The 111,029-nt window shown below is 72.1% G+C and carries 106 protein-coding genes and 1 rRNA gene (1 of these 107 running past the window's edge); 46 read left to right on the top strand and 61 right to left on the bottom strand.

Going from position 1 to position 111,029, the window contains the following annotated elements; genetic code table 11:
• Window positions 1–307, top strand: partial view of a GNAT family N-acetyltransferase gene (locus ACGFZF_RS23435; RefSeq protein ID WP_393556948.1) — the 3' end only. 464 nt of this gene lie to the left of the window's left edge; only the last 307 of its 771 coding nucleotides appear in the window; its start codon lies off the left edge, out of view; it ends in the stop codon at window positions 305–307.
• Between the two features lie 138 nt (window positions 308–445).
• Window positions 446–913 carry a carboxymuconolactone decarboxylase family protein gene (locus tag ACGFZF_RS23430; RefSeq protein ID WP_393556946.1) on the top strand — a complete coding sequence of 156 codons (468 nt, stop codon included), beginning with the start codon at window positions 446–448 and terminating at the stop codon, window positions 911–913.
• Here the strand turns inward: ACGFZF_RS23430 and ACGFZF_RS23425 are convergent.
• Window positions 879–1,367: a GNAT family N-acetyltransferase gene (locus tag ACGFZF_RS23425; protein WP_393556944.1), complete on the bottom strand. Its 489-nt coding sequence runs from the start codon at window positions 1,365–1,367 to the stop codon at window positions 879–881. The two genes, ACGFZF_RS23430 and ACGFZF_RS23425, sit on opposite strands and share 35 nt — an antisense overlap.
• A gap of 168 nt (window positions 1,368–1,535) precedes the next feature.
• On the opposite strand from ACGFZF_RS23425, the gene ACGFZF_RS23420 reads away from it, so the two are divergent.
• Window positions 1,536–1,742 carry a hypothetical protein gene (locus ACGFZF_RS23420; protein ID WP_356602810.1) on the top strand — a complete coding sequence of 69 codons (207 nt, stop codon included), beginning with the start codon at window positions 1,536–1,538 and terminating at the stop codon, window positions 1,740–1,742.
• Between the two features lie 72 nt (window positions 1,743–1,814).
• Here the strand turns inward: ACGFZF_RS23420 and ACGFZF_RS23415 are convergent, their stop codons facing one another.
• The 7 genes from ACGFZF_RS23415 to ACGFZF_RS23385 form a co-directional block, all read right to left on the bottom strand.
• Window positions 1,815–3,386, bottom strand: coding sequence for an APC family permease (locus ACGFZF_RS23415; RefSeq protein WP_393556941.1), 1,572 nt, complete (start codon window positions 3,384–3,386; stop codon window positions 1,815–1,817).
• Window positions 3,387–3,635: 249 nt separating this feature from the next.
• Window positions 3,636–5,093, bottom strand: a complete 1,458-nt coding sequence (locus tag ACGFZF_RS23410; RefSeq protein WP_393556939.1) for an aldehyde dehydrogenase family protein — start codon at window positions 5,091–5,093, stop codon at window positions 3,636–3,638.
• Window positions 5,090–6,829 (bottom strand): amidohydrolase family protein, encoded by a 1,740-nt coding sequence (locus ACGFZF_RS23405; RefSeq protein ID WP_393556937.1) that lies wholly within the window; start codon window positions 6,827–6,829, stop codon window positions 5,090–5,092. The genes ACGFZF_RS23410 and ACGFZF_RS23405 overlap by 4 nt, the downstream gene beginning before the upstream one ends.
• 168 nt (window positions 6,830–6,997) lie before the next feature.
• On the bottom strand, window positions 6,998–8,122 hold the full coding sequence (locus tag ACGFZF_RS23400) for an LLM class flavin-dependent oxidoreductase (RefSeq protein ID WP_147979345.1): 1,125 nt from the start codon (window positions 8,120–8,122) through the stop codon (window positions 6,998–7,000).
• Window positions 8,123–8,276: 154 nt separating this feature from the next.
• Window positions 8,277–9,038, bottom strand: a complete 762-nt coding sequence (locus ACGFZF_RS23395) for an SDR family NAD(P)-dependent oxidoreductase (protein ID WP_147978427.1) — start codon at window positions 9,036–9,038, stop codon at window positions 8,277–8,279.
• A gap of 15 nt (window positions 9,039–9,053) precedes the next feature.
• Window positions 9,054–9,974: a TIGR03619 family F420-dependent LLM class oxidoreductase gene (locus ACGFZF_RS23390; RefSeq protein ID WP_393556935.1), complete on the bottom strand. Its 921-nt coding sequence runs from the start codon at window positions 9,972–9,974 to the stop codon at window positions 9,054–9,056.
• A gap of 157 nt (window positions 9,975–10,131) precedes the next feature.
• Window positions 10,132–11,349 carry an amidohydrolase family protein gene (locus tag ACGFZF_RS23385; protein WP_393556933.1) on the bottom strand — a complete coding sequence of 406 codons (1,218 nt, stop codon included), beginning with the start codon at window positions 11,347–11,349 and terminating at the stop codon, window positions 10,132–10,134.
• Between the two features lie 143 nt (window positions 11,350–11,492).
• On the opposite strand from ACGFZF_RS23385, the gene ACGFZF_RS23380 reads away from it, so the two are divergent.
• Together ACGFZF_RS23380 and ACGFZF_RS23375 are read left to right on the top strand one after the other, a co-directional pair.
• Window positions 11,493–14,471 carry a BTAD domain-containing putative transcriptional regulator gene (locus ACGFZF_RS23380; RefSeq protein ID WP_393556931.1) on the top strand — a complete coding sequence of 993 codons (2,979 nt, stop codon included), beginning with the start codon at window positions 11,493–11,495 and terminating at the stop codon, window positions 14,469–14,471.
• A 200-nt stretch (window positions 14,472–14,671) separates the two neighbouring features.
• On the top strand, window positions 14,672–14,881 hold the full coding sequence (locus ACGFZF_RS23375) for a hypothetical protein (RefSeq protein WP_393556929.1): 210 nt from the start codon (window positions 14,672–14,674) through the stop codon (window positions 14,879–14,881).
• Window positions 14,882–15,132: 251 nt separating this feature from the next.
• Here the strand turns inward: ACGFZF_RS23375 and ACGFZF_RS23370 are convergent, their stop codons facing one another.
• On the bottom strand, window positions 15,133–16,677 hold the full coding sequence (locus ACGFZF_RS23370) for a FadD3 family acyl-CoA ligase (protein WP_393556927.1): 1,545 nt from the start codon (window positions 16,675–16,677) through the stop codon (window positions 15,133–15,135).
• Between the two features lie 84 nt (window positions 16,678–16,761).
• Between ACGFZF_RS23370 and ACGFZF_RS23365 the strand changes: the two genes are divergently transcribed.
• The 3 genes from ACGFZF_RS23365 to ACGFZF_RS23355 are packed head-to-tail and all read left to right on the top strand — an operon-like array spanning window position 16,762 to window position 19,117.
• Window positions 16,762–17,904, top strand: coding sequence for a lipid-transfer protein (locus ACGFZF_RS23365; RefSeq protein ID WP_393556925.1), 1,143 nt, complete (start codon window positions 16,762–16,764; stop codon window positions 17,902–17,904).
• A gap of 14 nt (window positions 17,905–17,918) precedes the next feature.
• Complete coding sequence (locus ACGFZF_RS23360) at window positions 17,919–18,350, top strand: Zn-ribbon domain-containing OB-fold protein (RefSeq protein ID WP_393556923.1); 432 nt, start codon at window positions 17,919–17,921, stop codon at window positions 18,348–18,350.
• A complete protein-coding gene (locus tag ACGFZF_RS23355) occupies window positions 18,347–19,117 on the top strand; it encodes an enoyl-CoA hydratase/isomerase family protein (protein WP_393556921.1) in 771 nt (256 codons plus the stop codon). The genes ACGFZF_RS23360 and ACGFZF_RS23355 overlap by 4 nt, the downstream gene beginning before the upstream one ends.
• 70 nt (window positions 19,118–19,187) lie before the next feature.
• Here the strand turns inward: ACGFZF_RS23355 and ACGFZF_RS23350 are convergent, their stop codons facing one another.
• Entirely contained in the window at window positions 19,188–19,760 is a 573-nt protein-coding gene (locus ACGFZF_RS23350) for a hypothetical protein (protein ID WP_393556919.1), read from the bottom strand.
• 113 nt (window positions 19,761–19,873) lie between these two features.
• Here ACGFZF_RS23350 and ACGFZF_RS23345 point away from each other — a divergent pair, with 113 nt between their 5' ends.
• Window positions 19,874–20,521 carry a hypothetical protein gene (locus tag ACGFZF_RS23345; RefSeq protein WP_393556917.1) on the top strand — a complete coding sequence of 216 codons (648 nt, stop codon included), beginning with the start codon at window positions 19,874–19,876 and terminating at the stop codon, window positions 20,519–20,521.
• A gap of 27 nt (window positions 20,522–20,548) precedes the next feature.
• On the opposite strand, the gene ACGFZF_RS23340 is transcribed toward ACGFZF_RS23345, so the two are convergent.
• Window positions 20,549–22,963 (bottom strand): PQQ-binding-like beta-propeller repeat protein, encoded by a 2,415-nt coding sequence (locus tag ACGFZF_RS23340; RefSeq protein ID WP_393556915.1) that lies wholly within the window; start codon window positions 22,961–22,963, stop codon window positions 20,549–20,551.
• 145 nt (window positions 22,964–23,108) lie between these two features.
• Window positions 23,109–24,071, bottom strand: a complete 963-nt coding sequence (locus ACGFZF_RS23335) for a VOC family protein (RefSeq protein ID WP_393556913.1) — start codon at window positions 24,069–24,071, stop codon at window positions 23,109–23,111.
• Between the two features lie 419 nt (window positions 24,072–24,490).
• Between ACGFZF_RS23335 and ACGFZF_RS23330 the strand changes: the two genes are divergently transcribed.
• Window positions 24,491–25,138: a TetR family transcriptional regulator gene (locus tag ACGFZF_RS23330; protein WP_356602785.1), complete on the top strand. Its 648-nt coding sequence runs from the start codon at window positions 24,491–24,493 to the stop codon at window positions 25,136–25,138.
• Window positions 25,139–25,286: 148 nt separating this feature from the next.
• Here the strand turns inward: ACGFZF_RS23330 and ACGFZF_RS23325 are convergent, their stop codons facing one another.
• Window positions 25,287–25,760, bottom strand: coding sequence for a nitroreductase family deazaflavin-dependent oxidoreductase (locus ACGFZF_RS23325; protein WP_393556911.1), 474 nt, complete (start codon window positions 25,758–25,760; stop codon window positions 25,287–25,289).
• Window positions 25,760–26,950 carry an acyl-CoA dehydrogenase family protein gene (locus tag ACGFZF_RS23320; RefSeq protein ID WP_393556909.1) on the bottom strand — a complete coding sequence of 397 codons (1,191 nt, stop codon included), beginning with the start codon at window positions 26,948–26,950 and terminating at the stop codon, window positions 25,760–25,762. The genes ACGFZF_RS23325 and ACGFZF_RS23320 overlap by 1 nt, the downstream gene beginning before the upstream one ends.
• Before the next feature lie 140 nt (window positions 26,951–27,090).
• Here ACGFZF_RS23320 and ACGFZF_RS23315 point away from each other — a divergent pair, with 140 nt between their 5' ends.
• From ACGFZF_RS23315 to ACGFZF_RS23290, 6 genes are all read left to right on the top strand, one after another.
• Window positions 27,091–28,278, top strand: a complete 1,188-nt coding sequence (locus ACGFZF_RS23315; RefSeq protein WP_393556907.1) for an acetyl-CoA acetyltransferase — start codon at window positions 27,091–27,093, stop codon at window positions 28,276–28,278.
• Window positions 28,279–28,386: 108 nt separating this feature from the next.
• Window positions 28,387–29,673 carry an FAD-dependent monooxygenase gene (locus ACGFZF_RS23310; RefSeq protein WP_393556905.1) on the top strand — a complete coding sequence of 429 codons (1,287 nt, stop codon included), beginning with the start codon at window positions 28,387–28,389 and terminating at the stop codon, window positions 29,671–29,673.
• A gap of 153 nt (window positions 29,674–29,826) precedes the next feature.
• Window positions 29,827–33,186 carry a hypothetical protein gene (locus ACGFZF_RS23305; RefSeq protein WP_393556903.1) on the top strand — a complete coding sequence of 1,120 codons (3,360 nt, stop codon included), beginning with the start codon at window positions 29,827–29,829 and terminating at the stop codon, window positions 33,184–33,186.
• Window positions 33,187–33,425: 239 nt separating this feature from the next.
• Window positions 33,426–36,812 (top strand): FlgD immunoglobulin-like domain containing protein, encoded by a 3,387-nt coding sequence (locus ACGFZF_RS23300; RefSeq protein ID WP_393556901.1) that lies wholly within the window; start codon window positions 33,426–33,428, stop codon window positions 36,810–36,812.
• A gap of 45 nt (window positions 36,813–36,857) precedes the next feature.
• Window positions 36,858–37,523 carry a pyridoxal 5'-phosphate synthase gene (locus ACGFZF_RS23295; RefSeq protein WP_393556899.1) on the top strand — a complete coding sequence of 222 codons (666 nt, stop codon included), beginning with the start codon at window positions 36,858–36,860 and terminating at the stop codon, window positions 37,521–37,523.
• Between the two features lie 41 nt (window positions 37,524–37,564).
• Window positions 37,565–37,813, top strand: coding sequence for an SCO4226 family nickel-binding protein (locus ACGFZF_RS23290; protein ID WP_356602769.1), 249 nt, complete (start codon window positions 37,565–37,567; stop codon window positions 37,811–37,813).
• Between the two features lie 117 nt (window positions 37,814–37,930).
• Here the strand turns inward: ACGFZF_RS23290 and ACGFZF_RS23285 are convergent, their stop codons facing one another.
• Entirely contained in the window at window positions 37,931–39,841 is a 1,911-nt protein-coding gene (locus tag ACGFZF_RS23285; RefSeq protein WP_393557293.1) for an AMP-dependent synthetase/ligase, read from the bottom strand.
• A 209-nt stretch (window positions 39,842–40,050) separates the two neighbouring features.
• Here ACGFZF_RS23285 and ACGFZF_RS23280 point away from each other — a divergent pair, with 209 nt between their 5' ends.
• Together ACGFZF_RS23280 and ACGFZF_RS23275 are read left to right on the top strand one after the other, a co-directional pair.
• Window positions 40,051–40,197 (top strand): hypothetical protein, encoded by a 147-nt coding sequence (locus ACGFZF_RS23280; protein WP_393556897.1) that lies wholly within the window; start codon window positions 40,051–40,053, stop codon window positions 40,195–40,197.
• A 5-nt stretch (window positions 40,198–40,202) separates the two neighbouring features.
• Complete coding sequence (locus ACGFZF_RS23275; protein WP_393556895.1) at window positions 40,203–41,090, top strand: MaoC family dehydratase; 888 nt, start codon at window positions 40,203–40,205, stop codon at window positions 41,088–41,090.
• Here the strand turns inward: ACGFZF_RS23275 and ACGFZF_RS23270 are convergent.
• The 4 genes from ACGFZF_RS23270 to ACGFZF_RS23255 all read right to left on the bottom strand — a co-directional run bounded on the left by ACGFZF_RS23270 (window position 41,059) and on the right by ACGFZF_RS23255 (window position 44,043).
• Window positions 41,059–41,709 (bottom strand): TetR/AcrR family transcriptional regulator, encoded by a 651-nt coding sequence (locus tag ACGFZF_RS23270; RefSeq protein ID WP_393556893.1) that lies wholly within the window; start codon window positions 41,707–41,709, stop codon window positions 41,059–41,061. The genes ACGFZF_RS23275 and ACGFZF_RS23270 overlap by 32 nt on opposite strands.
• A 99-nt stretch (window positions 41,710–41,808) precedes the next feature.
• A complete protein-coding gene (locus ACGFZF_RS23265) occupies window positions 41,809–42,765 on the bottom strand; it encodes a hypothetical protein (RefSeq protein WP_393556891.1) in 957 nt (318 codons plus the stop codon).
• Window positions 42,766–43,015: 250 nt separating this feature from the next.
• Entirely contained in the window at window positions 43,016–43,219 is a 204-nt protein-coding gene (locus ACGFZF_RS23260) for a DUF397 domain-containing protein (RefSeq protein WP_356774878.1), read from the bottom strand.
• Window positions 43,216–44,043: a Scr1 family TA system antitoxin-like transcriptional regulator gene (locus ACGFZF_RS23255; RefSeq protein WP_393556889.1), complete on the bottom strand. Its 828-nt coding sequence runs from the start codon at window positions 44,041–44,043 to the stop codon at window positions 43,216–43,218. Before ACGFZF_RS23255 ends, ACGFZF_RS23260 begins: the two co-directional genes overlap by 4 nt.
• 116 nt (window positions 44,044–44,159) lie before the next feature.
• Here ACGFZF_RS23255 and ACGFZF_RS23250 point away from each other — a divergent pair, with 116 nt between their 5' ends.
• Window positions 44,160–44,390 carry a hypothetical protein gene (locus ACGFZF_RS23250; RefSeq protein ID WP_356602755.1) on the top strand — a complete coding sequence of 77 codons (231 nt, stop codon included), beginning with the start codon at window positions 44,160–44,162 and terminating at the stop codon, window positions 44,388–44,390.
• 58 nt (window positions 44,391–44,448) lie between these two features.
• Here ACGFZF_RS23250 and ACGFZF_RS23245 read toward each other — a convergent pair whose 3' ends face one another.
• The 5 genes from ACGFZF_RS23245 to ACGFZF_RS23225 form a co-directional block, all read right to left on the bottom strand.
• Window positions 44,449–45,768, bottom strand: coding sequence for a dicarboxylate/amino acid:cation symporter (locus tag ACGFZF_RS23245; protein WP_393556887.1), 1,320 nt, complete (start codon window positions 45,766–45,768; stop codon window positions 44,449–44,451).
• Between the two features lie 393 nt (window positions 45,769–46,161).
• The gene (locus tag ACGFZF_RS23240) at window positions 46,162–46,455 is read right to left on the bottom strand and encodes a DUF4229 domain-containing protein (protein ID WP_393556885.1); all 294 of its coding nucleotides are present in this window, start codon (window positions 46,453–46,455) and stop codon (window positions 46,162–46,164) included.
• Between the two features lie 58 nt (window positions 46,456–46,513).
• Entirely contained in the window at window positions 46,514–47,038 is a 525-nt protein-coding gene (locus tag ACGFZF_RS23235; RefSeq protein WP_393556883.1) for a GNAT family N-acetyltransferase, read from the bottom strand.
• 116 nt (window positions 47,039–47,154) lie between these two features.
• On the bottom strand, window positions 47,155–48,318 hold the full coding sequence (gene mqnE / locus ACGFZF_RS23230; RefSeq protein WP_147979139.1) for an aminofutalosine synthase MqnE: 1,164 nt from the start codon (window positions 48,316–48,318) through the stop codon (window positions 47,155–47,157).
• Between the two features lie 84 nt (window positions 48,319–48,402).
• Window positions 48,403–48,864, bottom strand: coding sequence for an Lrp/AsnC family transcriptional regulator (locus ACGFZF_RS23225; protein WP_393556880.1), 462 nt, complete (start codon window positions 48,862–48,864; stop codon window positions 48,403–48,405).
• A gap of 113 nt (window positions 48,865–48,977) precedes the next feature.
• Here ACGFZF_RS23225 and ACGFZF_RS23220 point away from each other — a divergent pair, with 113 nt between their 5' ends.
• On the top strand, window positions 48,978–49,115 hold the full coding sequence (locus tag ACGFZF_RS23220; protein WP_187282727.1) for a hypothetical protein: 138 nt from the start codon (window positions 48,978–48,980) through the stop codon (window positions 49,113–49,115).
• Here the strand turns inward: ACGFZF_RS23220 and ACGFZF_RS23215 are convergent.
• From ACGFZF_RS23215 to ACGFZF_RS23205, 3 genes are all read right to left on the bottom strand, one after another.
• Window positions 49,112–49,792, bottom strand: a complete 681-nt coding sequence (locus ACGFZF_RS23215) for a UbiX family flavin prenyltransferase (RefSeq protein ID WP_393556878.1) — start codon at window positions 49,790–49,792, stop codon at window positions 49,112–49,114. The two genes, ACGFZF_RS23220 and ACGFZF_RS23215, sit on opposite strands and share 4 nt — an antisense overlap.
• A 100-nt stretch (window positions 49,793–49,892) precedes the next feature.
• Entirely contained in the window at window positions 49,893–50,795 is a 903-nt protein-coding gene (gene mqnP, locus ACGFZF_RS23210) for a menaquinone biosynthesis prenyltransferase MqnP (RefSeq protein ID WP_393556876.1), read from the bottom strand.
• Window positions 50,792–52,249 (bottom strand): menaquinone biosynthesis decarboxylase, encoded by a 1,458-nt coding sequence (locus ACGFZF_RS23205; protein WP_393556874.1) that lies wholly within the window; start codon window positions 52,247–52,249, stop codon window positions 50,792–50,794. The genes mqnP and ACGFZF_RS23205 overlap by 4 nt, the downstream gene beginning before the upstream one ends.
• Window positions 52,250–52,338: 89 nt before the next feature.
• Here ACGFZF_RS23205 and ACGFZF_RS23200 point away from each other — a divergent pair, with 89 nt between their 5' ends.
• Complete coding sequence (locus tag ACGFZF_RS23200) at window positions 52,339–52,731, top strand: PLD nuclease N-terminal domain-containing protein (protein ID WP_147979134.1); 393 nt, start codon at window positions 52,339–52,341, stop codon at window positions 52,729–52,731.
• 2 nt (window positions 52,732–52,733) lie between these two features.
• Entirely contained in the window at window positions 52,734–53,636 is a 903-nt protein-coding gene (locus tag ACGFZF_RS23195; protein ID WP_393556871.1) for a LysR family transcriptional regulator, read from the top strand.
• Here ACGFZF_RS23195 and ACGFZF_RS23190 read toward each other — a convergent pair.
• Window positions 53,521–54,468: a DMT family transporter gene (locus ACGFZF_RS23190; RefSeq protein ID WP_393556869.1), complete on the bottom strand. Its 948-nt coding sequence runs from the start codon at window positions 54,466–54,468 to the stop codon at window positions 53,521–53,523. The two genes, ACGFZF_RS23195 and ACGFZF_RS23190, sit on opposite strands and share 116 nt — an antisense overlap.
• Before the next feature lie 148 nt (window positions 54,469–54,616).
• Here ACGFZF_RS23190 and ACGFZF_RS23185 point away from each other — a divergent pair, with 148 nt between their 5' ends.
• From ACGFZF_RS23185 to ACGFZF_RS23165, 5 genes are all read left to right on the top strand, one after another.
• Window positions 54,617–55,234, top strand: a complete 618-nt coding sequence (locus tag ACGFZF_RS23185; protein ID WP_356602734.1) for an NAD(P)H-dependent oxidoreductase — start codon at window positions 54,617–54,619, stop codon at window positions 55,232–55,234.
• 45 nt (window positions 55,235–55,279) lie between these two features.
• Window positions 55,280–55,732: a nucleoside deaminase gene (locus tag ACGFZF_RS23180; protein ID WP_393556867.1), complete on the top strand. Its 453-nt coding sequence runs from the start codon at window positions 55,280–55,282 to the stop codon at window positions 55,730–55,732.
• Window positions 55,725–56,684 (top strand): isopenicillin N synthase family dioxygenase, encoded by a 960-nt coding sequence (locus ACGFZF_RS23175; protein ID WP_393556865.1) that lies wholly within the window; start codon window positions 55,725–55,727, stop codon window positions 56,682–56,684. Before ACGFZF_RS23180 ends, ACGFZF_RS23175 begins: the two co-directional genes overlap by 8 nt.
• 87 nt (window positions 56,685–56,771) lie before the next feature.
• Window positions 56,772–58,832, top strand: a complete 2,061-nt coding sequence (locus tag ACGFZF_RS23170; protein ID WP_393556863.1) for a hypothetical protein — start codon at window positions 56,772–56,774, stop codon at window positions 58,830–58,832.
• Between the two features lie 5 nt (window positions 58,833–58,837).
• The gene (locus tag ACGFZF_RS23165; RefSeq protein WP_393556861.1) at window positions 58,838–60,376 is read left to right on the top strand and encodes a hypothetical protein; all 1,539 of its coding nucleotides are present in this window, start codon (window positions 58,838–58,840) and stop codon (window positions 60,374–60,376) included.
• Between the two features lie 21 nt (window positions 60,377–60,397).
• Here the strand turns inward: ACGFZF_RS23165 and ACGFZF_RS23160 are convergent, their stop codons facing one another.
• The 8 genes from ACGFZF_RS23160 to hemL form a co-directional block, all read right to left on the bottom strand.
• Window positions 60,398–60,928, bottom strand: coding sequence for an SRPBCC domain-containing protein (locus ACGFZF_RS23160; RefSeq protein WP_393556859.1), 531 nt, complete (start codon window positions 60,926–60,928; stop codon window positions 60,398–60,400).
• A gap of 117 nt (window positions 60,929–61,045) precedes the next feature.
• Window positions 61,046–62,131, bottom strand: coding sequence for a c-type cytochrome biogenesis protein CcsB (gene ccsB / locus ACGFZF_RS23155; protein WP_393556857.1), 1,086 nt, complete (start codon window positions 62,129–62,131; stop codon window positions 61,046–61,048).
• Window positions 62,128–63,825 carry a cytochrome c biogenesis protein ResB gene (locus ACGFZF_RS23150; protein WP_393556855.1) on the bottom strand — a complete coding sequence of 566 codons (1,698 nt, stop codon included), beginning with the start codon at window positions 63,823–63,825 and terminating at the stop codon, window positions 62,128–62,130. Before ACGFZF_RS23150 ends, ccsB begins: the two co-directional genes overlap by 4 nt.
• A gap of 8 nt (window positions 63,826–63,833) precedes the next feature.
• On the bottom strand, window positions 63,834–64,571 hold the full coding sequence (locus ACGFZF_RS23145) for a cytochrome c biogenesis protein CcdA (RefSeq protein ID WP_356602718.1): 738 nt from the start codon (window positions 64,569–64,571) through the stop codon (window positions 63,834–63,836).
• Window position 64,572: 1 nt separating this feature from the next.
• Window positions 64,573–65,178: a TlpA family protein disulfide reductase gene (locus ACGFZF_RS23140; RefSeq protein ID WP_393556852.1), complete on the bottom strand. Its 606-nt coding sequence runs from the start codon at window positions 65,176–65,178 to the stop codon at window positions 64,573–64,575.
• Window positions 65,179–65,356: 178 nt separating this feature from the next.
• On the bottom strand, window positions 65,357–66,631 hold the full coding sequence (locus ACGFZF_RS23135) for a hypothetical protein (RefSeq protein WP_393556850.1): 1,275 nt from the start codon (window positions 66,629–66,631) through the stop codon (window positions 65,357–65,359).
• Between the two features lie 252 nt (window positions 66,632–66,883).
• Complete coding sequence (locus ACGFZF_RS23130) at window positions 66,884–67,606, bottom strand: histidine phosphatase family protein (protein ID WP_393556848.1); 723 nt, start codon at window positions 67,604–67,606, stop codon at window positions 66,884–66,886.
• Entirely contained in the window at window positions 67,603–68,910 is a 1,308-nt protein-coding gene (gene hemL, locus ACGFZF_RS23125) for a glutamate-1-semialdehyde 2,1-aminomutase (protein ID WP_147979121.1), read from the bottom strand. The genes ACGFZF_RS23130 and hemL overlap by 4 nt, the downstream gene beginning before the upstream one ends.
• A 258-nt stretch (window positions 68,911–69,168) precedes the next feature.
• On the opposite strand from hemL, the gene ACGFZF_RS23120 reads away from it, so the two are divergent.
• The gene (locus tag ACGFZF_RS23120) at window positions 69,169–69,744 is read left to right on the top strand and encodes a hypothetical protein (protein WP_393556846.1); all 576 of its coding nucleotides are present in this window, start codon (window positions 69,169–69,171) and stop codon (window positions 69,742–69,744) included.
• Window positions 69,745–70,304: 560 nt separating this feature from the next.
• Window positions 70,305–70,709 (top strand): MerR family transcriptional regulator, encoded by a 405-nt coding sequence (locus ACGFZF_RS23115; RefSeq protein WP_393557291.1) that lies wholly within the window; start codon window positions 70,305–70,307, stop codon window positions 70,707–70,709.
• A 57-nt stretch (window positions 70,710–70,766) separates the two neighbouring features.
• Here the strand turns inward: ACGFZF_RS23115 and ACGFZF_RS23110 are convergent, their stop codons facing one another.
• Window positions 70,767–71,648 carry an ABC transporter substrate-binding protein gene (locus ACGFZF_RS23110; protein ID WP_393556844.1) on the bottom strand — a complete coding sequence of 294 codons (882 nt, stop codon included), beginning with the start codon at window positions 71,646–71,648 and terminating at the stop codon, window positions 70,767–70,769.
• 190 nt (window positions 71,649–71,838) lie between these two features.
• Here ACGFZF_RS23110 and ACGFZF_RS23105 point away from each other — a divergent pair, with 190 nt between their 5' ends.
• On the top strand, window positions 71,839–72,087 hold the full coding sequence (locus ACGFZF_RS23105; protein ID WP_393556842.1) for a hypothetical protein: 249 nt from the start codon (window positions 71,839–71,841) through the stop codon (window positions 72,085–72,087).
• A 53-nt stretch (window positions 72,088–72,140) separates the two neighbouring features.
• On the opposite strand, the gene ACGFZF_RS23100 is transcribed toward ACGFZF_RS23105, so the two are convergent.
• Window positions 72,141–72,710 carry a TIGR03086 family metal-binding protein gene (locus ACGFZF_RS23100; protein ID WP_393556840.1) on the bottom strand — a complete coding sequence of 190 codons (570 nt, stop codon included), beginning with the start codon at window positions 72,708–72,710 and terminating at the stop codon, window positions 72,141–72,143.
• A gap of 142 nt (window positions 72,711–72,852) precedes the next feature.
• Between ACGFZF_RS23100 and ACGFZF_RS23095 the strand changes: the two genes are divergently transcribed.
• Window positions 72,853–73,713, top strand: coding sequence for a DUF6597 domain-containing transcriptional factor (locus ACGFZF_RS23095; protein WP_393556838.1), 861 nt, complete (start codon window positions 72,853–72,855; stop codon window positions 73,711–73,713).
• Between the two features lie 76 nt (window positions 73,714–73,789).
• Window positions 73,790–74,338, top strand: a complete 549-nt coding sequence (locus tag ACGFZF_RS23090) for a GNAT family N-acetyltransferase (RefSeq protein ID WP_393556836.1) — start codon at window positions 73,790–73,792, stop codon at window positions 74,336–74,338.
• An 88-nt stretch (window positions 74,339–74,426) separates the two neighbouring features.
• Here the strand turns inward: ACGFZF_RS23090 and ACGFZF_RS23085 are convergent, their stop codons facing one another.
• Window positions 74,427–74,876: a GNAT family N-acetyltransferase gene (locus ACGFZF_RS23085; RefSeq protein WP_393556834.1), complete on the bottom strand. Its 450-nt coding sequence runs from the start codon at window positions 74,874–74,876 to the stop codon at window positions 74,427–74,429.
• Window positions 74,877–75,099: 223 nt separating this feature from the next.
• Between ACGFZF_RS23085 and ACGFZF_RS23080 the strand changes: the two genes are divergently transcribed.
• Window positions 75,100–75,951, top strand: a complete 852-nt coding sequence (locus tag ACGFZF_RS23080; protein ID WP_393556832.1) for an NAD(P)H-binding protein — start codon at window positions 75,100–75,102, stop codon at window positions 75,949–75,951.
• 73 nt (window positions 75,952–76,024) lie between these two features.
• A complete protein-coding gene (locus ACGFZF_RS23075; RefSeq protein ID WP_393556830.1) occupies window positions 76,025–76,762 on the top strand; it encodes a Mut7-C RNAse domain-containing protein in 738 nt (245 codons plus the stop codon).
• A gap of 16 nt (window positions 76,763–76,778) precedes the next feature.
• Here the strand turns inward: ACGFZF_RS23075 and ACGFZF_RS23070 are convergent, their stop codons facing one another.
• Both ACGFZF_RS23070 and ACGFZF_RS23065 read right to left on the bottom strand, forming a co-directional pair.
• On the bottom strand, window positions 76,779–77,264 hold the full coding sequence (locus ACGFZF_RS23070) for a MarR family winged helix-turn-helix transcriptional regulator (protein ID WP_393556828.1): 486 nt from the start codon (window positions 77,262–77,264) through the stop codon (window positions 76,779–76,781).
• Between the two features lie 113 nt (window positions 77,265–77,377).
• On the bottom strand, window positions 77,378–77,938 hold the full coding sequence (locus ACGFZF_RS23065; protein ID WP_393556826.1) for a TetR family transcriptional regulator: 561 nt from the start codon (window positions 77,936–77,938) through the stop codon (window positions 77,378–77,380).
• 121 nt (window positions 77,939–78,059) lie between these two features.
• Between ACGFZF_RS23065 and ACGFZF_RS23060 the strand changes: the two genes are divergently transcribed.
• Window positions 78,060–79,481 carry an FAD-dependent monooxygenase gene (locus ACGFZF_RS23060; RefSeq protein WP_393556824.1) on the top strand — a complete coding sequence of 474 codons (1,422 nt, stop codon included), beginning with the start codon at window positions 78,060–78,062 and terminating at the stop codon, window positions 79,479–79,481.
• A 76-nt stretch (window positions 79,482–79,557) separates the two neighbouring features.
• Here the strand turns inward: ACGFZF_RS23060 and ACGFZF_RS23055 are convergent, their stop codons facing one another.
• The gene (locus ACGFZF_RS23055; protein WP_393556822.1) at window positions 79,558–80,043 is read right to left on the bottom strand and encodes a hypothetical protein; all 486 of its coding nucleotides are present in this window, start codon (window positions 80,041–80,043) and stop codon (window positions 79,558–79,560) included.
• 75 nt (window positions 80,044–80,118) lie between these two features.
• Here ACGFZF_RS23055 and ACGFZF_RS23050 point away from each other — a divergent pair, with 75 nt between their 5' ends.
• Both ACGFZF_RS23050 and ACGFZF_RS23045 read left to right on the top strand, forming a co-directional pair.
• On the top strand, window positions 80,119–80,454 hold the full coding sequence (locus tag ACGFZF_RS23050; protein ID WP_356774922.1) for a YnfA family protein: 336 nt from the start codon (window positions 80,119–80,121) through the stop codon (window positions 80,452–80,454).
• 66 nt (window positions 80,455–80,520) lie between these two features.
• Window positions 80,521–81,285: an SDR family NAD(P)-dependent oxidoreductase gene (locus tag ACGFZF_RS23045; protein ID WP_393556820.1), complete on the top strand. Its 765-nt coding sequence runs from the start codon at window positions 80,521–80,523 to the stop codon at window positions 81,283–81,285.
• 62 nt (window positions 81,286–81,347) lie between these two features.
• On the opposite strand, the gene ACGFZF_RS23040 is transcribed toward ACGFZF_RS23045, so the two are convergent.
• Entirely contained in the window at window positions 81,348–82,541 is a 1,194-nt protein-coding gene (locus ACGFZF_RS23040; protein WP_147979109.1) for an RtcB family protein, read from the bottom strand.
• A 185-nt stretch (window positions 82,542–82,726) separates the two neighbouring features.
• Here ACGFZF_RS23040 and ACGFZF_RS23035 point away from each other — a divergent pair, with 185 nt between their 5' ends.
• The 3 genes from ACGFZF_RS23035 (at window position 82,727) to ACGFZF_RS23025 (ending at window position 85,796) form a co-directional block, all read left to right on the top strand.
• Window positions 82,727–83,557, top strand: a complete 831-nt coding sequence (locus ACGFZF_RS23035) for a DUF3558 domain-containing protein (RefSeq protein ID WP_393556817.1) — start codon at window positions 82,727–82,729, stop codon at window positions 83,555–83,557.
• A 96-nt stretch (window positions 83,558–83,653) separates the two neighbouring features.
• The gene (locus ACGFZF_RS23030; protein WP_393556815.1) at window positions 83,654–84,373 is read left to right on the top strand and encodes a DUF3558 domain-containing protein; all 720 of its coding nucleotides are present in this window, start codon (window positions 83,654–83,656) and stop codon (window positions 84,371–84,373) included.
• A 133-nt stretch (window positions 84,374–84,506) separates the two neighbouring features.
• Complete coding sequence (locus ACGFZF_RS23025; RefSeq protein ID WP_393556813.1) at window positions 84,507–85,796, top strand: DUF2637 domain-containing protein; 1,290 nt, start codon at window positions 84,507–84,509, stop codon at window positions 85,794–85,796.
• Window positions 85,797–85,866: 70 nt separating this feature from the next.
• Here ACGFZF_RS23025 and lysS read toward each other — a convergent pair whose 3' ends face one another.
• Window positions 85,867–87,591 carry a lysine--tRNA ligase gene (lysS, locus tag ACGFZF_RS23020; RefSeq protein ID WP_393556811.1) on the bottom strand — a complete coding sequence of 575 codons (1,725 nt, stop codon included), beginning with the start codon at window positions 87,589–87,591 and terminating at the stop codon, window positions 85,867–85,869.
• 200 nt (window positions 87,592–87,791) lie between these two features.
• Between lysS and argS the strand changes: the two genes are divergently transcribed.
• Window positions 87,792–89,561 (top strand): arginine--tRNA ligase, encoded by a 1,770-nt coding sequence (gene argS / locus ACGFZF_RS23015; RefSeq protein ID WP_393556809.1) that lies wholly within the window; start codon window positions 87,792–87,794, stop codon window positions 89,559–89,561.
• 240 nt (window positions 89,562–89,801) lie between these two features.
• Here the strand turns inward: argS and ACGFZF_RS23010 are convergent, their stop codons facing one another.
• Window positions 89,802–91,289, bottom strand: a complete 1,488-nt coding sequence (locus ACGFZF_RS23010) for a helix-turn-helix domain-containing protein (protein ID WP_393556807.1) — start codon at window positions 91,287–91,289, stop codon at window positions 89,802–89,804.
• Between the two features lie 272 nt (window positions 91,290–91,561).
• Here ACGFZF_RS23010 and ACGFZF_RS23005 point away from each other — a divergent pair, with 272 nt between their 5' ends.
• Entirely contained in the window at window positions 91,562–92,251 is a 690-nt protein-coding gene (locus tag ACGFZF_RS23005) for a DUF4232 domain-containing protein (protein WP_393556805.1), read from the top strand.
• A 113-nt stretch (window positions 92,252–92,364) separates the two neighbouring features.
• Here the strand turns inward: ACGFZF_RS23005 and ACGFZF_RS23000 are convergent, their stop codons facing one another.
• A complete protein-coding gene (locus ACGFZF_RS23000; RefSeq protein ID WP_147979102.1) occupies window positions 92,365–92,634 on the bottom strand; it encodes a DUF1876 domain-containing protein in 270 nt (89 codons plus the stop codon).
• Window positions 92,635–92,865: 231 nt separating this feature from the next.
• Here ACGFZF_RS23000 and ACGFZF_RS22995 point away from each other — a divergent pair, with 231 nt between their 5' ends.
• Window positions 92,866–93,420, top strand: a complete 555-nt coding sequence (locus ACGFZF_RS22995) for a hypothetical protein (protein WP_393556803.1) — start codon at window positions 92,866–92,868, stop codon at window positions 93,418–93,420.
• Here ACGFZF_RS22995 and hemB read toward each other — a convergent pair.
• From hemB to ACGFZF_RS22965, 6 genes are all read right to left on the bottom strand, one after another.
• Window positions 93,404–94,405: a porphobilinogen synthase gene (gene hemB / locus ACGFZF_RS22990; protein WP_393556801.1), complete on the bottom strand. Its 1,002-nt coding sequence runs from the start codon at window positions 94,403–94,405 to the stop codon at window positions 93,404–93,406. The two genes, ACGFZF_RS22995 and hemB, sit on opposite strands and share 17 nt — an antisense overlap.
• 167 nt (window positions 94,406–94,572) lie before the next feature.
• A complete protein-coding gene (locus ACGFZF_RS22985; protein ID WP_393556799.1) occupies window positions 94,573–96,243 on the bottom strand; it encodes a uroporphyrinogen-III synthase in 1,671 nt (556 codons plus the stop codon).
• A complete protein-coding gene (gene hemC, locus ACGFZF_RS22980; protein ID WP_356602660.1) occupies window positions 96,240–97,226 on the bottom strand; it encodes a hydroxymethylbilane synthase in 987 nt (328 codons plus the stop codon). The genes ACGFZF_RS22985 and hemC overlap by 4 nt, the downstream gene beginning before the upstream one ends.
• Complete coding sequence (locus tag ACGFZF_RS22975; RefSeq protein ID WP_393556796.1) at window positions 97,223–98,578, bottom strand: glutamyl-tRNA reductase; 1,356 nt, start codon at window positions 98,576–98,578, stop codon at window positions 97,223–97,225. Before ACGFZF_RS22975 ends, hemC begins: the two co-directional genes overlap by 4 nt.
• Window positions 98,575–99,345 (bottom strand): redox-sensing transcriptional repressor Rex, encoded by a 771-nt coding sequence (locus ACGFZF_RS22970; protein WP_356602656.1) that lies wholly within the window; start codon window positions 99,343–99,345, stop codon window positions 98,575–98,577. Before ACGFZF_RS22970 ends, ACGFZF_RS22975 begins: the two co-directional genes overlap by 4 nt.
• A gap of 272 nt (window positions 99,346–99,617) precedes the next feature.
• The gene (locus ACGFZF_RS22965; RefSeq protein ID WP_393556794.1) at window positions 99,618–99,917 is read right to left on the bottom strand and encodes a glutaredoxin family protein; all 300 of its coding nucleotides are present in this window, start codon (window positions 99,915–99,917) and stop codon (window positions 99,618–99,620) included.
• A gap of 177 nt (window positions 99,918–100,094) precedes the next feature.
• Here ACGFZF_RS22965 and ACGFZF_RS22960 point away from each other — a divergent pair, with 177 nt between their 5' ends.
• The 3 genes from ACGFZF_RS22960 to ACGFZF_RS22950 all read left to right on the top strand — a co-directional run bounded on the left by ACGFZF_RS22960 (window position 100,095) and on the right by ACGFZF_RS22950 (window position 103,820).
• On the top strand, window positions 100,095–101,057 hold the full coding sequence (locus ACGFZF_RS22960; protein ID WP_393556792.1) for an HAD family hydrolase: 963 nt from the start codon (window positions 100,095–100,097) through the stop codon (window positions 101,055–101,057).
• Window positions 101,058–101,528: 471 nt separating this feature from the next.
• Window positions 101,529–102,320, top strand: a complete 792-nt coding sequence (locus ACGFZF_RS22955; protein ID WP_147979094.1) for an ECF subfamily RNA polymerase sigma factor, BldN family — start codon at window positions 101,529–101,531, stop codon at window positions 102,318–102,320.
• Between the two features lie 297 nt (window positions 102,321–102,617).
• A complete protein-coding gene (locus tag ACGFZF_RS22950; protein WP_393556789.1) occupies window positions 102,618–103,820 on the top strand; it encodes a DUF5667 domain-containing protein in 1,203 nt (400 codons plus the stop codon).
• Between the two features lie 60 nt (window positions 103,821–103,880).
• Here ACGFZF_RS22950 and ACGFZF_RS22945 read toward each other — a convergent pair whose 3' ends face one another.
• The 9 genes from ACGFZF_RS22945 to rrf all read right to left on the bottom strand — a co-directional run.
• Window positions 103,881–104,927 (bottom strand): lysophospholipid acyltransferase family protein, encoded by a 1,047-nt coding sequence (locus ACGFZF_RS22945; protein ID WP_393556787.1) that lies wholly within the window; start codon window positions 104,925–104,927, stop codon window positions 103,881–103,883.
• Window positions 104,928–104,942: 15 nt separating this feature from the next.
• Window positions 104,943–106,001, bottom strand: coding sequence for an NAD-dependent epimerase/dehydratase family protein (locus tag ACGFZF_RS22940; RefSeq protein ID WP_393556785.1), 1,059 nt, complete (start codon window positions 105,999–106,001; stop codon window positions 104,943–104,945).
• Window positions 106,002–106,218: 217 nt separating this feature from the next.
• Window positions 106,219–106,317 (bottom strand): 30S ribosomal protein bS22, encoded by a 99-nt coding sequence (locus ACGFZF_RS22935; protein ID WP_003948845.1) that lies wholly within the window; start codon window positions 106,315–106,317, stop codon window positions 106,219–106,221.
• Between the two features lie 131 nt (window positions 106,318–106,448).
• A complete protein-coding gene (locus ACGFZF_RS22930) occupies window positions 106,449–106,658 on the bottom strand; it encodes a helix-turn-helix domain-containing protein (RefSeq protein ID WP_187282723.1) in 210 nt (69 codons plus the stop codon).
• Between the two features lie 128 nt (window positions 106,659–106,786).
• A complete protein-coding gene (locus ACGFZF_RS22925) occupies window positions 106,787–107,602 on the bottom strand; it encodes a phosphatase (RefSeq protein WP_393556783.1) in 816 nt (271 codons plus the stop codon).
• A 142-nt stretch (window positions 107,603–107,744) separates the two neighbouring features.
• On the bottom strand, window positions 107,745–108,923 hold the full coding sequence (locus tag ACGFZF_RS22920; protein WP_393556781.1) for an acetoin utilization protein AcuC: 1,179 nt from the start codon (window positions 108,921–108,923) through the stop codon (window positions 107,745–107,747).
• Window positions 108,892–110,103, bottom strand: coding sequence for an MFS transporter (locus ACGFZF_RS22915; protein WP_393556779.1), 1,212 nt, complete (start codon window positions 110,101–110,103; stop codon window positions 108,892–108,894). The genes ACGFZF_RS22920 and ACGFZF_RS22915 overlap by 32 nt, the downstream gene beginning before the upstream one ends.
• Window positions 110,104–110,215: 112 nt before the next feature.
• Window positions 110,216–110,860, bottom strand: a complete 645-nt coding sequence (locus ACGFZF_RS22910; protein WP_393556777.1) for an HAD family hydrolase — start codon at window positions 110,858–110,860, stop codon at window positions 110,216–110,218.
• 77 nt (window positions 110,861–110,937) lie between these two features.
• A 5S ribosomal RNA gene (gene rrf / locus ACGFZF_RS22905) occupies window positions 110,938–111,029 on the bottom strand; the annotation flags it as partial.

The raw sequence follows: 111,029 nt of genomic DNA, 5'->3' as shown, positions 1-111,029 counted from the left end.
GATCGCCGAGGGGGCGACGCGGCTGGCCGCGGCCCTCGACCCGGCGGGCCACGCGCTCTCGGCCGGTCAGCACCAACCTGTGGGGGCCGTCTCCGAGGTCGTCGGGGTCGGCACCCTGCCGTCCGCCCGCCGCCGGGGGCTGGGGCTCGCGGTCACCGCCGCCCTGGTGGCCGACGCCCGGGCCCACGGGGTGGAGACGGTCTTCCTGACGGCCTCGGACGCGGACGTGGCCCGGCTCTACGGCCGGCTGGGCTTCCGCACGGTCGCCACCGCCCTGATCGCGGAGCCCGCCGAACCGGCCGCCTGACCCCGGCCGGAGAACGGACCGGAGAACGGACCGGAGAAGAAAAGATCCGCGGTCGTGTCACATCCGCGTCGCGCGCTCCGTCATTGCTGTGAGGCCGGCACGGGATCGGCCCGCACCGACCACGGAGGAGCGATCGCCATGCAGCACGAGACCGAGGCCCGGATGACCAACCCCGCCTACGTCCTGCCCGAGGCGGGGGCGGCCATCCAGGACCTGGTGAAGGCCACGCGGCAGGGCGGTGCCCCGGAGTCCGTCCTGGAGCTGGTGCACCTGCGGGCCAGCCAGATCAACAACTGCGGCTTCTGCGTGGACTACGGCGCGAAGAGCGCCAGGAAGGCGGGGGTGAGCGACGAGAAGCTGTTCGCCGTCGCCGCCTGGCGCGAGACCCCGTACTTCTCCGACGAGGAGCGCGCCGCGCTGGCGCTCGCCGAGGCCGCGACCCGGCTCGCCGACGCCTCGGACGCCGTGCCGGACGCGGTGTGGGACGCGGCGGCCGATCACTTCGACGAGAAGCAGCTCGCCGCGATCGTGCTGATGGTGGGCCTCACCAACCTGTTCAACCGGCTCAACGTCACCGTCCGGCAGCCGGCCGGCGTGGGGCTGTGACGAACGGCTCGCGCACCATCAGCACGTCGACGGGGTCCTCCGACTCGACGACGAAGCCCTCCCGTTCGTAGAGCCGGCGGGCCGCGCTCCCTTGGAGGACGATCAGCCGGACCGGGACCGACTCCTCGTCGGCCCGGGCCAGCAGCGTCCGCAGCACCGCCGTCCCGAGGCCCCGCCCCTGGGTCGCGGGGGCCAGGTAGAAGTGCTCGATGTACAGGCCCGGCCCGTGGTCGTACGGGCGGAGCGTCACGCAGCCGGCGAACACGCCGCCGGTCTCCACGACCGAGGTGTGCTCCGAGGTGAAGCCGTCGCGCAGCCGCTGGCGCACCCGGTGCTCGTCGTAGCGGCCGAGCCGCACCAGGTCGTCCCGCATCACCACCGCCCGCAGTTCGGCGATCGGCTCCACGTCCTGCGGCCGGCCCGGCCGCAGCGACCACGTCGTTTCCGTATACACGTACGCATCCTAAGGAGTGTTCCCCGGCCCCACGCAGGGCCGGATCCCCACCCGTCCCGCCCGCGGTGACGGCCCTGGCCGCACAGCCCGTCCAGGGCGGACGACGGGTCGGAGGGTGGGATTCCGGGCATCCGTAACCGCTTGGCGTCCGGGCGCGTTGGGCGGGGCATGAAGAAGATCCTCACCGCCGCCCTGGCCGGTCTCGCCGTGGCCGGCTCGCTCGGCTCCGCCGGTACCGCCGTCGCCGAGAGCGACGTCGGCCTGTCCACGGTCGTCCCGCTCAGCGGCGTCCTGAACCCCGACGAGAAGCAGCCGGCGCCCGCCGACCTGCCGCCCGCCAACGCGGCCGTCCAGCGGCTCCTGCCGGGGCACTGACGCGGGACGGAGGTGACGGGCCCCCCACGGGCCCGTCACCTCCGCCGTGTCCGGCGCCGGATCCGTGCGCGGTCAGTCCGCGACGACCAGCGAGGGGGTCTCCTTGGTCAGCACCTCGCCGCGGAAGAAGGCGGGGCTCCTGCGCTGCATCACCAGCATGATCACGACGCCGAGCAGCAGCAGTCCGACACCGATCACGAAGACCGAGCCGACGCCGAGGACCGCGGAGCCGCTGCCGTAGGCCGGGTCCCACATGTCGTAGAGCGTCTTGCCGAAGACGGCCGTCAGCAGGAGGCCGCCCAGGACCGGGCAGAGACCCTTGTAGACGAGGTCGCGGCCGGAGCGGAAGAGCTCCTTGCGGAAGTACCAGGCGCAGGCGAACGCGGTGAGCGAGTAGTAGAAGCAGATCATCAGGCCGAGCGCGTAGATCGTGTCGACCAGGACGTTCTCGCTGACCAGGGTCATGACCGTGTAGAAGACGCCGGTGGCGACACCGGCGATGACGGTGGCCTTGCCGGGGACCTTGAAGCGCGGGTGGACCTTCGCGAAGGACGCGGGCAGGGCCTCGTACGCCGACATCGCCAGCACGGTACGCGCCACCGGGATGAAGGTGGTCTGGAGGCTGGCCGCCGCCGAGGCGAGGACCGCGACGAAGAGCAGGATGCCGAGGGCCGGGCCCATGACGGGGCCGGCGAGGGCGGCGAAGACGTTGTCGGAGGTCTCCGGGTTCGCGAGGCCCAGGCCCTTGTCGCCGGAGCCGACGGCCATCTGCGCGGCGATGCCGGTGGCGAGGTAGGAGGCGACCAGGACGACCATCGCGACCAGCGCGGCCCGGCCCGGCGTCTTCTCGCTGCCGGTGGTCTCCTCGTTGGTGGCCAGGCAGGCGTCCCAGCCCCAGTACATGAAGATCGACAGCGACAGGCCGGCGGTGAAGGCTGCGAAGGACTGGACGGCGAACGGGTTCATCCACGACCAGGAGAAGTCCAGGCCCGTGTCGAAGGTGCCGCTGCCCGCCTTCTGGAAGGCCATGGCGACGAAGAGGACGAGGACGACGAGCTGGAGGCCGACGAGGGCGTACTGGATGCCCTTGGTGGCGGTCATGCCCCGGTAGCTGATCGCGGTGGCGACGGCGATGAGCGTCAGGCAGGTGAGGATGTGGACGGCCTTGTTGTCGTCCAGGGCGGCGATCGACGGATCACCGGTGATCTCGCCGGCCAGCAGCCAGAAGTACGAGGTCGCGACGCCGGCCAGGTTGGACAGCACGATGATCGTCGCGATGACGAGACCCCAGCCGCACATCCAGCCGATGCGCGGCCCGAAGGCCTTCACGGTCCAGGTGAACGAGGTGCCGCAGTCGGGCATGACCTTGTTCAGCTCGCGGTAGGCGAAGGCGACCAGCAGCATCGGCAGGAAGCCGGCCAGGAACACCGCGGGCATCTGCAGGCCGACCTCGCCCGCCGTGGAGCCGAGCGTGGAGGTCAGGCAGTAGACGGGGGCGACGGTCGAGATGCCGATGACGGCGCTGCCCAGCAGCCCGACCGAGTTGCCGCCGAGTCCCTTGGTGCGTACGCCCTGAGTGTCGCCCGAGGCGGGGACGCCCCTTACCGTGTCTCCGGCCTGGGGCCGTGCATCCACCTGAGTCATGAACAGGACGTTAAGTGCTGCGGTTTCCACATCCGGAATGTCGAAATCCACTCGCGCCATCGATCTTCACCTTGCATTGCGAGGCGAAATCCGTGCATCTACCAACGATTGGAAGATCCACTGACGGGTCGAGCCGACCGATCGGTAGGCGTACCGATCGGTGTCCGATATGCGGGAACCGCAGCTGAGCCCGGAATGTCCGATTTCAAAATTTCCCGCGGTATTTTCCGGCCCGTTCCCCAAGCATGATCAACCGGGCCAGACCACCGCCTGCAGCTCGCTGTAGGCGTGCAGGGCGTACGAGCCCACGTCCCGCCCCACCCCGCTCTTCTTGAATCCGCCGAAGGGGGCCTCCATGTTCCGCCCCACGGTGTTCACGCCGACCCCGCCGGCCCGCAGCCGCGACGCGACGCGGAACGCGCGGGCCGTGTCCCCGGACCAGACGTAGTCGATCAGCCCGTAGTCGCTGTCGTTGGCCAGCGCGATCCCCTCCTCCTCGTCGTCGAAGGGGACGACCACGACGACCGGTCCGAAGATCTCCTCCCGGACCACCCGCATCGTGTTCGTGCAGTCGGCCAGCAGGGTGGGCGCCACGTAGAAGCCGCGGTCGAGATCCGGCCGCTCGCCGCCGCCGACCACCCGGGCCCCCTCCTTGCGGCCCAGTTCGACGTACGACTCCACGCGGTCGCGGTGGGCCGCCGAGATCACCGGGCCGACGACCGTGCCCCGCTCCCTCGGATCGCCCACCTTCATGAACGCCAGGTAGCCGGTCAGCTTCTCGATCAGACGGTCGTGGATCCCGCGCTGGGCGAGCACCCGGGTCGGGGCCGTGCAGATCTGCCCGCTGTAGAAGGCGAAGGTGGTGCCGATGCCCGTGACCGCCGCGTCCAGGTCGGCGTCGTCGAGGACCAGGGCCGCGCCCTTGCCGCCCAGCTCCATCAGCTGCCGTTTCATGTCGCGGCCGCAGACCTCGCCGATGCGCTGCCCGACGGCCGTGGAGCCGGTGAAGGACACCATGTCGACGTCGGGCGAGTCGACCGCCGCCTCGCCGACCCCGGGAGCCGAGCCGGTGACGACGTTCACGACGCCGGACGGGACGCCCGCCTCCTCCAGCGCCCGCGCCATCGCGTACACGGAGAGCGGGTCCTGCGGCGCCGGCTTGACCACCACCGTGTTGCCCATGGCCAGGGCCGGGGCGACCTTGCCCGCCGGGTTCGCCCAGGGGTTGTTGTACGAGGTGATGCAGGTGACCACGCCGACCGGGCGGCGCACGGCCAGCGCGCCGAAGACCCCGGCCCTGCCCATCGGTCCCGCCTCGTTGATCTGCGGGGGCAGCGCCTGCTCGACCGGCTCCAGGGCGCCGCGCGCGTACCGGCGGAACCGGGAGACGCCGACGGCGACCTGCATCCCGCGGGCGGTCCCGGTGGTCGCGCCGGTCTCGGCCTGGGCGAGGACGGTGAGGCGGTCGGCGTCGCGGGCCATGATGTCCGCGGCGCGGTCCAGGATCGCGGCGCGCTCCTCCGGCCGCGTCCGGGACCAGGTGCCGAAGGCCGCGCGGGCGGCGGCGGCCGCCTCGTGCACCTGGGCTCGGGAGGCTTCGGGGGCGAGGCCGACGACCTCCTCGGTGGCCGGGTCGATCACCTCGTAGTGCCCGCCGTCGGGCTCGGTCCACGTGCCCCCGATGAAGAGGCTCTCGGTACGGGTCATCGCGTCGACACCGTCCTCGTGTCCCGGCCGGACCGCAGCACCCGGCCCGGTATCGCGCCGGTCACCTCGTCGTCGCGGACGGTCTCCACGCCGTTGACGCGGACCGAGACGATGCCGACCGCCCGCGAGTCCAGCCGGGGGCTGTCGCCGGGCAGGTCGTGCACGAGGGTCGCCGGTCCGGCGTCGATGCGCTCGGGGTCGAAGAGGACCAGGTCGGCGTGGAATCCCTCCTCGATCCGGCCCCGCTCACGCAGCCCGAAGAGCCGGGCGGGGTCGTCGCTGAGCATCCTCACCGCCTGCTCCAGCGGGACCAGCTTGCGGCCGCGCAGGCAGTCGCCGAGGAATCGGGTGGTGTACGGCGCCCCGCACATCCGGTCCAGGTGGGCGCCCGCGTCGGAGCCGCCCAGCAACACGTCCTCGTGCTCCCAGGTCTCGCGGCGCAGCGCCCAGGAGGCCGGGTCGTTGTCCGAGGGCATCGGCCACAGCACGGTCCGCAGGTCGTCGTTGGCGCAGATCTCGACCAGGCACTGGAAGGCGTCCTGGCCCCGCTCGGCGGCGATGTCCCGGACGACGCGGCCGGTCAGGCCCTCGTTCTCGGCGCTGTACGTGTCCCCGATGACGTAGCGGTCGAAGCGGGCGAGACGCCGGAAGACGCCGGCCTCGCGGGAGTCGGCGCGGCGGAGCATCTCCGTCCGGACCTGCGGGTCGCGCAGTCGCGCGACCCGTTCGGGCACCGGCAGGGCCAGGATCTCGCCCCAGCCGGGGATGAGGTTGAGGGCGCAGAAGGTGCCCAGCGACATGTTCATCGGGGTCAGGATCGGCATGGTGAGGGCGACGATCCGGCCGCCGGACTTGCGGGCGCGCTCGGAGGCCACGAGCTGGCGCGGCACGCGTTCCGGCACGGCGGCGTCGATGGTGAGGACGTTCCAGTTGAGCGGCCGGCCGGCTGCCGCCGTCATCTCGACGAAGAGGTCGATCTCGGCGTCGGAGAACTGGTCGAGGCAGCCGGCGAGGATCGCCTCGATCTGGGTTCCCTCGTGCTCGCCGACGGCTTTGGAGAGCGCGATCAGTTCCGCCGGGGTGGCGTGCCGGGAGGGGACGGGGGCGCCGTCCCCGTCGGAGTGGGTGGCGGACTGGGTGGTGGACAGGCCCCAGGCGCCCGCGTCCATGGCCTCGTGGAGGAGCCGTTCCATCGCCCGCAGCTGCGCGTCGGTGGGCTGCCCGCCGACGGCGTCGGCGCCCATCACGTACCGGCGCAGGGCGCAGTGCCCGACCATGAACCCGGCGTTGACGGCGATCCGCCCTTCGAGGGCGTCGAGGTACTCGGCGAAGGAGGACCAGGACCAGTCGACCCCGTCCTCCAGGGCCGCCAGGGCCATGCCCTCGACCTTGGACATCATGCGGCGGGTGTAGTCGGCGTCCTCGGGCCGGTCGGGGTGCAGGGGGGCGAGGGTGAAGCCGCAGTTGCCGCCGGCGACGGTGGTGACGCCGTGGTTCATGGAGGGGGTCGCGAAGGGGTCCCAGAACAGCTGGGCGTCGTAGTGGGTGTGCGGGTCGACGAACCCCGGGGCGAGGACGAGCCCGGTGGCGTCCTCGCTGCTCGCGGCCTGTTCGGTGACGGTGCCCGGCTCGGCGACGAGGGCGATCCGCCCGTCCCGTAGACCGACGTCGGCGACGCGGGCGGGGGCGCCGGTGCCGTCCACGACGGTGGCCCCCTTGATCAGGTGATCGAGCATGACGTCCCTTTCCTCACGTGGACCACATGGACGCGCCCCGGCCGGGGACGCGGTAGCCGGCCGCGGCTACGACGTCCCCGACCGGGGCAGGTACGGAGCGGCGGTCCGGGAAGACACCGCCCCGCGCTCGCGGGTGGGAGGGGCACCGGGAGGGCCCGCCCCGCCCCGTCAGGAACCCGCGGCCTGGCGGAAGCGGGTGGTGCGGTGGACGGGGTCCGTGTCGATCTTGGGGATCACGTGCTCACCGATCAGCTTGATCGTGTTCATCGTGTCCTCGTACGAGACCCCGATCGGCAGCCCGAAGGACAGCTGGTCGGCCCCGGCCTGCTCCCAGCGCTTGCACTGGCGCAGCACCTCCTCCGGGTCTCCGCAGATCATCAGCTCCTCGGCGATGAGGAGTTCGATGATCTCCGCGCTGTACTCCGGCAGGAGTTCGGGCCACTCGGGGATGCCCTCGGGCCGCGGGAAGGTGTCGTGGTAGCGGAAGAGCAGCGACTGGAGGTAGTTCAGGCCGCCGCCGACCGCGATCTCGACGGCCTTGTCGTGGGTCTCCGCGCAGATCGCGGTGGAGGTCACCATGACGTTGTCGTTGACGAAGTCGCCGACCGCCTTGGCCTCCTTGATCGCCGTCTTGTACGACTCGACGACCCACTCCATGTCGGACACCTTCTGCACGCTGAAGCCCAGGACGCCCAGGCCCTTCTTGCCGGCCATCGCGTAGGAGGAGGGCGAGCCGGCGGCGTACCACATGGCCGGGTGGGACTTGCCGTACGGCTTGGGCAGGATCTTGCGGGGCGGCAGGGACCAGTGCTTGCCCTGGAAGCCGACGTACTCGTCCTGGAGCCACATCTTGGGGAACTCGGCGATCGTCTCCTCCCAGATCTCCTTCGTGTGGTTCATGTCGGTGATGCCCGGCATGAACCCGAGGATCTCGTGGGAGCCCGCCCCGCGGCCGGATCCGAACTCGAAGCGGCCGGCGGAGAGGTGGTCGAGCATGGCGACCTTCTCGGCCACCTTGACCGGGTGGTTCACGGGTGCGAGGGGGTTGAAGATGCCCGAGCCGAGGTGGATCCGGTCGGTGGCGTGGGCGAGGTAGCCGAGGTAGACGTCGTTCGCCGACAGGTGGGAGTACTCCTCCAGGAAGTGGTGCTCGGAGGCCCAGGCGTACTTGAACCCGGATCGGTCGGCCTGGATGACGTACTCGGTCTCCTCCATCAGCGCCTTGTGCTCGGCCTCGGGATCGGTCTCGGCGCGCTTGCCGACGTATCCCTGCACGAAGATCCCGAATTCCAAGGGGTTCACCGTCCTCGTTATTTCTGACGTACCGTCAGATTCTCGATGTGCCCGACTTTCGCACCGCCGCGCGGGTGCGTCAATACCTGATGACCCGTCAGCCAAGTCCGGTCCGGGCGGGGCCGGGGAGGGGCGCCCGGACGGGAGCGAAAGGTCAGAAGAGGCTGACGCCGGCCAGCCAGCCGCCGTCGACCACGAACGGCTGGCCCGTGATGTAGGCCGAGTCCTCCCCGGTCAGGAACAGCGCGAGGGCCGCGACCTCCTCCGGCCGTCCGATGCGGCCGAGCGGCACGAGCTTGCGGTACAGCTCCTCGGTCGCCGCCGGATCCACGCCCTCGGGGTTGCTCATCGGGGTGTCGATCGCACCGGGGCAGACCGCGTTGACCCGGATGCCCCGCCCGGCCAGTTCCAGGGCCGCGACGCGGGTGAGCCCGAGGACGGCGTGCTTGCTGGCGGCGTAGGCGCCGACACCCGCCATGCCGGTCAGACCCGTGTACGAGGCGGTGTTCACGATGGTGCCGCCGCCCGCCTCGGCGATCTCGGGCGCGACGGTACGGATGCCCAGGAAGCAGCCGACCTGGTTGACCTGCACGATGGCCTGGAACTCGTCGAGCGGGGTGGCGACCAGCTCGTTGAACCGCAGGATGCCCGCGTTGTTCACCAGGCCGTCGATCCGGCCGAATCGCTCGCGCGCGCGGGCGACGGCCGCGGACCAGTCCTCCTCCCGGGTGACGTCGAGGCGGACGTACGCGGCCCGCTCCTCCCCCAGCTCCTTGGCCAGCGCCTCACCGGCGTCGTCGAGGACGTCCCCGAGGAGGACCTTCGCGCCCTCGGCGACGAAGAGCCGCGCCTCCTGCTCGCCCTGCCCGCGCGCCGCGCCCGTGATGACGACGACGCGCCCGTCCAGCTTGCCCATGCCCTGCCACGCTCCTCAGCTCAGGTGTGGTGCGACCTCCGCGGCGAACGCCGCCATCTGGTCGACGAGTTCGGTACGGCTCCGGGAGCGGAACCGGAGCTGGATCTGATGCACGCCCATCTCCCCGTACGCCCGCAGCGACGCGGCGATGTCCTCCGCCTTGCCCGTCAGGGTGCGCCGCCCGACCTCCCAGCCGGCCTCGCCGACGTAGAGCGGCTCGACGATGGCCCCCACCGTGATCGGGGCCTCGACGCCGGCCTCGGACCGCAGCCGCAGCAGCTTCGCGATCTGGGCGGGGAGCCGATCGCGCGGATCGCCCTGGGGCAGCCAGCCGTCCCCCCGCACCGCCGCCCGGCGCACGGCGGCCGGCGACGATCCGCCGACCCAGACGGGCACCCGCTCCTGGGCGGGCCGGGGCCGCTGCCCGAGGTCCTTGAAGGCGAAGCGCTCGCCGGAGAACTCCGGGTACTCCTCCGGCCCGAGGGCCGACTTCAGCGCGTCGATCGTCTCGTCGAGGACCCGCCCGCGGCCGGCGAAGTCCGCGCCGACGGCGTCGAACTCCTCCTCCACGTGCCCCGCCCCCACCCCGAGGACCAGCCGCCCGCCGGAGAGGTGGTCGAGGGTCGCGTACGCCTTGGCGGACACCAGTGGATGCCGCAGCCCCACGATCGCGACGTGCGAGAGCAGCCGGACCCGCTCGGTGGCGGCGGCGAGGTAGGAGAGCGTGGCGACCGGGTCGTACCAGACGGTGCCCATGGGCCCGGCGAGCCGGCGCGGGATGGCGACGTGGTCGCAGCTCGCGATGTAGTCGAAGCCGCCGCGGTCGGCGGCCCGGGCGATCTCGACGAGATCCCCCGGACCGGCCCCGGCCTCCCATGCCTCGGCGTAGAGGGTGCTCTGCGACTGGACCGGGAGCTGCATCCCGTACGACACCATGGACTCCACCCCTCAACTGACGATCCGTCAGATAAACGAAGGAGCCCATCGTCATCGCTGACGGACCATCAGGCAAGGGGTGCGCCGGGCCGCTTTGCCGCGCGGAGCCGGCGCGCCACCGGGCCGCCGTGGGCCCGCTGAGACCGGCACGGCACCCCTACGGACGCCAGAGTCCGTCCGGCGTCAGCCCCAGCAGCTCGATCGCGTTGCCGCGCACGATCCGCTCGACCACGTCCGGGGCCAGGTGCCCCATCTGCGCCTCGCCGACCTCGCGGGACTTGGGCCAGGTGGAGTCGGAATGCGGGTAGTCGGTCTCGTAGAGGACGTTGCCGGCACCGATGGCGTCGAGGTTCCGCAGGCCGAACGCGTCGTCGAAGAAGCAGCCGTACACGTGCTCGGCGAAGAGCTCCGACGGCCGGCGCAGCACCTTGTCCGCCACGCCGCCCCAGCCCCGGTTCTCCTCCCAGACGACGTCCGCGCGCTCCAGGATGTACGGGATCCAGCCGATCTGGCCCTCCGCGTACATGATCCGCAGGTTCGGGAAACGCTCGAACTTGCCGCTCATCAGCCAGTCCACCATCGAGAAACAGCAGTTGGCGAAGGTGATGGTGGAGCCGACGGCGGGCGGGGCGTCCGCCGAGGTGCTGGGCATCCGGCTCGACGAGCCGATGTGCATGGCGACGACGGTGCCGGTCTCGTCGCAGGCCCGCAGGAACGGGTCCCAGTAGTCGGTGTGCACCGACGGCAGCCCGAGGTGCGGCGGGATCTCGGAGAAGGCGACGGCCCGCACGCCCCGGGCCGCGTTGCGGCGGACCTCGGCGGCGGCAAGCTCGGCGTCCCACAGGGGCACCAGGGTGAGCGGGATGAGGCGGCCGGCCGCCTCGGGGCCGCACCACTCCTCGACCATCCAGTCGTTGTAGGCGCGGACGCCGAGGAGGCCGAGCTCACGGTCCCCGGCCTCGGTGAAGGTCTGCCCGCAGAAGCGCGGGAAGGTGGGGAAGCAGAGCGCGGACTGGACGTGGTTCACGTCCATGTCGGCGAGCCGGTCGGGGACGCGGAAGGAGCCGGGGCGCATCTGCTCGTACGTGATCACCTCCAGCCTGATCTCGTCCCGGTCGTAGCCGACGGCGGTGTCGAGCCGGGTGAGCGGGCGGTGCAGGTCCTCGTACACCCACCAGTCGCCGATCGGCCCGTCGTCGCCGGGAGCCCCCATGACAGGGGCGAACTTGCCACCGAGGAAGGTCATTTCCTTCAGGGGGGCGCGGACGACGCGCGGACCGGTGTCCCGGTACTTCGACGGGAGCCGGTCCTGCCAGACGTGCGGAGGCTCCACGGTGTGGTCGTCCACCGAGATGATCTTCGGGAAGGTCTCCATGTCCGTCACGGTAGCGCCGATCTGACGACCCGTCAGCTAGTCGGGGGGCGGATCCTGTGCAGACGGTCACCCGATGCTGACGCGCGGCCCACGGACAAGGCAGACTGTCTTGGGCGAAACCAGCGGTACGGGCAGGGGGAGCTATGGACCGTGAGAACGGCTCGCGGGTACCGGAGCAGCGGACTCCGGCGACGGGTTCCGAGGACACCGGCCGGGAGCAGGCCGCCGATCTGCGCTTCGGCGTGCTCGGACCCGTGCGGGCCTGGCGGAACGGCGAGGCGCTCCCCTCGGGCTCGCCGCAGCAGCGTGCGCTGCTCGCGGCACTGCTGCTGCGCGACGGACGCACGGCCACCGCCTCCGAGCTGATCGACGCGATCTGGGGCGAGGAATCGCCCTCGCAGGCGCTGGCCGCCGTGCGCACCTACGCCTCACGGCTGCGCAAGATCCTCGACCCCGGCGTCCTGGTCAGCGAGTCCGGCGGCTACGCCATCAGGGCGAGCGCCGACTCCCTGGACCTGAGCGTCGCCCAGGAGCTGGCGGCCGAGGCCGAGAAGCTGCGGTCGTCCGGCGACCGCGCCGCGGCCCGGGCCCGGCTCAACAAGTCCCTCGGCCTGTGGGACGGCGAGGCGCTCGCCTCGGTGCCCGGACCGTACGCCGAGAACCAGCGGACGCGCCTGGAGGAGTGGCGGCTGCAGCTCCTGGAGACCCGGATGGACATGGACCTGGAGGTCGGCGCGCACGCGGAGGCGGTGTCCGAGCTGACCGCCCTGACCGCGGCGCACCCCCTGCGGGAACGGCTGCGCGAACTGCTGATGCTGGCCCTCTACCGCAGCGGACGGCAGGCGGAGGCGCTGGCGGTCTACGCGGACACGCGCCGCCTCCTCGCCGACGAGCTGGGCGTGGACCCGTGCGCCGAGCTGTCCCGCCTCCAGCAGCGGATCCTCCAGGCCGACGCCGAGCTGGACCGGCCGGTGGAGGATGCCTCCCGGGCCGCGCCCCCCGCCGCCCGGCCCGCGCAGCTTCCGGCGACGGTGCCCGACTTCACCGGCCGCGGCTCCTTCGTACGGGAGCTGGGCGACCGGCTCGCCACCGCCGAGGGCTCCGTGATGGCCGTCTCGGCGCTCGCGGGCATCGGCGGCGTAGGCAAGACCACTCTCGCGGTGCACGTGGCGCACGAGGCCCGCCCGCACTTCCCGGACGGCCAGCTCTACGTCGATCTCCAGGGCGCGGGCTCGCGGGCCGCCGCGCCGGAGACCGTGCTCGGCGCCTTCCTGCGGGCTCTGGGCACCCCTGTCGAGGCGATCCCCGACTCGCTGGACGAGCGGGCGGCGCTGTACCGCTCCACCCTCGACGGCCGGCGGATCCTGGTCCTGCTCGACAACGCGCGCGACGCCGCCCAGATCCGGCCGCTGCTGCCGGGCACGGCGGGCTGCGCGGCCCTGGTGACCAGCCGGATCCGGATGGTGGACCTGGCCGGCGCGCACCTGGTGGACCTGGACGTCATGTCCCCCGAGGAGGCGCTCCAGCTCTTCACCCGGATCGTCGGCGCCGAGCGGGTGCAGGCGGAGCGCGAAGCGGCGCTGGACGTCGTGGCGGCCTGCGGCTTCCTGCCGCTGGCGATCCGCATCGCCGCCTCCCGGCTGGCGGCCCGCCGCACCTGGACGGTCTCGGTGCTGGCCGCCAAGCTCGCCGACGAGCGGCGCCGGCTGGACGAACTCCAGGCGGGCGACCTCGCGGTCAAGGCCACCTTCGAACTCGGCTACGGCCAGCTGGAGCCGGCCCAGGCCCGCGCCTTCCGCCTGCTCGGCCTGGCGGACGGCCCGGACATCTCGCTCGCGGCGGCGGCGGCCGTCCTGGACCTCCCGCCCCATGACACCGAGGACCTCCTGGAGGCCCTCGTCGACACCTCCCTGCTCGAGTCGGCGGCCCCGGGCCGCTACCGCTACCACGACCTCGTCCGCCTCTACGCGCGTGCGTGCGCGGAGCGCGACGAACACCCGCCGGTGGAACGGGATCTGGCGCTGTCGCGGCTGCTGGACTTCTACCTGTCGACCGCGGCGCGGGTGTACGCGATCGAGCGGCCGGGCGACCGGACGGTCGCGCACCTGGAGGCCACCTCGCACGCGGGGCTGGCGTTCGCCGACCACGCCGAGGCCCTCGACTGGCTGCACGCCGAGGCGGACTGCGTGCTGGCCTGCGTGCAGCAGTCCCTCGGGCCCGCGTCCCTGCGCCGGGCCGTCGACCTCCTGATGGCGACGAAGGACCTGGCCGAGTCGGGCATCAACGCCCGGCGTTACGAGATGGCGACCGTGGCCGCCCGGGACGCCGCCCGCACGGCCGGCGACGCCCGCTCCGAGGGCCGGGCCCGCACCACGCTGACCCAGGTGTACAGCACCGCCGGCCGGTTCGAGGAGGCCGACGGGGAGGCGCATCTCGCCATGGACCTCGGACAGGCGTCCGGGGATCCCTGGACGTGCGGGAACGCGCCCAACGAGCGGGGCATCCTCGCGCTGTACGAGAACCGGCACGCGGACGCCGAAGCCCACCTCTCGCGTGCCCGCGACGCCTTCCGCGCCGACGCGAACCGGCCCGGCGAGGCCAGCGCGCTGTGCAACCTGTCCCGCGTGCACCTGGCCACCGGCCGTGTCGCCAGTGCCGTCGAGCTCGCCGAGCAGGGCATCACGATCTACGAGAAGGCCGAGACGGGCCTCGCCCTGCGCCTCGCCAACGGCAAGTACGCGCTCGGCCTGGCGCTCACCGCGTCCGGCCGGACCGTCCAGGCCCGGGCCGTCCTCACCGAGGCCCTCCACGTCTTCCAGGAGAGCCGCCAGCAGTTGTGGCACGGGATGACCCTGTTCCGGCTCGCCGAGGTGCACCTGGCCGACCGCCGGTACACGGCGGCGGCGGCCAACGCCGAGCAGGCGCTGTCCGTGCTGCACGGCATCGGCGGGGAGTGGCGCCGGGCCAACGTCCTGACCGTCCTGGGCCAGGGACTCGCGGCGCTGGGCCAGACGGACCGGGCCCGGGTGTGCTGGACCGAGGCACTGTCGGTGTTCGACGGACTGGGTTCGCCCGAGGCCAAGGCCGTCCGCGTCCTGCTCCACCCGGCGGCGGTCGCCTGACCCGGACGGGCGTTCATCATTCGTTTATCGCCGCACGGCATTCTCGTGCATGTCGATCCGCCGCGTCGGGGGGCAGACGGATCGCCATGAGGCCCCACCACTAAGGTGATCGGCCCTGGACGGTCCGCCCGGCGATCCGCGGGGGAATTGCCGGGCGGACATGTCAGTACCACCAGCCGAACGACTTCAGGAGCTGCTCCATGGCCGACAACCTCAAGCCCACGGACTCGCACGCGACGGGCGAGGAGTTCACGACGCTCGACTCGCACGCCACCGGCGAGCCCATCAAGCCGCTGGACTCGCACGCCACCGGTGGGGACGTCACGACGCTCGACTCCCACGCCACCACGGAGCCGATCAAGCCGATCAAGCCGCTCGACTCCCACGCGACGGGCGAGCCCCTGACGTAACCGAGGCGAGCCGGCCCACGGGGGACGAGGGCCGGCGCACCACGGGGGGACGGCCGCGGCGACGCCATCGGGGGAGTCGCCGGAGCCGTGAAAGTCCGGCAGTGGAGGCATCGCGTGCTCGGGGGACGTCTGCGGGGCCGGGGGGACCCGCCAGGCAGGGACCGGTGCACCGCGACCGGACGGTACGAGGGAGGGGCCGGGCAGTCGCCCGGCCCCTCCGTCGTACCCGCGTTCGGCGCCGGGTGCGGCCGCTACGCCCGCGCCCGCAGTTCCCCCTTCACCACCTTGCCGCTCGCGTTCCGCGGCAGCTCCCCCACGAACTCGACCGCCCGGGGGACCTTGAAGTTCGCCATCTCCCGCCGCGCCCAGGCGATCAGGTCGTCGCCCGTCACCCGCGCCCCGGGCCGCCGGACCGCGAACGCCTTGCCGACCTCCCCGAGCCGGGGGTCGGGGATGCCGATGACCGCGACGTCGGCGATGTCCGGGTGCAGGCCCAGGAGTTGTTCTATCTCGGCCGGATAGGCATTGAAGCCGCCGACGATGAACATGTCCTTGACCCGGTCGGTGATCCGCAGGTTCCCCGCCTCGTCCAGGACGCCCACGTCGCCCGTGTGCAGCCAGCCGTCGGCGTCGATCGCCCGGGCCGTCTCCTCCTCGTCCTCGAAGTAGCCGCGCATCACGTGGTGGCCCCGCACCAGGACCTCGCCCGCCTCGGACAGACGGACCTCGGTGTCCGGGATGGGGCGGCCGGAGGTCGTCGCGACGACGTCGGCGGGGTCACCCCGGCGGCACATGGTGACGATGCCGCTCGCCTCGGAGAGGCCGTACGCGGTGAGCACCGTCGCCACGCCCAGTTCGCCGCGGAGCCGTTCCACCAGCCGGAGCGGGACCACCGCGGCGCCCGTGACGACCAGGCGCAGCGACGCGAGGTCGTACGCGGAGCGGGAGGGGTGGTCGAGCAGCGACTGGTGGAGGGTGGGCGGGCCGGGCAGGACCGTGACGCGTTCCGAGGCGATGTTCGCGAGGACGGTGTCCACGTTGAACACCGGCTGCGGGATCATCACGGCGCCCCGCATCAGGCAGGCGATGATCCCGGCCTTGTAGCCGAAGGTGTGGAAGAAGGGGTTCACGATCAGGTAGCGGTCGCCCTCCGCCAGCCCGGCGAGCTCCGACCAGATCGCGTAGCAGCGCAGGGTCTGGGCGTGGCTGATCACCGCCCCCTTGGGCCGGCCCGTCGTCCCCGAGGTGTAGACGAGGTCCGAGGGGTCGGACGGGGAGATCGCGTCGGCCCGTGCGCGGACCTGCGCGGACGTGATCCGGTCGCCTTCGGCCAGGAACGCCTTCCAGGTCAGGTAGTCGTCCGGGGCGCTGTCCCCGAGCACCACCACCCGCTCCAGATGGGGCAGGGACACCTCGGCGCGGCGCAGTGAGGCGACGTACGAGGTGCCCAGGAAGGTGCCCGTGACGAACAGCAGCCGGGCGCGCGAGCGCTCCAGGACGTAGGCCGCCTCGGTGCCCTTGAAACGTGTGTTCAGAGGCACCAGGACGGCACCGGCGGTGACCGCGCCGAGCGCGGAGACGATCCAGTCCAGCGTGTTGGGGGCCCAGACGGCGACCCGGTCCCCGGGCTCGACCCCGGAGGCGATGCAGGCCGCCGCCGCCCGTTCGACCCGTTCGCCGAGCTCGCCGTACGACAGGCGCGTGCGGCCCTCGATCACCGCCTCCGCGTCCGCGTACCGTGCGGCGGCCGACCTCACCAGCCGCGGGATCGACCCCCATTCCAGGTCGCCGCGCATCTCCACCACTCCCTTCAGCTGACTATCCGTCAGATTAGCTGTAGCCTGACGCGCTGTCAGCAGCTCGCGATCGGGGAGGTTGCAGTGCTCAAGGACGCCACGGCCATCGTCGGGATCGGTCAGACACCCTTCGCGAAACGGCTCCCCGAGTCCGAGAAGACCCTCGCCTGCCGGGCGATCCTCGCCGCCCTCGACGACGCCGGGATCGCCCCCTCGGAGGTGGACGCCTTCGCCTCGTACACCATGGAGGAGACCGACGAGGTCGAGGTCGCCAAGGCGATCGGCGCCGGCGACGTCACCTTCTTCTCCAAGATCGGCTTCGGCGGCGGGGGTTCGTGCGCCACCGTCGGCCACCTCGCCGCCGCCGTCGCCACCGGGCAGGCGAGCGTCGGCGTCGCCTGGCGGTCGCGCAAGCGCGGGTCGGGGCCCCGGCCCTGGACCAACACGGCCGTCCAGCTCGCCACTCCCGGCCAGTGGACCCGCCCCTTCGGACTGCTGCGCCCCACCGACGAGATCGGCATGCTCGCCCGCCGCTACATGCACGAGTACGGCGCCACCCGCGACCACCTCTTCAACGTCGCCCTCGCCTGCCGCAACCGGGCGAACCAGAACCCCGCCGCCGTCATGTACGAGCGCCCGCTGACCCGCGAGATGTACATGACCGCGCGCTGGATCAGCGAGCCGCTGTGCCTCTTCGACAACTGCCTGGAGACCGACGGGGCGCTGGCCTGCGTCATCGTCTCCGCCGAGCGGGCCCGCGACTGCCGGCAGCGGCCCGTGTACGTCCACTCCGTCGCCCAGGGACTGCCCGCCCAGCACCACGGGATGGTCAACTACTGGAACGACGACCCGTTGACCGGCCCCGCCTGGACCGCGGCCCGACAGCTGTGGAAACAGGCCGACTTCGGCCCGCAGGACGTCGACGTCGCCCAGATCTACGACGCCTTCACCCCTCTCATCCCGCTCTCCCTGGAGGGCTACGGCTTCTGCGACCGCGGCGAGGGAGCGGCCTTCACCGAGGGCGGCGCCCTGGAGATCGGCGGCCGGCTGCCGCTCAACACCGGCGGCGGCGGCCTCTCCGAGGCGTACGTCCACGGCTTCAACCTGATCAACGAAGGCGTCAAGCAGCTCCGGGGCACCTCCACCGCCCAGGTCCCGGACGCCGCCACCTGCCTGGTCACGGCCGGCGAGGGGGTCCCCACGTCGGCGATCCTGCTTCGATCCTGAGGAGTTGAGACACCATGCTGACACCGGTGGTCGACGAGGACGGCGCCCCCTTCTGGGAGTACGCCGCCCGCGGCGAGCTGCGCGTCCAGGGCTGTGCGGCGCCCGGCTGCGGCGAGCTCCGCTTCCCGCCCCGTCCCTGCTGCCCGCACTGCCAGTCCTTCGAGAGCACCTGGCGCCTGATGTCCGGCCGCGGACGGATCTGGTCGTACGTCCTGCCCCACCCGCCGCTGCTGCCCGACTACGCCGCCCAGGCCCCGTACAACGCCGTGGTCGTCGAACTCGCGGAGGCGCCCCGCATCCGCCTCGTCGGCAACGTCGTCACGGCTCCGGACGCCCCGCTGGACTCGGTCGACCCGGCACGGCTGAGGATCGGTGCGGCCGTGAAGGTGGCGTTCACCGAGGTGGACGGCTTCGCCGTGCCGCGCTGGCTGCTGGAGCGCGGATGAGCATCACCGTCGCACGCGACAAGGAGACCGGGGTCGCGGTCGTCACCCTGGACCGGCCCGAGAAGCACAACGCCCTCACTCTGGACATGGCCCGCGATCTCGCGGCCGTCTGGCGGGAGTTCCGCTACGACGACGAGGTGCGGGCGGCCGTCGTCACCGGTGCCGGCGAGCGGGCCTTCTGCACCGGGATCGACCGCGCCGCCGAGGTCCCGCAGCCCTCCTCGCCGTACACGATCGACGATCCGCTGATCTCGGTCGGGCCGAAGGCGAACGATCTCTGGAAGCCGGTCGTGGCGGCCGTGGAGGGGATGGCCTGCGGCGGAGCCTTCTACCTCCTCGGGGAGGCCGAGTTCCTCGTCGCCGGCGAGGGGGCGACCTTCTTCGACCCCCACACCACCTACGGCATGGTCAGCGCCTTCGAGACCGTCCACATGGCGCAGCGGATGCCGTTCGGCGAGGTCGCGCGGATGGCGCTGACGGGGACGGCCGAACGGATCTCGGCCCGCCGGGCCTACGAGACGGGCCTGGTCTCCGAGCTGACGGCGACCGGTGGGGCGCTGGAGGCCGCCCGGCGGGTCGCGGCCGTGATCGCCTCCCACCCGACCGAGGCGGTGCAGGGCACGGTCCGGGCCCTGTGGTCGGTGAAGGAGGCGGCCCGCGCCCAGGCGCTCGCCCACGCACCCCATCTGGTCGCGCTCGGGAACCTGCCGGCGGAGCGGCAGGCCGAGCTGTTCACCCGGCGCGGCGGCGGCCACCACCTGCGCTAGGGCCTGTCTTCACAGTCCCTCCGGGCGAGCGCGCGGGCCCGCCGGGACCGGCCCGGCGGGCACGTCGCCCCTACTGCTCGCGCACGTCGTGGACCCGGCAGTCGCGCACCCGGTCGACGGTCCTCGGGTTCTTCATCGTGACCTCGACGTCCTTGGTCTCCCCGGCCTCGACGGTGATCCGCTGTACGGCGGAGTCCACCCGCGAGCCTCCGGCGTCCTTGAACTCCAGGGTGACCTGGAAGGTCTCCGTGAGCGTCTCGCGGGAGGTGATCCGCAGGGTGGCGGTGGTGTCCGCCTTGCGGGCGGGCCTCCCCTTGCGCTTCTTCCGGGCCGGGTCGACGCAGTCGACGACCACGACGTCCACGAGCGACGTCGGGGACGTGGTGACGCTCGGGGTGGCGGTGGTGCCGCCGGAGCCCGAGCCGTCGTACGTCTCGTCGTCGCCGCTGTGGGAGTAGTCGTCGTTCTTCTTCTTGGAGCTGGAGCAGCCGCCGCCGGAGCCGCTCGACTTGCTCTTGCCGCTCCTGCTCTTGCCGCCGCTGCCGCCGTGGCTGCTCGTCTGGAACCCGGTGAGCGCGAGCATCACCACCGTGAGCGTCGCAGCGAGCCGAAGTCCTCGCCCGCGTGCCGTCCCCGTCGCCATTACCGCCACCTTGCTGCTGCCTGTCGTGTCCGCGCCACCCTAGCGCCGCCTGGCAGGCCCCTCGCACCGGGCGTAGCGTCGGGAGCGAGAGCCGGACCCGAGGAGGCCGATCGATGGTGCGTAACGTCATCGGCTCGGTCCTGGCCCTCGCCGGAGCGACGGCCGCCGTCTGGAGCCCCTTCCGTGCCTGGTACGACGGCCGTCACGGCAGCGACTACCGCATCGAGGACCTCTTCGGCGGCATCACCGACGCCGGGGCGGAGGCGATCGGGTCGATCCTGCTGCCGTTCGCCTTCGCGGCCCTGGTCACCCTGATCGGCGTGGTGCTCCGCTCCCGCCTGCTGGTCGCCCTCGCCGGACTCGTCGTGCTCGGCTTCACCGTCCTGTGGATGGTCCGGGTCGGCCAGGCGGAGGGCAGTCTCACGGTCGGGGGCGAGGGCACGGGGCTCGGCGACGGCGTCGCGAACGCCGTCGGCGGCGGGCTGCTCCTGCTCCTGGGCGCCCTGGTCATGTCCGGCCGCGGCCGGAGCCGTGATACCCGGCTGGACGGCGGGTACGCCCCGGCGCCCACGCACCCGACCCTTGACGGCACGGGCCCCCCGGCGCCCTACCCGGGCCCCCCGTCGGCCGCCGCTCCCACCCGGACGATGGAGCAGCCGCGGTGGGACCGTCAGGACCCCGACCTGCAGCAGTGGGACGCGCCGGACCCCCACCAGGAGCCCGACGGGCCGTACGGGCCGCCGCGCGGGCCGCAGCCCTGACCGACGGGAGGCGCCGGACGGACGGGTCTACGCCCGGGCCGCGCCCCGCCCCGTCGCCGTTCCCTTCACCGCGTCCAGCGCGTACACGCACCGGTCCTTGCTGCACGCGTACACGACACCGCCGCGGGCCACCGGCGAACCGGTGATCTCGCCGCCGGTCGCGAGCTTCCAGCGCAGCTGGCCCCCCGTGGCGTCCAGCGTGTACAGCACGTGGTCGGCCGAGCCGAAGTGCACGCGGCCGTCGGCCACGACCGGGGTGCCGATCAGCTCACCGCCGGCCGCGAACCGCCACTTCGGGGTGCCGGTGACCGCGTCCAGCGTGTAGAGCGCGCTGCCGCTGCCCACGTGCACGTTGCCGTCGACGACCAGCACCGGCTCGGACGACTGGCGGGACTCGGTGGCGATCCGCCAGCGGTCCTGCCCGGTGGTCGCGTCCAGCGCGTACACCGTGCCGAGGTAGTCGGCGAGGTAGACCCCGCCACCGGTGACGGCCGGGCCGGGCGCGAAGGCCGGCGGCGAGAGGAAGACCGCGGGCGCCTCGAAGTGCCAGCGCACGTGGCCGCCCGCGATGTCGATCGACAGCACCCGGGTGCCGGCGGACACGTACACGCAGCCGTCCTCGGCCGGCGCGACCCGGACCGGGACGTTGCCGCAGGAGGCCGCGTCGCCGATCGGGTACGACCAGCGTTCGGCGCCCGTGCGCGCGTCCATCGCCCGCAGCCGGGCGTCACGCCACACGTACACCGTGTCGCCGTGGACGGCCGGACCGGCCTCCGGCGTCTCGAAGTCGCTCTGCGCGCCGGTGATCTCCCACAGCTTGGCGCCGTTGGACGCCTCCCAGGCCTGGACCCCGCCGCCACGGGTGCCCGTGACGACCGTGCCCCGGTCGACCTTGAGGGAGTACACCCAGGCGTCGGTCTGCAGCCGCCAGCGCTCGGAGCCGTCGGTGGCGTCGAGCGCGTACAGCGTGGGCCCGTCGGAGGCGTGGATACGGCCCTGGGACACCGCCATGGACCAGGCCACGTCCCGGGTCTTGAACTGGCGCCGCCCGCTCGCCGTGTCCAGCGCGTGCACCTCGAAGGAGGTCACGTAGAGCAGGTCGCCGTCGACGACCGGGGTCCCCCAGACGTCGTTCGACATCCGGAAGCGCCACGGCCGCCAGTGGCCCGGATCGGCCCCGGGCTGCGCGGTCTGGGAGGCGCCGTCCGGAGACGGGGACGGCGCCGGGAGCGGGCGGGAGCCGGGCGGCGGGCCGGGCTCGGTGCCGTTCACCCCGCCGGGCGGACGGATCCAGCCGGTGGCCGGACCCGCGTCGGCGCCCAGGCCGAAGGTGGCCCGGGTGTCGGCGACCCGGGGGCCGGGGCCGATGGGGACCGTGGCGCCGGCCAGCCGTACCGGCCCGCCGGCTTCCGCGGGCCCGGCGTGCCGGCCGCCGCCCACCGGGGCGGGGCCTCCGCCGCGCGGGTCGCCGGCCCACTCCGGCGCCGGCCGGGGCGGGCGCGGCGGCGCGGGCGGCGCCGGCGGCCTGGAGACGGGCGCCTGAGTGGGCCGCCCGCCGCGGCGGTGCTCGATCATCTCGGTGGCGCTCTGCGGCAGCCAGGCCGAGGCCGTGCCGCTGTCGTCGCTGCCCGAGCCGAACAGGTGCGGTGCGAGCTGCGCCTGCAGGTCGGCCGGGGACGGGCGCCGCGAGACGTCCATCTGCATGCAGGACTCGATGAGCGGCCGGAGCTCGTCCGGCAGGCCCTCCAGGTCGGGCCCCTCGCGGAGCAGCATGAAGACGGTCTCGACCGGGTTGGCGCCGTGGAAGGGCGCATGGCCGGTGGCGGCGAAGACCAGCATCGAGCCGAGCGAGAAGACGTCGCTGGCGCCGGTGACGCTCCGCGAGTCGCGCGCCTGCTCGGGCGACATGTACGCGGGCGTGCCGACGGCGACGTTCGTCATGGTCAGGCGTGTGTTGGAGACGCCGGACGCGATGCCGAAGTCGATCACCCGCGGCCCGTCCTCGACGACGAGGACGTTCGAGGGCTTGAGGTCGCGGTGGACCAGGCCCGCGCCGTGGATGGACTGGAGGGCTTCCGCGACACCGGCCGCCAGCCAGCGCACCGCCTGGGCCGGCAGCGGCCCGCACTCGTTCACTATTTCTTCGAGGGAGGGCGCCGGGACGTACGCGGTGGCCAGCCAGGGCACGGCCGCCCGCGGATCGGCGTCCACGACGGCCGCGGTGTAGAAGCCGGAGACGGCCCGCGCGGCCTCGACCTCACGGGTGAAGCGGACACGGAACAGCTGGTCCTCGGCGAGCTCGGTCCGCACGGTCTTGATCGCCACACGCCGCCCGGACGCCGAGCGGGCGAGGTACACGAGCCCCATGCCACCTGCACCGAGCCGGCCCAGCACCTCGAAGGGCCCGATCCGTCTCGGGTCGTGCTGCGTCAGCTGCTCCACTTGCCTGCCACCTCCCCGTACGGGCCATGAGAATACGGCCCCGTGGCCCTGATTCTTCCTTTCCGAGGCGGTGGTTGCGAACCCGGGGGCGGATCGGGGTGTCCTACCGCATATCGCCGGGCGGGGAGACGGGTGCGGCGGCGGGTCAGGAGCCGGGCGCCGAGCCGGACGGGGAGGACGTGCCGGAGCCCGGTCCGGAGGCGGCACCGTGGTCGGCGGTGGCCTCGCCGCGGCCCTCGGGGTCGTCCCCGGCGGCCTGACCGGCGGGGCTCGCGGAGGCGCCGGGCGCGGCGGCGGACCCGCTCTTCTCCGCGGATTCGGCCGACGGCGCCTCGGCCGGTTCGGCCAGGACCGCGAAGCGGGCGCCCTGGTCGTCGTGCAGGACGGCGATCCGCCCGTGCGGGGTGTCGAAGGGCGGGTTGGCCACGCGGCCGCCCAGGCGGACGGCCGTGGCGCAGGTCTCGTCGCAGTCGCGGACGGCGAAGTAGACGAGGATGTGCCCCGGCATCGCGGCCGGGAAGGCCTCGGTCAGCACGGCCCGGCCGCCGAAGGCGGTGTCGTCGCCGGTACGGGAGCCGGGCGGCGACCAGACGCGGTAGTCGAATCCGCTGTCCCTGCCCTCCTCGTCCGCCTCTACCTGGCGGCCCAGGTAGCCGAAGACGGAGGCGTAGAAGGTGTCGACCGCGTCCCGCTCCCGCGTGTAGACCTCCATCCAGCAGAAGGAACCGGGTCGCATGGTCTTCTCGAAGCCCTCGTCGTCCCCCGCCTGGCGCAGTCCGAACACGGCGCCGCCCGGATCGGCGGCGAGCGCCAGGACCCCGAAGGGGCCGACCGGATAGGGCTCCATGATCATCTGCCCGCCGGCGGCCTTGATCCGGGCGGCCAGGGTCCCGGCGTCCCGGGTGGCGAGGTAGACGGTCCAGGTGGTCGGCATCCGGCCGTCCCGCTTGGGCATCAGCCCGGCCACCCGCAGACCGTCGCTCAGTGCCTCGTCGCGGTCGGCGTCGAAGGTCCAGCCGAAGAGCCCGCCGTAGAACCGCTTGCCCGCCTCGAGGTCGGGAAGCTGCGCGTCCACCCAGCACGGGGTGCCCTCTGTGAATACGGCCATGCTTCCACGCTAGGTCCGGGGCACGGTCGCCGCACACCCCTAAAATCGAACATATACGCAGATAGGGGGCCGCCGGCCCGCGTTTTCATGGGTTGTCCACCGAAGTTGTCCACAGGCTGTTAATAAGCCTATTCGGGTGTGGACGAGTGGGGCGAAGCCCCGCCGGGCGCCGGACAACCCCCGTTCCGGGCGGTCGCCGCACCCTCGGAAAGGGCCACCGCCCGGCCCCGAAAGAGCCTTCACGCCCGCCCGGAAGGGCCTCCGCGCCGATCCGGACGTGCCCCCGGACCTGCTCCGACGCGCCCCTGAGACCCGTACGGCGCTCCCGTCGGCGCCGTTCCGGCGGGCTCTCCACCGGCCCGCACCCCATTTGCAGTCGGTCGAATCGCGCGCCGATCACCCCTCGGTAAGCTGACGGCATGACAGGACAAGTACGCACCGTCGACGGCCGCGTGGCCGGACGACGCGGCCAGGCGACGCGGCAGAAGCTGCTCGACTGCCTCAGCGAGATGCTCAGCTCCTCGCCGTACCGGGACGTCAAGGTCATCGACGTGGCCCGGAAGGCGGGCACTTCACCCGCGACGTTCTACCAGTACTTCCCCGACGTCGAGGGCGCCGTCCTCGAGATCGCGGAGGAAATGGCGAAGGAGGGAGCGGGATTGACCGAACTGGTCTCCGGCCGCTCCTGGGTCGGCAAGGCCGGCTGGCAGACCTCGGAGGAACTCGTCGAGGGCTTCCTGGATTTCTGGCGCAAGCACGACGCCATCCTCCGCGTGGTGGACCTGGGAGCCGCGGAGGGCGACAAGCGGTTCTACAAGATCCGCATGAAGATCCTGAACTCCGTCACCAACTCCCTTACGGAATCGGTGAAGGAACTCCAGGCCAAGGGCAAGGTCGACAAGGACGTCAGCCCCGCGGCCATGGCCGGCTCCCTGGTGGCGATGCTGGCCTCGGTCGCCGGCCACCAGAAGGGCTTCCAGACCTGGGGCGTGAAGCAGGCCGAACTGAAGCCGAACCTGGCGCTGTTGGTCCACCTGGGCATCACGGGCAAGAAGCCGACGAAGTAGCCCGCGCCGCCTCCCCCTCATCCGTCCTGTCGCGCCGGCGGCGGTCCCGTCCGAGAGACCGCCGCCGGCGTTCGCGTGTCCGGCCTTCCGCGGGGACGCCTCCGAGCGTCCCCGCAGCAGGCTCCGGGACGCCCGACCGTCGGCCCGGTCAGCGCCGGGTCAGCCGGAAGAGCCGGATCTCCCGCTCCACCCGCGCCTGGTAGGTGGCGTACGGCGGCCAGAACTCCAGCGCCGCCCGCCAGGCCGCGGCCCGCTCCTCCCCCGTCAGCGGCTCCGCCCGCACGGGGATCGTCTCCCCGCGCCAACTCACTTCCGCGTCCGGGTGCTTGAGCAGGTTCCCGGTCCAGGCCGGATGGCCCTCCCGGCCGAAGTTGGACCCGATCAGGAGCCAGCTCCCGGCCGGCTCCGGCATGCAGGCCAGCGGCGTCACCCGGGGAAGTCCCGACCGCGCCCCCCGTACGGTGAGGATCACGCCCGGCAGCATCCGGGCGCTCGGCAGCACCTTCCCCCTGGTCAGCCGATGGACCGCCCGGTCCATCGCCGGGATGACGTGCGGGGCGACCTTGGCGAAGACCCGGGTGGACGACACCTTCTGGATCAGACGTACGCCGACTGCGGCCATCAGGCGGCCACCTCTCCGGCGCGGTCCCCGAAGAGCCCCGTCGCCTCGGCGGCGCGGGCCCGCAGCCGGTGCACGGGACCGAAGAGCAGTTCGTCGGCCGCCGCCCGTTTGAAGTACAGGTGCGCCTCGTGTTCCCAGGTGAAGCCGATGCCGCCGTGCAGCTGGATGGTCTCCCCGGACACCGCGCGCAGCGCCTCCAGCGCCGCCGCGAGCGCCAGCGCGCCCGTCCCGGGCTCCCGTGCCGCGCAGTAGGCCAGCGACCGCGCCGACTCCAGCTGGACGTACAGGTCCGCGAGCCGGTGCTTGACCGCCTGGAAGGAGCCGACGGGGCGGCCGAACTGCTCACGCGTCCCGACGTACTCGACCGTACGGTCCAGGGCCGCCTGGGCGGCGCCGACGGCCTCGGCCGCGAGGGCCACGGCGGCCGTGCGCCCGACGGCGGCGAGCGCCCCGGGCACGCCCGGCTCGGCCGCCGGGTCGCTGCCGAGCAACTCGGCTTCCACGTCACGCAGTTGCACGAGCGCCTGGGAGCGGGTCGCGTCGAGCGAGGGCTGTCGCGTCCGGACGAGCCCGGCCGCGTCCCCCGGCACCAGGAACAGCAGGGTCCGGCTCCGCACGAAGCCGCCCGTGTGCGCGGCGACCAGGAGCAGGCCGGCGCTGTGCCCGTCGAGGACCTGCACCGCCTCCCCGTACAGCCGCCACCCCTCGGCCACGCTCCGCGCCTGCACGCCGCCGGACCGGCCTCCGCCGGCCCAGGAACCGTCGGCGTTGTCCCCGGTGAGCCCGAGGGCCGACGCGAGGGAGCCGCCCGGCACCGCGAGGGCGCAGGTCAGCGAGCCGTCGGCGACGCGGGGCAGCAGTTCGGCGCGCTGCGGTGCGCTGCCGAGGGCGGTGATCAGCGGTGCCGAGAGCACGGCGGTGGCCAGGAGTGGCGAGGGCGCGAGGGCCCGGCCGGTCTCCTCGCAGGCGAGGGCCAGTTCGGCGGGGCCGCAGCCGACGCCGCCGTACTCCTCGGACAGGGCGAGACCGGGCAGCCCGAGGTCGCCGGACATCCGGTTCCACAGATCGGTGTCGTACCCCTCGGGGGTCGCGACGGCGGCGCGGACCTCGGCGGGTCCGGAGCGTTTGGCGAGCAGTTCCCGCAGGGTGCGGCGGATCTCGTCCTGCTCCGCGGTGAAGGCGGCGTCCATGGAGCTCCCCTCGGTATCTGACGGCCCGTCATGCTAGGGGGAGCCGGACCAGAAGCACAGAGCCGGAGCGGGCGCATCTCGACCGCCCTCCCCCGTCGGCGGCCTGCCCGCCCACCATTATCTGATGTACCGTCAGATTCATGCCCACCACTTCACGGAACCGCGGCGGACGCCGCGTCGCCGTCGTCGGCGCCGCGCTCTCCGACAGTGGCCGCGTCGACGAGGCCACCCCCTACGCCCTGCACGCCCAGGCCGCCCGCCGCGCCCTCGCCGACAGCGGCCTCGACCGCTCGGCGATCGACGGACTGGCCTCGGCGGGGCTCGGCACGCTCGCCCCGGTCGAGGTCGCCGAGTACCTCGGCCTCCGCCCGCGCTGGGTGGACTCGACCGCCGTCGGCGGCGCCACCTGGGAGGTGATGGCCGCCCACGCGGCCGACGCCATCGCCGCGGGCCACGCCGACGTGGTCCTGCTGGTCTACGGCTCCACCGCCCGCGCGGACATCAAGGCGCGACGCCGGACCTCGAACCTCTCCTTCGGCGCGCGCGGCCCGCTCCAGTTCGAGGCGCCCTACGGCCACACCCTCGTCGCCAAGTACGCGATGGCCGCCCGCCGCCACATGCACGAGTACGGCACGACGCTGGAGCAGCTCGCCGAGGTCGCCGTCCAGGCGCGGGCGAACGCGGCCCACAACCCCGAGGCGATGTTCCGCGAGCCGATCACCGTGGACGAGGTGCTGGCCGGCCCGATGATCGCCGACCCGTTCACCAAGCTGCACTGCTGCATCCGCAGCGACGGCGGCTGCGCGGTGCTCCTCGCCGCCGAGGACCGCGTGCCGGACACGGCGAAGGCCCCCGTCTGGATCCTCGGCACGGGCGAGCACGTCTCGCACACCACGATGTCGGAGTGGGAGGACTTCACCGTCTCCCCGGCTGCGGTCAGCGGCCGGCTCGCCTTCGAGCGGGCGGGCGTGCGGCCGGAGGACATCGAACTCGCCCAGATCTACGACGCGTTCACCTACATGACGCTGGTGAAGCTGGAGGACCTGGGCTTCTGCGCGAAGGGCGAGGGCGGGGCGTTCGTCGAGAAGGGCCGGCTGACGGTCGGCGGGGGCGGGCTCCCGGTGAACACGGACGGGGGCGGGCTCTCGGCCTGCCACCCCGGGATGCGGGGGCTCTTCCTGCTGGTGGAGGCGGTCCGGCAGCTGCGCGGAGAGGCGACGGGAGCCCAGGTCCGGCGGCCGGACGGGAGCCTGCCGGAACTGGCGGTGGCCTCGGGGACGGGGGGCTGGTTCTGCTCCTCCGGGACGGTGGTGCTCGGTCGCGGCTGAGCCGCGCCCAGGATCTATACATCCGTCATAGACAGGCGTGTAGGACATCCGTATAGTCATCGGTGCGGGGCCGGAACGGCTCCGCACCACCCGACAAGGAGTCCTGCCATGACCGGTACCGCCCGCACCGCGCACGACGAGACCCCCAGGGCCGCCCGGACCGTGCTGATCTCCGGCGCCTCCGTCGCGGGCCCGGCCCTCGCGCTCCTGCTGCACCGCTACGGCTTCGCGGTCACCGTCGTCGAGCGGGCGCCCGAGCTGCGGGCCGGCGGCTACAAGGTGGACATCCGCGGCACGGCCGTCGAGGTCTGCCGCCGGATGGGGGTCTGGGACGAGATCGTCGCCGCCTCCACCGACATGGACGGCGGTTCCTACGTCGACGACGAGGGCCGCACGGTCGGCGAGCTGCCCGCCGAGATCTTCGGCGGCCGGGCCGGGCAGGACGACGAGATCATGCGCGGCGACCTCGCCCGGATCCTGTACGAGCGGACCCGCGACGACGTCGAGTACCTCTTCGGCGACTCGATCGCCGCGCTCCACGACCTGGGCGACGAGGGCGACGGTGTGGACGTCGACTTCGAGAGCGGGGCGCGCCGCCGCTTCGATCTCGTGGTCGGCGCGGACGGCCTGCACTCGAACACCCGCAGGCTGGTCTTCGGCGAGGAGCGGCGCTTCAAGCGCCACCTGGGCGCCTACATCTCCATCTTCACCGCCCCCAACCGCCTGGGCCTCACCCGCTGGGAGACCTACCACGCCCGCCCGCACAAGCTGGTCTCCGTCTACAGCGCGGCCGGCGAGAGCGCCCGCACGGCGAAGAACTGCTTCGTCTTCGCCTCGCCCGCGGAGCTGAGCTACGACCACCGCGACAGCGCGGCGCAGAAGCGCCTGCTGGCCGAGGCGTTCGCGGGCGACGGCTGGGAGATCCCCGCCCTGATCGAGGACTCCGCGCACGCCGAGGACTTCTACTTCGACTCGATCGCCCTGATCGAGATGGACCGCTGGTCGAGCGGCCGGGTCGTCCTTCTCGGCGACGCGGCCCACTGCACCTCCCCCGCCTCCGGCCAGGGCACCGGCCTCGCCCTGACGGGCGCGTACGTCCTGGCGGGCGAGCTGGCGGCGGCGCGGGGCGACCACCGGGTGGCGTTCGCCGCGTACGAGCGCGAGATGCGCCCGGGCGTGGAGCTCAACCAGCGGTTCGCGGAGAAGTTCGCCAAGGAGATGACGGTCTCGTCCCGCCGGAAGATCGCGCTGCGGATGTTCATGGTGCGCCTGCTGCCGAAGACCCCCTGGAAGAACCTCATCGCGAAGAAGATCCGCGAGGAGGTCCAGCGGGTGGCGCACGCGGTGCCGGTGAAGGACTACGGGCAGAGCCGAGTCGACGCCCCCTCGCTTTGAACCAGTTCGAAACCCCTGTGTGGTGCGCGTGGGGCCACTGTTACGATCGCGCTCTCGGGTGGAGCGTGCCGCAGGGGGACAGGCCGGATCAGACGGCCTCGCCGGCCTCCGCCCGCAGCCTGAGCATGCTTTTCCGGAGGGGGAACCACCACCGTGCAGCGTCACGAGCGCGTCCACACGCGCAGAACACTCGCCATCGCCATCGCGACCGCCGTCACCGCCGGCCTGTGCGTCGCCACCATCGGCCCGGCCGCCGCCGACACCCCGACCGTGGACGAGACGGTGATCCCGGGGCCGGCCCGCTACGCGCCCCGCGACGAGAACCTGTACCAGGCGAGCGCCACCGGCTACGCCCACAAGCCGGAGGGCGGCGGCATCGTCTGGACCGACTTCGCGACCGGGACGGACACGCCGATCGACGCCGACGGGGCCAACGGCCACTCGGGCCTGTCGGCCGCGCTGACCAAGGGAGTGGCGGGCGAACCGAACACCGTCACCGTCTCCGACCTGGCGAGCGGATCGCGGAAGGCGATCACCATCCCGGCCGGGCAGATCTGGAGCCGGGCGTTCAACGCCGACACGGCGACCACGTACACCGAGGGCGCGGACGGCGCGGTGGCCTCCCTGAGCCTGTGGCAGGCGACCGCCGAGGGCACCACGGTGGAGCGACCCGTCGCGGACCTGCCCGCGATCACCGACCCCCGGGTCGTCGAGCAGGACTCCCGGGGCGCGCTCCTCGACGTCGGGGTGCCCGGGACCAACCAGTCCCGCCACTACCTGCTCGACTACGCCACCGCCACCCTCAAGCCGCTGCCGACCGCTTTCAGGACCGGGCTCTCCTACGTCCTGGGAGAGCGTCACATCGTGGCGCACGCGTCCTACGCGGACCAGCTGATCTCGGTGCCGCGTGCCGACCCCACGGCAGCCGCGGTCACCACCCCGCTGCCCCTGGCCACGGGCTCGGAGGGCCCCGGCGAGTTCTTCTCGGTCGTCGGCGACCGCCTGCTCTTCCAGCGCTCCCTCACCTACCCCGAGAACGGCTTCGAGCGGGGCAACACCCTGCGGTCGATCCCGGTCGGCGGCGGCACGGTCACCGATGTCCTCTACCGCGCGGACGAGAGCGGTTTCGCGATCGCGCCCGACGGCAGCGTCCTGGCGGCCGGCGGCACCCGCTCCTCCGACTGGGCCCTGCACCGCATCACCGTCGGCGACGACGGCGCGGCGAAGACGACCCTCGTCCGCAAGCTTCCGGCCGTCCCGGCGACGATGCGCGGCCTGGCCCTCGGCGGCGGACGCGTGACCTACCTCGCCGACACCGAGGCGCACGGCATGAGCGGTCTGTACGACCTGGACACCAAGGGCGTCACGCCGCCCGCCCCGAAGCTGCGGATGAAGACGTTCAACGCGGAGCAGGGCGTCGCTTCGCTCGGCGACGGCCAGTCGGTCTACTCGGAGGGCCAACAGCTCCGCTCGCCGATCACCACCGACTCGCTGCGCGGCGCCCAGCTGCCCACGACCGCCCGGGTCGTGGACGGCGCCGGCCGGTACGCGCTCGCCGAGAGCGGCACCACGAAGTACGTCGCCGACCTGGAGAACCCCAACGTCAACCTGCCGGACGTGCCGCTCACCACGGACTCCGCCGCGGCACTGTGGGACACCAAGGTCTGGAGGCCCACCGCCACCACGGGCCAGGTCAACTCCTACGACCTGAGGACGAAGGTCACCTCGGCAGCGCTCGACATCAAGTCGGGCTGCAAGCCCACCGAGCTCCAGGCCGTCGGCCGCTGGCTCTACTGGGCCTGCGGCGCCGACAAGGCCGGCGTGTGGGACCACCAGCTGAAGAAGAGCGTGGCCGTGCCCACCGGCGAGGCCCTGCTCGGCGACGGCTACGTCGTCCGCCACGAGGGCGACAAGCTCCGGCTCACCGACGCCGTCACCGGCGACACCACCGACTTCGCCGACCTTCCGGCCTCCGCCTCCGGGTCGGGCCGCCGCGAGACGTGGACGGTCGACAAGTTCGGCGGCGGCGTGGCCTACCTCGACGCCGCGAAGGACATCCGGGTCCGGCAGGTCCCGGTCGCCGCGCAGCCGATGGCCCCGCTGAGCTCCGCCGTGCCGGCGGAGCTGTCCTTCGGCAACCTCATCGGCCTCGAACCGGAGACCGACTGGGAGCCCGTGTGGCGCTTCTCCCGCAAGGTCGGCCCCTGGCGCCTCACCGTCAAGGACCGCAACGGCGTGGTCGTCCGCACCACGGGCGGCGACCGCGGCCAGGCAGCCGCCGTACGGGCGACCTGGAACGGCCAGGACACCCAGGGCCGCGCCGTGCTCGACGGCGACTACACCTGGTCGCTGGAGGTCCTCCCGCTGGGCGGGACCGCGCCCGCCGACCAGAAGACGCTGACCGGCACCGTGCGGGTCTCGGGCAGCTCGGCCACCACGGTCCCGGGCACGTACGTCCCCCTGACACCGACCCGGATCATGGACACCCGCACCGGCCTCGGCGCCCCGCAGGGCAAGCTCAACGCCGAGGGCGTGACCCGGGTGAAGGTGACGGGCACGGCCGGCGTCCCGGCGACGACCGTCACGGCCGTCGTCCTGAACGTCACCGCGACCAACGCCACGGCGAGCAGCTTCGTCTCCGTGTACCCGAACACCATGCCGCGCACCGCGGCCTCGAACCTCAACTTCCCGGCCGGCCGGACCACCGCGAACCTGGTGACGGTCCCGGTCGTCAACGGCTACGTCGAGTTCTACAACAAGAACGGCGACGTCGACCTGCTGGCGGACGTCGCCGGCTACTACACCGAGCGCTGGGGCGGCGGGCTGTACCAGCCGGTGACGCCGAAGCGCCTGATGGACACCCGGGACGGCACCGGCGTCCCGAAGGCCAAGGTCGGCGCGGGCGGCACGGTCACCCTGCCGGTCACCGAGCCGGGCGTGGAGGCCGTCGTCCTCAACGTCACCGCCACCGCCCCGACGGCGACCAGCTTCGTGTCGGTCTACCCGTACGGCACCACGCGCGGCGCGTCGAACCTCAACTTCACCGCCGGCCGCACCGTCCCCAACCTCGTCGTCGTCCCGGTCAAGGACGGCAAGGTCACCTTCTACAACCACGCCGGCACCGTCGACCTGATCGCCGACGTCGCCGGCTACTACAAGGCCGCCGGCGGCTCCCGCCTGACCGGCATGCAGCCCAAGCGGCTCATGGACACGCGCTACGGCACGGGCGTCCCCGCGGGGAAGGTGGGCGCGGGCAAGACCGTGACGCTGGAGGTCGGCACGAAGTACACGGCCGTCGTCATGAACGTCACGGCGACCGGCCCGACGGCGACCAGCTTCGTCTCGGTCTACCCGTACGGCACCACGCGCGGCGCGTCGAACCTCAACTTCACCGCCGGCCAGACCGTCCCCAACCTCGTCGTCGTCCCGGTCAAGGACGGCAAGGTCACCTTCTACAACCACGCCGGCACCGTCGACCTGATCGCCGACGTCGCCGGGTACTTCACCGGCTGAAGCCCTCGGCGGGAAGCGCCCGCACCGTGATCCGCCCCCGGGGCCGGGCCGTCCGTCGCGACGACCCGGCCCCGGGGCCTTTCGCCCTTGAACGAGTTCGAAAAGATCTTCTCCCATAGGTGGTGCCGCTGTTACGATCACCGCTTCGGGTGGGGTGTGCCGGAGGGGGCGGTGTGCGTGTCACGCCGCATCGGCGCCCGCCCGTCGCCTGGAACAGGCATTCACGGAGGGGATTTTCCTTGAACGCACACATACGCACGCGCCGGAAGAAAGCGCTCGCTCTCGCCACCGCCCTCGGCATCACGGCCGGGATGTGCGCCGCGACGGCGGGCACGGCGACCGCGGCCGCACCGGCCGCCGGCAACGCGACCGCCTCGGACGAGGTGGTCGTCCCGGACCCGGGCCGCTTCCAGCCGCGGGGCGAGGATCTGACGCAGGCCGGGAGCACCGGCTACGCCCACCGCCAGGAGGGCACGTCCGGGTACCTCTGGACGGACGCGGAGACCGGCGCCACCAAGCCGATCACCGAGGAGCAGGCCAAGGGCCACTCGGGCCTGTACGCGAAGGTCGAGGCGGACCCCGCAGTGTCGCTCGACCGCGTCACTGTCAGGGACGTCGCCACCGGGCAGGAGCGCCTCGCGCTGACGCTTCCCGCCGGCCGGGGCTTCAGCGGGGCGTTCACCACGGACACCGTGGTGACGACGACCCGCGACGACCAGCAGCGCCACACCGGATTCCAGCTGCTCCAGGTCGTGGACGGCAAGACCGTCGAGCGCCCGGTGACGGGGTTCGAGGGCACCTTCGAGGAACTGCGGCTCGTCGGCCAGGACGCCGAGGGCGCGCTCTTCAGCACGTGGCAGGAGGGGCACCTCGTCGAGGGCGGCTACTACCTCGACTACGCCACCGCGACCCTCTCCCCGTGGTCGGGGAGCGAAGGCGTCGGCATCCAGCTCGGCACCGATCATCTCGGGATCTACAACTACGTCGAGAACCGGATATCCACCGCCCCCCGGACACAGCCGAAGGCGAGCGTCGAGACACAGCTCCCGAAGCCGCAGGACGGCGCGACCTCGTTCGACTCGGTCGCGATCATCGGCGACTGGATCGTCCTCGCCCAGGCCGTTCCGGAGCACCGGGAATCCTTCGTCGTCGGCGAGAAGCTCCAGGCCGTACGCATCGGCACCGGCGAGGTCGTGGAGCTCCTCCCGCACGCCACCACGAAGCTCACCGCGGCCCCCGACGGCAGCCTGCTGGTGGTCGGGGGCGGCAGCGCGACCGACTGGGCCGTGCGCCGCGTCAGCCTCTCCGCGAACGGCACCCCCCAGGTCGCCACCGTGCGGAAGGTGCCGCAGGTTCCCACGTACTACGCCGGGCTGGCCCTCGGCGGCGGCCGGGTCAACTACCTGAGCACGAACGTCTCCGGCATCGACACGCTGGGGCTCCACGACGTCGACACCGACCTGTCGGCCACCCCGCCGACGGCGGGTACGCCGCAGCTGCGGGCCAGGATCATCGCCCCGACGGGACAGGGGCTGTTCTCGACGGGCGACGGCGACTCCGTGTACGCCGACGGAAAGCGCCTCTACGCCCGGATCGACGCCACGACTTCCCGCACCGCCGAACTCCCGGTCTCCAACGCCCATGTGGTGGACGCGGCGGGCCGGTACGTGCTGGCCGAGAGCGGCACCACGAAGTACGTGGCCGACCTGGAGAACTACGACAGCAACGTCCCGGACGTGAAGCGCACGATCACCGACTCGGCCGCGGCCCTGTGGGACGCGAAGGTCTGGCAGCCCGCCGCCACCGAGGGCCAGGTCAGCTCGTACAACCTCAAGACGGGGACCACCTCCGCGCCGGTGGATCTCGGCTCCGGCTGCAGGCCCACCGAACTCCAGGCCGTCGGGCGCTGGTTGTACTGGGCCTGCGGCGCCGCCAAGGCGGGCGTCTACGACCACACGGAGAAGAAGAGCGTCGCGGTCCCCACGGGCGAGGCCCTGCTCGGTGACGGCTACGTCGTCCGCCACGTGGAGGACGAGCTCCAGCTGACGAACGCCCTCACGGGCCAGACCTCGCAGCTCGCCGATCTGCCGGCCGCCGACATGGGTTCGGGCCGGCGCCAGAGCTGGACCGTGGACAAGTTCGGTTCCGGTGTCGCGTACGTCGACGCCGCGCGGAACATCCACGTCAAGAAGCCCGCCGTGGCCGCCCAGCCGCTCGCCCCGCTCACGCACACCGTCGAGCCCCTCACCTTCGAGGGCACCGGGGTGGAGCCGCAGGCCGCCACCTGGTCCCCCGTGTGGCGCTTCTCGAAGGCCGTGGGCTCGTGGGAGCTCCGCATCGCCAAGGGCAACGGTGAGGGCGTCCGCACCTTCACCGGCACCCAGGGCACCGGCGGCGCCGTCCGCGTGAAGTGGGACGGCAAGGACGCGCAGGGCCGCGGCGTGGAGTCCGGCCAGTACCGCTGGGAGCTGGTCGCCCGTCCGCTGGACGGCACCGGCCCCGTGCACGGCTCCTCCGGCGCCTTCGACGTCAACGGCAGCTCGCTGACGACGGTGCCCGGCACGTACACCCCGGTGACCCCCACCCGCCTCATGGACACCCGTGACGGCACGGGCGTCCCGAAGGCCAAGGTCGGTCCGGGCGGCACGGTCAGCCTGAAGGTGGCCGGCAAGGCCGGCGTGCCCGCCGAGGGCGTCACGGCCGTGGTCCTCAACGTGACCGCGACCAACGCGACGGCGGACAGCTTCGTCTCGGTCTACCCGAACGACACCCGGCGCACCTCGGCCTCGAACCTCAACTTCAAGGCCGGCCGGACCGTCCCGAACCTGGTGACGGTGCCCGTCGTCAACGGCTACGTCGAGTTCTACAACAAGAGCGGTTCGGTCGACCTGCTGGCGGACGTCTCCGGCTACTACGCGGAGGGCACGGCCGGTTCGGAGTACCAGCCGGTCACGCCGAAGCGCCTGATGGACACCCGTGAGGGCACCGGCGTCCCGAAGGCCAAGGTCGGCGCGGGCGGCACCGTCACGCTGCCCGTGACCGAGCCCGGCGTGACCGCGGTCGCGCTGAACGTCACCGCGACGAACCCGACGGCGACGAGCTTCGTCTCGGTCTACCCGTACGGCACCGCGCGCGGCGCGTCGAACCTCAACTTCGTCGCCGGCCAGACCGTCCCCAACCTGGTGATCGTCCCGGTCAAGGACGGCAAGGTCACCTTCTACAACCACGCCGGCACCGTCGACCTGATCGCCGACGTCGCCGGCTACTACAAGGACGGCACCGGCTCCGTCTTCACCGGCATGCAGCCCAAGCGCGTGCTCGACACCCGCACCGGCACCGGCGTACCGGCCGGGAAGGTCGGCGCGGGCAGGACCGTGACGCTGGAGGTCGGGACGAAGTACACGGCCGTCGTCATGAACGTGACGGCGACCGAGCCGACCGCCGCGGGCTTCGTCTCGGTCTACCCGTACGGCACGACGCGCACGGCCTCGAACCTCAACTTCACCGCCGGCCAGACCGTCCCCAACCTGGTCGTCGTCCCCGTCAAGGACGGCAAAGTCACCTTCTACAACCACACCGGCACCGTCCACCTGATCGCCGACGTCGCCGGGTACTTCACCGGCTGACACCCCCACCGCACCACCGGGCCGCGGGGCCTCATGATGAACGCCATGAACGAGTCGCGTTTTCATGAGGCCCTGCGGTCCTTGCGTGTCTGGGACACCGAGCTCCCCGAGTTCCGTCCCGCCGACGCCCCGGCCGATCCGCTCGACCTCTTCCACGCGTGGTTCACGGCCGCGGCCGAGGCCGGGGAGGTGGAGCCGCACGTGATGTCGCTGGCCACCGTCGACGAGGCGGGCCGCCCCGACGTGCGGATGCTGATGCTGCACGGCGCGGACGCGCGCGGCTGGCACTTCGCCTCGCACGCCACCAGCGCCAAGGGCCGTCAGCTCGCCGCCCGGCCCGAGGCCGCGCTCGGCTTCTACTGGCCGCGCGAGGGTCGCCAGGTCCGGGTACGGGGACGGGTGACGACCGGGACGGCCGAGGAGGCGTACGCGGACCTGCACGCCCGCTCGACCGGGGCGCTGGCCTCCGCGCTGGTGGGGCGGCAGAGCGAGGTGCTGCCGTCGACGGAGGTGCTGGCCGAGGCGAGCGCCGCGGCCTGGGAACGGGCGAAGGCGGAGCCGGAGGCCGCCTCGGAGACCTGGACGCTGTACGTGCTGGAGCCGGCCGAGGTCGAGTTCTTCCAGGGCGACGAGCGGCGCCGCCACGTCCGGCTGCGCTACCGCCGGGACGACGCGGCGGCCCCGTGGACGCGCGAGCTGCTCTGGCCCTGACCGGGGCGCGAGCGCACCATGAGAGGAGGAGGTGGAGCGACATGGGTACGTTCATGGATGTCCACCACGACATGGTGGGGATCACCGAGGAGCAGCTCCGGGAGGTCCACGCGGCCGACCTCGCCATCGAGAAGGACGAGGGCGTGCACTTCAAACAGGCGTGGGCCGACCCCGAGTCCGGCACGGTGTACTGCCTCTCCACCGGGCCTTCGGCCGCCGCGGTCCAGCGCGTCCACGCCCGCACCGGCCACGCCGCCGACGAGATCCACGAGGTGCCCCTCCAGGTGTGAGCCGTCCGCAGGGAGCGTCCTGCCGGGCTTCCGACGCTCCGCTCCCGGCCGGCGGGGTGCGCCGGTCCGCCTCCTCGCGCCCCGCCCGTCCACGGCGTGTGCCGGGCTCCGTGCCCGTCACCCCTCGCGCAGCTCGTGCCCCTCGTACATCGACTCCACCTCCCGTGCGAAGTCCCGCAGCACCGCGCCCCTCTTCAGCTTGAGCGAGGGCGTCAGATGGCCGCTGCTCTCGGTGAACTCCGTGGTCAGCACCCGGAACATCCGGATCGACTCCGCCCTCGACACCAGCCGGTTGGCCTCGTCGACCGCCCGCTGGAGGACCGCGAGCAGCTCCTCGTCCCGTGCCAGCTCCCACAGCGCGATGTGGTCCTTCTTCCGCATCCGCCGCCAGTGGACCAGACCCTCGTGGTCGAGGGTGATCAGGGCGGTGATGTACGGGCGGTTGTCGCCCAGGACCATGCACTGGCCGACCAGCGGATGGGCGCGGAGCCAGTCCTCCAGCGGGGCCGGTGTGACGTTCTTGCCGGCCGAGGTGATCAGGATGTCCTTCTTGCGGCCGGTGATCCGCAGGTAGCCGTCCTCGTCGAGGGAGCCCAGGTCGCCGGTGGGGAACCAGCCCTCGTCCGTGTAGGGCAGCGCCACCCCGCGCTGGGAGTCCCAGTAGCCGGCGAAGACGTGGCCGCCCTTGAGCCAGACCTCGCCGTCGGCGGCGATCCGGACCGCCGTGCCGGGCAGCGGCCAGCCGACCGTGCCGGTGCGCGGGCGCTGCGGCGGGGTGACCGTGGAGGCGGCGGTCGTCTCGGTGAGCCCGTACCCCTCGTAGACCTCGACGCCGGCGCCGGCGAAGAACTCCGCAAGCCGTGCCCCGAGGGGCGATCCGCCGCAGACCGCGTACCGGACCCGGCCGCCGAGCGCGGCCCTGATCCGCCGGTAGACCAGCGGGTCGTAGAGCGCCCGCGCCGCTCGCAGGGTGAGGGACGGGTCCTCGGTGTGGCCGTAGCGACGGGCGACGCGGGCCGCGCGGTCGAAGGAGGAGGTCCGGCCGAGCCGTTCGGCGGTGGCGCGGGCGTTGTTGTAGACCTTCTCCAGGACGTACGGGATGGCCACCAGGAACGTGGGCCGGAAGGCCGCCAGGTCGGTCAGCAGGTCGTCGCCGTCGATGGAGGGCGCGTGTCCGATCCGCACCCGCGCGCGGACGCAGCCGATCGCCACCATCCGGCCGAAGACGTGGGAGAGCGGCAGGAACAGCAGGGTGGAGGCGGGTTCCTTGCTGATCGTCTTGAAGACCGGGTGCAGCAGCTCGGTCGCGTTGTCCACCTCGGCGAAGAAGTTGGCGTGGGTGAGGGCGCAGCCCTTGGGCCGGCCGGTGGTCCCCGAGGTGTAGATCAGGGTGGCGAGGGTCTCGGGCGTGGGCAGCCCGCGGCGTACGGTCACCACCTGGTCGGGTACGCGGGCCCCGGCCTTGCGCAGGTGGTCGACGGCGCCCGCCTCGAAGACCCACAGGTGGGCGAGGCCGGGAAGCTGGCGCCGTTCGGTGGAGACCATCCGGGCCTGGGCCATGTCCTCGACGACGCAGGCGGCGGCCCCGGAGTCCTGCAGGATCCAGCGGGCCTGGAAGGCGGAGGACGTGGGGTAGACCGGAACGGTGATCAGCCCGGCGGCCCAGGCCGCGAAGTCGAGCAGGGTCCACTCGTAGGTGGTGCGCGCCATCAGGGCGATCCGGTCGCCGGGCCGCAGCCCCTCGGCGATCAACCCCTTGGCGACGGAGTGGACTTCGGCGGCGAAGGCGGAGGCGGTGACGTCCTCCCAGGTGCCGTCCTGCCGCTTGCGGCCGAAGACGACGGCGTCCGGGGCCTCGCGGGCGTTCCGGTACGGGATGTCGGCGAGCGAGCCGCGCTGCACCCGGGGGACGAGCGGCGGTACGGAGACCTCCCGCACCCTGCCGTCGACCAGCGTCTTGCTCGGCTCGACGGGCGGGATGCCTGCGGCGGGGGCGACGGACACGTGCGGCTCCTCGGTCGTCGAGATGAACTGAGGTCGTGCGTCGGTACGTGCTTCCCCGGGCGGGCTGCGGCGGCCGGGGAAGTGAAGTGGGTTGCCGATCAGGGGCGTTGCTCCCGAGCGGTGTCACGATACGGCCCCGGGGGCCGCCGGTTCGGCGACATCTCGACCCACCTCCTGACTCTCAAGTAACCTTACTTTCTGGTAAATCTAAGACCAGGCAGGGAGTCCGGACAATGGCCGACCGCCATCTGCACCTCACCGGCACGACGGCCGGCCCCCTAGGCCTGCCGCGACCGGCCGAGCCGCGCCGCCGCCCGGCCTCGGGCGCGGTCGACGGCCAGGTGGTCCGCGTCTGCGGCCAGAGCCTGCCGGGAGCGTGAGCACCATGGGCAGCCTCCTCCCGCTCGCCGCGGCCGCGGCCCGCTCCCCCTTCCGGAAGGTCCGCCCGGACGCCCGGCCACCGAAGACCCGCGTCACCCTCGGCCCCCGGCCGATCGCACGGGACCACCTCGCCGCCTACGCACGGATCTGCGGATTCCGGACCACCGGGCACCCCGGCGAGGCCGGTGTGGCGGGCGGCCCCGGCCGGGAGGCCCCGCTGCCGTTGACGTATCCGCACGTCCTCGGCTTCCCGGCCGCGATGCGGCTGATGACGGCGCGGGACTTTCCGCTGCCGCTGCTGGGCCTGGTCCACACCTGGATCGCGATCACCCGCCACGCCCCGCTCGGCGTGGACGACCGCCCCGGGATCACCGTCCGCACCGAGTCCCTGACCCCGCACCGCCGGGGCACCGAGGCCACTCTGGTGACCGAGGCCCGACTGGACGGCGAGCTGGTCTGGGAGTCGCGCAGCGGCTACCTGGCCCGCCACCCGCGGCCCGAGGGCGCTCCGGACGAGGCCCCGTCCCCGCTCCAGGTCCCGCCGGCCGACCCGCTGCCCGAGACCGCCTCCTGGGACCTCGCGGCGGACCTGGGACGGCGGTACGGCTCCGTGTCCGGCGACCGCAACCCCATCCACCTCCACCCGCTCACCGCCCGCGCCTTCGGCTTCCCCCGGGCGATCGCGCACGGCATGTGGACCTTCGCCCGCTGCCTCGCCGAACTGGACCCGGACGGCGAACACCCGTACGCGCAGGCCGCGTTCAAGGCTCCCGTCCTGCTGCCCGGCACGGTGTCCTACGCGACGGACGGGCAGGGCCACTTCCAGCTCCGGCGCGGAGAGCGCCTTCACCTGGCGGGCTTCAGCGGGGAGACCAGCGCTCGCTGTTCATGAGGTTGCCGAGGCCCGCCCAGGAGAAGTTCATCAGCGTCGCCGCCGCCTCCCAGGCGGTCATCCCGGGCGTCTCGTTGGCCCAGCCGGCCAGCGACTCCGCCGCCCCGACCAGGGCCTGGGAGAGGCCGGCCACGTCCCGCTCTGCCAGTTCCGGATCGCGGTGCGTCACCCGGTGGGTCTCCTTCGCCGCCGCGCCGATCACCGTCGTCACGTAGGCCACGATCTCGTCCCGCATCTGGGCGGCCTCGCTGGCGAACGGCTCCCCGTGCGTCCTGGCCTGGCGGTTCAGCACCGCCCAGCCGTCGGGGTTCTCCGCCGTGTGCGTGAAGAAGGCCAGGAGTCCCGCCCACAGCTGCTGGTCGGCGGGCAGCCGCGGGTTGACCGCGGTCGCGACCGCGGCGAGCAGCGCCTTGGCCTCCCGCCGGATGCAGGCGGTGAAGAGGTCCTCCTTGGAGTTCAGGTACAGGTAGACCAACGGCTTGGACACGCCCGCGAGTTCGGCGATCTCGTCCATGGAGGCGGCCTGGTACCCCCGCTGCCCGAAGCACTGCACGGCGGCGTCCAGCATCTGCTTCTCGCGCACCGCCCGCGGCATGCGCTTCGCCTTCGCGGCGCCCACGTCGGACATCCTTCCGCTTCACCCCCACCTGTTCGTCCCCGCCGAAGCCTACGTGGCCCCGGCGCCGGCGGACCCGGAGCGTCGGGCAGGCCCTCCCTTTCAGGCCGCCGGGCGCCCGGCGGCACGGCAGTCGGCACAGTGCCCGCCCGGGTCGTGGCTGCGGAAGGCCCGCTCGCAGCCGTCGCAGGTGACGAGGGGTGGCGGCCCCGGCGGAGGGGGCGGCTCGGCGGGCAGCGGGGGCGGCAGATGGGTGGTGAGGCGATACGCCAGGAACCGGGCCGGGTGGTGGATCGGGACGAACGCGGGCGGGAGGTTCACGGTCAGGGTGCGGGTGATCTGCTCGGGCGTCACGGCCCGCGCGAGCCAGGTGTCGACGGCGGTCGCGAGGCGTTCCACATCGCGGGCGGAGAGCAGCAGACGCGGGTCGGCGAGCCGGAGCCGGGCGAGGAGTTCGGCGGCGGGTCCGACGGGGCGGCGAGGCGGCGCCACGGGCCTCGGCGGGGCCGGTGGCGGGGGTGGTGCGGGCGGAGCGGGCGGGGTCTGAGCGCGGGGGCCGCGGGTCGGCCGCGGGGCGGGGTCCGGGTCCGGGTCGGGGTCGTCGTCCGGGACGTGACCGGGCCGCGGGTCCGGGTCCGGGTCCGGGTCCGGGTCACGATCAGGCTCGGGCTCGGGCTCGGGGGCGGCGCCCGGATTGTCGAACGCGAACGTACGGGTCGCGAACTTGCCCCGACCCAGGTCGACCCGGGGGCGGGCCAGGTAGCCCGCCTCCTCCAGCTCGTTCATGGCCCGGCGGATGGCCCGCTCGCCCTCCCGGAAGCGGAGCGCGAGCGCCTTCCCGGTGACGGAGACCCCGTCGGGCAGCGACTGGATGTAGACGGCGAGACCGATCGCGGCGGCCGACAACTCGCCGTGCTGGGCGAGGTGGTTGCCGACGATCGTGTAGTTCTCGACGTGGCGGTGCCGGACGTGGATCACTCCGGAGCGTGGCGCGCCCTCGGGAAGCGTGAGTACGGCGGGATGCGCGGACGGGGCCGCGTTAGACTGCGGATCAGCCATCTGGAAGGTCTTCGCTTCCTGATCGGTAGGCCCTCGTCAGGATGCCAGTCCTGCCGGGGGCCGAGTTGCATATGCCAGTTGTTGCGGTGAACGTACCGCACCCGACCGGCCTGTCGACACCACGTCACCCGATCGTGTGGCGAGGGCAGTTGGGGGGTCAGGGGGGGTTGGGTAGGTACTTTCCCAGGTACTTTTTCTTTTAGAACGGCGAGCGACCGGAGCGCGAGAACACGCGCCCCGGTCGGCCGGTTCAGGAAGCCTTGAGATGCGCCACGAAGATCACCCATACGTGGTCGGCCAGGAGCAGGACGGGGCCCTGGGGGTTCTTGCTGTCACGCACGGGGACGGTACGGGGGACGCCGTCAGCGACTTCGACGCAGTCGCCGCCGCCCCCGTCGCTGTATGAGCTCTTGCGCCACGACGCGGCGGTCGGATCGAATCGAGTGGGACTCATGTTCCGAACTCCTCCATCGCCTGCTGGATCAGGGCCGTTGAGGCCTCGGGAGCCAACGCTCTGGCATGGACAAGATCGTAACGATAGGAGTGCCGGGCGACCATGGCCCGGTCCTCCACCAACTCGCCGGAGTGCCCCGCCTCCAGATACGCCACATCCGGCGCGTTCTCGAAGGACAGCACGGTGAGCGAGCCGCCCATGGCTGCATGTCCGCCTGCCGCGAAGGGCAGCACCTGGACCTCTACGAAGGGAGCGCCCGCAGCCTGGGTGACCACACCCAGCTGGTCCCGCATGACCGCTGCACCACCCACTGGGCGTCGGATCACCGCCTCGTCCAGCACGATCCAGAGCAGTGGCGGCCGCTGGGCCCGGAGGAGTGACTGCCGCTTCATCCGGGCCGCGACCATCTCCTCGATCTCGGCGGGCGTGCACCATGGCTGGCCGAGCCGCAGCACCTCGCGGGCATAGTCCTCCGTCTGCAGCAGGCCGGGCACGCTGTGCGCCATGTACTTGTGCATGGCACTGGCGCGCGCCTCGTACGCCATGAACTTGCGGACCCAGTCCGGATACGGCGTCCGCCGCAGGTGCCCCCACAGATCGACCAGGTCGCCCTCCGCGCCCAGGATCAGGTCCAGCCGGCCGTTCACGTCCTCCGGTGGGACCTCGTTGCCGAGTTCGAACTGGGCGATCCGGCTGTGGGCGATCGGGACCCGGTCGCCGAGCTGGCGTTGGGTGAGACCCGCGCGGCCCCGGAGCTTGCGCAGCTTCGTGCCGTACAGCGCGGCCAGCGACGCCGACGGGTCGAGTTCCTTCGGTGCGGGCACTGGCGTCCCCCGTTTTCGTTCCGCGACTGCGAAAACCGTTACCCCTGGTGATCGTAGCGACACGCATCCATGCTGGTCGGTGGAAGTCGTGGACGAACGAGGAAGGGGTGCGGCCCATGGGAACGGCGGGACGCGAGACGGCGGTCGACGAGATCAGGGACGCCCGGGCGGCACGGGACGAGTTACAGGCCGCGCTGGCGGCGGTGGACGTGCGGCTGCCGTCGCTCGGGCTCGATCTGGTGTCCCTGGCGAGCCCGCACCTGCCGCCGCTGGTCGACCTGGGGCGCTGCCGTCCCGACGTCGCGCGACGGCTGGCGTCGATCCTCAGACGGGCCGCGACGCAGTGATGCCCGGGCCCCGTGCGGGGTCCCAGGCATCACTGCGGACGGGTGAGGCGCGTGCGCCTTACGCGGCGACGACCAGCGGCTCGCGCTCGTCGACCGGGGAGGACGAGGCGTTGTCGTACTGGTCCAGGTTCAGGATCTTCTCGCGGGCCGAGACGAGGACCGGGACGAGCGCCTGGCCGGCGACGTTGGTGGCGGTGCGGACCATGTCGAGGATGGGGTCGATCGCCATCAGCAGGCCGACGCCCTCCAGCGGGAGGCCCAGGGTCGACAGGGTCAGCGTCAGCATGACCGTCGCGCCGGTCAGTCCGGCCGTGGCGGCCGAGCCGATGACGGACACGAAGGCGATCAGCAGGTAGTCACCGATGCCGAGCTGCACGTCGAAGATCTGCGCGATGAAGATCGCGGCGAGCGCCGGGTAGATCGCGGCGCAGCCGTCCATCTTGGTGGTGGCGCCGAACGGGACGGCGAAGGAGGCGTACTCCTTCGGGACGCCGAGGCGCTCGGTGACCTTCTGGGTGACCGGCATGGTGCCGACCGACGAGCGGGAGACGAAGGCCAGCTGGATGGCGGGCCAGGCACCCTTGAAGAACTGGATCGGGTTGACCTTGGCGACCGTGGCCAGCAGCAGCGGGTAGACGCCGAAGAGGACCAGGGCGCAGCCGATGTAGACGTCGGCGGTGAAGGTCGCGTACTTGCCGATCAGGTCCCAGCCGTAGTCGGCGATGGCGTAGCCGATGAGGCCGACGGTGCCGAGCGGGGCGAGCCTGATGACCCACCACAGGGCCTTCTGGAGCAGCTCCAGGACGGACTCGGAGAGCGTGAGGATCGGCTGGGCCTTCTCGCCGAGCTTGAGGGCGGCGATGCCGGCGACGGCGGCCATGAAGACGATCTGGAGGACGTTCAGCTCGGTGAAGGGCGTGATGACGTCCGTCGGGACGATGCCGGTCAGGAAGTCGAGCCAGGAGCCGGCGTGCTCGGGGGCCTTGCCGTCCTTCGGGGTGAGGCCGGTGCCGGCGCCCGGGTTGGTGACCAGGCCGATCGCGAGGCCGATGGCGACGGCGATCAGCGAGGTGATCATGAACCAGAGCAGGGTGCGGGAGGCGAGCCGGGCGGCGTTGTTCACCTTCCGCAGGTTGGTGATCGAGACCAGGATCGCGAAGAAGACCAGCGGGGCCACGGCCAGCTTCAGCAGCTGGACGAAGATGTGGCCGACCTTGTCCAGGGTGGTGTACAGCCACTGGACGTCATAGGTGCGGGTCACCCAGCCGAGGACGACGCCGAGGACCAGACCGGCGACGATCTGGGCCCAGAAGGGAACCTTCGGTATGCGGGAGGAGGCCTTGGGCTCGGTCTCCTGCGTGGACGCGGACGCGGACACAGACACACTCCACAGGTGCGTATCGGGGGAATACGGGAACGGGGGTGCGGCACACACGCGCTGAGGCGGTGCCGCTGCATGATGCCGGGGTCAGAGCTCGCGGCAACAGACCGCGGACATACAGCGGCACAGATCGACATGCAGGCGCGCCACGAGCAGGGTGCTCACGGCATCGGAGAGGCGCACAGCTGTCTTCATGGCGAACACGTTAACACTTGAACTTTGAGAACCTCAAAGCCATTCTTTGGGATAGCCCAGGGCGTCGAGGGCCTCCGAAACGCAGAAAGCCCCGGTCAGGAGCCTTCGAAGCTCCGACCGGGGCGTTGCGCGTGTGAGGAACCTTACGCGGCCTTTACACCGCGTCCACCGTCCCCGCGCTTTCGGCGACGCGCCCTACAGCGCGTCCTCCTGGGAACGGTTCGACTCCAGGCGGTCCTTCGCCCGGTCGACCTTGGCCACGATCTGCTCGGACATCGCGTCCCGCTGCTTGCGCAGCAGCACGAAGCTGAGCGGCGCGGAGATGACGATGGACAGCATGAGGACCCACAGCAGGTTGGATTCGCCGAGGCCGCGCGGCAGCACGCGGAAGTAGACGAGACCCCACAGCACCAGGAAGCAGCCGGCGAACACGCCGAGGCGCATCAGGGTGTACCGGAGGGTGGCTGCACCCGTCCTGTTCTCGGACACGACGGCCCCTTTCTCCTTCACTGGTTTGCCCGACAAGTGAAGCACGTGGCGAATCGGATCAATCCAGCGGGAGCAGCATCACGATGTCGTCGCGGTCGTCGCCGTCCGCCACCCGGATCGCGCCGGGCACCCGTCCGACCTCCTTGTAGCCGCAGGAGGCGTAGAAGTGCTCGACGCCCGTGCCGCCGCGGCAGGTGAGGCGGATCGCCTCGATCCCCTCGAAGCCGCGGACCTCGCGCTCGACGGCGGCCATCAGATCGCGCCCGTACCCCTTGCCCTGATGGGAGGGGTGGACCATGACGGTGTAGAGCCACACCCAGTGGAGCATCAGCCGGTGCGTGTTGGCGGCGACGAAGGTGGTGGCGGCGACGGTGCCGTCCTCGTCGAACCCGACGACCAGCCGCATCCGCCCCTCGGTCATCGCTACCAGGTGCTTGACCAGTTCGGGCCGCACCTCCTCGATGTCGACGGGCGGCACGAAGCCGACGGCCCCGCCCGCGTCGGAGACGTCCACCCACAGGCGCAGGATGCCGTCCCGCAGGGCGGGCGTGACGGGCGGGTCGAGCTGAAAGGTAAGTGGCATAGCGCAAGGGTAGCCATTACAAGAGTGGCGCTCAACCGCTGTCCGGACGGCGGACGGCCGCGGCGCGCACCAGGCGCACCGCGGCCGTCGAGGCACAGCGGGAGAGCGACGAGGGGTCAGACCCGCATGGGCTGCGGCGACTCGCGGCGCCCGGCGTCCGGCCCCGGGTACTCGCGGATGATCTCGTACCGCGTGTTCCGCTCGACCGGACGGAAGCCGGCGTCCCGGATGAGCTCCAGGAGGTCGTCCCGGGTGAGCTTGTTCGGGGTGCCGTAGTTGTCGGCGTCGTGCGTGATCTTGTACTCGACGACCGAGCCGTCCATGTCGTCCGCGCCGTGCTGCAGCGCCAGTTGGGCGGTCTGGACGCCGTGCATGACCCAGAAGACCTTGACGTGCGGCACGTTGTCGAAGAGCAGTCGCGAGACCGCGAAGGTCTTCAGCGCCTCCGCGCCGGTCGCCATCGTCGTGCGCGCCTGGAGCTTGTTGCGGACCTTGCCGTCCTGCATGTCGACGAAGTCGTGCTGGTAGCGCAGCGGGATGAAGACCTGGAAGCCGCCCGTCTCGTCCTGGAGCTCACGCAGCCTCAGCACGTGGTCCACACGGTGACGGGGCTCCTCGATGTGCCCGTAGAGCATGGTCGAGGGGGTCTTGAGGCCCTTCTCGTGCGCCAGGCGGTGGATCCGGGACCAGTCCTCCCAGTGGGTGCGGTGGTCCACGATGTGCTGGCGGACCTCCCAGTCGAAGATCTCGGCGCCGCCGCCGGTCAGCGACTCCAGACCGGCCTCGATCAGCTCGTCGAGGATGTCGGAGGCCGACATCCCGGAGATCGTCTCGAAGTGGTGGATCTCGGTGGCCGTGAACGCCTTCAGCGAGACGTCCGGCAGCGCCTTCTTCAGCTCGGAGAGCGAGCGCGGGTAGTAGCGCCACGGCAGGTTGGGGTGGAGCCCGTTGACGATGTGCAGCTCGGTGAGGTTCTCGCCCTCCATCGCCTTGGCGAGGCGGACGGCCTCCTCGATGCGCATCGTGTACGCGTCCTTCTCGCCCGGCTTCCGCTGGAACGAGCAGTACGCGCAGGACGCGGTGCACACGTTCGTCATGTTGAGGTGGCGGTTGACGTTGAAGTGGACGACGTCACCGTTCTTGCGGGTCCTGACCTCGTGGGCCATTCCGCCGAGCCAGGCCAGATCGTCGGACTCGTACAGCGCGATGCCGTCCTCACGGCTCAGCCGCTCACCGGCGAGCACCTTCTGCTCCAGCTCGCGCTTGAGTCCCGCGTCCATGCGGCCGCCTCCCATGAGATTCCGTAAAACAGGCTCCACCAACCGTACTCCCCGCCCTGGTGGCGGGACGTACCCCCCGGACCGCTACGCCTCCAGCTCTCCCGGCAGCTCGCCGACGCGGTTCTCCCACTTGGTGGAGAGCACGACGGTGGTCCGGGTGCGGGAGACCCCCTTCGTCCCGCTCAGCCGGCGGATCGTCTTCTCCAGGCCGTCCACGTCGTTCACCCGCACCTTGAGCATGAACGAGTCGTCACCCGCGATGAACCAGCAGTCCTCGATCTCGGCGAGGTCCTTCAGCCGGCGCGCCACGTCCTCGTGGTCGGCCGCGTCGGACAGCGAGATGCCGATGAGGGCGGTGGCGCCGAGGCCGAGCGAGGCGGCGTCGACGGTGGCGCGGTAGCCGGTGATGACCCCCGCGGCCTCCAGACGGTTGATGCGGTCGGTCACGGAGGGGCCGGAGAGCCCGACGAGCCGGCCGAGTTCGGCGTACGAGGCTCTGCCGTTCTCGCGCAGAGCCTGGATGAGCTGCCTGTCCACGGCGTCCATAGGTATGAAGCCTTCCATTGTCCAGCGATACCGCGAGTTTAGGTATAGAATCTAAGGTACACAGGGGCGACACCCTGTGAATCTTTCAAACGATCAACGACGATCTTTCAGGAGTGGTGTTCACCGTGTACACGATCGAGATGGCCTACGCCCGTATGCGCGAGCTGCAGGACCTGGCCAACCGCTCGCGTGCCCACCAGCCGTCCGCTTCCAGGCGTGCCGAGAAGAAGCACGCCGCCAAGAAGCGCTAATCCCCCCGGGAGGACGCTCCACCGAGCTCCCCCTCCCAACGGCGGTACAGCCGGTGCGGCACCTCTGCCGCGTCGAGGACCCGCCCGGCGACGAAGTCCACCAGATCCTGGATGTGCGTCGCCCCCGCGTAGAACGCCGGAGAGGCGGGCAGCACCACGGCGCCCGCCTCGTCCAGCGCCACCAGATGCCTCAGCGTCTGCCCGTTGAGCGGGGTCTCCCGCACCACGACGACCAGCTTCCGCCGCTCCTTGAGCATCACGCTCGCGGCCCGCTGCAGCAGGTCCTTCGAAAGCCCCAGCGCCACGCCCGCCACGGCGGCCGTCGACGCGGGCACGATCAGCATCCCCTTCACCGGGTACGAGCCCGAGGACGGCCCGGCGGCCAGGTCGCCCGCCGCCCAGTACCGCACGTCGCTCACGTCGGGCGCGAAGGTGCCCGGCTTCCCGTCGGCACCCAGCGCCAGCCAGGTCGTCAGATCCTCGCGCCAGTGCCCATCCCGGAAGGCGATCCCGGTCTCGTCGAGAAGCGTCAGCCGCGACGCCCGCGAGACGACCAGGTCGACGCTCTCCCCCGCATCGAGCAGCCCCCTCAGGACGGCGGCGGCGTACGGGGTCCCCGACGCCCCGGACACCCCGACCACCCAGGGACGTCGCTGCTTCTTCTCTACCGGCTCCACGCCGACGAGCCTATCCGGCGGTGCTCGCGGGCGACGCGTCAGGAGTTCCGGTCGACCGTGAGCACCGCCCGGCGCACGCCCGGGAGCGGGCGCCCGCCCGTCACACCGTCAGACCGCGCACCAGGAGGTCGAGCAGCGCGCACACGAACAGCGCCATGCCGATGAACCCGTTGACCGTGAAGAACGCGCGGTTCAGCCGGGACAGGTCGTGCGGCTTCACGATCGAGTGCTCGTAGCAGAACGCCGCCGCCACGATCACCAGACCGGTCCAGAAGAACACGCCGGCGCCGGTCGCCAGCGCGTACCAGACCAGCAGACCGGTCGCCACGACGGCCGAGGCCCGCGCGCCCCACAGGGCCGCCGGGACGCCGAAGCGGGCGGGCACCGACAAGACACCGTGGGCACGGTCCGCCTGGACGTCCTGGCAGGCGAAGATCAGGTCGAAGCCGCCGATCCAGACACCGACCGCGAGGCCGAGGATCACCGCGTCCCAGGACCACTCCCCGGTCACCGCGAGCCAGGCGCCGATCGGCCCTATGGCCTGCGCCAGACCGAGGATCGCGTGCGGGAAGTTCGTGAACCGCTTCCCGTAGGGATAGACGACCATCGGGATGACGGCGAGGGGCGCGAGCGCCAGGCACAGCGGGTTCAGCAGCGCCGCCGCGCCCAGGAAGACGACGACGGCGATCCCCGCTCCCGTCCACGCCGAACGCACCGAGACCGCGCCCGTGACCAGCTCGCGGTTGGCCGTGCGCGGGTTCCGCGCGTCGATCTCCCGGTCGATGATCCGGTTGCACGCCATCGCGAAGGTCCGCAGTCCCACCATGCAGACGGTGACGAGCAGGAGAGTGACCCAGTGGATGTTCCGGTCGAGCTGGAACATCGCGGTCAGCGAGGCGATGTAGGCGAAGGGCAGCGCGAAGACCGAGTGCTCGATCATCACGAGCCGCAGGAACGCCTTCGTGCGGCCCGGCTGGGCGCCGGGTACGGCCGCGGTGGTCACAGGCCGTACTCCTTCCAGCGGCGGTCCACCAGGGCCGCCGTCGCCGGATCCGACTCCACCATGTCCGGCCAGCCGCCGTCGCGGGTGTAGCCCTCCTCGGGGAGCTTCTTCGTCGCGTCGATACCCGCCTTGCCGCCCCAGAACTGCTGGTACGACGCGTGGTCGAGGTGGTCGACCGGGCCCTCGACGACCGTCAGGTCGCGGGCGTAGTCCGTGTTGCCGAGCGCCCGCCAGGAGACCTCGTGCAGGTCGTGGACGTCGCAGTCCTTGTCCACCACGATGATCAGCTTCGTCAGCGACATCATGTGCGCACCCCAGATCGCGTGCATGACCTTCTGCGCGTGCTTGGGGTACTTCTTGTCGATCGAGACGATCGCGCAGTTGTGGAAGCCGCCCGACTCGGGCAGGTGGTAGTCCACGATGTCCGGCACGATGATCTTGAGCAGCGGCAGGAAGAAGCGCTCCGTCGCCCGCCCCAGCGGCCCGTCCTCCGTCGGCGGGCGGCCGACCACGATCGACTGGAGCAGCGGACGCTTGCGCATCGTCACGCAGTCGATCTTCAGCGCCGGGAACGGCTCCTGCGGGGTGTAGAAGCCGGTGTGGTCGCCGAAGGGGCCCTCGGGGAGCATCTCGCCGGGCTCCAGCCAGCCCTCGATCACGACCTCCGCCTGCGCCGGCACCTGGAGGGGCACCGTCTTGCAGTCGACCATCTCGATCCGCTTGCCCTGCACGAAGCCCGCGAACAGGTACTCGTCGATGTCCCCGGGCAGCGGCGCCGTCGACGCGTAGGTCACGGCCGGCGGGCAGCCGAAGGCGATCGCCACGGGCAGCCGCTCCCCGCGCGCCGCCGCCACCGCGTAGTGGTTGCGGCTGTCCTTGTGGATCTGCCAGTGCATGCCGATCGTGCGCTTGTCGTGGCGCTGGAGCCGGTACAGCCCCAGGTTCCGCACGCCCGTCTCCGGGTGCTTGGTGTGCGTCAGACCCAGGTTGAAGAAGGAACCGCCGTCCTTGGGCCAGGTGAAGAGCGCCGGCAGGCGGTCCAGGTCCACGTCGTCGCCGGTGAGGACGACCTCCTGGACCGGGGCGTCTGCGGACTTCACCTTCTTCGGCGGCACGTGGACCATCGAACCGAGCTTGCCGAAGGCCTCGCGGACCCCGACGAAGCCGTGCGGCAGTTCCGGCTTGAGCAGCCCGCCGATCTTCTGGCTGATCTCCTCGTAGGACTTCAGGCCCAGCGCCTTCAGCAGCCGCCGGTCCGTCCCGAAGACGTTCATCGCGAGCGGCATGGCCGAGCCCTTGACGTTCTCGAAGAGAAGGGCCGGGCCTCCCGCCTTGTTCACCCGGTCGACGATCTCCCCGACTTCCAGGTAGGGGTCGACTTCGGCCTTGATGCGCTTGAGGTCGCCTTCGCGTTCCAGGGCCCTGAGCAGCGAGCGGAGATCGTCGTAAGCCATAGGGGCCAGTATCGGTCACCGGCTACGCTGGGCCTGTCACCGGGGCCTTCGAAACGCGCCCCGCCATTGCTTCCAGGGGGCTGTCCCACATGCTCAGGGCGCTGATGTACATCCTGCCGCTGGCGCTGACGATCTACGCGTTCATCGACTGCCTCAACACCCCCGAGGACGAGGCCAAGCACCTGCCGAAGGTCGTCTGGGTCATCATCATCCTGCTCTTCTGGATCGTCGGGCCGATCGTCTGGTTCGCCGCGGGCAAGATGCGCCGCGCGCCGGCCGGCGGCCGGACACCGTCCGAGTGGCACCGCAACCACCGCCAGGAGTGGGTCGCGCCCGACGACAACCCCGACTTCCTGAACTCCCTGCGCGACGAGAACAAGAAGGACGAGGCCGTCCTGAAGGACTGGGAGGCCGACCTGCGCCGCCGCGAGGAGGAACTCCGCAGGCGCGAGCAGGACGGCGACGACGTCGGGAAGTCCTGACCGTGGAACTCCGGCTTCTCGTCACCTTCGAGAAGGTCGCGGCGGTCCTCAGCTTCACCCGGGCCGCCGCCGAGCTGAAGTACGCGCAGTCCAGCGTGACCAGCCAGATCCGCTCCCTGGAGTCCTCCCTCGGCGTGGAGCTCTTCGAACGGCTCGGCAGCCGCATCCGGCTCACCGAGGCGGGCGAGCGCCTGCTGCCGTACGCCCGGCGGATCATCGAGCTGACCGAGGAGGCGCGCGCCGCGGTCACCGAGGCCGAGGAGCCGGCCGGGACGATCGCCGTCGGCACGATGGAGTCGCTCACCTCCTACCGGCTCCCACCGCTCCTGGAGCTCTTCCACCACCGCTACCCCCAGATCCGGCTGACCCTGCGCCCCACCCTCGGCGACGAGACCCGGCAGGCGCTGCGCCAGGGCACCTACGACCTCGGCTTCCTCATGGAGCCCGAGACGGAGCACGACGGTCTGGAGAGCGAGGTGCTCGCCGCCGAACCGCTGGTCCTGGTGGCCTCGCGACGCCATCCGCTGGCCGGACGCACCGGCCTGACCAGCGCGGACCTGGCGGCGGCGCAGCTGGTGGGGACCGAGCCCGGCTGCCCCTACCGCGATCTCTTCGAGCGTGAGCTGAGGCACTGGGCACCGCCCTTCATGGAGTTCGGCACGATCGAGGCGACCAAGCGGGGCGTGACCGGCGGGCTCGGCATCGCGCTGCTGCCCCGGATCGCCGTCGGCGAGGAGCTGGCGTCCGGGGCGCTGGTGGCGCTCGACTGGGAGCCGCCGTTCACGCTCTTCACGCAGATCGCGTGGCGGCGGGGGAAACGGCTTCCGGCGCATGTGCGGCTGTTCGTGGAGCAGGCGCGGCGACTCGTCCGCGAGGACGCTCCGGACCCTTCGCCGACAGCGTGACCTTCAGGCTGGCCAGCACGATCAGCGGGACGCCGAGCGCCTGGACGAGACCGATGTGGTGGCCGTACACCGCCCAGTCGGCGACCATCGCGACCGCCGGGTAGGTGAAGGCCAGCACGGCGATCTTGGCCGTGGGCAGCTTCTGGTAGGCCGCGTACATCAGGACGTACATCAGCCCGGTGTGGATCAGGCCGAGGCCGGCCAGCCAGGCCCAGCCCGCGCCGAGCCCGGCCACCGCGCCGAAGTCGGCGAAGGGCAGCAGCAGGGGCAGGCCGACGAGCACCTGGACGAGCGCGACGAGGTGCGGCCGGACGCCGGTGATCCGCTTGGTGACGATCGTCGACAGGGCGTAGAGCACGGCGGCGGCGAGGGCGAACCCCAGACCCTTGAGGGAGGCGGTGTCCCCGGGCCTGATGCCGGAGACGAGCACGAGGCCGACGAATGCGAGGCCGAGCCAGCCGAACTTCGCTGCCGTGATCCGCTCCCGGAAGAGCACCGCGCCGAGCACCACCAGGAAGAACGGCTGGGTGTGGTAGACGACGGTGGCGAAGGAGATCGACGTCGCCTCGTACGCCTCGAAGAGGAACACCCAGTTGAAGACGATGAACACGCCGCCGAGGGCGGCGAGTCCGAGCTTCCTCGGGGTCAGGCCGTGGCCCGTGAAGTAGCCGCGGGCGAGGCTGTAGGCGCCGAGGGCGACCGCCCCGAAGAGGCACCGGAAGAAGACCACCTCGAAGGGGGACGCCCCGGACTCGACGACGAAGATGCCGAGGGTGCCGGAGAGCACCATCGCGAGGGTCAGTTCTGCGGTTCCCCTGGTCTCGTTTCTCATGGCCATGACGCTACGGACGGCCGCGGAGCCGGTCCACGGGCCAGTGGGGCGTCCTCCCGATGGGCCCATCGGCCCGGCCGATGGGACGGCGGAATACGGCCCGGGGCAACGGAGTTGGCACCGGAGCACCCACGAGACCGGAGCTGACATGACTCTCGACGCCGCCCCCGGCACGGACCGCTCGTTCCTCTTCGTCCTCGGCAGCTCGCGCCCCGACGGGAACACCGAGATCCTCGCCCGGGCCGCCGCGGCGCAGCTGCCCGCCGACGTCCCGCAACGCTGGGTCGACCTGAACGAACTCGTCCTGCCCGACTTCCAGGACGGCCGGCACGAGTCGGGCGGCCGGCCGGGCGGGGAGAACGAGGAGCTGCTGCGGCAGGCCACCCTGGAGGCCACCGACGTCGTCATCGCCTCGCCCCTGTACTGGTACAGCCTGTCCGCGCAGACCAAGCGCTATCTGGACTACTGGTCGGGCTGGCTGAACGTGCCCGGCTCGGACTTCAAGGCGCGGATGGCGGGCCGGACGCTGTGGGGCGTGACGGCCATGGCGCACGAGGAGCACGAGGTCGCGGACGGCCTGGTCACCAACCTGCACCACTCGGCGGCCTACCTCCGGATGCGCTTCGGCGGCGTGCTGACCGGCACCGCCTCCCGGCCGGGCCGGATCCGGGCCGACGAGCAGGCGATGATCCGTGCCAAGACCTTCTTCCAGCGCGAGGCCCCGCTCGCTCTCTTCCCCTACGAGGAGCGATCGCCGCAGGCATGACGTCCCGGACGTGAGGGGCGCCTCCCGCCGGGGAAGGGTCCGGACATGGACCAGGAACAGGCACGGCAGTGGCTCGCGACCGCGGTCGCCGAGGCGCGGGCCGGACTCGCCGAGGGCGGGATCCCGATCGGGGCGGCCCTGTACGGCGCCGACGGCACGCTGCTCGGACGCGGGCGCAACCGGCGGGTGCAGGACGGCGACCCCTCGACGCACGCCGAGACCGCCGCCTTCCGGGCGGCGGGCCGGCAGCGCACGTACCGGGGCACGACGATGGTGACGACGCTGTCCCCCTGCTGGTACTGCTCCGGGCTCGTCCGGCAGTTCGGGATCTCCCGGGTCGTCGTCGGGGAGGCGGAGACGTTCCACGGCGGGCACGGCTGGCTGGCGGAGCACGGCGTGGAGATCGTGCTGCTCGACGACCCCGCCTGCACGGCGATGATGCGCGAGTTCGTCACCCGTAACCCGGCCCTCTGGAACGAGGACATCGGCGATGAGTGAGATCCGCGGGACGGGCGGGGGGAGCGGGACGGTCCGCTCCGGCGGGAGCGGGACGGTCGTCCCCACCATCGACCTGACCGGCGCCCCGGAGGGACAGCGGGCCGCCGTGGACCGGGCACTGCGCGAGGCCGGCTTCCTGCTGGTCACCGGGCACGGGATCGACCCCGTCCTGCGCGCGGACATCCGCGAGGCCGCCCGCGCCTTCTTCCGTCTGCCCGCCGCCGCCAAGGAGCCGTACGCCGTCCGGGTCGGCGGGCGCGGCTGGCTCGGACCGGGGGCCGAGGCCAACGGGTACGCGGAGGGCACCGCGACCCCGCCCGACCTGAAGGAGTCGCTCTCCTTCGCGGCCGAGGAGCCGACCGGGAACCCGGCCGTCGACGCCGAGTGGTTCCTGCCGAACACCTGGCCCGCCGAGGTGCCGGAACTGAGACCGCTGGTGGAGACCTACCTCCGGCAGATGCGGACCCTGTCGGACCGGATCCTGGACCGGCTCGGCTCGGCCCTGGGCGAGGACGCCGACTTCTTCACCCGGCACACCGGGCACCCCACCTTCGGCTTCAACATCAACTGGTACCCGGGGCGGGATCGGACCGGTGAGCCGGAGCCCGGCCAGTTCCGGATCGGCCCGCACACCGACTTCGGCACGGTCACCGTCCTGGACCGGCAGGCGGGCCGGGGCGGCCTCCAGGTGTTCACCGACGACGCCGGCTGGCAGGACGCCCCGTACGACCCCGACGCCCTGACCATCAACATCGGCGACCTGATGGCGAGCTGGACCGGCGGGCGATGGCGGTCCGGCCGCCACCGGGTCCTCCCGCCCCCGGCCGACGCGCCCGCCGAGGAGCTGATGTCGCTCGTCTACTTCTACGAGTGCGACCCCGGCACCACGATCCACGGCATCGAGTCCCACGCCTATCTGCGGGGCCGACTCGACGCGATCGCCACAGGATGACAACACCTGCGCAACGGTGCCGGAAAGCCTGACGAACATTCAGCACCCTCTGGATAGTCTTGAGTTGACTTGTGACGGGGGTGACAGGTGGACAGAGAGCTGTACGGCCGCGAGGCGGTCTTCCACGAGTCCGGGCTCGCAGCGCGGCTCACCGGTCTGACACCGGACGGCTTCGCCCGCACCGCCTACGAACACGGCGACGACCCGCCCGTCACCGTCTTCACCGGCGGGCGGGGCATGGGCAAGACGGCCCTGCTCAAGCAGCTCCGCAACACCTACCGGTCGGCCACTCCGCTGGCGCTGCTCGACTGCGCCCACATCGAACCGCCCGCCGACCACGGCCCCGGCTGGAACCCGCTCACCGGGGCCCTCGCCGAGCTCGCGGTCCAACTCGCGCCGAAGGTGTACGCGGCCAAGCCCGTGCAGTTCCCCCGGCTCTCGCTCGGCCTGGTCGCGGTCGCCTCGATCGGCTGGTCGCAGGAGGACGACGAGCGGGCCCGGCGCGACCTCCAGCGGCTCGGCCCCGTGCTCGCCACCGTCGACGCGGCCAAGGGAGCCGCCGTCAACTGGGTCGGCAAGGTGCTCGCCAAGCTCGCCGCCACCTTCGCGGAGGCGACCGCCCCGATGGCCGGGCTGCTCGCCGAGGCGACCGTCGAGACGGTCCTGGAGGAGGTGTTCGGCCGCTTCCAGCGCACCTCCGAGAGCTGGTACGGCACCTACCGCAACGCCGGAGGCCGCGGGAAGGCCGGACTCCAGCAGCTCGCCGTCGACTTCGCGCAGGGCGGCCGCCGCCGGCGCGAGGCCGAGGACTTCCTGGTCGGCGCCCTGATCGAGGACCTGGGCCGCGCCTACACCGGCCTCACCCGGCTCGGCACCCGCCGCGGCCGACCCGTCCTGCTCCTCGACAACGCCCACGAACCGCTCGGCCGGCGCCTGGTCGAACCGATTCTGCGCGCCCGCGCGGACGGCCGCCGCGACCACGTCGTGGTCATCGCCGCCTCCCGGGTCCGCGACCACGACGGCATCCGGCACGCCACCCGCTTACGCCTGCCGGAGACCGCTCACCGCGCGCCCTGCCCCCGCGGCCCGGACGTCACCTCCGGCATCCTCGCCGTCGAACTCACCCCGCTCTCCCCCGCCCAGACCCAGAACGCCTTCGACCGCTTCGACCCGGCCGGCCGGACCCCCGCCGAACTCGCCCGGGGCGTCCACCGGCTGACCGGCGGCCGGCCGCTCGGCGTGATCCTGCTCGGCCGGACCGCCGGCGAGGCCCCGGCCCCCCTGCGGTCCACGCTCACTCCCGGCTCCCTCCTCGACCTCACCGTCGAGCTCCGCGAGGACGCCGCTCCGGTCCCGGTCGCCCCCGCCCTGCTCGCCGCGCTTCTGCCGGGCGTCAACCCCGGCCCCTTCGCCGTCCTGGCCGCCGCCCACGACGAGGAGTCGGCCCGCGTGCTCGCCCGCACCCGCCTGCGCGGGGAGTCCCCGGACGGCGACATGGTCCTGCGCGTGCGGGACGAGCTGCGCGGCGAGGACTGGCCCGAGGGCCCCGAGCACTTCGTCGCCGACCCGCTGCTCCGCGCCCTGCTCCTGCACCGCCTGCGCTTCGAGGACGGGGACCAGTACGCCACCTGGCGCGCCGTCCACGAGACCCTGCACCGCCATTACGCCGGGGACCCGGCCGGGCGGCACCGGCTGCACCACGAACTCGCCCTCGGCCGCACCGAGGAGGCGGTCACCCACCTGCGCCTCACCTTCCCCGACCCGGACGTCGTCGGCTGGCTGGGACGGCTGCGGTTCATCGCCTCCGCGCCCTACCCCCGGGGACGGGACGGGACCGGGCCCGACCCGCGCCGCGCCGTCGCCCTCGGCCGGCAGCCCGCCGACCGGCTCCCGGCCGGCCTCGACGACGACGCCACCGAGCTCCAGCTGCTCATCCGGCGGCTCCTGCACGCCGTCTGGCTGCTCACGGATCCGCTCGCGCTGCCCGACGGCGAGGTGACCGACAAGCTGGCGCACGAACTGCGCCAGCTCTCCGGCCGCCACCGGACGGGCAACAGCCCGCTGTGGGACGCGGCCACCCACTGGCCGAAGGACATCCGTGCCTGGCGGGGGCTCTCGCTGCCGCCGGGCACGGGGATCGGAGTCTGAGGACCTTGGCCGACCGGCTGCGCTACCGCGTCTGGTTCACCACCCGCCAGAAGATCGTCACCACCGTCCTCGCCCTGGCCGTGCTCGGCACCGGCATCGGCTACGTCGTGGACCGGGCCACCACCCCGGAGGACCGTTCCTGCGCCCGGGGGGTCGAACGGCCCGCGGGCAGCACTGAGTGCGTCGGCGTGAACGGCGACGGCTACGACTTCGGCGTCCCCTCCCTCACGGAGGTCGCCCGCGCCATCGCCACGGAGAACGCGACGCTCACGAGCGACGAGTACGCCACCGTCGCCCTGCTGCTGCCGCTGACCTCCACCGACCCCGGCATGCGGGTCAAGGTCCGGCACGAGGTGCTGGGCGCCTACGCCCGCCAGTACCGGGCCAACCACGCCTCCAACAGCGAGACCCCCAGGATCCGGCTCGTCCTCGCCAACACCGGCAAGGGCAACGCCCACTGGCGCCCCACCGTGGAACGGCTCAAGACCATGACGGCCGCACCCGACCGGCTCCGCGCGGTCTCCGGTGTCGCCACCAGCTCCACCGAGGTGCGGCAGGCGGTGGCCTCCCTGACCGGCGCGGGCATCGCCGTCGTCGGCACCACCATCACCGCGGACGACATCGCCAACGGCCCCGGCGCCGGCAACAACCGCTACCCCGGCCTGGCCCGGGTCTCCCCCACCAACAGCGACGAGGCCAAGGCGCTGGCCCACTTCGGCAAGGTGGTGGCCGCCAAGGCGCTCCTCGTCCAGGACACCCGCACCGGCGACCACTACACGGACACCCTCAAGACCGCGTTCGCCGCCTCCCTGAAGGGCGCGCCCTACGAGCCGCAGCTCTTCACCTCGCCGCCCGACCCGACCGACGAGGGCACCACCGCGAACACCTTCCGCCAGATCACCCACCTGATCTGCGACACACGGGCGGAGACGGTCTTCTTCGCCGGCCGGCACACGCAGCTGCGCCAGTTCATCAACGCCCTCGGGGCGCGGGGCTGCGCGGAACGGGCCTTCACGATCCTCACCGGCGACGAGGGCTCGTACCTGGGCGCGGACAGCAAGCTCGACCGGAAGGCCCTGAAGACGCGGCTGACCGTCCGCTACGCCTCACTGGCCCACCCCGACGCCTGGAAGCCGGCGCCGGGCCGCCCGGTCCCGCGGACCGGCGGTTCCGCCGCCGCCTACGCGACCTTCCTCACCGACATCGCGCGGGCCTCGAAGACCCCGGTCCCGCTCGCCGACGGCCAGGCGATCATCGCGTACGACGCGATGGCGACGGCGGTGCACGCCATCCGCCAGGCGACCCCGGACGGCAAGCACTACCCGGAGGCGGCGGACGTCGCCACCCAGTGGCCCCAGGTGAAGGGCTCGCTCCGGGTCGAGGGGGCGGGCGGCTGGATCTGCCTGGACAACTTCGGCAACCCCTTCGACAAGGCGGTGCCCATCGTGGAACTGGCCCAGGACGGCTCGCAGCGGTTCGTCCAGATCGCCTGGCCGGAAGGCCGGCCCCCCGCCGCGTCCTGCCTCCCGCCGCGCCGCGGGTGAACGCCCGCCGGCCCACACCCGCTAAGGCTCCCACTTGGGCCAGGGCGCGTCGTCGCGGGCGTAGAGCTCCCGCAGCTCCTGCCAGCGGTCGGCCGACCAGTCGGCCCAGTTCGTGGGCGACCCGTCCAGCGCGGCGGCCAGCCGCTCGAAGTGGTCGTGCCAGGCCGCCAGGGTGTCCAGCTTCTGCTCCCGCGCGCCCCGGAACTCGTTGCCGAACCGCAGCACGGTCGACCCGCCGCCCGCACCGCCCGGCTCCAGATGGAAGCGGATCCGTCCGTGCGGGGGATCGACCGTGTACTCGGCCACGCTCTGCGGGTCCCAGGCCGTCACGCGTCCCGAGACGACCGTGTCCCCGTTGAGCCGGTGCAGTGTCAGCAGCCCCCCGAGCCGGGGCTCCATCGGGTCCGCCTCGCACAGCCACTCCCGCAGGCCGTCGGCCGTGGCGACGGCTTCCCAGACCGGCGCCGCCGGGTGCGGCAGGTCCACCGTGAACCGCAGGAGGTGCGTGTCGCCGTCGTGGGTCTCGCACCTGCCCCGGGGGATCTCGCTCATACCTCCAGCGTCGCCCCGCCGCCGCCCGCCCGCTAGCGCAGGACGGCGGCCCGGACCGAGGGTCCGGGCCGCCGTTCCGCGTGGCCGCGCGCGCTCAGGGGCCCGCGGGCCCCCGGCTCACACGCCCGCGTAGGAGTGCTTGCTGTTCACGAAGATGTTGACGCCGTAGTAGTTGAAGAGGAAGCAGCCGAAGGCGATCAGCGCGATGTAGGCCGCCTTGCGCCCCTTCCAGCCGGCCGTCGCGCGGGCGTGCAGGTACGCCGCGTAGCCGACCCAGGTGATGAAGGACCAGACCTCCTTGGCGTCCCAGCCCCAGTAGCGGCCCCACGCGTCGCCGGCCCAGATCGCGCCCGCGATGATCGTGAAGGTCCACAGCGGGAAGACGGCCGCGTTGACCCGGTACGAGAACTTGTCCAGCGAGGCCGCGGACGGCAGCCGCTCGAGCACCGAGCGGGCGAAGGAGCCGGGGTTCCCCCCGGTCGCCAGCTTGTTCTCGTAGGAGTCGCGGAAGAGGTAGAGCAGGGTGGCGACCGCGCCGAGGTAGAAGACGGCGCCGCAGAAGATCGCGGTCGAGACGTGGATCCACAGCCAGTACGAGTCCAGCGCCGGCACCAGCTGGTCGCTCGGGGTCTTCAGCCAGGTGGTGGCCATGCCCAGGTCGAGCAGGACCGTCGTCACCAGCGGCAGACCGATCCAGCGGACGTTCTTCCGCGCGACGAGGAAGCCGAGGTACGCGCCGACCGCCACGGTGGAGAAGGTGGTGGAGAACTCGTACATGTTGCCCCACGGGGCACGCTGCACGGAGAACGCGCGGGTGACCACCCCGGCGGCCTCGATCAGGAACGCGAGCGCCGTCAGGGACACGGCGATCCGGCCGTACAGGTCGCCCTGCGCCGTGCCGCCGGCCGCGCCGGGGCCGTCCGGGACGTCCCGGGCACCGGCCGAGGAGCGCGTCACGACCCGGGGCTTGTCGAGGACGGCGGTGCCGCCGTCCTGCTTCACCTGGACGGTGACGGCCGGGGCGGACCCGCCGGCGTCGTTCCGCGTGAGCGCGGCGGCCGTCCGGCCCACCTTGCTGCGGCTGCCGAACACCCACTCGGCGATGTGGGCCAGGAAGGCCAGCGTGTAGACGGCCATCGAGGAGTAGATGAGGTAGTCGCTCATCTGCGCCAGGCTCTCGTTGGTCGCGGCGGCGAGGATCACTTGTCAGCCTCTCCAGCTTCGGCAGGTTCTTCTGCGGGTTCCGGCGCGGTCGGCGCCGCCTGTGTGTGGAGCGTGACCGCGAGGTCGGCCAGCTCCTCGGGAAGCTTGGCGGACTCGCTCCGGCCAAGACCCGCCATCTCGACGACGGTGACGCCGTCCTTCCCCTGGACGGCCCGGACCCAGACCCGGCGCCGCTGGATGAACAGCGAGCCGGACAGGCCGGCGATCGCGGCGATCGCGCCCGCGAGGGCGAGACCGTTGCCGGGCTGCTGGGAGATCTGGAAGCTGGCCCATTCCTTGACGTCCTTCTCGAAGGTGATCGAGCCGGCGCCGTCGGGCAGCGTCATCGTCTCGCCGGGCAGCAGCCGCTGGGCGAGCTTGTTGCCGTCCTTGTCCTGGAACTGGGTCATCTTGGACTTGTCGAGCTGGTACACGTTCTGCGGCAGACCGGAGTTCACGCGCAGGTCACCGTGGAAGCCGGTGATCGCCATGACCGGGAAGTCGAGCGCCGGGAACTGCGAGAACATGTCGCCCTTGCCGGCACCGGCGAACGTCGGCACGAAGAAGGCATGGAAGCCCAGCTGCTCCTTCTTGCCGTTCTTGTCGCGGTAGCCGTCCATCACCTTGACCGCGCCGGTGGAGGTGATGTTGTTGTCGATCGGCAGCAGCGGGACGGCCTCGCGCATGACGACCTTCCCGCGGCCGTCCCGGACGGTGACGACGGGCGCGTAGCCGTGGGCGATCAGGTAGACCTTGGAATCGCCGACCTCGAGCGGCTCGTTGACCCGGATGACCGCCTTCTTGTCGGGACCGGTGCCCTCCGCGTACGAGACGGCCGCCTCGAAGGTGCGGGGCGTGCCGCGCTGCGGGCCGTTCTTCTCGTACGTCCCGGTGAACGAGTCCAGCTTGAAGCTGAACGGCTCCAGCTCCTCCGTGCTGAACTGCGAACCGGACTTGAAGTCGTCGTACTGCGTCAGCGTGTTGGCGAAGCCGCCGCCCTCGACGATCAGCTTGCCGCCCTCGGACTTGAAGAGCTGGCCGGTGGCGAACGCCACCAGCATCACGATCAGGGCGAGGTGGAAGACCAGGTTTCCGGTCTCGCGCAGATAGCCCTTCTCCGCGGCGACCGCGTTCCCCACGACGTGGGCGCGGAAGCGGCGGCCCTTCAGCAGCCCGAGCGCCGCCTCACGGACCTGCTCGGGCTCGGCCTCCGTGCGCCAGGTCGTGTACGCGGGCAGCCGGGTGAGGCGGCCGGGCGCGCCCGGCGGGCGGCCGCGGAGCTGGCCGACGAACTGCCAGGTGCGGGGCACGATGCAGCCGATGAGGGAGACGAACAGCAGGATGTAGATCGCGGAGAACCACACCGAGCTGTAGACGTCGAAGAGCTGGAGCTTCTCGTAGAGCGGCGTCAGCGTCTCGTGGGCGTCCTTGAACGCCTGCGCCTTGAGCTCGTCCACGTTGGTCTGCGGGATCAGCGAGCCGGGGATCGCCCCGAGGGACAGAAGGAAGAGCAGGAGCAGCGCCACCCGCATGGAGGTCAGCTGGCGCCAGAGCCAGCGGATCCAGCCGACGACCCCGAGGGTGGGACCGCCGACGACGGTCTCCTCGCGGGGCGCGGTGGACAGCTGGGCCCCGGCCTCGCCGAGGCTGTCCTGCTCCTGGGCACCCGTCGTGCCCGTGTCGGTCTTGCTCATCGGAACTCTCAGATCCCCACCGTGAAGCCGCTGGACCAGCCCTGCATATCGGCCACCATGCTGTCCCACGCACCTGTGAGGAGCAGCAGGCCGGTCAGGATCATCATGCCGCCGCCGATCCTCATCACCCACGCGTAGTGCTTCTTGACCCAGCCGAACGCGCCGAGCGCCTTGCGGAAGGCGATCGCGGCCAGGATGAACGGCACGCCGAGCCCGACGCAGTACGCGACGGTCAGCAGGGCGCCGCGACCGGCGCTGGCCTCCTGCGCGGCGAGCGCGTTGACGGACGCCAGGGTCGGGCCGATGCACGGCGTCCAGCCGATGCCGAAGAGCGCGCCGAGCAGCGGCGCGCCGACCAGACCGGTGACCGGCCTGCGGTGGAAGCGGAACTCGCGCTGGGTGAACCACGGCATGAGGCCGAGGAAGAACCCGCCCATGGCGATCATGAGGATGCCGAGGACCGTCGTGAGCGTCTCGCGGTGCTCCTGGAGCGTCCAGCCGAAGTAGCCGAAGAGGGCACCGCCGGAGACGAAGACCGCGGAGAAGCCGAGGACGAAGAGCGAGGCGCCGGCCGCCATCCGGCCGCGCTTGGCCTCCATCAGGTCGGTGCCGGTGACGCCGGTCACGTAGGAGAGGTAGCCGGGGACGAGCGGCAGGACGCACGGCGAGAAGAACGAGACCAGACCGCCGAGGACGGCGATGGGCAGCGCCAGCAGCAGGGCCCCGCTGAAGACCGTCTCGTTCACGTCACTTCTCCGCCGCGATCGGGTCGATCATGGAGCGGAGCTTGGTCTCGCTCAGAGCCATCAGGGAGCGCGCGGCGATCTTCCCGTCCCGGTCGAGGACGATCGTGGACGGGATGCCCTGCGGGATCAGGGAGCCCTTGGGGAAGCCGTTGAGGATCAGCTTGCCGTCCGGGTCGTAGAGGCTCGGGTAGGTGATGCCGAACTCCTCCTCGAAGGAGACGGCCTTGGACTTGTCGGCGTCGCGGGTGTTGAGCCCGACGAACTCCACGCCCTTGGCCTTGAGCTCCTTGGCGACCTTGGCGAAGTGCGGGGCCTCGCCACGGCAGGGGCCGCACCACGAGCCCCACACGTTCAGCACGACGACCTTGCCCTTGAGGTCGGCGACGTCGAGCCGCGTGCCGTCGAGGGTCTCGCCCGCGATCGCGTTGACCGGCTTCCGCTCGCCCTTGACCACCGTGGAGACACCACCCGTGTTGGTGACGAAGTTGGTGTCACCGCCGCCGCCGGACTTGCCGTTCGTGTCCGATGTGCAGGCCGACAGGGCGAGGGCGGCCGCCAGCGATCCGACGGCGAGCAGCGTGCGTCGAGGGGCTCGGCTAAGGCTCATGTGAAAAGTTTCGCATGGGCGTTCCAGGGATCTTGGGCACCCCCCTACGTGCCCGTAAAGCCCCTTGTCAAGGGGGCTTAAGCGGACGTACAGGGGCTTACGGGGCCGGTCTCGGCAAGATCGGCGAGGCGCCCACAGGGGCCCGCCCGGGCCGACGGACCCGGACGGGACGGCGCCCTCAGGCGGCGGGGGTGCCGGTCGAGGCGCCGGCGGGGCGCAGGAAGGCGTTCCAGCCGCCGGCCGGCGACTGCCCGACCCCCAGCGAGCGGAGCTTCTCGAGGATCTGCGGGTCCTGCACGTCCAGCCAGTCCACGAACTGCCGGAAGGAGACCAGCCGCACGTCCTTCTTGCCCGCCATGCCCTTGAGCGCCTCCTCGACGGCGTCCATGTAGATGCCGCCGTTCCACTGCTCGAAGTGGTTGCCGATGTAGAAGGGCGCGCGGTTGGACTCGTAGGCCCGCCGGAACCCGGCGAGGTACGCCTCGGTGGCCTGCTGCCGCCAGCCGGGATAGCGCGAGGGCATGCCCCGCGTGGTGTTCCGCGACTGGTTGGCGAGGATGTTGTAGTCCATCGAGAGGACCTCGAAGGAGTGACCGGGGAACGGCACGCCCTGCAGCGGGAGGTCCCAGATCCCCTGACGCTTGACCGGCCACGTCTGGAGGCCGCCGGGGGAGCTGGCGTCGTAGCGCCAGCCGAGACGTTTCGCCGTGGGCAGCAGGTTGTCCTGGCCGAGCAGGCACGGGGTGCGTCCGCCGACGAGCTCCTTCGAGTAGTCGAAGGGCAGCGGGTCGAGGTCGGTCCAGCCGCTGTTCGTCTTCCACTCGGTGACGAACTTCGTCGCCTGGTCGATCTCGTTCTGCCACTCGGCGGGCGTCCAGTTGCCGACGGAGCCGGAGCCGCCGCAGAAGTGGCCGTTGAAGTGGGTGCCGATCTCGTGCCCGTCGAGCCAGGCCTGGCGGACGTGCTTGAGCGTCTCCTTGATGTGGTCGTCGGTGAGGTAGCCGATGTCCGAGGCGCCCACGCGGTTGTTCGGCGGGCGGTAGAGGTTCTTCTTGGACTCGGGGAGGAGGTAGATCCCGGAGAGGAAGAAGGTCATCGCCGCGTCGTGGTTGCGGGCGAGTTCGAGGAAGCGCGGGAAGAGCCCGTTGCCGACCTCTCCGGCGCCGTCCCAGGAGAAGATCACGAACTGCGGTGGCGTCTGGCCCGGTTCGAGCGGGACGGGAGCGTCGGGCTGGTTCGGCTGCTTCCCGGTGTCGGAGGTGGAACCGTCACCGATGAGCCGGGCCTCCTCCTTGGTGGGCGGCGGCGTGCTCGGGGTACCCGAGACGTCACCTCCCTTGCCCGGGCCGGATTGCCCCGACTTGTCCTGCTTTCCGGTGCTACATCCGGCGACCCCGAGCGCCGCCGCCCCCACACCTGCTCCGAGTAGGCCCCTTCGAGTGATCCCGCGCATGACGTCCCCATTCGCGCTTGCGTATGACCTCACAGTCATCCAAACCGACAATGAGTGAGATGCCGGGAGGAACACGGAGGTTCCGGGAATTAGCACAAAAATTTCAAGGCGACCAGATGACTTCACGTCATCCGATCGCCTTGACGGTGTACCCGTGCGACGTTACGCCACACGTTCGACGGCGGAGCGGGATACTCCACCACGCGGCGCGAACCCGCCCCGGGCCGGGACGGGTTCGCGGGGAGGGGTTCGCTACGCCCCGAAGGCCTTCGACTTGCCCTTGACCGGCTTCGCGCCCGCGAGGAGGTGCGCCGGGACGAGGTCCCTGGCCGGCTCGCTGTAGCCGACCGACACGATCCGGTCCCCCCGGTACGTGAACGAGGTCAGCGACGCCAGCGTGCACTGCCGCCGCCGCGGGTCGTGCCAGAGCTTCCGCTTCTCCACGAAGCTGCGCACGATCCAGATCGGCAGCTGGTGGCTGACGCAGACCGCCTCGTGACCGCGGGCCGCGTCCTTCGCCGCGTCCAGCGCGCCCATCATCCGGACGACCTGCTCCAGGTACGGCTCGCCCCAGGACGGCCTGAACGGATTGGTCAGGTGCTTCCAGTTGCCCGGCTTGCGCAGGGCGCCGTCGCCGACTCCGAAGGTCTTGCCCTCGAAGACGTTGGCCGCCTCGATCAGCCGCTCGTCCGTGGCCAGGTCCAGACCGTGGCTCTTCGCGACCGGCTGCGCCGTCTCCTGGGCCCGCTCCAGCGGGGAGGCGACGACGTGGGTGATGTCCCGGTCGGCCAGGTGCTCGGCGACCCGGTCGGCCATCCGCCGGCCGAGCTCGGAGAGGTGGTACCCGGCACGGCGGCCGTAGAGGACGCCGTCGGGGTTGTGCACCTCGCCGTGGCGCACCACGTGGACGACCGTGATGTCGTCCTGGCCGGGCCGGTTGTCCGGCAGGCCGCTGTCGATGTGCTCGACGCTCATGCGGTGGCCTCCGCGGCGGCGCGGGCGGCGGCGGGCAGCGCGGCGGCGATCCGCTCGACCGCCCGGTCGTCGTGGGCCGTGGAGACGAACCAGGACTCGAAGGCGGACGGGGGCAGGTAGACGCCGTCGGCCAGCATCGAGTGGAAGAAGGCGTTGAAGCGGAAGGCCTCCTGCTTCTTCGCGTCGTCGTAGTCGCGCACCTCGTCCGCCGTGAAGAACACGGAGAACATGTTGGACGCGGTCTGCAGCCGGTGGGCGACGCCCTCCTTGGCGAGCGCGCCGGTGACCAGCCCCTGGATCTCCCGGGAGACCGCGTCGACCTTGTCGTACGCGGCCTGGTCCAGCAGGCGCAGCTGGGCGAGGCCCGCGGCCGTGGCGATCGGGTTACCGGAGAGGGTGCCCGCCTGGTAGACCGGGCCGGCCGGGGCGAGGTGGCCCATGACGTCGGCGCGGCCGCCGAAGGCCGCCGCCGGGAAGCCGCCGCCCATGACCTTGCCGAAGGTCATCAGGTCGGGAGCGACGCCGTCGACGCCGTACCAGCCGGCACGCGAGGTCCGGAAGCCCGTCATGACCTCGTCGGAGATGTAGAGCGCGCCGTTCTCGCGGCACAGGTCCGCCAGGCCCTGGTTGAAGCCCGCGACCGGCGGGACGACGCCCATGTTGCCCGGCGACGCCTCGGTGATGACACAGGCGATCTCGCCCGGGTGCGCGGCGAACGCGGCCCGGACGGCCTCCAGGTCGTTGTACGGCAGGACGATGGTGTCCCCGGCCTGAGCGCCGGTCACGCCGGGCGTGTCGGGCAGACCGAAAGTGGCCACACCGGAGCCGGCCGCGGCCAGCAGCGCGTCCACGTGCCCGTGGTAGCAGCCGGCGAACTTCACGACCTTCGCCCGGCCCGTGAAACCGCGGGCCAGCCGGATCGCCGACATCGTGGCCTCCGTGCCGGAGGAGACGAGACGGACCTGCTCGACCGGCTCGATCCGGGCGACGATCTCCTCGGCGAGCGCGACCTCGCCCTCGCCCGGCGTGCCGAACGAGGTACCGCGAGCGACGGCCGCCTGCACCGCGGCGATCACCTCGGGGTGGGAATGGCCGAGGATCATCGGACCCCACGAGCAGACGAGGTCGACGTACTCACGACCGTCCGCATCGGTGAGGTAAGGGCCGGTACCGGACACCATGAACCGGGGCGTTCCGCCCACGGCCCGGAAGGCGCGCACCGGCGAGTTCACGCCGCCGGGCGTCACGAGGGACGCGCGGTCGAAAAGCGTCTGTGAGACTGGGGCTTCGTATGAATACGGCACTGTGGTCCTGACCTGCGAGTACGGCTGTGAGTACGGAAGGAGTGCGTGGGCACCCTGTGCGTTACGCCGGGGCGTCGGTGCTCCGCGTCTGCGAAACTGGGGCGTCATAGGGATGGCTCACGGAATCCATGGTGTCAGAGGGCCGGACGTTCTTGCGGACAGGTGTTTCACCGCGAGAGCGTGGGGGAGGTCACTGAACACGGTGATCGGGTTGCACGGCGGGGGTCGTGCTGCCCAAAAAAGCAGTCGGGTGGAGATATGCATCGCGGTGGCGGACTGGGTGAGGGGACGGACGACCTGGGTCCCGAGCCTGCCCGGCGGGGGAAGCACCGGCGACGGCGTACGGAAGAACCCGCAGGGTCGACGGAATCCACGACAGGGAGCGGGAGTGGCCGGTTGGGGGTGACGTACAAGTACTTCGGCGCACCGGACGGCGCCACGGCGGCCCGCGTCCCGATCTCGATGCGCCCGGAGGAACTGGGCGGCGACGAGCTCGGCATGGGCGGCATGTTCACCAAGATCAAGCCGGAGACCATAGCCGCCATGGTGCTCACCGGTATCCAGGGCATGCCCCTGCACAAGGTGCCCCCACTGGAACTGGTGGTGCTCCATCCCGACTACGCCGTCGTGAAGCTGCCCATGACCGTCGTCGATCCGCTCCGCGGCATCGGCGAGGAGTCGGTCGGCGCCGCCGCCTTCATCTGGTCCACGGTCCCGGACCGCGGCGGCCCGAGGGACGCCTTCAACGTCTACCAGCTGCTGCACGAGTGGCAGGACTTCTCGGTACGCCTCCACGAGGCGGGACACCAGCCGTACTGCCTGGTGTGGCCCTGACCTGACGTTCTCCGCGCCACGCGCGGGGGATCTTTCCGGCGCTTTCCGCCCTGCCCTCCCGGGCCGGGGCGAGGGCGGCGCCCGGCTGCCCGCCCGTCCGCGGCGGCTTCCTCGGTTCGGCTTCCGGCCGACTCCTCCGCACACTTCCGGCCGGATTCCGCCGGGCTTCCCCCGTTCGGCTTCCGGGCCTGCTGCTTCCGGCCTGCCCCTTCAGGTCACCCGTTCTGACTTGCCCCTTCCGGCTCACAGCTTCCGGCTCACCCGTTCCGGCTCACCCTTTTCGTCGGCTCCGGAGGGCGCACGGGCACACCGGGTGGCCCTTCGACCGCGTTGCGCCGCCTTTCCGACTCACATAAGTGCTGAAGTTATGACGAATGGGATGTAATGCGCGGGTATCGCGCCCGCAGCAGCCTGACGAAGGGAAGGACGCCGTGGGCAGAGACCTGGGCAGGGACAGAGGAGTACGCGCGGGCACGGGCATGGACGGGGCCGTCCGGGGCCTGGGCCGGGGGACGAACCTCGGGATCGGCGTGCGCAGGCGGCACATCCCCGGGGAGCCCATGCAGATCGGCGAGGTGGCGGCGCGCACCGAACTGTCGCTGCGCACCATCCGCCACTACGAGGACGCCGGCCTGGTCGTCCCTTCCGCCAGCTCCCAGGGCGGCTTCCCGCTCTACACCGACGCCGACGTCGCTCGGCTGATGGTGATCCGCCGCATGAAGCCGCTCGGTTTCAGCATCGACGAGACCCGCGAACTGCTGCGGGCCGTGGACCGGCTCGGCGCGGACCGACCCGGCACGGACACGGAACTGCCGGCGGCCGAGCGCGCCGCCCTGGTCGCCCGGGTCCGGGGCTACGAGCAGGCGGCCACCGAACGGGTCGCCGAGCTGCGCGCCCAGCTCGCACGGGTGGAGGAGTTCGCCGCCTCGCTGCGGGAACGGCTGGGGGACAGCGCCACCGTGTGAGCCGCGACACCGGGTGCCCGGGCCCCCGGCAGCCGGCCCCGCGCGCCGGGGCAGCCCTCAGCCTCGGAGCGCCTCGGCGATGTCCCGGAAGAAGCGGCCGTACGCCGCCGGGCTCGGCGGGGTCTCCGGGTTCCACGGCGCCACCCGCGCGTCACCCACCGGCGGGAGGGCCTCGGGTCGTACGGCGTTGGACCGGTTGTCGAAGAGCACCAGGTCCGGGGCGAGCCCCGCGGCGTGCTCCCGGTCCGTGGTGAGCCAGTTGGCACCGGGTCCGGGACCGGGGTCGAGGAGGCGTACGCCGAGTTCGAGAAGCCGGGCCAGCTCGGGCCATGCCTGCGGTCGGGCCAGATGGACCTGGTCCGGGCCGGCGGCGGACAGCGCCAGCACGGTCGCGGTCGTGCTCCCCGCGACGGCGGCGATCGCCGCCTCGGACGCCTCGACGGTCCCCGCACCCCTCGCGTCCGGATCCACCGCACCCGCGTCGGCGGCGTCCGGGCCGGGGGCGGCACCGTCGCGCAGCGCGGCTCCCAGATCCCCGAACCGGCCGATGATCGCCGTGAGCGGCTGGTCGCTCCCGACGGAGAGCACGGCCGCGGGCACCCCGAGCCGGTCGGCGACCGCCTCGTCCAGCGCGTACGCGCTCTTCCCGTCGTAGCTCACGTCCACCACCAGGTCCGGCCGCAGCTCCCGCAGGACGTCCTCTTCCAGGGTCCGGCCGGGCCCGAGGTACGGGACACCCGCCGCCGCCAGGTCCCCCGCCTTGACCGGGTCGAGCGTGCTGCCGTCGTGCCCCGATCCGTACACCGCGACGGGCGTCACGCCCAGGTCCCGTAGCGCGGCCCCGGCCCGCACGTAGGCCACGACCCGCTCCGGCCTGCGCGCGGCCGTCAGCGCCACTCCCCTGTCGTCCGTGAACCCCCACGCCCCTGCGTCCGACATGCGGCTGCTCCCTCCCGGCCGGATTTCTCCCACTCCCGCCACCTTGGAGCGCTTCTCCGAGCCGCACAAGAGGGCCTCGACCCTGCCCGGCCGCCGCCGGAAGAGGGACAATCGGAAGGGTCAGCGCCGTGCGTGCGCGCCGTCAGCCGGAGCGCGCCGCCGTACCGGCCCTCGCGCCCCGGAGTCAGCCATGCCGTCCCTGCCCGGCCCGTTCTCGGACCCTCGTGTGATCACGCTTCTCGGCCTGCTCGCCGTCACCGCGACGGCGTGGGCGGTGGCCCTGGGGCAGCGAGCCCGCGCCCGCCGCGCGCGGGCGGACATGCCGTTGGAGAGGGTCTGGCACCCTCAGGAGTCCGTGTCCCTGACCGCCGCCGAGGAGGACACCTTCGGCCAGGTCGTCTCCCGCCTCTCGCTGGGCTCGGCGGGCCGCCTGCGGTGACGAGGGCGCCCGGAGCGGACCACGGCGTACGCCGGCGCCCGCACGTCGGGGGATCAGGCCCAGGCGCGCGGGTCGCGGCCCGTCGTGGCGAGGAGGCGCTCGAACGGGTCCGCTCCCTCCGGCAGCTCCACGGCCTCCTTGAAGACGTTCATCTTCCGGGCCATGGGCGCCATCCGCTCCACCTCCCCCGTCAGCCCCTCCACCACGGCCGGGTCCGGCCGGAACGGCCGGCCCGTCGCGCGGGCCAGGTCCCAGATGTGGACGGTGAGGTCGAGCAGCACCATGGACGCGACCGTCCGCGCGGGCATGTCCATGGCCCCCGTGGTGCCTTCCTCGGCGCCCGGCGCGGACCAGGCGGCGACCAGCTTCCCGGTCTCCGCCTCGAAGCCGGCGCGCCAGTCGCCCTCTGCCACGTAGTCCGGCGTGACGGAGAAGTCGGACGGCCGCTTGGCGGCGAGGGCCTGGAAGTTCACGACGACGTGCAGCAGGTGGTTCAGCAGCGCGCGCACGTCGTACTCGGCACAGGGAGTGGGCGCGCCGAGGCTGTCCTCGGGGATGCCCCGCACCACGGGGACGGCCTGGGTGACGGCGGTGTCGAGCAGTTCGCTCATGCGGTACGTCATGGGTCCACGCTGCCCGCTCCCGCCCCTGCCGTCTTGAAGAAACGCGCCAGAGCCGGGAGTCCCCGTGGGGAGGGCACCCGTTCTGTCCGCCCCCACTCACTGATCCGGCCTCATCGGCAAGACACCCCCTAGCATCACGAGCATGAGCCCTGACGGACCACGTCGTGACACCCGGGGCATCGTCGACGCCGCCGAGCTGATGACGCACGTCCGCTTCCGCCGCCGCGAGCCGGCCCCGGAGCTGCGTCCGTATCTGGAGCACTACTGGCTGATCGACTGGGACCTCGCCGAGCCGTACGCGAGCCATGTCGTCCCGCACCCCTGCGTGAACGTCGTCTTCCAGCGCTACGAGAGCGCCGACGGCGGCGGGGACGCGGACTCGTTCGGCGAGGTCGCCGGGATCGGTCTCGAACTCTTCACGAAGAAGCTCGCGGGGCGCGGCCGTGTCTGCGGGGTGCAGTTCCGGCCCGGCGGCTTCCGGCCGTTCGCGCCGGCGTGGCCGGTGTCCCGCTGGACGGGGCGCCGGGTCCCGCTCGACGAGGTGTTCGCCGGTGTCGGAGAGACCGCGGGGAGCACGGTCGCCGCCGTGCTCGATCCGGCGACCGACGACGCGCGCGTGGCCGCGCTCGACGCCTTCCTGCTGGCCCAGGGCCCCGCGCCCGATGCCCAGGCCGAACAGGCCATGGCGCTGGTGGACCTGGTCCGCCGGGACCGCACCGTGCGGCGGGTGTCCGAACTGGCCGCGGCGGGGGGCCTGTCCGCGCGCTCCCTGCAGCGACTGTTCGCCACCCGCGTCGGTGTCGGCCCGAAGTGGGTCATCCTGCGCTACCGCATCCACGAGGCCCTGGAACGCGCCGAGTCGGGGGAAGGCCCGGACACCCTCGACTGGGCCCGGCTCGCGGCCGACCTCGGCTACAGCGACCAGGCCCACCTGGTCAGGGACTTCACGGCGACGGTCGGGGTGCCTCCCACGGCCTACGCCCGCCAGGTGTCGGACCCCTGACCCGGACGTCCGGCGGGTGTCGGACCTCCGCTCCGGACGTCCGGCGGGTGTCGGACCCCTCGCCTAGGGTGCGGGCATGGACTCTCTCACCGATTCCCGCGTGCGCCTGGAGCCGTGGTCCGAGCAGGACTTCGAGCTTCTCCGGGCCATGAACGCACCGGAGTTGATGGAGCATCTCGGCGGCCCCGAGACCGAGGAGGCGCTCGCCGGGCGTCATCGGCGCTACGTGGACCTGAGCACCGACACCACGGGCAGGGGACGGATGTTCCGCGTCGTCCTGCTCCCCGAGGAGCTCGCGGTCGGCAGCATCGGCTACTGGGCGCGGACCTGGGACGGGGAGGAGGTGTACGAGACCGGCTGGACGGTGCTCCCTGGCTTCCAGGGTCGGGGCATCGCGACCGCCGCGACGCTGGCGGTGGCCGCGCAGGCGCGGGCCGCGGGTCTGCACCGCTTCCTGCACGCCTTCCCGTCGACGGACAACGGGCCGTCGAACACGGTCTGCCGCAAAGCCGGTTTCGAGCTGCTCGGCGAGCAGGGGTTCGAGTACCCGCCGGGCCGGCCGATGCGCTGCAACGACTGGCGGCTCGACCTCCGCTCCCGGGACTCCACGACCTCCGGTACCTGATCCGGGCGGGGCGGCCGCCTCTCCCGTCCCTCCCGCGCGCCGCCCGCTTCGGCGGCCCGGGGGAGAGGGGACGGGAGCGGCTGCCGGCTCAGCCCTGCGCGGCCCGGCCGTCCAGCTTCTTCGTGAAGTGGAAGCCGACGATGTCGAGGCGTTCGCGCAGGTAGAAGCGGTGGGCGGCGGTGCGGTGGGTGCCGGAGTCCAGGTTCAGCTCGAAGCAGCCCTCGTCGCTCGCGTGCCGTTCCAGATGGGCGAGCAGGCCGCGCCCGACACCCGTGGATCGGGTGGTGGCGGCAGTGACGAGGTCGTCGACGTAGAGCTTGCGGATCGAGCTGGTGTTGTGGACGATCCGCCAGCCCGCGGCGCCCACGCAGCGCCCGTCGTCCGCGTAGGCGGCGGTGAAGCGCAGCCCTTGGACCCGGCCGCGCTCCTGCACCTCGGCGAAGAGCTCGGGGGTGAGGTGGGGACGCAGCTCGCGCAGGACGGGGAGCAGGTCGGACTCCAGGCGGGGGTCGCCGTACTCGAGGTCGATGATCTTCATGGGCGGGACGGTAGCGCACGGGCCCGACGGACCTCGTGGGCCGGTCGACGGGCGGGCCCCTGGGCAGGGACGGGCCTCGGGGCGGTCTCAGGGGGGCCTCGGGGTCGGGGTCGGGGATCTGTCAGGGTTGACGGCGCGGGGAGCTTCGCGGATATTTATCTGCGTTACACAGATTCTTCCTTGCGCAGTCGAATGCGTGAGCGCACCTGAAAGGACCCTTCCCATGACCGTTCTCGTCACCGGCAGCCGCGGCCGCGTCGCCACCACCCTGCTCGGACTGCTCCACGACGCGGGCATCAAGGCGAAAGCCGCCTCCAAGAACCCGGCGGACCTCTCCCCACCCGACGGCGTGGACACCGTCCGCTGCGATCTCGCCGATCCGACGACCTTCGGCGCCGCGCTCGAAGGCGTCGACTCCGTCTTCCTGTACGCCGAGCCCTCGCACATCGACGCCTTCACCGCGCAGGCCCGCGCCGCCGGTGTGCGCCACGTCGTACTGCTGTCCTCCAGCTCCGTGCTCGCCCCCGACGCCGCGGACAACCCGATCGCGGCCTCCCACCTGGCCGTCGAGCGCGCCCTGGAGTCCGCCGCGGCCGACGGCGCCTTCGAGGCGACGCACCTCCAGCCGGGGGCCTTCGCGACCAACGCCCTGCAGTGGTCGTGGGCGTTCAGGTCCTCGCGCCCCGTGGAGCTTCCGTATCCCGGATCGCACGCCGATCCGATCCACGAGAAGGACGTCGCCGAGGCCGCCTTCGCCGTCCTCACCGAATCCCGGCTCCGCGGGTCCTCGTACCTGCTGAGCGGCCCTGAATCGCTCGACTTCACCGAACAGCTGGCGATACTCGCCGAGGCGACGGGCCGCACGGCCGCCGTGCACGCCGTGACGCCCGGACAGTGGAAGGAGTCGGTCTCCTCCCACATACCGGAGACCTTCGCCGACGCCCTGCTGTCCTACTGGGCCGCGCACGACGGCAGGCCGGTGCCCCTGACGCGCACGGTCGAGGAGCTGACCGGGCACCCGGCCCGCACCTTCGCCCGATGGGCCGCCGAGCACGCGGACGCCTTCCGCCCGTGAGACCGCCGGGGCAGGCCGGCGGAGGGCCCGAAATGCCTGGCCGTCCGGCGGGCCCCGGTGACATCCTGTCCCCGTGAACGGACCGGAGATCCAGATCAGTTTCGCCCCCGACCTGCGGCTCTTCGTCTCGGCGGAGCGCCGCACGGGACGCACCGCGGTGACGACCGACGGCGTCTCGACGCTCGGGCACGTCGTGGAGTCACTGGGCGTGCCGCTCACCGAGGCGGGGCGGCTGCTCGTCGACGGGCGGCCGGTGGCGGTGTCGCACGTGCCGGCGGCGGGCGAGACGGTCGAGGTGGAGGGCGTCACCCGCCCGCAGTCCGTTCCCGGCGCTCCGCTCCGGTTCCTCCTGGACGTCCATCTCGGCACGCTGGCGCGCCGGATGCGGCTGCTGGGGATCGACGCGGCGTACGAGAGCGAGGACCTCGGCGATCCGGCACTCGCGGCGCTCTCGGCGAAGGAGCGGCGCGTGATGCTCTCCCGGGACCGCGGTCTGCTGCGCCGCCGGGAGCTGTGGGCCGGTGCCTACGTGTACAGCGACCGTCCCGAGGACCAGCTGCGCGACGTACTGGAACGGTTCGCCCCCACGCTGGAGCCGTGGACCCGCTGCACCGCCTGCAACGGCCGGCTGACCGAGGCCGACAAGGACTCGGTCCGCGAGCGACTGGAGCAGGGCACGGAGAAGACGTACGACGTGTTCGCGAGCTGCACGGAGTGCGAGCGGGTGTACTGGCGGGGCGCCCACCACGCCCGGCTGGAGGCGATCGTCACCGACGCGCTCCGCGAGTTCGGCGGTGCGGCGGCGCGCTGAGCCGCCCGCCGCGGCGTCAGCCGAGTTCGCCCTGGCGCAGCCGCTCGATCTGCACGGCGCTGAGCTCCACGGTCCGGCGCATATGGGCGATGAGCAGGGCGACCTCCGCGTCGCTGTAGGCGTCGAACATCGTGCCCCAGGCCCCGTTGAGCCGCCGCCAGAAAGCGCCGAGTTCGGCCATCCGCTCGGGCACCACGGCGACGAGGACGCGCCGCCGGTCCTCGTCGTCCCGCTCACGCGTCACGTATCCGGCGCGCTCCAGACGGTCGACGAGCCGGGTCGCGGAGCCCGTGGTGAGTCCGGTCAGCTCGGCTATCCGGCCGGTGGTGACGGGGGCGGACTCCAGGGAGAGCAGGTTCAGGCACTGCACATCGGTCGGGTGGAGCCGCAGATGGTCCGCCACGGCCTGGTTGAACAGGGCGTAGGAGGCCATGTACCGGCGGGACTCGCCGTAGAGCTCGGTCATGAGACCTTCCCGCCGCGCCGACTTCTTCTGCGTCATGCAGGAATTCTACGAAGCCCACCCCGGAGCGGCCACGGCCGCCGCCGCGACCGCCCGGGCCCCGCGCCCGGGGTGCGCGGCCACGAGGGCCGTCCCGCCGGACAGGACGCTCCCTAGGGAGTCTCGGCGGTCAGGTAGCGCTGGACCGTCGGGGCGAGCCAGGCGACGACGTCCTCGCGGGACATCTCGACGGCCGGCGGCAGGCGGAGCACGTAGCGGGCGAGTGCCATGCCGAGGATCTGCGAGGCGACGAGCGCCGCGCGGCGGGGCGCGTCGGCCGGGTCCGGGCAGACGCCGAGGGCGACGGGCCCGAGCTGCTGGGCGAAGACCGCCTGCATCCGCTCGGCGCCGGCGGCGTTGGTCACGCCGACCCGCAGCAGGCCGGTCAGGACGTCGTCGCGCTCCCACCGGTCGAGGAAGTGCGTCACCAGCACCGCGCCGACGTGCCGCCGCGGCAGGCCGCCCATCTCCGGAAGGCTGAGTTCGATCTCCGACGCGGCGGCGAACAGCCCCTCCTTGTTGCCGTAGTAGCGCATCACCATCGACGGGTCGATCCCGGCGTCGCGGGCGATGGCCCGGATGGTGGCGCGCTCGTAGCCGTCGGAGGCGAATCGCTCGCGGGCGGCTTCGAGAATCGCGGCGCGGGTCGCGTCGGAACGGCGTGCGGTCGTCATGCCAACAACTGTAGGCCAACAGGTGTTGACACGCCAGAAAGGGCGGCCCTACATTTGCCAACAAGCGTTGACCAACAAGCGTTGACCAACGGACATCGGCACGGCTCCCCTGGAGGCAGCGATGAACCAGCTGGACACGGACGTTCTCGTCGTAGGCGCCGGCCCCACCGGCATGCTCCTCGCCGGCGACCTCGCCGCCGCCGGCCTGCGCGTCACCCTGGTCGAGCGCCGCCCGCACGGCATCAGCAACATGACCCGCGCGTTCGGCGTGCACGCCCGCACCCTGGAGCAGCTGGACGCCCGCGGCCTCGCGGACGACCTGGTCGCCACGGGCACCCCCATCACCCGGATGCGTCTCTTCGGCCGCCTCGCCCTCGACCTGACCCGGCTGCCCTCCCGGTTCGCCTACCTCCTCATCACCCCGCAGTACGAGGTCGAGCGCCTCCTGGAACGGCGCACGCTGTCCACAGGTGTGGACGTCCGGCACGAGACGGAGCTGCGCGGGCTGCACCAGGACGCCGACGGGGTCACCGCCGAGTTCACCGGCCCCGAGGGTGCCCCCCTGACCCTGCGCGCCCGCTACCTCGTCGGCGCCGACGGCGTGCGCAGCGCGGTGCGGACCGCGCTCGGGCTGCCCTTCCCCGGCGTCTCCGTGATCCGTTCCATCGTCCTCGCCGACGTCCGCCTGGCCGAGGAGCCCGAAGGACTGCTCACGGTCGACGGCGCCGGCGACGCCTTCGCCTTCATCGCCCCCTTCGGCGACGGCTGGTACCGCGTGATGGGCTGGAACCGGACCCGCCAGGTCCCCGACAGCGAGCCCGTCGACCTCGACGAGGTCCGCGACATCGCCCGCACCGCGCTCGGCAGCGACTACGGCATGCACGACGCCCGATGGATCTCCCGCTTCCACAGCGACGAGCGCCAGGCCCCCGCGTACCGCTCCGGCCGGGTCTTCCTCGCCGGCGACGCCGCCCACGTCCACTCCCCCGCCGGCGGACAGGGCATGAACACCGGCCTGCAGGACGCCGCCAACCTGTCCTGGAAGCTCGCCGCTGTCCTGCGCGGGGACGCCCCCGACCCCGAGGCCCTCCTCGACAGCTACCAGGCCGAGCGGCACCCGGTCGGCACCATGGTGCTGCGCAGCAGCGGCGCCATCGTCCGGCTCGCCATGGCCCGCAACCCTCTCCAGCGCGCCGGGCGCGCCCTCGCCGCGCGCTTCCTGGACACGGTGCGCCCCGCCGCCGCGCGGGCCATGGGCATGATCAGCGGCCTCGACATCGCCTACGCCCCCGGTCACGGCGCCCGCCGTCCCGTGGGCCGGCGGGTCCCGGACCTGGCACTGCGGGAGGGGCGGCTCTACGAGCTCCTGCGCAAGGGCGAGTTCGTACTGGTCGCCCCCGCGGGCGCGACCCCGCTCGTGCCCGCGTCCGCGGCGTCATCGACCCGCCTCGTGCGCGCCACCTGGAGCGACCCCGGTCGCCGCACGGCACTCCTGGTCCGCCCCGACGGGTACGCCGCCTGGACCGGCCGTGCGGACGCCTGAGCGGACGCGCCGTGACGGGGCCCGCCTCCGGGCGGACCCGTCGGAAGACGCGAGCCTGCCAGAGGACGCGAGCCCGTCAGAAGACGTAGGCGTCGCCGGTCGCCAGGACGAGCACGCGATGGCGGTCGTTGTCGGGGTGGGGATCGGTCGAGCCATCGCTCCAGGCGGTGCCGATCTCCACGGTGACCTGCTCCGGGGAGCCCTGCGTGCGCAGCTCGATCGCCAGCTCACCGGCCGCCCCGGCGGCCCGCAGCGCGCCCGTCCGGCAGACGACCACCCGCTCGCCGCCCCACAGGCAGGCCGGCGGCAGCTCCTGACCCGCGGCCGCCGGCTCCGAGAAGGCGAGCCGCACGGTCGCCTCGGACACGTCGGACGAGCCGTGGTTCTGACTGACCAGCCGGACCTCGAGCCGCCCCTGCCAGAGGGAGGCGTAGCCGTGATGGGCCAGATCCGCCTCGCGCCCGGCCCTCGCGGGACCGTCGGCGCGAGCGCTGCCGCACGTACCGGCCGTCACCGAAGCCATCAGGACCACACCGAGCAGGGCCTTGCTCCTCACACTCATGGCCCGAAGATACCGATTGATCCACATATCTTCTGATTACCGGTCAGCCTGCGTGTCCCGTGGCACGCTGACCGCATGCTGATCGCGCGTTCCGTCGCCCTCTTCGCACTCGCCGCGCTCTTCGAGATCGGGGGCGCCTGGCTCGTCTGGCAGGGCGTGCGCGAGGACCGCGGCTGGGCATGGATCGGCGCCGGCGTCATCGCCCTCGGCCTCTACGGGTTCGTCGCCACCCTCCAGCCCGACGCCGAGTTCGGCCGGATCCTCGCGGCCTACGGAGGCGTGTTCGTCGCCGGATCGATCGCCTGGGGCATGGTCGCCGACGGCTACCGTCCCGATCGCTGGGACGTCACCGGAGCGCTGATCTGCCTCGCCGGCATGGCCGTGATCATGTACGCCCCGCGCACCCGCTGAGCCGGACCCGCCGCCTATCCTGACCACGCGATCGACGAAATCGACCACACGCGCGAGGAGCACGTCATGACTGCCGCCGGTACCCCCATCGCCGTCGTCACCGGAGCGAGCAGCGGCATCGGCGCCGCCACCGCCCGGCGGCTCGCCGCCGCCGGATACCGCGTGGTCCTCACCGCCCGCCGCAAGGACCGCATCGAGACCCTCGCCGCGGAGATCAACGAGGCCGGCCACCAGGCGACCGCGTACGCCCTGGACGTCACCGACCGCGAGGCCGTCCAGACCTTCGCCACGGCCTTCCGCACCATCGCCGTCCTCGTCAACAACGCGGGCGGCGCGCTCGGCGCGGACACCGTCGCGACCGGCGACCCCGAGGACTGGCGCCGGATGTACGAGGTCAACGTCATCGGCACCCTCCACGTCACCCAGGCCCTGCTGCCCGCCCTCACCGCGAGCGGCGACGGCACGGTCGTCGTCCTCTCCTCCACCGCCGGACACTCCACCTACGAGGGCGGCGCCGGCTACGTCGCCGCCAAGAACGGCGCCCGCGTCCTGGCCGAGACCCTCCGCCTGGAGATCGTCGGCACCCCGGTCCGCGTCATCGAGGTCGCCCCGGGCATGGTGAAGACCGAGGAGTTCGCGACCACCCGCTTCCGCGGCGACACCGACAAGGCCGCCAAGGTCTACGCGGGCGTGGCCGAGCCCCTGACCGCCGACGACGTCGCCGACACGGTCACCTGGGCCGTCACCCGCCCGCCGCACGTCAACATCGACCTCCTGGTCGTCCGCCCCCGCGCCCAGGCGTCCAACACCAAGGTGCACCGCGAGCTGTGACGACGACGCGGAAGGCCCCGGCACCAGGGGTGCCGGGGCCTTCCGCCGTACGGGAAGGGCGGTCAGCCCTTCACGCAGATGACCTGCTTCAGCTTCGCGACGACCTCGACCAGGTCCCGCTGCTGGTCGATGACCTTCTCGATCGGCTTGTAGGCACCCGGGATCTCGTCCACGACGCCGGAGTCCTTGCGGCACTCCACGCCCCGCGTCTGCTCCTCCAGGTCCCGCGTCGAGAAGCGCCGCTTCGCCGCGCTCCGGCTCATCTTCCGGCCGGCTCCGTGGGAGGCCGAGTTGAAGGACGCCGCGTTGCCGAGGCCCTTCACGATGTACGAGCCGGTTCCCATGGAGCCCGGGATGATCCCGAGGTCGCCGGAGCCCGCCCTGATCGCGCCCTTGCGGGTGACGAGCAGGTCCATGCCGTCGTACCGCTCCTCCGCCACGTAGTTGTGATGGCAGGAGATCACCGGCTCGAAGGTCACCCGCGCCTTGCGGAACTCCCGGCGGACGACCTCCTGGAAGAGCGCCATCATGATCGCGCGGTTGTACTTCGCGTACTCCTGCGCCCAGAAGAGGTCGTTGCGGTACGCCGCCATCTGCGGGGTGTCCGCGATGAAGACGGCGAGGTCCCGGTCGACGAGCCCCTGGTTGTGCGGCAGCTGCCGCGCCTCGCCGATGTGGTGCTCGGCGAGCTCCTTGCCGATGTTCCGCGAGCCGGAGTGCAGCATCAGCCAGACCGCACCCGACTCGTCGAGGCAGAACTCGACGAAGTGGTTGCCGCTGCCGAGCGTCCCCATCTGCAGCGCGGCCCGCTCCCGGCGGAACTTGACCGCGTCCGCGACCCCGTCGAAACGGGTCCAGAAGTCGTCCCACCCCGACGTCGGGAACTGGAAGAGCCGCTTGGGGTCCACCTCGTCACGGTGCATCCCGCGGCCCACCGGGATCGCCTGCTCGATCTTCGACCGCAGCCGCGACAGGTCTCCCGGCAGGTCGTTCGCGGTGAGCGAGGTCTTCACGGCCGACATGCCGCAGCCGATGTCGACGCCGACCGCGGCCGGGCACACCGCGCCCTGCATCGCGATCACCGAACCGACCGTGGCGCCCTTGCCGTAATGCACGTCCGGCATCACGGCCAGGCCCTTGATCCACGGCAGCGTCGCCACGTTGTGGAGCTGCTGCATGGCGCCGCCCTCCACCGTCGAAGGATCCGCCCACATCCGGATGGGCACCTGCGCGCCCGGTACCTCTACGTACGACATACTTCCTCGATTCCCCCGATAAGCCTAAAAACGCAAAAACCGGGGCCAAAGCCCGTACAGGTGACGACGGACCGGCATCGACGGCAGTGCGTGCGATACACATTGTGTTCAGCGGCCGGTGTCCGGCGGCAATCGTTTTTTCGGGGAAGTCCTCGGCAGAAGTCGGGAGAAGGGAGCCTGCGAGCGTGCAGCGACAGGCGTACGTACCCGGTCTGACAGCACTCGCGGCGGCACTCGCGCTGGGCCTCACCGGATGCTCCTCCGGCGGCGGCGCGGACGTCACGGCCATGGACTCCAAGGCAGGTCCCGCCGCCCCCGCCGCCCCGCCCGGGCGCTACCGCACCCTCTTCGAGCCCTGCGGTGCCGTCCCGCAGACCGCGCTCAAGGACCTGCTCCCCGGCGCGGCCGAGCTGCCGGACGCGGAGCGCGACAAGGCCTACCGGGGCAGCGCGTCCGTCACCTACGACACCGACCGCCGCGTCGGCTGTTCCTGGAAGGCCGACTCCCCCGATTCCTCGTACCGGCTCGTCCTCGACATCGAGCGGGTCGTGTCCTACGACCCGGCCGTGAGCGACGACGCCCGCGCGCAGGAGGTGTTCGCCCGCAAGCAGGCCGCCGCGAACCTCCCGCAGACCCCGGCGTCCCCTCAGACACCCCAGGGCACGGGAGCGGCGCAGACCCCCCAGGCCCCGGGCGGAACCACCACCCCGCCGGCCGGCACCGGGGGAGCCACCCAGCCCCCCTCGGGCGGCGTCGCCCCGACGCCCACCACCGGCCTGGAGCCCCGCCTCCTGGAGGACCTGGGCGAGGTGGCGTTCCTCGACGACGTGCTCACCCCCGACGGATCCAACGGCCGGCACCGCACCGTGAGCGTGGTGTTCCGCACATCCAACGTGATCGTCACCATCGGATACGTCGCCCAGACGACCGGCGCCACCGAGGTGCCCGACAGCGCGGAGCTGCAGGAAAAGGCCCGGAATCTGGCCCGGCTGCTCGCCGACCGCCTGGAGGAGTAGCGGTCCCGACCCGCTCCGTGAGCGGATCCTGACCACGTAACGTGTCGGCGTACCGTGGCCGCCGGCCGGACCGTACGACAAGCGACTGAAGGAACCATGCACCGATCAGCCCCGCGACTCACCCGCATACTCGCCTGCGCAGCCGTCCCGGTGATGCTCGTCGTCGCCGGCTGCTCCTCGGACTCCGACGGCGGTTCCGGAGCGTCCCCGGACAAGGGGTCCGCGTCCTCGGCCCCGCAGGCCACCGCGTCGAAGAAGACGGTCGAGCCCGCGAAGTTCGCGAAGCTGCCCGACGCCTGCAAGGCCGTCTCCGCCAAGACGACCGCGACGCTGGTGCCCAAGGCCAAGGCCAAGAACGGCACGTCGGCCACCTCCAGCGACACCTCCAGCCGCGGCGGCTGCTCGTGGAACGGCCTGGAGGACAAGGGCACGAAGGGCTCGCAGTACCGCTGGCTCGACGTCTCCTTCTACCGCTACGACTCGGACGTCGCGCTCGGCAGCGGCCAGGAGCGCGCCCAGCAGAACCTCGCCAAGGAGCTCGCCAAGCTGGAGGCGACCGAGGGCGCGAAGAAGCTGCGCACCACGGATTCGTCCGGCGTCGGCGAGGAGGGCAAGGCCGTCGCCTACGACCTCCGCAAGACGGACGAGGACTTCAAGTACGCGTCGATCGTCGCCCGTACGGGCAACGTCCTGGTGCTGCTGACCTACAACGGCGCCGGCTACGCGGGCGCGGACGCGCCCAGCGACAAGGCGGTCATGGAAGGCGCCGTGAAGGCCGCCAAGGAGGCCGTCGCCGCGGTCGCCGCCGCGAACTAGCACGCCCGTCCCGGCACGAACACCGTCATATCGACACATACGAGCGGAGCCTGTCCCTCCCCCGAGGGCCGGGCTCCGCGCGTATGTGCCACGCTGTGCCCGCGAGATGTCCACTGACGGGAGGGGATCGCGGGTGGCCGCGGTGCAGCTGACACGGACGCACAAGATACTGATCGGCGTCGTCGTCGCCGGTGCGGTGATCATCGCCGGGATCGGTTTCGCGGGTTCGTACGCCGCCGTGCGCGAGCTCGCCCTCGAGAAGGGCTTCGGCGACTTCTCCTACTTCTTCCCCATCGGCATCGACGCCGGCATCTGCGTGCTGCTCGCACTGGACCTGCTGCTGACCTGGATCCGGATCCCGTTCCCGCTCCTGCGGCAGACGGCGTGGGTGCTGACCGCGGCGACGATCGCCTTCAACGGCGCCGCCGCCTGGCCGGACCCGCTGGGCGTCGGCATGCACGCGGTCATCCCGGTCCTGTTCGTCGTCGCGGTCGAGGCGGCACGGCACGCCGTGGGCCGGATCGCCGACATCACGGCCGACAAGCACATGGAGGGCGTCCGGCTCACCCGCTGGCTGCTCTCGCCGATCCCGACGTTCCGCCTGTGGCGCCGGATGAAGCTGTGGGAGCTGCGCTCCTACGAGCAGGTGATCAAGCTGGAGCAGGACCGGCTGATCTACCAGGCGCGCCTGCAGGCCCGCTTCGGCCGGGCCTGGCGCCGCAAGGCACCGGTGGAGGCGCTGATGCCGCTACGCCTGGCCAAGTACGGGGTGCCGCTGGCGGAGACCGCCGCGGCCGGGCTCGCCGCGGCGGGCGTGGAGCCGGCGCTGCTGCCGCCGCAGCCGGTCCAGGCCGCGCAGGTCCCGGCTGGCCTCGCGGGCCGGCCCGACCTGCCGCAGGGACTCCCGGCCCAGCCGCTGGCCGTGCAGCAGCCCCCGCAGCTCCTCCAGGCATCCGCCCAGGACCTGCCGCAGGGTGTCGTCCCGGGCCAGGGGCCGGAGCTGCCGGCCAACCACGACAGTCCGTGGTTCCAGGCGCAGCAGCTGCCGCCCGAGGCCTACGAGGGCGCCTTCGACCCGCAGTACGTGGAGGGCCTGGAGCCGACGCCGGTCGCGGTGCCCCAGGGCCCGGACGACCTGCTGATCCCGGGTCCGCGTCAGGAGCAGGGTCCGGAGCAGTTCGAGGAGTACCCGGAGTACGTCGAGCCGGAGCCGCAGGTCGACGAGTTCTCCGAGGCCGCCTACAAGGCGATGTGGGACTACGTCGAGGAGCGGCAGGACTTCCCGAACGCCGAGCAGCTCGACATATGGCTGAGCGACATGTACGGGGTCCAGCACCCGCGCAGCGCGTCGATCCTGCGCGAGCTGACGCCGCGGCTGCGCCACCGCATCGAGCAGGAGATGGCGGAGAACCACATCCCGTAGGTCCCGCCGACCGACCTGGTGAGAACGCGAAGGCCCCCGCCCGGAAACCGGGCGGGGGCCTTCGCGTACGTCACGCGCCGAGCAGCCTGCGCACCCGCTCCGCGCCGACGGCGAGCAGCAGCGTGGGCAGCCGGGGGCCCGTCTCACGGCTCACCAGGAGCTTGTAGAGCAGGGCGAAGAAGGAGCGCTGGGCGACCTTCAGCTCCGGGGTGGGCTTGGCCTCGGGGTCGAGACCGGCCATGACCTTCGGGACGCCGTAGACCAGGGTGGTCAGACCGTCGAGGGACCAGTGCGTGGCCAGCCCCTCCAGGAGCAGGCGCAGCGACTCGCGGCCCTCGTCGTCGAGGGAGCCGAGGAGCTCGGCGTCCGGCTCGTCGCGGACGATCGTGCGCTGGTCGGCCGGGACCTGGGTGGTGATCCAGTTCTCGGCGCGGTCCAGCCGGGGCCGGACCTCGTCCAGGTCGGTGACCGGGCTCTCCGGGTCCAGCTCGGTCAGGATCCGCAGGGTCTGCTCGTCGTGGCCGGCGGTGATGTCCATGACCGAGGCCAGCGTCCGGTACGGCAGCGGGCGCGGCGTGCGCGGCAGCTCACCGGCGGCGGTGCGGGCGGCGCGGGCGTGCGCCGCCGCGTCGGCGGGGAGCACGCTGCCGTCCGCGACCTTGGCCTCCAGCTTGTCCCACTCGTCGTAGAGCCGCTGGATCTCCTGGTCGAAGGCGATCTTGAAGGACTGGTTGGGCTTGCGGCGCGCGTACAGCCAGCGCAGCAGCGGCGCCTCCATGATCTTCAGCGCGTCGGCAGGCGTGGGCACGCCACCGCGCGACGAGGACATCTTGGCCATGCCGCTGATGCCGACGAAGGCGTACATCGGGCCGATCGGCTGCACGCCGTCGAAGATCTGACGCACGATCTGGCCGCCGACGACGAAGGACGAGCCGGGCGAGGAGTGGTCGACGCCGGAGGGCTCGAAGATGACGCCCTCGAACGCCCAGCGCATCGGCCAGTCGACCTTCCACACCAGCTTGCCGCGGTTGAACTCGCTCAGCTTCACGGTCTCGGCGAAGCCGCACGACGTGCAGGTGTAGGCCAGCTCGGTGGTCTCGTCGTCGTACGACGAGACGGCCGTCAGGTCCTTCTCGCAGCGCCCGCAGTACGGCTTGTACGGGAAGTACCCGCCGGCGCCGCCCGAGCCGTCGTCCTCGCTCGCCGCGCCGGAGCCCTCCTCGGCCTCCAGCTCGGCCTCGTCGACCGGCTTCTGCGACTTCTTGGCCGGGCCCTTCTTGGTCCGGTACTGGTCGAGGATCGCGTCGATGTCACCGCGGTGCTTCATCGCGTGCAGGATCTGCTCGCGGTAGGTGCCCGCCGTGTACTGCTCCGTCTGGCTGATGGGGTCGTACTCGACGCCCAGCTCGGCCAGCGACTCCACCATGGCGGCCTTGAAGTGCTCGGCCCAGTTGCCGTGCTCCGAGCCGGCCGGGGCCGGGACGGAGGTCAGCGGCTTGCCGATGTGCTCGGCCCAGGACTCGTCGACGCCCTCGACGCCGTTCGGCACCTTGCGGTAGCGGTCGTAGTCGTCCCAGGAGATCAGGTGGCGGACCTCGTGGCCGCGCCGGCGGATCTCGTCGGCGACCAGGTGAGGGGTCATGACCTCGCGGAGGTTGCCCAGGTGGATGGGACCGGAGGGTGAGAGTCCGGAGGCGACGACGACCGGTTTGCCAGGCGCACGTCGCTCCGACTCGGCGATGACCTCGTCCGCGAAACGGGAGACCCAGTCGGTCTCGGTGCTGCTCTGAGCCACGGTCGGTACGTCCTTCTTCCTGGAATCCCTCGGAGCCTTACAGCCTTGTGCCGGCCATTCTCCCAGACGACGGGACCCGCTCCGGGGTTGTCCACGGCCGGGAAAAACACGTTGCCCTGCCATGGGACACTTGACAAGCGAAATCAAGCCCCCCGGAACCACCCAAGGAACCGGTACACCACCGACAGGAACGGAAGCTCATGGCCTCGGTCCCTTCCCTCGCTTCGACCGTGCAGCAGCGCCTCGCGGAAGGTCTCTCGGCAGCCCTGCCCGAGGCCGGCTCCGCCGACCCGCTGCTGCGACGAAGCGACCGGGCCGACTTCCAGGCCAACGGCATCCTTGCCCTCGCCAAGCGGCTCAAGGGCAACCCGCGTGAGCTGGCGACGCAGGTCGTCGACGGCATCCCGGCGAACGACGTGCTGAAGGAGATCGAGGTCTCGGGCCCCGGCTTCCTGAACATCACGGTCACCGACGAGGCGATCGTGAGGACCCTCGCCGCCCGGGCCGCCGACGACCGCCTCGGCGTGCCGTTCACCCCGGACGCCGGCACCACGGTGATCGACTACGCCCAGCCGAACGTGGCCAAGGAGATGCACGTCGGCCACCTGCGTTCCGCCGTGATCGGCGCCGCCATGGTCGAGATCCTGGAGTTCACCGGCGAGACGGTGGTCCGGCGCCACCACATCGGCGACTGGGGCACCCAGTTCGGCATGCTCATCCAGTACCTGATCGAGCACCCGCACGAGCTGGACCACGCCTCGGACGGGGAGGTCTCCGGCGAGGAGGCCATGTCCAGCCTGAACCGGCTCTACAAGGCATCGCGCGCGCTCTTCGACTCCGACGAGGCGTTCAAGACCCGGGCGCGGGCACGGGTCGTGGACCTCCAGGCCGGCGAGCCGCAGACCCTCGCCCTGTGGCAGCGGTTCGTCGACGAGTCGAAGATCTACTTCTACTCGGTCTTCGACAAGCTCGACATGGACATCCGGGACCCCGACGTCGTCGGCGAGTCCGGGTACAACGACATGCTCGCGGAGACCTGCCGGATCCTGGAGGAGTCGGGTGTCGCGGTGCGCTCCGAGGGCGCCCTCTGCGTCTTCTTCGACGACGTCAAGGGCCCGGACGGCAACCCGACGCCCCTGATCGTCCAGAAGTCCGACGGCGGCTTCGGCTACGCGGCGACCGACCTGTCCGCGATCCGCGACCGGGTGGGGAACCTGAAGGCGACGACCCTGCTGTACGTGGTCGACGCCCGCCAGTCCCTGCACTTCAAGATGGTCTTCGAGACCGCCCGCCGGGCCGGCTGGCTGAACGACGAGGTCAAGGCCGTCCAGCTGGCCTTCGGCACCGTGCTCGGCAAGGACGGCAAGCCGTTCAAGACCCGTGAGGGCGAGACCGTCCGGCTGGTCGACCTGCTCGACGAGGCCGTGGACCGGGCGACGTCGGTCGTGCGCGAGAAGGCCGAGAAGGTGGGCCTGACCGAGACCGAGATCGTGGAGAACGGCCAGTACGTGGGCATCGGCGCCGTGAAGTACGCCGACCTGTCCACGTCCGCGGCGCGCGACTACAAGTTCGACCTGGACCAGATGGTCTCGCTGAACGGCGACACCTCGGTCTACCTCCAGTACGCCTACGCCCGGATCAAGTCGATCTTCGGCAAGGCGGGCGACCGCGCGCCCCTCGCGCACCCGGAGCTCGCCCTGGAGCCGGCCGAGCGGGCCCTCGGCCTGCACCTGGACACCTTCGGCGAGGTGGTCCAGGAGGCCGCCGCGGAGTACGCCCCGCACAAGCTGGCGGCCTACCTCTACCAGCTCGCGTCGCTCTACACGACGTTCTACGACCAGTGCCCGGTCATCAAGCCCGAGCCGCCGCAGGACGTCGCGGAGAACCGGCTCCTGCTCTGCGACCTGACCGCCCGCACGCTCCACCGGGGCATGGCCCTGCTCGGCATCCGGACCCCCGAGCGCCTCTGACGCCCGCCGGCCCCACCACCGCCGAAGGCCCCGGCACCGTCTCCGTACGGTGCCGGGGCCTTCGGCCGTGTGGACCCAGGTCCTGTCCGGGCGATCTTCGAGGACCGGCCCGCGGCGTCGGATGTGGTGTATCGCAAGGCGGAGGATCGCCCTCGTACTGGGCGTACTCGGGCGACTCCGACAACGCCGCGAGACGCCGCAGCCGTCGTCGCGGGCCCGAGAAGATCGCCCGGACAGGACCTAGTAGGTGACCCACTCGCCCTTGTCGGGCAGGTAGTTGTAGGTCTTCTTCCCCTCGATGGCGCTCGTGCGGAAGGGCTTGCCGTCGTCCTTGACGTAGAGCGTGCCGCGGCGGTCGCCGCTGCTCCAGTCGACCTCCAGGTACCAGGAGACGACGTGCGACTCGGTGTGGAGGTCCAGGTTGAAGACCTCGGGGTCGCTGGTGGACACCTTGTAGGGGAAGTCCTTGGCGGGCACGACCCCGTCGCCGTCCCGGCCGGCGACCGGCTTCGCGAACGGGCGGGGCGCGTCCAGGTCGATGTCGAAGGTCTGCGGGGTGATGGCGCCGCCGCAGCCGTCGCCCATCGCGTACACGGCCCGGTCGAGCGGAGCGGAACGCTCCACCACGCGGACGTGGAGGGCGTTGAGCACCACCGCCTCCGCGGTCTTGCCGGTGACGGTCAGCTGGAGCTGCATGTGGCCGCCGTCGACCCCGCCCAGCGCCCGGGCCCAGCCGCGCGCGTCCTGCGGGGCGGGCGGCGGCGGGACCTCACCGGGCTGCCGGCCGAGGACGTAGAACTGGCCGCAGGGCGCATCCCAGTTGTACGAGCTGATGCCGACGCTCACGGGTGTGGCCACCGCGTGCGGGACCGGCGCGGAGGACTTCGAGGCGGCCGAGGGCGTCGCGGAACCCGGCGTCGCCGAGGAGGCGGAGGGGGTACCGGAGGCCGCGGACGGCGTGGGCGTGCCCGCGGCGCCGGTCACCGCCGTCGCTCCGGCCCCGGCCGCCCTGCGCTGTCCGCCCCCCTTCGCGTCGGCGCCACCGTCGTCCGAGTGGCCGACGGCGTAGGCGACGGGCACGGCCAGGGCGACGACCGCGGCGGCCGCGAGGGCCGTGCGCAGCCGTTTGCGGGGGCCCGCCCCGGCCGGCGCCGTGGGCCGCACCGTGACGAGGACGTCCGCGTCCGCTCCGGACACGGAGCCGGGCCCCTGCTCCGGCCGCGGTCCCTCCGCCGCCGAGGACTCGGCCCCGGCCGCGGACGCGCCGTCGGCGGCGGCCGGACCGGGCGACGACGTCTCCGGCCGGGATCCCACCGGCTCCACCCGCTTGACGGGCTCCGCTGGCCCCGGCTCGCCCGGCCGTCCGGACCCCGTGCCGGACCCGCGCGGGGCGCCGGGCGCGTCGTCCGCCTCGGACGCCGCACCCTGCCCCGGTCCGGCCGTCGGCTCCGGCGTGGCTGCGGCCGCGGCCGCCTTCCCTCGCCTGCGCGCCTCGTCCGCCAGGATCCAGCCGCGGTGGAGGGCGATCAGCTCCTCCCGGGACGCTCCGCACAACCGCCCCAGCCGCTCCACCGGAGCGAACTCGGTGGGCACGGCATCGCCGTTGCAGTACCGGTGGAGCGTCGACGTACTCACGTGGAGCTTCTTCGCCAGTGCCCCGTAGCTGAGCCCGGATCGTTCCTTCAGATCGCGCACCAGCTCCGCGAAGTCGTCCGTCTCCGTCGCCACCCGCCCCGTGCCCCCTCGTCTCGCCGTCCCAGGAACGCATTCCAGGGAAGGGTCGTTCCCCCAGCTCGCAGGATGTGCGGGCGTTCCAGCTTCCCCCATTGTCCCGTGTCGATTGCACGGGGTCGGAACCGCCCCGCAGGCTGAGGTCCATGCCGAGCAGCCGCCTCACGGATCTCGTGGCCACCGCGGTGCTGATCATGTGCGCCGCGATCGCGATCGCCCTGATCACCCGGACCTGAACCGAACCGACCGAACCTCACGGGGGAACCACCATGCGCACCACCTCTCGCCTCACCCTGGCCGCCGCCACCCTCGTCGCGGGTCTCACGCTGACGGCCTGCGGTCAGGGCGCCGGCCACGCCGCCGCGTCGCCCTCCGCCTCCACGGCCCCGGCTCCCGCGCCCACCGGCTCGGCCACGCCGAGCACCCGACCGGGCGACCCGTCCGTGACGGCGCGGCCCACCACGGCCGGGCCGGCCGGGACGGCACGACCCACCGCCGGCGCTCCCGCCCCCTCCCGGGCCGGTGACCCCGTCAGCACGCCCTGCACGGGCACCACCGCGAAGGTGATCGCGAGCAAGGTCAGCCGCCCCGCCAACCACCTGCTGCTGACCGTCACCAACACCGGCCCCCAGCCCTGCAACGCCTACGGAGCCCCCTTCGTCGGCTTCGACGACGCGCAGTCCCCGGTCCGGATCCTCGACGAGAGCAAGCCCCAGGCCGTCGTCACCCTCGCCCCCGGCGAGTCGGCGTACGCCTCCGTCCTGCTCACCGGCGAGGGCGGCGCGGACTCCCACGGCCGTACGGTCCGCAGGATCTCGGTCCACTTCGCGCCGGGCGACGGCTCCGGCGGCTCGGTCGGCAGCGGCCGTACGGTGGCGGCCCCGTCCGGCACCTACGCCGACGACGACGCCGCGGTCTCGTACTGGCAGCGGACCGTGGACGAAGCACTGACCTACTGAGGCCGCGCACCCCTCCCGGGCGCCGCACCCCACGGCGCCCGGGACGGCGGCCTCGGCACCCGGTACCGGCCCGAACGCTCGGCGCCCGGTACCGGTCCCTGCCGCGGTCGCGGTCAGCGCAAGGGGTGGGACGTCCTGCCGGACACCTCGTCGATCTCCGTGTGCGCCTTCTGCAGCAGTTGCGAGGCGAGGTCCATCAGCGCGCGCGCCCCCGCGATCTCCTCGCCCACCCGCAACTGATCCGGGTCGGAGGGGTGCCGCTGCGCGTTGCCATGGGCACGGAACTCGGTGCCGTCACCGAGCCGCACCATGGCGGCCGCCCGCGTCCGGTCGCCTTCCTCCTTGAACTCCATTTCGACATGCCATCCGACGAGTGTCTCCATGAGGACCACCTCCAGCGGTACTACCAGGGTGCGCCGCCCGCTCCTTCCTTACCAACCGGTGCGTACCTGACCGTTCGGCCGGTACTCGTCGGGCGCACCGGCCGGGGGAAGGATCCCTGGGCGCACCCCACGGCGGCCGGTCACGCGGCCGACGGGCCATCGCCCCACGACGACGGTCACCGTGTGTTAATCGGTTTGCACGTACGGCATCGGCGCGCAAAACTGTTAGTCATGACTAACGTTTTAACGGAATCGCTCGACTTCCCGGAGTTCGGACGCCCGGACGCCGGTCTCGTCCTGATCTCCGAGTGGTCCACCGAGGACGCCGCCCACCAGCGGACCGTCATGGACGGCGTCGTCGACGCCTGGGCCGCGACCCCGCTCCCGGAGTCCTTCCTCGCCCGGCACTGCCTGGCGGGCTCGGACGGCCGCACCATCCTCAACATCGCCCAGTGGACCAGCGCGGAGTCCCACCGGGAGTTCTCCGCCGACCCGGCGAACCAGCGCGCCCTCGGCTCGGCGGTCGCCTCCCTCATCACCGCGGGTCCGCCCGGCCGCTACGCCTACGACAGGGTCACCGCGGTGCGCCTCGGACACGTCCGCAGCCTCGGCACCGCCCCGTCCGACGACGGCAGTGTGCTGGCCCGGCACCACCACCGCAGCGAGGACGGCAAGGTCGTGCACGTCCTGACCGCCCACGACGACGACGGGGACGGAACCGTCCTGCGGTTCCGTCCCCATCGAGGGCTCGTGCGCCGGGTCGCCCCGGTCAGATCCCGCGGCTGAGCTTCCGGGCGACCTCGGTGGCCCAGTAGGTCAGGATCATCTGCGCACCGGCCCGCCGGATCCCGGTCAGCGTCTCCAGGATCGCCCTGTCGCGGTCGATCCAGCCCTTCTCGGCGGCGGCCTCCACCATCGCGTACTCACCGCTGATCTGGTACGCCGCGACCGGCACGTCCACCGTCTCGGCGACCTTGGCGAGCACGTCCAGGTACGGCCCGGCCGGCTTCACCATGACCATGTCGGCGCCCTCTTCGAGGTCCAGCGCCAGCTCGCGCAGGGACTCCCGGAGGTTCGCCGGGTCCTGCTGGTAGGTCTTGCGGTCGCCCGTGAGGGAGGAACCGACGGCCTCCCGGAAGGGACCGTAGAAGGCGGAGGAGTACTTCGCGGTGTACGCGAGGATCGACACGTCCTCCTTGCCGATGGTGTCCAGCGCGTCGCGGACCACCCCGACCTGACCGTCCATCATCCCGGACGGGCCGACGACGTGGACGCCCGCGTCCGCCTGGACCTGGGCCATCTCGGCGTACCGCTCCAGCGTGGCGTCGTTGTCGACCCGGCCGCTCTCGTCCAGGACGCCGCAGTGCCCGTGGTCGGTGTACTCGTCCAGGCACAGGTCCGACATGATCACGAGGTCGTCGCCCACCTCGGCCTTCACGTCCCGGATCGCGACCTGCAGGATCCCGTCCGGGTCGGTGCCGGCCGTGCCCGCGGCGTCCTTCTTCGCGTCCTCCGGCACACCGAAGAGCATGATCCCGGAGACGCCCGTCTCCAGCGCCTCCACGGCGGCCTTCCGCAGCGTGTCCCGGGTGTGCTGCACGACCCCCGGCATCGCGGCGATCGGCACAGGCTCCGTGATCCCCTCGCGCACGAACGCGGGAAGGATCAGATCGGCCGGGCTCAGGCGCGTCTCGGCCACCATCCGCCGCAGGGCGGGAGTCGTCCGCAGCCGCCGCGGCCGCGCGCCGGGAAAGGATCCGTACGAGTTCATGCCCTCGAGGCTACGCCCGTGCGCTCCCTGCTCTTACCGACAGGTTGTTGCCCCTCCGCGGGACCACGTCCCGGGCCCGCCCCGCCGTCCTCGCACCGCCGGCCCCACGACGAAGCGGGGTGCGGGACCTCGACTGGTCCCGCACCCCGCTCCACCCACTGCCCGCGTCAGGTCGTCCGGCGCCTGCGCGCCCCCGGCCTGCGCTCACTCGGCCGCGTCACCGGATCGCCGGCCTCCAGCGCCGCCTCGCGGCGACGCGTCCCGAAGGCGGCGAGCGCCTCCGCGAGCTTGTGCACCGACGGCTCCGGCGACAGCACGTCGACCCGCAGCCCGTGCTCCTCCGCCGTCTTGGCCGTCGCCGGCCCGATACAGGCGATGACGGTGACGTTGTGCGGCTTGCCCGCGATACCGACCAGGTTCCGCACGGTCGACGAGGACGTGAAGAGCACGGCGTCGAAGCCGCCGCCCTTGATCGCCTCACGCGTGTCCGCCGGCGGCGGCGACGCCCGGACCGTGCGGTAGGCGGTCACGTCGTCGACCTCCCACCCGAGCTCGATCAGGCCCGCGACCAGCGTCTCCGTCGCGATGTCCGCCCGCGGCAGGAAGACGCGGTCGATCGGGTCGAAGACCGGGTCGTAGGGCGGCCAGTCCTCCAGGAGGCCCGCCGCCGACTGCTCGCCGCTCGGCACCAGGTCCGGCTTCACACCGAAGTCGACCAGCGCGGCGGCCGTCTGCTCGCCCACCGCCGCGACCTTGATCCCGGCGAAGGCCCGGGCGTCGAGCCCGTACTCCTCGAACTTCTCCCGCACCGCCTTCACCGCGTTGACCGACGTGAAGGCGATCCACTCGTAGCGGCCGGTCACCAGACCCTTGACCGCACGCTCCATCTGCTGCGGCGTCCGAGGCGGCTCGACGGCGATCGTCGGCACCTCGTGCGGCACGGCGCCGTAGCTGCGCAGCTGGTCGGAGAGCGACGCGGCCTGCTCCTTGGTACGCGGCACGAGCACCCGCCACCCGAAGAGCGGCTTCGACTCGAACCACGCCAGCTGGTCGCGCTGCGCCGGGGCGCTACGCTCGCCGACCACGGCTATGACGGGCCGGTGCCCCTCGGGAGAGGGCAGCACCTTCCCCTGCTTGAAGACCTGGGCGATCGTGCCGAGCGTCGCGTTCCAGGTCCGCTGCCGGGTCGTCGTGCCGCCGATGGTCACGGTGAGCGGGGTGTCCGGCTTACGGCCTGCCGCCACCAGCTCTCCGGCCGCCGCCGCCACCGCGTCCAGCGACGTGGACACGACGACGGTGCCGTCCGAGGCGCCGACCTCGCTCCAGCAGCGGTCGTCGGCGGTACGGGCGTCCACGAAGCGCACGTCGGTGCCCTGCGCGTCCCGCAGCGGGACACCGGCGTACGCGGGTACGCCCACCGCCGTGGCCACGCCGGGCACGACCTCGAAGGGGATGCCCTCGGCGGCGCAGGCGAGCATCTCCTGACCTGCGTTTCCGTCGAGGCCGGGGTCGCCGGTCACCGCACGGACGACCCGCTTGCCGCCCCGCGCAGCCTCCATGACAAGATTGGTTGCGTCCCTCAACACGGGGACCCCGGCGGTTGTTGACGCCTCGTCAACAACCGTCAGCTCAGGCGTGCTCACGCCTGTGCGCGCATGGCAGCGGACGACCTCGAGAACCTCCGGTTCTGCGATCAGGACGTCCGCGCCGGACAGGGCCTCGACGGCCCTGAGCGTCAGCAGTCCGGGGTCGCCGGGTCCGGCACCGAGGAAGGTGACGCTCCCATGGCCGGGAAAGGCCGAGGACACGGGGCTGGTGGTGGGGCTGGTGGGGCTCAAAGTGCTCGCTCCCCCATAAGACCGGCCGCACCCTTGGCGAGCATCTCGTCCGCGAGTTCGCGTCCGAGTGCCATCGCCTCGTCGTGCGACGCGGGTACGGGACCGGTGGTGGACAGCTGCACCAGCGTCGAGCCGTCGGTGGTGCCGACGACGCCGCGCAGGCGCATTTCGGTGACAATCTGCCCGCGGCCGGAGACCTCGGCCAGCAGGTCGGCCAGCGCACCCACGGGTGCGGAGCAGCCGGCCTCCAGAGCGGCGAGCAGGGATCGCTCGGCGGTCACGGCGGCCCGGGTGTGCGGGTCGTCGAGCTCGCCGAGCAGGGCGACGAGACCGGCGTCGACCGCCGGGCACTCGATCGCCAGCGCCCCCTGGCCGGGGGCCGGCAGGACGGAGTCGACCGACAGGAAGTCGAGCGACAGGGAGCCGGTGAGCTCCTCCGTACCGCCGATGCGGTTGAGTCCGGCCGCGGCGAGAACCACCGCGTCCAGCTCGCCCTTGTGCACGTATCCGACGCGGGTGTCGATGTTCCCGCGGATCGGCACGGTCTCGATGGTCAGCCCGTGGCTGCGCGCGTAGGCGTTCAGCTGGGCCGTGCGCCGCGGCGAACCGGTGCCGATCCGGGCGCCCTCCGGCAGCCGGTCGAGCGTCAGTCCCGCACGGGCGATCAGCACGTCACGCGGGTCCTCGCGCCGCGGGATCGCGGCGAGGACCAGCTCGGGGTGCTGCGCGGTCGGCAGGTCCTTCAGGGAGTGGACGGCGAAGTCCACCTCGCCGGCCAGGAGCGCGTCGCGCAGGGCGGCGACGAACACACCGGTGCCGCCGATCTGCGCGAGGTGCTCCCGGGAGGTGTCCCCGTACGTCGTGATCTCCACGAGCTCGACGGGCCGGCCGGTCAGCTGCCGGACGGCGTCGGCCACCTGCCCGGACTGGGCCATGGCGAGCTTGCTGCGCCTGGTCCCGAGCCTCAGTGCCCTCTCGGTCATACTCGCCCTCGGTTCTTGACGTCGGCGTCATTCAGGTCGGCCCGGGAGACGGAGGCGACCGTCTCCGGGTCGAGGTCGAAGAGTGTCCGCAGCGCGTCCGCGTACCCGGCACCGCCGGGCTCGCTGGCCAGCTGCTTGACCCGCACGGTCGGCGCGTGCAGGAGCTTGTCGACCACGCGGCGCACGGTCTGGGTGATCTCGGCGCGCTGCCGGTCGTCGAGGTCGGGCAGCCGGCCCTCGAGCCGGGCGACCTCGCCCGCGACGACGTCGGCGGCCATGGTGCGCAGGGCGACCACGGTCGGGGTGATGTGCGCGGCGCGCTGGGCGGCGCCGAAGGCGGCCACCTCGTCGGAGACGATGGCACGGACCTGGTCCACGTCGGCCGCCATCGGCGCGTCGGCGGAGGCCTCGGCCAACGACTCGATGTCGACGAGCCGGACGCCCGGCATGCGGTGGACGGCCGCGTCGATGTCCCGGGGCATGGCGAGGTCGAGCAGCGCCAGCGGGGCGGTACGCCCGCGCATCGCCGACTCGACGGCCTCGGCGGTCAGGACCAGCCCGGTCGCCCCCGTGCAGGAGATCACGATGTCGGCACGTGTCAGTTCGTCGCCGACGGCAACCATCTCCGCCGCGCGCGCGGCCACGCCCGGGCCACCGGGCTCGGTGAGGATCTGCACGAGGCGCTCGGCGCGGGACCCGGTGCGGTTGGCGACGACGATCTCGGCGACCCCGGCGCGCGCGAGCGTCGCGGCGGCCAGCGAGGACATCGAGCCGGCGCCGATGACCAGCGCCTTCTTGCCCTTGGCCCAGGTGTCGACGTCCGCGCCCGCGGCGAGCTGCTCCAGGCCGAAGGTGACGAGCGACTGCCCGGCACGGTCGATCCCGGTCTCGCTGTGGGCCCGCTTGCCGACCCGCAGGGCCTGCTGGAACAGGTCGTTCAGGAGCCGCCCGGCGGTGTGGAGGTCTTGGCCGAGCGCGAGGGCGTCCTTGATCTGGGCGAGGACCTGGCCCTCGCCGACGACCATGGAGTCCAGGCCGCAGGCCACCGAGAAGAGGTGGTGGACGGCCCGGTCCTCGTAGTGCACGTACAGGTACGGGGTCAGCTCTTCGAGCCCGACGCCGCTGTGCTGCGCGAGGAGCGTGGACAGCTCGGCGACGCCCGCGTGGAACTTGTCCACGTCGGCGTAGAGCTCGATGCGGTTGCAGGTGGCCAGGACCGCGCCCTCGGCGGCCGGTTCGGCGGCGAGGGTGTCCTGCAGCAGCTTGGCCTGCGTGTCCGCGGCGAGCGAGGCCCGCTCCAGGACGCTGACCGGTGCGCTGCGGTGGCTGAGACCGACGACGAGGAGACTCATGCCGGCATCACGGCGGGGATGTCCCCGTCGGGTCCCTTGCGACCGGCCGACGCGGCCCCGCCACGCGCCGCGGGAGGCGCGGCGCTCTCGGTGCCGCCCCCTTCCTCGCCGGCCTTGCGCTGCTCGTGGAAGGCGAGGATCTGCAGCTCGATGGAGAGGTCGACCTTGCGCACGTCCACGCCGTCGGGCACGGAGAGCACGGTCGGGGCGAAGTTCAGGATGGAGGTGACACCGGCGGCCACGAGCCGGTCGCAGACCGGCTGGGCGGCCCCCGCCGGGGTCGCGATGACGCCGATGGAGACGCCGTTGTCCTCGATGATCTTCTCGAGGTCGTCGCTGTGCTGCACGGGCATCCCGGCGACCGGCTTGCCGGCCATGGCGGGGTCGGCGTCGATCAGGGCGGCGACGCGGAAGCCACGGGAGGCGAACCCGCCGTAGTTGGCGAGCGCGGCGCCGAGGTTGCCGATGCCGACGATGACGACGGGCCAGTCCTGCGTCAGGCCGAGCTCGCGGGAGATCTGGTAGACGAGGTACTCGACGTCGTAGCCGACGCCGCGCGTGCCGTACGAGCCGAGGTAGCTGAAGTCCTTGCGCAGCTTCGCGGAGTTGACCCCCGCGGCGGCTGCGAGCTCCTCGGAGGAGACCGTGGGTACGGAGCGCTCCGACAGTGCGGTGAGCGCACGCAGATACAGCGGAAGCCGGGCGACGGTGGCCTCGGGAATTCCTCGGCTGCGGGTCGCCGGTCGGTGAGTTCGGCCAGTTGCCACGGTGCTCCTGCGGGATGAGCGGGGCTTTAGGCGGCCATACGTCCCAGGACCGCCCCGTCGAATGCAGGCTATGTCTTTGTGAACGCGTGCACAAAGATGGTGTCCGTTTTGTCCGCCCAAAGTGACCGGGGTCACGCGGCCGGTTCGCTTCGGAACGGAACCACGAAGCATGTCACCCCGTTGAGAATCCGAAGCGGGCAAAACCGCACACTCTCCTCACGACCACGCTCCCGAAAGCCGACAGAACGTCCACGATGACCACCCTGTTCCGGTCACCCGCCCAGTTCACGCCGAAGCCGCCCGGCGTCCACCCGCCAGAAGGTGTGCTGCTCGCCGTCGACGAGGACCACGGGGATCTGCTCCCAGTAGGCCCGGTGGAGGTCCTCGTCCTGGGTGATGTCCTTCTCCTCCCAGCGCGCCCCGGTCTCGGCGCAGACCGCCTCGACGACGGCGCGGGCGTCGTCACAGAGATGACAACCCGGTTTCCCGATCAGCGTCACGGTCCGCTCGGCGGCCGGGACGGGAACGGCGGAGGCGTCCTTGTTCTTCGTCCGTCCAAACATGCCGTCCATTCTGCGCCGCGAATCCGCCGTCGCGCCCCACGCGTCGGCGCCACGCCCGGGCGCATGCACGCCTGCTCTGTCCAGCTTGCTCCTCCACCGTCCGTTTAACAGGAGAGTCGCGGAGTGTTCACGCCCTGGCATCCCCACCGGTCGGGAAGTCCCGAACAGACTGGCTATGCTCACGACATGGCCGCTCTGGGATGGCTCACCCCCCGTAGGCGCTCCGCCACCGCGCGCAGCGTTCTGGCAGGCGAGGCCGCTGCAGAAGCAGCGCGCAAGACCTCGCTCCAACTGGAGCGCGAGCGGGAAGGGGCCGCGGCCGAGGCCGCCGACACCGGCGAGGGGAAGCCCGCGGAGCCGGAGTTCCCGGTCGTCGGCGACTCGCTGGCCGCCGCCTTCTTCGACCTCGACAACACCGTGATGCAGGGCGCCGCGATCTTCCACTTCGGCCGCGGCCTGTACAAGCGGAAGTTCTTCCAGCGCCGCGAACTGGCCCGCTTCGCCTGGCAGCAGGCGTGGTTCCGGCTCGCCGGCGTCGAGGACCCCGAGCACATGCAGGACGCCCGCGACAGCGCGCTGTCCATCGTCCAGGGCCACCGGGTCGCCGAACTGATGTCGATCGGCGAGGAGATCTACGACGAGTACATGGCCGACCGGATCTGGCCCGGCACCCGCGCGCTCGCGCAGGCCCACCTGGACGCCGGCCAGAAGGTCTGGCTGGTGACGGCGGCCCCCGTCGAGACCGCCACGATCATCGCCCGCCGGCTCGGCCTGACCGGCGCGCTCGGCACCGTCGCCGAGTCGGTCGACGGCGTCTACACGGGCAGGCTGGTCGGCGAGCCGCTGCACGGCCCGGCGAAGGCGGAGGCGGTGCGCGCGCTGGCCGCCGCCGAAGGACTCGACCTCGCCCGCTGCGCGGCCTACAGCGACTCGCACAACGACATCCCGATGCTTTCGCTGGTCGGGCACCCGTACGCCATCAACCCGGACACCAAGCTGCGCAAGCACGCGAGGGACCGGGAGTGGCGACTGCGCGACTACCGGACGGGCCGCAAGGCGGCCAAGGTCGGCATCCCCGCCGCGGCGGGCGTCGGCGCACTGGCCGGGGGGACGGCCGCCGCGGTGGCTCTGCACCGCCGCCGCCGCTGACCCCTCCCCGCGAAGACCCCACCGCCCCCGGTCGTCCGGCACCCCGCGCCCTGCCGCCGTTCGCGGGCGCGTCATGCCGATACGTTTCGGCTGAGATCGACTCCGACAATCCGGGATCCGCTCCGCTCACCCGTACGTGGTCGAACAGCTCCGCACAGGGCGACGGGGAGCCATTCGCGGCTCCCTACCCCGCAACGGGCCCGATCACTCGCCCACCCTCCACATGAGCACAACAGAGCGTGCACGCAGTCACACTCGGAAGCGAAACGATCAACAACCGGTCACCAAGTGCTACTTGTTTCGCCTTCAAGCGGTAACAGATGCGACGTAATCGATGATTTGAGCAACTGGGTGTAGCGCTGCCTGTACGAAGCGTTATTCTCCTCAGACGCACAACGGACCCCCCACGTCGCCACGACGAGTGAACGGTCCCGCACTGCACGTGATGGAAGCTCTGCCTCTGGGAGTCCCGTGTACCCACACGTCGGGGTTGACGCCTCGGGCCTGGCTACGCTGCGCGCAACGGTCCTCGACCACTTGCGCGGCTTCGTCCCCACCGCGTACGCCGTCCCTGTCCCCGCCTTTGCCTTCGCCGCACCGGCACCTGTCGGTCCCTGCTATGCCCTGGCCGACGGCGGTGCCGCCGTCGGAAGACGCGGCAGCCGCGGCTCCGGCGGAACCTCGACCGCCGCCCGCCGCCCCAGCGCCGACAGCGACAGCGCGCGCATGATGGACCTGGTCGAGCGCGCCCAGGCCGGCGAGGCCGAGGCCTTCGGCCGCCTGTACGACCAGTACAGCGACACCGTCTACCGCTACATCTACTACCGCGTCGGCGGGAAGGCGACGGCGGAGGACCTCACCAGTGAGACGTTCCTGCGCGCCCTGCGCCGGATCTCCACCTTCACCTGGCAGGGCCGCGACTTCGGCGCCTGGCTGGTCACCATCGCCCGCAACCTGGTCGCCGACCACTTCAAGTCCAGCCGGTTCCGGCTGGAGGTGACCACGGGCGAGATGCTCGACGCCAACGAGGTCGAACGCAGCCCGGAGGACTCCGTCCTGGAGTCCCTCTCCAACGCCGCCCTCCTCGAAGCGGTCCGCCGGCTCAACCCGCAGCAGCAGGAGTGCGTGACCCTGCGCTTCCTGCAGGGGCTCTCGGTCGCCGAGACGGCCCGGGTCATGGGCAAGAACGAGGGTGCGATCAAGACCCTCCAGTACCGGGCCGTGCGCACACTCGCGCGCCTGCTTCCGGACGACGCCCGCTGACCGCTTCGCGCCCCCCACACGCGCCCCTTCACCCCCCACCGCGCCCTCGCGCCACCCCTCCCCCCACATCCCCACGACCCCCGTCCAACTCACAGTCGGTGACGCCTCGATGACGCACTGGTCCGATCATCTTTCGCGCGTAACCCAAGTGCCGCGCCGCTCGTTGTGCGGAATGCAGGCTCCCTGTGGTCACGCCATGCCCGCAGCCACTCACTCTTTCGTGTGGATGTGTTCAAGGTGTGCAACCTTCCGGACACCCCGGGGAGTCGACCGTCATGACGAGAGGAGGTGCCGCCAGTGATCGCGAACGTATCGGCGCACCGGCGGGCGAACGCCTTCGCCCAGGCCTGGGAAGACCGGACGTCCGAGGACGCGGCGGCCGAACAGCCCGAACCCTCGGCCGAACCGGCCGATCAGGGGAGGCTGCTGGCCCTGGCGAACGGTCTCGGCGAACTGCCGCGACCCCAGATGGACCCCGAGGTCAAGGTGGTGCAACGGGCCCAGCTCGTCGCCGCCATGGAGGCGATGCTCGCGGAGGGCACCGCGGCCGCGGGCCCTATGGTGCCGGAGCAGCGGACGTCGAGCGGACGGGGGACCCACCGGGCCTCCCCGCTCCGCAAACTGCGCCCCCGCTCCCGTTGGTCGAAGGGCATCGCCGCCGGCGGGCTCACGGTCGGAGTGGCCGCGGGCGCTTTCAGCGGCGTGGCCGCTGCCAGCTCCGACGCCCTCCCCGGTGACTCGCTCTACGGGCTGAAGCGCGGCATGGAGGACATCAAGCTCGGGATGGCGGACGACGACGCCGACCGGGGCGGGATCTACCTGGACCAGGCTTCGACCCGGCTCAGCGAGGCCCGCAGACTGATGGAACGCGGACGCGCGGGCGATCTCGACCACGAGTCGCTCGCCGAGATCCGACGCGTCCTGGGCGGCATGAAGCACGACGCCTCCGAGGGCCGCCGACTGCTCCGCCAGGCGTACCAGAAGGACGGCGCCATCGCCCCGATGGCCCGGCTGAACTCCTTCGCCCAGGCCCACCGCGACACCTGGAACGGCCTGCGCACCCGCCTGCCCGTCCAGCTCGCGGACGTCGGCAAGGAGGTGAACGACGTCTTCGTCGCCATAGACGAGGATGTCGAGCCCCTCCAGGGGATGCTCCCGCGCACCCTGGACAAGGGCGTCGCCGGCACCGAGGACCCCGGCGCCGCCGAGGACTCCCCGGGCTCGCGGACCCAGCACCCCCCGTCCTCCCCCGCGGCACCTTCCTCGGGACCCGGCAGCACCCGCCCCCAGCCTTCGGGTTCGGACACGGGTTCCGGCTCCCCCGAGGGCGACGGCCTGCTGGGCGGCAGCACGGGCGGCCTGCTCAACCCCTCGCCGACGGGCACGCCCACGAGTCCCTCGGGCAACCAGTCGCCACCGCCGGTACCGGACGTGACGATCCCGCCGCTGCTGCCCGGCCTGCTTCCGGGCCTGGGCATCGACAGCGACGACGCCCACTGACGCGGACACACGACGGGGGCGCCTCCCACCCGGAGGCGCCCCCGCTTCGCGCCATGCCCGTCAGAAGAAGACCGACCGCCGCTGCACGAGCAGCTTGTAGAGCGTGTGCTGGATCTGCTCCCGCACCTGGTCGGTCAGGTTGAACATCAGCATGGGGTCCTCCACCGACTCCGGCGGATAGCCGTCCGTCTCGATCGGCTCGCCGAACTGGATCGTCCACTTCGTCGGCAGCGGCACCGCGCCGAGCGGTCCCAGCCACGGGAAGGTCGGCGTGATCGGGAAGTAGGGGAAGCCGAGCACCCTCGCCAGCGTCTTGGCGTTCCCGATCATCGGGTAGATCTCCTCGGCACCCACGATCGAGCAGGGCACGATCGGCACCCCGGCGCGCAGCGCCGTCGAGACGAACCCGCCCCGGCCGAACCGCTGCAGCTTGTAGCGCTCGCCGAACGGCTTGCCGATGCCCTTGAAGCCCTCCGGCATCACGCCCACGATCTCGCCGGCCCGCAGCAGCCGCTCCGCGTCCTCCGCGCACGCCAGGGTGTGTCCGGCCTTGCGGGCGAGCTCGTTGACCACCGGCAGCATGAAGACGAGATCGGCCGCCAGCAGCCGCAGGTGACGCCCGGCCGGGTGGTTGTCGTGGACGGCGACCTGCATCATCAGCCCGTCCAGCGGCAGCACCCCGGAGTGGTTGGCGACGACCAGGGCGCCGCCCTCCGCCGGGATGTTCTCGATGCCCTTCACCTCCACCCGGAAGTACTTCTCGTACAGCGGCCGCACCAGCGACATCAGGACCTGGTCGGTGAGTTCCTCGTCGTAGCCGAACTCGTCGACCTCGTACTCACCCGTCACCCGCCGCCGCAGGAATGCCAGACCGCCGGCGAGCCGCCGCTCCCAGCCGTCCCCGCGCCCGGCACGCCCCGAGGGGGCCTCCACGGGCTCCTGGGGCGGTACGGCGTCCTCAGGCGCCGCCGAGGGCACCCGCGGAGCCTCCTCGGGCCCCTGCTGCCCCGGGAGGGCACGCACGGCCGCCTCCCGGCCGGCCCGGGTGGGCCGCCGCCGCGCCCGCGAGCGGTCGTCGTCGAACGGAATGACCTTGGCGTCCGCCATGGTTACGTGGGCTCCTTAGTCGCCGCTCTCAACACTTTCGACAGGGGAATGCGCCAGGCGCGCCGCGACCCGGTCCACCGCACCCGCCAGCCGCTCCGGCGGCAGCAGCCCCGGCCCGCGGCCGGCCGTGAAGTCCGCGAACGTCTCGGCGGTGGTGAACCGGGGTGTGAACCCGAGTGTCTCGCGCATCTGGACGGTGGACACGACCCTGCCGTGCGTGAGGAGCCGGATCTGCTCGGGCGCGAAGTCGGTGACGCCGACCGTGCGCAACGCCGAGCCGACCCAGGTCACCGCGGGCAGCAGCACCGGCACCGTCGGCCTCCCCAGGCGCCGCGCGCACTGCGAGAGCAGCAGCACACCGTCACCGGCGATGTTGAAGGTGCCGCTGTTCAGCGTCGCCCGCCGGGGTTCCTTCGCGCCCAGCTGGAGCACGTCGATGACGTCGTCCTCGTGGACGAACTGCAGCCGGGGGTCGTAACCGAGGACGGTCGGCAGCACGGGCAGCGACAGGTACTCGCCCAGCGGGGAGTCCACCCGCGGCCCGAGGATGTTCGCGAACCTGAGCACGCACACCGCCACGTCCGGACGGCGCCGCGCGAACCCGCGCACGTACCCCTCGACCTCGACGGCGTCCTTGGCGAAGCCGCCGCTCGGCAGCGACTTGGCCGGCGTGGTCTCGGTGAAGACGGCCGGATCCCGCGGGGCGGAGCCGTAGACGCTCGTACTGGACTTGATCACCAGCCGCTTGATCCGCGGCGACTTCTGGCAGGCGCCGAGCAGCTGCATCGTGCCGATGACGTTGGTCTCCTTGACCGACGTACGGCCCCCGGTGCCCAGCGCCGTGCCGGTGACGTCCATGTGGACGACCGTGTCCACGTCGTGCTCGGCGAGCACCCTGGCGATGGCGGGCTGCCGGATGTCCGCCCGGACGAAGTCCGCGCCACCGAGGTCGTGGGCCGGGGCGACCGCGTCCACGGCGACCACCCGGTCCACCTCCGGGTCCCGCTGCACACGCCGGACGAAACGGCCTCCGAGGTGCCGGGCCGCACCGGTGACGAGCACGACCTTGCCCAAGATCAGCGCCTTCCGTCGGTCTCTCCCCCGACGCTCCCGGGGGGCCTGTGCGCCACCGTAGCGCCTTGTTGTTGCGCTGTGATGACCGCCGTGGGCAACCGGGTGGAACGCGACCGGAAAAGGCGACCGGCGGGCCGGGCCGGAAAAGCGGCGTGGCCCCCCACCGAGAACGGTGAGGGGCCACGCCCGACGCACGATGCCGTCGTTCCGCCGTCGCCTACTTCTTGTTGCGACGCTGAACGCGGGTGCGCTTGAGCAGCTTGCGGTGCTTCTTCTTGGCCATCCGCTTGCGCCGCTTCTTGATAACAGAGCCCACGACTACCCTCGCTCACTTCTTCTTCACTGGTGCGGGGCGTCTGGGCCCACACGACCTACGTCGGCCTAGCCTACCGGCCCGAGCGCCGAGCTTGTAATCCGAGGGGGACGAGACTCCCGGCCGCGCGCTCGCTACGCGGTCTCCACCCCCACGAAAGACTCCCTCAGGTACTCGTGAACCGCCTGTTCCGGGACCCGGAAGGACCTTCCCACCCGAATCGCCGGCAGATGACCACTGTGCACCAGGCGGTACACCGTCATCTTCGACACTCGCATCACCGCGGCGACTTCCGCCACGGTCAGAAACTTGACCTCGTTGAGAGGCCGATCGCCAGCAGCCATGACCCACCTGTACCTTCCGCACACGACGCCCACCGGCTTCCCCTCCGGTGACCCTGCGTCGCTGTGCGCTCACGCTCCAGACTAGGGGCGGGTGGTACGAGTGGGGAAGAGGAGCAGCCATCGGCCGTTTACCGTGACAGACTCGCTCGATTGAGTACATAGCGAGTCAGCGGGCGGTAGTAGTCGGCCCGGACGGCGTCATCAAGCGGAACGGCGACGGACACCTGCCCCTCCGCCTCGCCGACGAACAGCGCCGGATCGTCCGTGTCGGCCAGACCCATCGCCTCGAAACCCAGCTGACCTGCCCCGCAGACCCAGCCGTGGTCCCCGATCACCAGCCCCGGCAGCGGCCTGCCCTCCCGCACGGCCCCCTCCAGGGCGGCCCTAACCGGCAGCGGCGAGTGCGAGTGCGCCCCCGGTTCACGCCCGGCGCCCGGCCGTCGGGGTTCTCGCACCAACGCGACGCCCCGTACGTAGTCGAGGATGTACGTGCGTAGACCGAACCGGGTCGTTATGTCGACACATCGCCCCTGCGCGGGGGTGAGGACAGGACATCCCGCCGCCGACAAAGCGTCTGCGAGCGCTGCGTAGAAGCCGAGCAACCGGTGCGGATGACCCGTCCCGAGCAGCACCGGAGCCCGGATCGCCGCCGCCTCCCCCAGCCGCGCGGCGAACGCGTCCAACGCGCTCAACGTCCGCTCCGGATCGATGACATCGGGCCCCGAACGGTGCGCGGGGTCCCCCGAGACACCGCACCTGTCGGCCATCAGCCGTAACAACTCCGCCTCGCCCCAACCCCAGTCGGGATCGAGCCCCAGCATCACCCGCGGATCCCGCGCGGCGAAGAGCCGGTAACTCCGCAGGCTCGCCTCCCGAGGCGTCGCCACCGTCCCCGCCAACCCCGCCGCCAACAGATGCGCCCGCAACGCCCCGGTACTCAGCACCCTCTCGATGCTGCCCGAGCACGGCCGCCGCCGGGCCAAAAGAGCTCCGGGAACGCACAGTTGGCGTAATCACGCGGGTGGCGCGCACGGGCTCCGGGCACCGCGCCCGCAGCACGGCCGGCCGCCTGCCGGGGGGCGTTTCCTACGCCAGCAGGCCGCGCAGCGGGAACACCGACCGCCGGGTCGCGAGCACCGCCTGGTCCAGCCGATCCGCCGGGTCGTACCCCTCGTCCCAGCCACGCCAGGCCACCGGCCACCGGCCGTCGGTCATCCGCGCCGGCCCCGGCTGCCGCGTCCGCGCGTACGCCTCGTCACGCCACGACGACGGGATCACCGACTCGGGATCGACCGGGGCGTGCGCCGCGATCCCCACCAGGTGCGTCCACGAACGCGGGACGACGTCCACGACCGCGTACCCGCCGCCGCCCAGCGCGAGCCATCTCCCGCCGTCCACATGGGCGTGCGCCAGCTCGTGACACGCCTCCTGCACCGCCCGCTGGGCGTCCAGCGACACCGCCAGGTGCGCCAGCGGATCCTCGACGTGCGTGTCGGCGCCGTGCTGTGTCACCAGCACCTGCGGCCGGAAGTCCGCCAGCAGCTCCGGCACCACCGCGTGGAAGGCCCGCAGCCAGCCCGCGTCGCCCGTGCCCGCCGGCAGCGCCACGTTCACCGCGGAACCCTCACCGGCGCCCGGCGCCCCCGTCTCCTCGGGCCAGCCCGTCTGCGGGAACAGCGTCCGCGGGTGCTCGTGCAGCGAGACGGTCAGGACCCGCGGGTCCTCCCAGAACGCCGCCTGGACCCCGTCCCCGTGGTGGACGTCCACGTCCACGTACGCCACCCGCTCCGCGCCGAGCTCCAGCAGCCGGGCGATCGCCAGCGACGCGTCGTTGTAGATGCAGAACCCGGAGGCGCTTCCCGGCATCGCGTGGTGCAGCCCGCCCGCGAAGTTCACCGCGTGGGCCGCGTGGCCGCGCCACAGGGCCTCCGCGGCACCCACCGACTGACCGGCGATCAGCGCCGACACCTCGTGCATCCCGGCGAAGGCCGGGTCGTCCACGGTCCCCAGGCCGTACGAGAGGTCGGCCGTCCCCGGATCGGCCGAGGCTGCCCGCACCGCGGCCACGTAGTCCTCGCGGTGCACCAGGCGCAGCGTCGAGGCGCCGGCCGGCTTGGCCGCCACCACGTCCACGGCGCGGTCCAGCCCGTACGCCCGCACCAACCCCATGGTCAGCGCGAGCCGGACCGGATCCATCGGATGCTCGGACCCGAAGTCGTACCCCGTGACAGCTTCATCCCACATCAACAGTGCGCGGCCGCTCATGCCCGCCACCGTATCGGGCCGGTTGAGAACCGAACGACGTGGCGTACGCCACCGTGACCAGCACCAGGACCATCGGCACGATCATCGCCCCCCGGTAGCTCCACGCGTCGCCGAGCGCACCGACCAACGGCGATCCGATCAGGAAGCCCACGTAGTTGAAGACGTTGAGCCGGGCGACGGCCGCGTCGCTCGCCCCCGGGAAGAGCCGGCCGGCCGCCGCGAACGTCTGCGGCACGATCACGCTCAGCCCGAGCCCGAGGACGGTGAACCCGGCCATCCCGGCCCACGCCCCCGGCGCCGCCGCGACGACGGCGAAGCCCAGCGCCGCCAGGACGGCCCCACAGCGCACCACGGTCACCGCGCCGAGCCGCCGCACCCCGAAGTCCCCCACGGCCCGCCCGAGGAGCGTGGTGACCATGTAGGCGTTGTACGGCACCGTCGCGAGCTCCTCCGAGCCGCCCAGCACGTCCTGGAGGTACTTCGCGCTCCAGTTGGAGACGGTCGAGTCGCCGATGTAGGCGAAGGTCATGACCAGGCACAGCGGCAGCAGGAGCTTGAAGGCGACACCGCCGGCCGCCCCGGAGCCCTCGGCGGGGGACTCCGCCGCGGCCTTCCCCGCGTGCCCCGCCACGTACCAGCGGCTGCCGATCAGCGCGGCCGGCAGCACCACGGCCACCACCGGGAGGTACGACACGAACAGCGCCAGGTCGTAGTGCGCCCCCACCCACGCGAGCGAGGCACCGGCGATCCCGCCCAGGCTGTACGCGGCGTGGAAGCCGAGCATGATGCTCCGCCCGTACGCCCGCTGGAGGCTCACCCCGAGCATGTTCATCGACGCGTCCAGCGCGCCGACCGCCAGCCCGAACGCTCCCAGCGCGACAGCCGCCTGCCACAGCTCGGAGCCGGCACCGAGGGCCAGCAGGGCCAGCAGGACGACCGGCTGAGCCCACCGCAGGACCGCTCCGGGCCCGACCCGGGCCACGACCTTCTCGGTGAGCACACTGGCCACTCCGGCCAGGATCGGCACGGCGGCCAGGAACGCCGGCAGCAGCGCGTCCGATATCCCGTACCGGTCCTGGATCGCCGGTATCCGGGTCACCAGCAGCGCGAAGGTCACCCCCTGCACGAAGAAGCTGACCGCCAGAGCTCCCCGCCCACGCCTCAACCGCGCATCCGTCATGGCGGCACAGCGTAGGTCCCGGGCTTACCCATGGGTAGATGGATCACCTACCCAAATTCGCCACGGGCGCTCGGCCGGATCCTGGCGGGCCGGATCCCGACGGGCCGGGAGTTCAGCGGAGGAGTCCGAGGAGTGCGGTCATGTCGTCGAAGCACCCGGTGGCGTCGTCGAGCTTCTCCCGCGAGGTCATGGCCGTGAAGCCGTACACGTCCATCCCGGCGGCCCGTGCGGCCTGGACACCGAGGGGACTGTCCTCGACGACGACGCATCGTTCGGGTGCGACGCCCATCCGCTCGGCGGCGTGCAGGAACAGGTCGGGGGCCGGCTTCCCGCGGCCCACGTCCTCGGCGCTGAACACGTTCCCGTCCCGGAACCACGTGTCGAGCCCGGTCTTCCGGTGCCCGACCCGGATCCGCTCGTGGCTTCCCGAGGACGCGACGCAGTACGGAACCCCGTCCGCGGCGAGCCGCTTCACCACGTCCGCGGCGCCGGCCACGGCCTCCAACTCCCGCTCGAAGGCGGCGAACACCCGCGCGTGGAAGGTCTCGTCGAAGTCCTCCGGCAGCGACCGCCCGGTCCGTTCCCGGACGATGTCGTGGATGCGGTGCATCGCGGACCCCATGTAGTCGCGCAGCGATTCCTCGTACGAGGTGGGGTGTCCCGCCTCGGTGAGGTGGGCGGCCAGGAGGGTGTTGGAGATGGGTTCGCTGTCGACGAGGACGCCGTCGTTGTCGAAGATGACCAGTTCGTAGCGCATGGCCTCAGCGTAGAAGAGCCCTGAACGCAAAAATGCCTCAACCCCCGGACATGGTCCGGGGGTTGAGGCTAAAAATTGTTCGGCGGCGTCCTACTCTCCCACAGGGTCCCCCCTGCAGTACCATCGGCGCTGAAAGGCTTAGCTTCCGGGTTCGGAATGTAACCGGGCG

This window comes from Streptomyces sp. NPDC048338 (assembly GCF_043201055.1).
Classification (GTDB): domain Bacteria; phylum Actinomycetota; class Actinomycetes; order Streptomycetales; family Streptomycetaceae; genus Streptomyces.
The sequence above is the reverse complement of the archived record's forward strand: the minus strand, read 5'-3'. Positions and strand labels throughout refer to the sequence as shown.

Excerpts from the sequence above, each read along its gene's own strand:
- ACGFZF_RS23405 (WP_393556937.1), bottom strand. The coding sequence starts at position 6,829 with ATGCTCGATCACCTGATCAAGGGGGCCACCGTCGTGGACGGCACCGGC.
- ACGFZF_RS22910 (WP_393556777.1), bottom strand. The coding sequence starts at position 110,860 with ATGCGCTACGAACTGGTCATCTTCGACAACGACGGCGTCCTCGTCGAC.
- ACGFZF_RS23140 (WP_393556852.1), bottom strand. The coding sequence starts at position 65,178 with ATGAGCCTTAGCCGAGCCCCTCGACGCACGCTGCTCGCCGTCGGATCG.
- ACGFZF_RS23000 (WP_147979102.1), bottom strand. The coding sequence starts at position 92,634 with ATGGAGACACTCGTCGGATGGCATGTCGAAATGGAGTTCAAGGAGGAA.
- ACGFZF_RS23185 (WP_356602734.1), top strand. The coding sequence starts at position 54,617 with ATGACTCTCGACGCCGCCCCCGGCACGGACCGCTCGTTCCTCTTCGTC.
- ACGFZF_RS22975 (WP_393556796.1), bottom strand. The coding sequence starts at position 98,578 with ATGAGTCTCCTCGTCGTCGGTCTCAGCCACCGCAGCGCACCGGTCAGC.
- ACGFZF_RS23160 (WP_393556859.1), bottom strand. The coding sequence starts at position 60,928 with ATGAGCGAGATCCCCCGGGGCAGGTGCGAGACCCACGACGGCGACACG.
- ACGFZF_RS23085 (WP_393556834.1), bottom strand. The coding sequence starts at position 74,876 with ATGAAGATCATCGACCTCGAGTACGGCGACCCCCGCCTGGAGTCCGAC.
- ACGFZF_RS23325 (WP_393556911.1), bottom strand. The coding sequence starts at position 25,760 with ATGGCCGCAGTCGGCGTACGTCTGATCCAGAAGGTGTCGTCCACCCGG.
- ACGFZF_RS23135 (WP_393556850.1), bottom strand. The coding sequence starts at position 66,631 with ATGCGCGGGATCACTCGAAGGGGCCTACTCGGAGCAGGTGTGGGGGCG.
- ACGFZF_RS23265 (WP_393556891.1), bottom strand. The coding sequence starts at position 42,765 with ATGGCTGATCCGCAGTCTAACGCGGCCCCGTCCGCGCATCCCGCCGTA.
- ACGFZF_RS23095 (WP_393556838.1), top strand. The coding sequence starts at position 72,853 with ATGAGCCCTGACGGACCACGTCGTGACACCCGGGGCATCGTCGACGCC.
- ACGFZF_RS23280 (WP_393556897.1), top strand. The coding sequence starts at position 40,051 with ATGGCCGACCGCCATCTGCACCTCACCGGCACGACGGCCGGCCCCCTA.
- ACGFZF_RS23055 (WP_393556822.1), bottom strand. The coding sequence starts at position 80,043 with ATGAGTGTGAGGAGCAAGGCCCTGCTCGGTGTGGTCCTGATGGCTTCG.
- argS (WP_393556809.1), top strand. The coding sequence starts at position 87,792 with ATGGCCTCGGTCCCTTCCCTCGCTTCGACCGTGCAGCAGCGCCTCGCG.
- ACGFZF_RS22945 (WP_393556787.1), bottom strand. The coding sequence starts at position 104,927 with ATGGCGGACGCCAAGGTCATTCCGTTCGACGACGACCGCTCGCGGGCG.
- ACGFZF_RS23065 (WP_393556826.1), bottom strand. The coding sequence starts at position 77,938 with ATGACGACCGCACGCCGTTCCGACGCGACCCGCGCCGCGATTCTCGAA.
- ACGFZF_RS23060 (WP_393556824.1), top strand. The coding sequence starts at position 78,060 with ATGAACCAGCTGGACACGGACGTTCTCGTCGTAGGCGCCGGCCCCACC.
- ACGFZF_RS23430 (WP_393556946.1), top strand. The coding sequence starts at position 446 with ATGCAGCACGAGACCGAGGCCCGGATGACCAACCCCGCCTACGTCCTG.
- ACGFZF_RS23295 (WP_393556899.1), top strand. The coding sequence starts at position 36,858 with ATGAACGAGTCGCGTTTTCATGAGGCCCTGCGGTCCTTGCGTGTCTGG.
- ACGFZF_RS23005 (WP_393556805.1), top strand. The coding sequence starts at position 91,562 with ATGCGCACCACCTCTCGCCTCACCCTGGCCGCCGCCACCCTCGTCGCG.
- ACGFZF_RS22920 (WP_393556781.1), bottom strand. The coding sequence starts at position 108,923 with ATGAGCGGCCGCGCACTGTTGATGTGGGATGAAGCTGTCACGGGGTAC.
- ACGFZF_RS23320 (WP_393556909.1), bottom strand. The coding sequence starts at position 26,950 with ATGGACGCCGCCTTCACCGCGGAGCAGGACGAGATCCGCCGCACCCTG.
- ACGFZF_RS23030 (WP_393556815.1), top strand. The coding sequence starts at position 83,654 with ATGCACCGATCAGCCCCGCGACTCACCCGCATACTCGCCTGCGCAGCC.
- ACGFZF_RS23080 (WP_393556832.1), top strand. The coding sequence starts at position 75,100 with ATGACCGTTCTCGTCACCGGCAGCCGCGGCCGCGTCGCCACCACCCTG.
- ACGFZF_RS23225 (WP_393556880.1), bottom strand. The coding sequence starts at position 48,864 with ATGGACGCCGTGGACAGGCAGCTCATCCAGGCTCTGCGCGAGAACGGC.
- ACGFZF_RS23260 (WP_356774878.1), bottom strand. The coding sequence starts at position 43,219 with ATGAGTCCCACTCGATTCGATCCGACCGCCGCGTCGTGGCGCAAGAGC.
- ACGFZF_RS23130 (WP_393556848.1), bottom strand. The coding sequence starts at position 67,606 with ATGAGCGTCGAGCACATCGACAGCGGCCTGCCGGACAACCGGCCCGGC.
- ACGFZF_RS22995 (WP_393556803.1), top strand. The coding sequence starts at position 92,866 with ATGACTAACGTTTTAACGGAATCGCTCGACTTCCCGGAGTTCGGACGC.
- ACGFZF_RS23115 (WP_393557291.1), top strand. The coding sequence starts at position 70,305 with ATGCAGATCGGCGAGGTGGCGGCGCGCACCGAACTGTCGCTGCGCACC.
- ACGFZF_RS23150 (WP_393556855.1), bottom strand. The coding sequence starts at position 63,825 with ATGAGCAAGACCGACACGGGCACGACGGGTGCCCAGGAGCAGGACAGC.
- ACGFZF_RS23205 (WP_393556874.1), bottom strand. The coding sequence starts at position 52,249 with ATGGCTTACGACGATCTCCGCTCGCTGCTCAGGGCCCTGGAACGCGAA.
- ACGFZF_RS23200 (WP_147979134.1), top strand. The coding sequence starts at position 52,339 with ATGCTCAGGGCGCTGATGTACATCCTGCCGCTGGCGCTGACGATCTAC.
- ACGFZF_RS22965 (WP_393556794.1), bottom strand. The coding sequence starts at position 99,917 with ATGGACGGCATGTTTGGACGGACGAAGAACAAGGACGCCTCCGCCGTT.
- ACGFZF_RS23105 (WP_393556842.1), top strand. The coding sequence starts at position 71,839 with ATGCCGTCCCTGCCCGGCCCGTTCTCGGACCCTCGTGTGATCACGCTT.
- ACGFZF_RS23345 (WP_393556917.1), top strand. The coding sequence starts at position 19,874 with ATGGTGCGTAACGTCATCGGCTCGGTCCTGGCCCTCGCCGGAGCGACG.
- ACGFZF_RS23310 (WP_393556905.1), top strand. The coding sequence starts at position 28,387 with ATGACCGGTACCGCCCGCACCGCGCACGACGAGACCCCCAGGGCCGCC.
- ACGFZF_RS22930 (WP_187282723.1), bottom strand. The coding sequence starts at position 106,658 with ATGGCTGCTGGCGATCGGCCTCTCAACGAGGTCAAGTTTCTGACCGTG.
- ACGFZF_RS22915 (WP_393556779.1), bottom strand. The coding sequence starts at position 110,103 with ATGACGGATGCGCGGTTGAGGCGTGGGCGGGGAGCTCTGGCGGTCAGC.
- ACGFZF_RS23235 (WP_393556883.1), bottom strand. The coding sequence starts at position 47,038 with ATGCCACTTACCTTTCAGCTCGACCCGCCCGTCACGCCCGCCCTGCGG.
- ACGFZF_RS23370 (WP_393556927.1), bottom strand. The coding sequence starts at position 16,677 with ATGCGCGGCGACCTGGAATGGGGGTCGATCCCGCGGCTGGTGAGGTCG.
- ACGFZF_RS23375 (WP_393556929.1), top strand. The coding sequence starts at position 14,672 with ATGGCCGACAACCTCAAGCCCACGGACTCGCACGCGACGGGCGAGGAG.
- ACGFZF_RS23315 (WP_393556907.1), top strand. The coding sequence starts at position 27,091 with ATGCCCACCACTTCACGGAACCGCGGCGGACGCCGCGTCGCCGTCGTC.
- ACGFZF_RS23275 (WP_393556895.1), top strand. The coding sequence starts at position 40,203 with ATGGGCAGCCTCCTCCCGCTCGCCGCGGCCGCGGCCCGCTCCCCCTTC.
- ACGFZF_RS23100 (WP_393556840.1), bottom strand. The coding sequence starts at position 72,710 with ATGACGTACCGCATGAGCGAACTGCTCGACACCGCCGTCACCCAGGCC.
- mqnE (WP_147979139.1), bottom strand. The coding sequence starts at position 48,318 with ATGGACGCGGGACTCAAGCGCGAGCTGGAGCAGAAGGTGCTCGCCGGT.
- ACGFZF_RS23410 (WP_393556939.1), bottom strand. The coding sequence starts at position 5,093 with ATGACCCGTACCGAGAGCCTCTTCATCGGGGGCACGTGGACCGAGCCC.
- ACGFZF_RS23380 (WP_393556931.1), top strand. The coding sequence starts at position 11,493 with ATGGACCGTGAGAACGGCTCGCGGGTACCGGAGCAGCGGACTCCGGCG.
- ACGFZF_RS23335 (WP_393556913.1), bottom strand. The coding sequence starts at position 24,071 with ATGGCCGTATTCACAGAGGGCACCCCGTGCTGGGTGGACGCGCAGCTT.
- ACGFZF_RS23050 (WP_356774922.1), top strand. The coding sequence starts at position 80,119 with ATGCTGATCGCGCGTTCCGTCGCCCTCTTCGCACTCGCCGCGCTCTTC.
- ACGFZF_RS23070 (WP_393556828.1), bottom strand. The coding sequence starts at position 77,264 with ATGACGCAGAAGAAGTCGGCGCGGCGGGAAGGTCTCATGACCGAGCTC.
- ACGFZF_RS23190 (WP_393556869.1), bottom strand. The coding sequence starts at position 54,468 with ATGAGAAACGAGACCAGGGGAACCGCAGAACTGACCCTCGCGATGGTG.
- ACGFZF_RS23390 (WP_393556935.1), bottom strand. The coding sequence starts at position 9,974 with ATGGTGTCGTACGGGATGCAGCTCCCGGTCCAGTCGCAGAGCACCCTC.
- ACGFZF_RS23385 (WP_393556933.1), bottom strand. The coding sequence starts at position 11,349 with ATGGAGACCTTCCCGAAGATCATCTCGGTGGACGACCACACCGTGGAG.
- ACGFZF_RS23350 (WP_393556919.1), bottom strand. The coding sequence starts at position 19,760 with ATGGCGACGGGGACGGCACGCGGGCGAGGACTTCGGCTCGCTGCGACG.
- ACGFZF_RS23250 (WP_356602755.1), top strand. The coding sequence starts at position 44,160 with ATGGGAACGGCGGGACGCGAGACGGCGGTCGACGAGATCAGGGACGCC.
- ACGFZF_RS23420 (WP_356602810.1), top strand. The coding sequence starts at position 1,536 with ATGAAGAAGATCCTCACCGCCGCCCTGGCCGGTCTCGCCGTGGCCGGC.
- hemC (WP_356602660.1), bottom strand. The coding sequence starts at position 97,226 with ATGACCGAGAGGGCACTGAGGCTCGGGACCAGGCGCAGCAAGCTCGCC.
- ACGFZF_RS23090 (WP_393556836.1), top strand. The coding sequence starts at position 73,790 with ATGGACTCTCTCACCGATTCCCGCGTGCGCCTGGAGCCGTGGTCCGAG.
- ACGFZF_RS23110 (WP_393556844.1), bottom strand. The coding sequence starts at position 71,648 with ATGTCGGACGCAGGGGCGTGGGGGTTCACGGACGACAGGGGAGTGGCG.
- ACGFZF_RS23330 (WP_356602785.1), top strand. The coding sequence starts at position 24,491 with ATGACAGGACAAGTACGCACCGTCGACGGCCGCGTGGCCGGACGACGC.
- ACGFZF_RS23180 (WP_393556867.1), top strand. The coding sequence starts at position 55,280 with ATGGACCAGGAACAGGCACGGCAGTGGCTCGCGACCGCGGTCGCCGAG.
- ACGFZF_RS23290 (WP_356602769.1), top strand. The coding sequence starts at position 37,565 with ATGGGTACGTTCATGGATGTCCACCACGACATGGTGGGGATCACCGAG.
- ACGFZF_RS23045 (WP_393556820.1), top strand. The coding sequence starts at position 80,521 with ATGACTGCCGCCGGTACCCCCATCGCCGTCGTCACCGGAGCGAGCAGC.
- ACGFZF_RS23120 (WP_393556846.1), top strand. The coding sequence starts at position 69,169 with ATGCATCGCGGTGGCGGACTGGGTGAGGGGACGGACGACCTGGGTCCC.
- ACGFZF_RS23415 (WP_393556941.1), bottom strand. The coding sequence starts at position 3,386 with ATGACTCAGGTGGATGCACGGCCCCAGGCCGGAGACACGGTAAGGGGC.
- ACGFZF_RS23040 (WP_147979109.1), bottom strand. The coding sequence starts at position 82,541 with ATGTCGTACGTAGAGGTACCGGGCGCGCAGGTGCCCATCCGGATGTGG.
- ACGFZF_RS22960 (WP_393556792.1), top strand. The coding sequence starts at position 100,095 with ATGGCCGCTCTGGGATGGCTCACCCCCCGTAGGCGCTCCGCCACCGCG.
- hemB (WP_393556801.1), bottom strand. The coding sequence starts at position 94,405 with ATGAACTCGTACGGATCCTTTCCCGGCGCGCGGCCGCGGCGGCTGCGG.
- ACGFZF_RS23395 (WP_147978427.1), bottom strand. The coding sequence starts at position 9,038 with ATGGGCAAGCTGGACGGGCGCGTCGTCGTCATCACGGGCGCGGCGCGC.
- ACGFZF_RS23175 (WP_393556865.1), top strand. The coding sequence starts at position 55,725 with ATGAGTGAGATCCGCGGGACGGGCGGGGGGAGCGGGACGGTCCGCTCC.
- ACGFZF_RS23360 (WP_393556923.1), top strand. The coding sequence starts at position 17,919 with ATGCTGACACCGGTGGTCGACGAGGACGGCGCCCCCTTCTGGGAGTAC.
- ACGFZF_RS23355 (WP_393556921.1), top strand. The coding sequence starts at position 18,347 with ATGAGCATCACCGTCGCACGCGACAAGGAGACCGGGGTCGCGGTCGTC.